Here is a 113,076-nt window from a genome sequence, read left to right on the forward strand (position 1 = left end):
ACTTGGCAAGGTCGTTGCCGATCTGGATGTAGGTGCCGGTCTTCGAAGCGGTGACGATCTTGTACTCCGCCCTCGGCGCAGCGGCTGCGGACGACAGGAAGATCATCCCCACCAGCACCGTCAGTAGGGTTGTGATTCGCATGCTGGCTCCAATGAAGAAAGTTTCGGACGTCACGGCTTCGGGCACATCGCCAGAGCGGCCAGTGCCTCGCTGCACCCCTCCTGCTTCGGCTCCGACACGCTCATCTCGGGTGCAGGGCCCGCCGCCATCTGCGGCGTCGCAGGCGAAACGGCCGGTGCTGCGGGCGCCGCCGGCTCACCCAGTCCGAGCGCGATGGCCACGTCCGAGGCGGTGTCTCGAAGCCGATCGCGGGTGTCGGCTTGTGGCGGCTGTGCGTCCGGCGCTCGCCGTTGCACTTGCCGATCGACCGCCCCCGCGGAACTCAGGACACCGGGCGAGAGGGCAGCGGAACGCAGGTCGCTGCCGACCAAAGCGCCTTGGACCTGCTGCTCCACGCTCGCCCTGAGCGTGTCGAGATCGAGGTTGCGGCCCAGCACGAGCGTCAGCAAGACCACCAGCGACACCACGCCGATCGCCAGGCGAAGCGCGATCACGGAGCTGCCTGCCCGGTGACCCGGTGCACTGCCTTCCAGCAATCGCCTGAGTCCGAAGGCGTCCGGGCGGTTGAGCGCCGAATCCGGCCTCGCTGCCTCATTGGCCGCGTTCGTCGGAGCGTAGAGCGCGAGCGCCGTGGCTTCGCCTGGCTGCACCGTGTCCGCGAAATCCACCTCGGCCGGCGCTGCACGCGCTGTGGATGGAGCGCGATTCGGGCCGCTGGCCGGCTGCGCCTCGCCCATGCCATTCATTTCCAACTGATCGCTTCCGCAAAAGCGACAGAACCGATCGTCCTCCTGCACCAGCTCCTGGCAATGCTTGCAGGGCAGAAAGCACGCCGTGTCCGAAAATTCGGCCAGGCTCACGGCAGCCTGGCGGTTACCTATGACGTTCCACATTGAACGGTGACCGCTTGCCCGCTGGCGACAGTCTTCGAACGAGCTCTCATGGCATTCCTCCCGAACTGCGGCCGCGAATCCCAGCCGAGTTCCAATGTAGTACCAAAGGAAACACGAAGCCAGCGCGCCGTGGCTCTTCGCTTGGCCTATGCCATATGGCGAGCGCGCGATCCAGGCCCACGCTCGCGACTAGAACGGATCACCCTGCAACAAGCTCGTCTTGCCGTTGAAGCTGAGTTCACAGCGGTCCTTGAAATCCAGGATCTTCGTTCTCCGGCCTTCCGCCAGATTCACCAGGTAGTACACCGCCTCCTCGTGCTTCAGCCAGGTGGTGGCGACGAGCTTCGGCGGACTCGATTCCAGGTCGATGGCGGCGTACCGCCCCGCCGAATGTCGGCTGAACCCGACCGGGATTTCGATGCCGGCTTCCCTGCAATAGGCCTCGATCTTCGCCTTGTATCGTTCGAACATCGCCGCTCCCAGTAGGTCGAGATGAGTCTGCGTTCAATGGCCACTGCGCCGTCGGGCCGCCTTACGAACGCTGCGGTTTCGGGCCGCCGAGCGGATCGGCCTCGTCGGATGCTTTCGCGGCGGAACCCTCCTCTTCCTCGAGCCCAGCGGCCCGGTTTTCGGCTTCGGTCGGAGCGACCACCGGCAGCGGAGCGATGTCAGGGTCGATGTCTGGCGGTCGTCGGGCAATGGGCATGGTGCTTCCCTCTTGAGAGCCCCGACCTTCGCTTGCGCCGCGCTCGACGTGTGTAGGCGCAAAACCGTCTCGCGAGAAAGCTTCGGCCGACCGTTCAGATTCCCAAGGAAAAACCGAAGCGGGCAGAGGCATCGCCCGAGGCCTCGTGCCCTCCGAGGCGGGAGGAACTCAGCGTCACGCGGAGGAACCGGCGACACTGCGGCCATGAATCAACCGGGCATGCTGGGCAACATACGCCGCCATCCGTCGGCGATGCTGTTGATCGTGCAGCTCCTCGGCATCGTTCTCTATCCCTTTGTCGAGTCGACGCGCGCCGGAGCCCCCGCGCTGGCCGTCTTCGGGATGGTCGTGCTGTACGCGACGATCCGCATGGTCCGGCGCACGCCATGGCTGACGTGGATCAGCGTCGGCCTGGCGATCCCGACCACCGCCCTGCTCGTGCTGCAGGCGATGGCCGATCGGCCCGAGCTGCTCGTGTGGTCCTCCGCCCTCGAGGCGGTGTTCTATTTCTATGCGACGGGCAGCTTGATCGCCTACATGCTGGCCGATCGGTATGCGACGCTCGACGAGCTGTTCGCCGTGGGCGCGACGTTCACGTTGCTGGCCTGGGCGTTCACTCACCTGTTCGTCGTGGTTCAGGCGCTCCAGCCCGGGAGTTTCCAGGCCGCAGTGAATCCGCAGCAGGCCAGGTCCTGGAGCGAGCTGATGTACCTGAGCTTCGCGCTGCTCTCGAGCACAGGGATCGGCGACGTCATCCCGGTCACGGTCCACGCCCGTGCCGTCGCGAGCCTCGCCATGTTCGCCGGCGTGATGTACCTGGCCATGGTCGTTTCCCGGCTGATCGGGCTCACGCTGCAGCCGCGTTCCTGAATGCTTGGCCGCCGAAGCCCGAGATCGGGACCTGGGCACCTGCCGGGTCCCCGTATGGCCCCTGCCGGTCATCGCTTGAATACACGCACTCGGCGCCACGAGACCCTCCTCGGCTCGCCACCCGCGGCGGTATCATTTCTGTGGGGAGCAACAGCCGCTTGGCAAACACAATGCGTGCGTGCCCCATGCGCCAACGGAGCATCAGCGCGCAGGCGCTGTAAAGGTGTCCGATCATGCAGACGGTGATTCCCGAGGTGACCCCGGAATTCCTTCAGTCGTTTGCCGACGCGTGGAATCGGCACGACATCGACGCACTCATGTCCTTCATGACCGAGGATTGCGTCTTCGAATCCTCCGCCGGGCCCGATGCCTGCGGACGCCGCGCCGTCGGCCGCGAGGCGGTGCGAGCGGCCTTCGCGCAAGTCTGGGCCGTCTTTCCCGATGCCCACTGGGCGAATGCGCGCCATTTCGTGCTCGGCGATCGCGCTGTCTCAGAATGGACGTTCACGGGGACGCCGGTGCATGGGACTCGCGTCGAAGTCCAGGGCTGCGACCTGTTCACGCTTCGGGACGGCAAGATCTTCCTGAAGAACTCCTATCGCAAGAATCGAACGCCCTAGCTGTGAATCGTCGAGAGGTTATTTCTTGACCTGTTGAGTCTGGTCAAGTAGGCGAGGCCTCAGTACCCTCTTGAGCTGACAGAGGTGCCGCGGCACCCTTGCGTCCACTGACATGGGTAGTGGACGCAGCATGGATACCCTGACCGAGAGAGAACACCCGAGGCAGCTGCCACGTGGCGTCCTGGGCGTGCGCAGCAATGGCAAGCGCATTTACGCCGATGAGTTCAAGGATGAACTGGTTCGACAATGTTTGATGCCCTGGGACTTCAGTGGCCGCCACCGGCATGACGCACAGGGTCAACGCGAACCTGTTGCGGCGTTGGATCGTTCTGCATGGTGCCCGCGGTCGCGCTGAGCAGGCGCCGGCGCTATTGCCGGTGATGCTGCAAGCACCGCCTCCTGAGAGGACGCCTGCGCCGCCGTGTGCGCCTTTGGAGCCGCCGATCCACGCGAGGGGCAATGGTCACCGAAGCGCGGAGGTCGGGAGGGTGCAAGTAGCGGCTCAGTCAACAACAGCGTCGGACCGCCGCAGCAAGGATTGCGGGATGGTGACCCCGAGATCGTTCGCCGTCTTGCGATTGATCACCAGCTCGAACAATGTCGGTTGCTCAATTGGCAGATCTCCGGCCTTTTCGCCATGGAGAATGCGCGCGATCTGCTTGGCCGACTGACGCCACATCCCGGGGATGTTCGGCCCGTATGACATGAGACCGCCGGCGTCTGGCACTTCTCGGAATGCGAACATCGACGGTAGCCGCCTCTCCGTGGCCAGCTTGGCGATGCGCGCGGCGAATGCGTAAGCAAGTTGATCGCTGAACATCATGAGCGCATCGGGGCGCTCAGCCGCGATGGAGTCGAAGACCGGCTCGAGATCGTCGACCTTGCGGAATTCGAACGGTACGAGTGTCACCCCAAGCACGCGGGCCGCGTCGCGCAACTCGCGCCAGTCGGCCTTGAACTCCGAGTACCCAGGATTCCAAAGGATCGCAATCCGCTTCGCCTGCGGGACCGCCTGAAGCAGGAGCTCACGACGTTTGCTTGCCAGCTGGGGCGTCAGCTTGGACATGCCCGTGATGTTGCCACCGGGGTGCTTGAAGCTCTTGACGATGCCCAACTCGACCAGGTCGTCATTGCAGGTCGGCACCACGATCGGGATCGTCTGCGTGGCGCGCCGCGCCGCGTCGAGCGGAGCGCCACAGACCCCCACCACGATTAAATCCACCGAGGACTTGACCAGCTCCTGCGTCAGCGGCTCGAACAGCTCTGGCCGCCCGGCGGTGAAGCGCAGATCGAGCGTGTAGTCTCGCCCTTCGACCATGCCTTGATCGCCCAAGCCGGCCAGCAGCGATTTCCAGACGGAGTACCTGCGCACCTGCGCCTCGTCGGAACCAATACCGACAGCTCCGATTCGGGGCAGTCGCGCGGGAGTCTGCGCTAGTGCATCGGCCGTGACGGCCACCGTGATCATCATCATCGGCACGAGGACGCCGGCGGCCCGTCGCAGCTTTGATCTGGTCCGGCGTTCGATGACGTCCGCATTGCCCATAAGGACTCCTCGCGATGCGAAGATGGCAAATGCTGCTCCTTCGGAAGTCGCCTGGCAAACTGTCACTTCAGCGAACACCAAGCCCCTGGCGGATCTCCGAAGCCGCGCCATGCACCCGGGCAGCCGCTTCGGAGAAGAGCCTACGCCCGGTCTGGGCCGGCCCGTTTGTTCGATCGCCCGCGTAGCCCTTCACCGCGTAGTCCTTCATCTGGTCGCATTTCCGCCACTGACCCCCGCCCCGGGCGCTGAGACGGCGCCTCCAGCGTCCTGCCCGGCATGTCAAAAGCCATGGCGAACTTTTGTTCTCAGCCTCAAAATCCACGACCCCATAAGCGGAGGGCGCGCGATGCGAAAGAGATTGCATGTGAGCTAGCCTGCGATGAGATCCAGGTTACAGCTGCTCCTCTGTGTTGCTGCTGCGACGGCGGGGCAAGACGTGGAAGCAGCGCGGCTGCAGCCGTCGGACCTCGAACTCACGACGGTTTACTGTGTCGGCGTCCTGAAGAATAGGCTCGCCATGCTTCGCGAGCATTCGCAACCGTCAAGAAGCGCAACTGATGCTCTCCGCAGGGACTTGAAGCGCCTTGGGAATTTCATAGACCCTCGTCTCGGCAATTTGGATTCCGCGCGTCTGGCGATCGCCCGGAGACGCGCCAATGATGACTTCATGAGTTGGCATGCCGACGTTGGGGCGTGCATGCATCGGTGCGCTGGTGAAGGGGAACGCCTGAGCCGCGAGAAGCGGGGTACCTGCTGGTCCGGGTGTTCCCATACTGGCGCTGCCTCGGAGCGCATGAAGATATGCAGCACCATCGATTGGCTGCCGCCATGAGTTCGGGTCCCGCAGCCCATCCGCCAGCGAAGCCATTTTCCGCGGGCGGACCCTCCGCGGACGGAACCGGCGGCCAGGCGTCTTTGTCGACCAATCTTTCACCTTCGGGAGTTGCGGCGTCCGACGATCGCGGCGGGTGGAGCCTCCCCAGCCTTCCACGCCTTTTGGCGATCCACTAGCGAAGGGCCCCCGATCATGCATCGATGGACAGACTGGGTGGGTATGTGCGCTGTCAAGCGACATCAGGAACTGACCCCCCCGCATTGACTCACCTGGACTGTTACCGGGTGACATTGCGCCGTGTGCGCACTCGACGAGTCCGACCAACAGCGGGCTGAAGATGAAGTTCCCGCAGTACAACGGGCGCGCCAGGATGAGGGCGCAGCACATGCTGATCACGGAGGGCCTCGGCGTTTCGCACTTGCTCGCGGTGGTCGGAATCTCGTCCGGCGGCTCGTACAGCATTCAGCTCGCGGTGAGCTATCCGGACTTCATGGACGGCATCGTGCCGATCTCCGGGGGCGGCTTCTGCGGCAAGACGGGGAGATTTCGCGGGTCACTCCGGAATTCGATCATCGAGTCCTGCGCGGGCTGGAACGAGGGCAACTACGACGAGAACCCGAAAGCCTGCGCAACGAGCTACATCTCCGTGCTGATCCCCTACTTTTACAGTCGCGATTGGTGGGAGCGGCACATTGACACGGCCGAGGCTCACCAGCGTTGGCGCGTGGCGATGGGCGCCTTCACCCTCGACGTCCAAGATACCCGCGACCTTTACTACTTGGAGCGATCGTACGAGAAGGGCTGGGTCACGGACACGCCGGGATTCAACGGGAGCATGCAGGCGGCGTTGGGTTCTATCAAGGCGAAGGCGCTCTTCATCCATTCGTTCCAGGACGAACTCGTCCCGCCGAAAAATATCGCCGACGAGGCGAAGCTGATTCCGAAGGCGTGCGACCTCGCTATCGATTCTGACGCCGACACACCATCTGGTACAACGCCGAACCACAGGCCACCGTGGCCGTAAGTCGCGCGATCAAGGCCTTCCTTTACGAGTTGACTGCGAACAAGACAGCCGCTCGCTGATTCGTTACCTCTCATAGCCATTCCGCGAGGCTTCATGCGCGAGGGCGCCGGATCGTGTGCGCCGACCGATGGAAGATTTGGCGCCAGACCACGAAGCGGCTCTCGGTTCGCCGCCGCCCTGGCATGTCGGATCACACTCGACATCGCCGGCCTGGAGGAGTAACTTCCCCCGATCGGTCTGCCACCAATCCCGTCCCGAACTTCAAAAAGGATGGAAGTGATGAAGGCGCTGTCGAAGCTGTGGCTGTGCTCAGCATTCGCCCTTGCCCTTGGTGTGGCGGGTCCAGCCTGTGCCCACTGGGAAGACCAACCTCCCCATCAGATGGCCCAGCTCGGGGATCTGAAGCTCGAGAGCGGCAGCGTGATTCCGAATCTGAAGATGAGCTACGTCACGCACGGCAAGCTCAATGCCGCGAAGGACAACGCGATCCTGTTCCTGCACGGATTCGGTGGAAACCATCACGGCATGGATCATCACATCGGGCCGGGGCGCGCCCTCGACACAGACAAATTCTTCATCATTTGCTCCGATGCCCTCGGGGCCACGCAAATCGGCTACGAGCATTCGACGAGTCCGACCAATAGCGGCTTGAAGATGGCGTTCCCACAATACAGCGGCCGCGACATGGTGAACGCACAGCACAAGCTTCTCACCGAGGGGTTGGGTATCTCGCACCTCCTTGCGGTGACAGGGATGTCGTCTGGCGCGCTATACAGCACTCAGCTCGCAGTGAGCTACCCCGAATTCGTGGACGGCATTGTCCCGATTGTCGGCAGCAGCTTCAGTACCAGCACGGGCCGCTTCCGTTGGCCGCTCATGGTCTCGATGCTTGAGTCCTGCGCCGGCTGGAACGGAGGCAACTATGACCAGAATCCTAAGGAGTGCGCAACACAAGCGCTGTCCGTCCAAACGCTCTACTTCTACAGCCCCGAGTGGTGGGACCAGCACCTCGACACTCCAGAGGCCTATCAGCGTTGGCGCGTGGCGTTCGGGGCTTACTACCTGGACGTTCAGGATGCCCGCGACCTCTACTACCTGTACAAATCCTTCTACGACTTCTGGCTCGGCGATACGCCGGGATTTGACGGCAACATAGAGGCAGCGTTGGCGTCGATCAAGGCAAAGGCGCTCTACATCTATGCGCCGAAAGATCAAATCTTCTCGCCGAAGAACATCCTCGCGGAAGTGGCGCTCATTCCGAAAGCACGCGCAGTCGAAATCGACTCGATCGCCGGTCATACCATTTGGTACGACGCCGACCCACAGGCCACCGTGGCCATAAGCCGCGCAATCAAAGGCTTCCTCGCGGAACTGACGGCGAGCAAGACCACCGGTCGCTGAATGGACCACACCGAACCGGGCCAAGCACCATGAGCACGATCACATCGCTGGGACTGAGTCGCCGAGAATTTCTTGAGGATGCGTCCGCCCTCGGGGCGGCCGGATTGCTGGGCTTCACCCACGGCCCAGCCGTCGCCGATGATGACTCGCCGCCCGAGACTCGCACGGTACGCTTCTGCCATTCGCCTTCGATCTGCATTGCGCCGCAGTACCTTGCCGGGGAACTGTTGCGAAACGAAGGGTTCAGCGATGTCCAATACCTCCCCCTTGGCACGCGCGCGGGCCCGGACGCGCTGGCCAGCGGCAAGGCGGACATCACGATGTGGTACACGACCGGCTTCCTGCCGGTGATGGATGCGGGAAAGGGTGTTGTGTTGCTGGCTGGAGTGCACCTGGGCTGCTGGGAGCTGTTCGGGCACGGCAACATGCGCAGTCTGAGCGACCTGAAGGGCAAGACCGTCGTCTGCGAGAAGTACTTGGGGGGCGACCAGATTCTTCTGACAAGCATGCTCTCGTATGCAGGCTTCCAGCCGAATGACGTGAAGTGGCTGGCGCGCCCAGGCGGCAGCGCAATGGATGCCTTCATCGACAAGCGTGCCGATGCATTCTTGGCTTTCCCTCCAGAGCCGCAGGAGTTGCGCGCTAGGAAGATTGGCCAAGTGCTGCTCGACACCAACGTTGATCGACCTTGGTCGCAGTACTACTGCTGCATGATCGGCGCGAACCGAGACTACGTTCAGCGCAACCCTGTGGCTACCAAGCACGTGCTGCGCGCAATCTTCAAGGCGGTCGAGTTGTGCAAGGCGCAGCCGCAACAGGCGGCCGGATACCTCCGCGACCATGGCTACGAAACGCGCTACGACATCGGGGTCCAGTCCCTAAAGAAGCTGAACTACGACTACCGCACGGTCAATCCCGAAGACACGTTGCGCTTTCACGCGCTGCGCCTGCGCGACGTCGGCCTCATCAAGTCAACTCCGCAAAAGCTCATTGCGGATGGTACGGATTGGCGGTTTCTGAACGAGCTGAAGCGGGAACTGAAGGCCTGAGCTTGAGGCATCGACTGGCGATGGCATGAGCCGCGCAGCAAGGAGCCGACGACATGAAGATTCAAACGATGCCAAGCCGTCGTCACCTCTTGAATGGTGCTATCGGCGTTTGGCTGGCGCCGGCGCCGCTACTTGCGAATGCGCTGACCATCAAGGCTGCGCCAGACGGCATCGAGCGCCTACCCGTGCTCGGGCCGGCACCGCACTTTGCGCTTGAGTCTGCGACGGGCACGCGCGTTACGCTCGCTGACCTACGCGGCAAGGTCCTGCTGGTCACCTTCGTGTTCACGACCTGCTCCACCAGTTGCCCCATTCTGGTGGCCAAGTTGGCCGAGCTCGGGCGAGCCATGGGCCGCGAGTTCGGCACTCGGTACGCGTTCGTGGCCATCACCGTGGACCCATTGACCGATACGCCGGCACGCCTGCGAACGTACGCGGCTTCGTTCGGCGCCGATACACCAGGCTGGTATTTCCTGACTGGAGCGCCAAAGGCCATCGACGACGCGGTTCGGGGCTTTGGGTCGTATGCGAAGGCAGCAGAAACTGGTGGCGTCGACCATTTGTTCCTGACTTCGCTGGTCGATCGCGCCGGCATGATGCGGGTGCAATACATGGGCACCAACTTCAACTCCAGAGAAATGCAGAGAGACCTGCAGATGCTGGCTAGCGAGTGAGATTCGCCAAGAGCGAACAAGCGCAGGCGAACAAGCAGAGGTTGACGCGCAAATGAATGCACCACTGCTTCGATGGCTGCCATTGGCCGTGGCTCGCGCGCCGGCCACCTTGCACACAAAGCTGCTGGTTGCGTTTCTCACCATGGTGGGGCTTCTGATCGCAGTCGGAGCGGTCAGCTTGGCCGAACTAGGTCGACTGAACCAGCGTGCCGAGGACTTCGTTCAGCTGCAGCGCAAGATTGCCGCATACCGGCAGATTGAGCAAAGCACCACTGCGCAGCTGTACAGCGTGGCCACTGCGATGTTGGCGCCGGACCCATCCACCCTTGACGCGACCCTGCGTCAACTCCACCAGTTCGGCTACGACCTGGACCGGCTGAGGTTCGTTGCGCAGGATGAAGTCGAGGTGCTGCAGCGCGTACGCCTCGCGTACGAGGGATTCACCGCCGCGGTGGGCGAAGTGATCGAACTGGTGAGGGCCGGCAAGGCGACTGAGGGGCGAATTGCGCAAGTCGAGCGCGTAGGGCCCCTCGCAGAACGACTCGAGCGCCTGACGAACGAACTCGTCAACAAGGCCGAGGCTGAAATGCTTGCGCGCATTGACGAAAGCCACGACGGTTACGCGGCCTCGCGGAGATGGGTCGTGGCGTTTGCCGTCGGAAGCATCGTTCTGGCACTGGGGCTCGGCTACGCGATCTCGCTATCCCTGATCGGCCCGCTGCGACAGATGGGCGGGCGCTTTGATCAAATCGCTGCTGGAGATTTCAAGAGCCAGGTAGTCGTCCCCAACCGCGACGAGCTGGGCGCTCTGGCCGGTAATCTCAATCACATGAGCGACGAGCTGGAACGCCTGTACCGGGAGATTCAGGAAAAGAGTAGGCAGATCGAGGCGGCGAACCGGCACAAGTCGGAATTCCTGGCCGCCATGTCCCATGAGCTTCGCACCCCGCTGAACGCGATCATCGGCTTCTCTGAGGTGCTCGCCGAGAAGATGGTGGGGGACGTCAACGACCGGCAACTCGACTATTTGCAAGACATCCACGGCTCGGGTCACCATCTTCTGACCTTGATCAACGACATCCTCGACCTGTCGAAGATCGAGGCGGGCCGAATGGAACTCGAACTATCAAGGTTCAACCTGCGCGAGGTGCTCGACGCGGCAGCCATGCTGATTCGCGAGCGCGCCGCTCGAAGCGGCTTGACGTTGGCGCTCGAAGCGGCAGGAGCACCGGAGGAATGGGTGGCCGATCAGCGCAAGATCAAGCAGGTGGTGATCAACCTGCTGTCGAATGCCGTCAAGTTCACGCCCATGGGCGGCAACGTGACCCTCCGCGCGCGGCACCTGAAAGGCTCAGACGGCAGTTCCGTCGAGATCGCGGTGATCGACAACGGCGTTGGCATCGCACTCGATGAGCAGGCCTTGGTATTTGAAGAGTTCCGCCAGGCATCGGGTGATCAGTTGGGCAAGTCCGAAGGTACAGGGCTGGGTCTGACGCTGGCGAAACGCTTCGTCGAACTGCATGGCGGAGCCATGCGCTTGACGAGTGCGCCAGGCAAGGGGTCGACATTTGCGTTCACCCTGCCCGAGCGCCCCGCGGAGGCTACTTGATCAATCGCGCGAACGCCCATGCGTTCTTTGCGATCGCACATGCGGGTTACCATCCCTGCCGGGTCTGATCCGGTTGGTGAGTTCGCACCCTCTTTGGCGCAGTTGCTGGCGGCGCTGAACAGGATTGGCGGCGTCGGATCAATTAATCAGGAGTTCTGTTCCAGTCACGGGCTGGCTTCGCCGAGGAGTCTGGATGAAAATCGTCGCAAGCGTCGAACTGATTGAATACGAAACCCAGGATGAAGGGCCGCCCGGGCAAAAAGGCCGACTGAACATCCAGCTTGCACCCGACCGCACGGCACGAGATCTCGACGACCTGACCCAATTGCTTGGCCAAGCACGCGCTGGTCAACAGCCCTCCACCTACGATGGGGATCTCATTGACGTGGTATGCATGGCGGGCTAGTTGGCGCATGACAATGACGCCAAAACATTGGGGACTTGCGTGTGTCGGTGCTCTCGCATCGGGTGCCCTGGTGCATGCCACCTTCCCTGCGAGGACTCAGCAGTTGGGTGCCCTCGCGCCTGCGATTGACGCGCTGAAGCAATACGCTCCGTGGTCTTACAAAGCGCACGGCGCGGCCCACCACCAGGCGCGATTGGCGCTTGCACAGCCAGGGGCCGATCGCGACAACCCGCTAGTTGGATTCACTCCTCTCGGGGGAATCGCCGGGCGCAACGCCCTGGATGAAATCTATTTCAAGGGAGTTCCGTCGACACCGCAGTCCGTCGATGCCGCTCGTTTGCTCTTAAGCAGAGGACGTCTGAGTGCCGATGAGATGCTTCCGATGATCCGGATACTTGGGCGTCTTCACGACCGTGACAACACGACGGGGGAAAACGGTGCCATCGCGCTCGAACTCAAGGCCCTGACCACCCACCCGGACAAGCAGGTCGCAGCCATGGCCGCCGTCAGCTATGCGCGGCTGGGGTACCAGCCCGGGACCGAGTCCGTTCTCAAGCGAGCGCTCGACAATGGCGTGTTGGCTCCGGAGTCCTACTACCACGAGTTGGCGCATCTCGTGGCGAGCGCACCGCTGGAAAAGCAGCAAGAGTACCTGGCGGAACTACGCGCCAATCCGCATCGCATCGCAACCGATGTGTTGACGGTCGCTCTCAACAGCAGGGAAGAATTCAATGCAGCATCGTTCCTCAAGGCGTCACCGGATATGGCGAGACTTCTGCGTGCCAATGAACCCGGCTTCGACTACGGCGCAGGCCAGTACGGCGCGGTGGATGTGATCCGGTATCGGGAATGGTTGCGCGCGAGCGCCGCCATTGAGAACGCGAAGACCGGACGCCCCCTGGACGAGATCATCATCGCCAAGTTGAGCGAGCGCGGCACCGACGCGCGCAAACTCGTGGCCTACCTGTCCTCGTCGGAGGCGATTCCACTCCTCGCGAACGCGGCACCGGATTCGCAGGTTCAACGCCTTGTCGAGGCCGCCCGGCGCTACTCCATGGAAAACCCGAACAACACCGACGTGGCCGACACGGTTGGACTCATCGAGTCGCGGATGAAATACCCGCCACGCGCAAGCGCATCAAGGCCCGGCTTCTCTCCACCCCCGGGACCATCCTCTGGGCCGTCTTCGGCGCCGCCGAAACTGAGGTAATTGCCCCCAGCTCCGGCAACTGCATGCCCGCGAAATCAACCCTGGCGCGAGCGCGGGGCCGCACCCGGCGGCCCGCCTCGCCTCCTCAGGCCATCGCTCCCGTCAGCTCTTCCATCAGCTCTTCCTTGCGCGCCGCGAGCTGTTCGCGCATGGCGACCAGGTCCAGACCCTTGGCCGCACGCGCCTTCACGAAGATCTCGTTGCGCTCTTCCTTCACGTGGTGATCGATGTACTCCCCAAGCACCTTGACCTTGGCGTCGAACATCTCGTCCGCGTCCGTCGAGCCTTCGAGCTGGGCGATCAGGTCCTTCGCGGTGCCGTGCTCGACCTCGGCCTCGTCGAGCAGGTCGGTCTCCTTGATCGCCTCGCGCAGCGCCGGATAGAAGATCTCCTCTTCAACTTGCGCATGGACCGAGAGCTCCATGCAGATCTCCTTGGCCAGCTCGCGCTTCTTCTGGGCTGCGCTGGCCGCGCGCGACTTGGCGAGGGTCTCGTAGTCGCCGAACATCTTCTTGACCTTGCGGTGATCGCCGTCGAGCAGGCTGCAGGCATCGGGGGTGGCGCGTTTGGTGGTGGGCATCGTGAACTCCTTGTCGTGGGATCGCGATGTTCAGGGGCGTCGCCAGCGATGCACGTAGGAGGTCAACGCATGAAGCACCGCCAGCTTTGACTACGCGTTGCGCTCCTCGAGCCGATCGAACGCGGGCCCGAACAGGCGCCGCCGCGCCCGCTGCGAGCCACGGGCCGCTCGACATCCAGGGTGGCGGCCCGTAAATTTCACGGATGGCCGCACGCGACACCCCGACAGACCCGCTGGAGAGGTACTGGTCCAAACGCGACTTCTCGGTCACGTCCGAGCCGCGCGGACAACGGCACGCCTCCCGGCCGAAGGCCCTTTCGTTCGTGATCCAGAAGCACGCCGCGAGCCGCCTGCACTACGACTTCCGCCTCGAGTTGGACGGGGTGCTGCTTTCGTGGGCAGTCCCCAAGGGACCGAGCTACGACCCGGCCGACAAGCGCATGGCCATCCACGTGGAAGACCATCCGCTGTCCTACGGATCGTTTGAAGGAACGATCCCGCCCAAACAGTACGGCGCGGGCACGGTCATCGTCTGGGACAACGGCACCTGGGAGCCTGTCGGCGATCCGCATGACGCGCTCCAGCAAGGCAAGCTCGTGTTCCGGCTGCATGGCCAGAAGATGGCCGGCCTCTGGGAGCTCGTGAAGATCGCCAGGGGCGGCGAAAAGCAGGAGCCCTGGATCCTGTTCAAGAAGCGCGACGAGTTCGCGCGGCCGAAGGCGGAGTACGACGTGGTCAGCGCCTTGCCCGACAGCGTGATCGCGAAGCCGCTGAAGAAGCCCCCGGAGAACGAAGACGGCCAGCGTCCCGCGGGGAAAGCCGCGGCGAAACAAACGGGTCGACGCAACGCGGCGGACGGGGACCAGGGCATACACGGCGCGGTGAAGGCGCCGCTGCCCGCCAAGATGAGCCCGCAACTCGCGACCCTCGCGACCGGCGTGCCCGCGGCCGGGCGGTGGCTCTTCGAGATCAAGTTCGACGGCTACAGGATCATGGCGCGGGTCCAGAACGGAAAGGCCAGCCTGATCACTCGCGGCGGCCACGACTGGTCCGCCAAGATGCCGGGCCTGGTGCGCGAGCTCGAACAGTTCGGGCTCGAATCGGCATGGCTGGACGGCGAGATCGTGGTGCTCGACGATCAAGGCCTGCCGAATTTCAATGCGCTGCAGAAGGCGTTCGACCGTCAGACGAACAGCGACCCGATCATCTACTTCTTGTTCGATGTTCCCTACTTCGAAGGCCACGACCTGCGGGAGGCGGCCCTCGAGTCCCGCCGGCAGCTGCTCAAGGCGCTCCTCGACGAAAAAGGGACCGAGCACGTGCGATACAGCGCGGCGTTCGAAGCCGATCCGGCCTCGGTGCTGAGCTCGGCCTGCCGCATGAACCTCGAGGGCGTGATCGCCAAGCGCGCGGATGCGCCCTACGCCTCCCGACGCACCGAGACATGGCTCAAGCTCAAATGCCAGCAGCGTCAAGAGTTCGTCATCGCCGGATACACGGACCGCACCGACGGCTCGCCCCAGATCGGCAGCCTTCTGCTGGGCGTGCACACCCCCCAGGGCGAGCTGGTGTCGGTGGGCAGCGTGGGCACCGGCTGGGATGCCGAGGAGGCGGCCGCGCTCAAGCGCAAGCTGTCGAAGATCGAGCTGGCGAAGTCGCCGTTTCCGGCGGGCGCGGCCCAGCCGGGGCGCTGGTCCAAGCGCGCGCCAGGCAGCGAGCGCTGGGTGGAGCCGCGCCTTGTGGCCGAGGTCGGCTTCGCGGAATGGACCCCCGACAACCAGATCCGCCATGCCTCCTTTGTGGCCCTGCGCACCGACAAGCCGCCTTCCGCCATCGTGCGCGAGACCGCCAGGCAGGTCGGCGCGGGGCCGGTCAAGACCGCGGGCCGCTCTGCCGTCGGCGGTATCCCGGTGAGCAACGCGAAGCGGATCATCGATCCCGGCTCGGGCCTCACCAAGCTCGAGCTGGTGCGCTACTACGAGTCCGTGGCCGACTGGATCCTCCCGCACCTCCAAGGCCGGCCTTGCTCGCTCGTGCGCGGCCCCGCGGGCATCCACGGCCAACTCTTCTTCCAGAAGCATGACGAGAAAATCAGCATTCCCGGCATTCAGGAACTGGACCCGGCGCTGTGGCCCGGCCACGGCGCGCTGCTCGAGGTGGGCACGGCGCAGGCCCTGGCCAGCGCAGCGCAGATGAACGTGATCGAGTTCCATACCTGGAACTCCACCGCCAAGAACATCGACAAGCCCGACCGCATGGTCTTCGACCTCGATCCCGGCGAGGGCACGTCGTGGCAGCACGTGCAGGAAGCGGCCGTCCTGGTCCGCGCCCTCCTGAACGAGCTCGGTCTCGAGGCCTGGCTCAAGACCAGCGGCGGAAAGGGCCTGCATGTCGTCGTCCCGCTGGCGCCGCGCTTCGACTACGAGACGGTCAAAGGCTTCTCGCAGGCCGTGGTGCAGCACCTGGCCAAGACCATCCCGGCGCGGTTCGTGGCGAAGAGCGGGCCCTCGAACCGCGTGGGCAAACTCTTCGTCGACTTCCTGCGCAACGGGCACGGCGCCACGACGGCTGCCGCGTTCTCGGCTCGCGCGCGGCCCGGGCTTGGCGTTTCGATGCCCATCGCATGGGACGATCTGGCGAAGCTCAAGAGCGGGGCCCAGTGGACGATTGCGACGGCGCGCGAACACCTGTCATTCCAGAGCTCGGACCCCTGGGCCGGCTACTGGAAGAAGAAGCAAACGCTCGGGGCGGCGATGAAGACCGTGGGCTACGCGCCCCCGAAGCGCGTGAAGTAGCCTGGCTCGCGATGCCAGGTCCGCCGACTCAGCGTCGGCCCCTTCCTTCACGGCAAGGAAGCCAATTCACCCAAGGGACATGAGATCGTCGTTTTGGAGCGCAGGCGCCTCGAAGGCATCAGGGGTGACGGGCTTCCATGCAGAACTCAAAGAACCGCTCGAGTTCACTCGCCTTGTCGAAGATGGCGTCGGCGCCAGCTGCCCTGCAAGCGGCCCGCATTGCGTCGGTGGCGTCGTTCGTCAGGACGGCGAGGCGCTGGCGCGGCTCCCGCCCCTCGCACCAGCGGATCACGCCCAGACCACTGCCGCGCTCCAGAAAGATGTCGACGACGGCAAGGTCCCACTGCCCCTTGTGCCGAGCCAGCCATTCGATTGCCTCGTCTTCCGATGCAGCCACAGCCATCACGTTCGCCGAGCTCAGGACTTCCAAAGCAGGAATCAGCTGCTCCCGGATATTGCAGTTGTCCTCCACGAGAAATACCGATAGCGCGAGCATGCGAGGCCTTCCTGGTCCAGAGTTTCGCCCACCGTAGAGCACTGCCTGCGCAGCGAGGTGAGCGCTCAGGAGTTGCCAAGGTAGGCGCCATTCGCCATCGGCCGCAGCGAGGCCGCGATGAAAAGTTGACGCCGCGACGTCCATCCGCCAAGGGTGCACTCTGAAGCCAGGGTCAGCTCTCGGCCCCAGTGGAAGTCCACGGCAAAAGCTGACAGTGGGCTCCGGGGCGCCGTTCGACGTGCAAGACGACCTCTCGGGCGGCGGACGGGAGGCTTCGGTCTGCGCGTGAACACCGAGGGCGCTGTGCCATGGCCTGGCGTGCGGACCGGCCAGTCACGAAGCAAGTGGGCGACTTCGAGGTGTGGATCGCCGCCGAGGCCGACTCGGCGGAAGGCTAGCGCCGGTCTTCGGCCCTTCGAAGCGGGATACGTACTTCAGCGGCGCGGGCCCTCAACTGGCCGCACCCACCATCGACATCCTGTCCGGCCGAGTAGCGCAGCTTCGTCAGAATGCCCCGCTCATGCAGCGTGCGCGCCATCTGTTTGCAGCGCTCCCACGACGGGCGACGGAATCCGACGCCCTCCACGGCGTTGAAAGGGATCAGGTTCAGCACACCGTACTTGCCGGAGAGCAGGCTGACGATGCCTTCGATCTCCTCCTGACCGTCGTTGACACCTTCCAGCAGCGTCCACTGGTACTGGATCGGGTAGCCGGTGGCCCGAGCGTAGCGTTCGCAGGCAGTGACCAGTGCCTCGGGCGTCAGGTTCGGCGCGCGCGGAAGAAGTCGTCTGCGCAAGTCGGCCCTGGTCGTGTGCAACGAGAGTGCCAACGCCGGTCTGACCCGTCCCTGCTGCAGTCTCTCGAACACGCGTGGATCGCCCACGGTGGAGAACACCAGGTTCTTGTGGCCGATGTTGCCCGCGGTGCCGAGCAGGTCGATCGCCTCCATGACGTTGTCCAGGTTGTGGGCCGGCTCACCCATGCCCATGAACACCACCTTGCGCACCGGACGGCGCATGCGCGCGAGGGCAACCTGGGCGATGATTTCGGCACTTCCCAATTGGCGCAGCAAGCCGTCGCGCCCCGTCATGCAGAACTGGCAACCGACGGCACACCCAATCTGCGACGAAACGCAAAGTCCGTCCCGAGGCAGCAAGACACTTTCGACGGTCTGACCGTCCGCCAATGCGACCAGCAGCCGCTCGGAACCATCGGCGCCGGGATGAACCGCGTGGATGCGCGCCAGTCCGGCCAGATCCGCTTCAATGCCCGGCAGGGCCTCCAGCAGGGACGATGGGAAAAAGCTCGCCGGCAGACGCTTGCCGCTGTCTCGGGGCAGCGCATGGGACCACAGCCGCAGGACCCGGTGCTCGTGCAAGGGACCCGCTCCGGCGTCCCGCAGTCGCCGCTTGAGTTCGAGGATTTGCATGCCACGGATTTTGCACCGCGGGCAGTGCGCATCCTGGGTGGGCGCGTGTGCGCGACGCGTGCGCCGAAGGTCGGCGACTGGCCGATGAAGGTCAAGCGCCGCTCAACAGAAGGTCGGCGCCCTTCTCCCCGATCAGGATCGCGGCCGCATTGGTGTTGGCCGAGGTCATGGTCGGCATCACCGATGCGTCGATAACGCGCAGTCCCTCCACGCCGCGCACGCGCAGCCTGGCATCGACGACCGAACGGGCGTCGCCGCCCATGCGGCAGGTGCCAACCGGATGGAACACCGTACCGCCCTTGGCGCGCGCGAACTGCGCGAGCTCCTCGTCGGTGCGCAGCGCGTTGCCCGGCAGGTGTTCGACGCCGGTCACCAGGTCGCGAAAGGCCGGTTGGGCGTAGATCTCGCGCAGGATCTTCAGGCCTTCCACCAACACGCGAATGTCCTGCGGCTCGGTGAGGTAGTTGGACACGATGCGCGGCGGCGCCAGCGGATCGGCCGAGCGCAACGACACCGTGCCTCGCGACTCTGGCCGGCACTGCGCCGCGGAGGCCGAAAAACCCGGGAAGCGGTGCAGCGCGTCGCCCGGCTTGTCGACCGACAGCGGCATCACGTTGAAGAGCACGTCGGCGCGCGGATCCTTGGCGACCGCCGTGCGAACCATGCCGCCGACCTGGCCCGCGCCGACCGTGAGTGGGCCGCGTTGGCCGAACAGCCATTGCGCGCCCATGCGGGCCAGCCCGAGCGGGCTGCGCACCTGGTCGTTGAGCGACATCCGCTCGCGCAGCTTGACGATCACACGCGCCTGGTAATGGTCCTGCAGGTTGGCGCCGACTTCCGGCGCGTCCGCCTGCACCGCGATGCCCTGCCGCCGCAGCGCCTCGGCCGGCCCGATGCCCGACAGCTGCAGCAGCTGCGGGCTCTGCAGCGCGCCGGCCGAGAGGATCACGTCGCCATCCGCCTCGGCACGGTGCAGCGCTCCGTCCTCGAGCCATTCCACGCCGGTCGCTCGGCCCCCTTCGAGAATCACGCGCGTCACATGCACGCCGGTGCGCACCTGCAGGTTCGGCCGCGCCATGGCGGGTGTCAGAAAGGCGCTGGCCGCATCGCACCGCCAGTGCCCGCGCAGCGTCAGCTGATACACGCCAAGGCCCTCGTCGCGGGCGCCGTTGAAATCATCACTGGCCGGAAGGCCCGCCTGTGCACCGGCCTCGAGCCAGGCCGCGCAATAGGGATGATCGTTGCGCAGGTCCGAGACGCCGAGCTCGCCGCCGCCGCCGTGGTATTCGCTTTCGCCACCCGCATAGCGCTCCGACTTCCTGAAAAACGGCAGCACCTCGCGGTAGCTCCAGCCCTCGGCGCCCGCACGTGCCCAGTCGTCGAAGTCCGCGTGCTGGCCGCGGATGTAGATCAGTCCGTTGATGGCGCTGGAGCCGCCCAGCACCCGCCCGCGCGGCCAGACGATGCCGCGGTTGCCGGTCTCGGGCTGGGGCTCGACGTCGAACTGCCACGAAAAGCGCGGATCGTAGATCGAGCGGAAGTAGCCCACCGGCAGGCGCAGCCAGAAATGACCGCCCGCACCGCCGGCCTCGAGCAGCAGCACGCGGCGTCCGGCGCCGCTGAGCCGGTTGGCCAGCACGCAACCGGCCGAGCCGGCGCCGACGATGATGTGGTCGAAGCCTGCGCGCGCAGCCGTCATGCCTTCACGAGGGCGGTGAACAGCGACGGATCGAAGTACTGCTGCGCTTTCAGCGCGTTCGGGATGTTGGCGGTCTGGACGAAGAAGTCCGTCACCTGCTGCAGCCATTGCGTGACCGTGCCGTCGGCGTACTTGGTGCGCCACTCGGCCGACGAGTAGTACTTGGAGGCCTTGAACTGCTCCTTGAACTCGGCCAGCGGCACTTCCTTGTACTGCGTCTTCTGCAGTTGCTCGGCGGCGACGTCGGGGCTGGACACGATCTGCTCGTTGGCCGGCAACCAGCCCGCGATGAGCTTGCCGAGCACCGCCTTGTTCTTCTCGTAGTAGTCGTTGCGCGCGGCCCACCCGCCGACGATGGCCGCCTGCGGGAAGAAGGCAGAGGCATCGACGATCTTGCTCGCCCCCGGCAGCTTCTGCCGTACCACCGAATCGAAGGGCGCCCACAGGGCCACCGCCGGCACGGCGCCGGAAATCAGCGAGGTCACGGCCTCGGACATGCGCTGATTGACCAGTTGCACGTCCTTGGCCGGGTCCAGCCCCGCGGAACGCAGCGCGCGATCGAGGAACACGTGGGCCGTGGTGCCGGTGGTGGTGGAGATCTGCTTGCCCTTGAGGTCGGCGAGGCTCTTGATGCCGGAATCGCCACGCACCCAGAGCTGGGCCGTCGCGTACTCGACGTCGTTGATCAGAAACACCTTGCCCTGCCCGCGGGCCGGGAAGTTGGACAGCACCGCGCCCGTGGCGAGCACGTCCAGGCTGCCGCCGATCATCGCCTGGAACAGCTCCAGCCCGGTCGTGAACAGAACGGGTTCCAGTTCCAGCCCCTGCTTCGCGAAGCTGCCCGACTGGATCCCCAGCCAGAGCTGACCGTCGACGGCCGGCGTATGCAGATAGCCGACCTTGACCTTGGTGCGCCACTGCGCAAGGGCCGGAAGACCGATGCCGAGGGCCGCGGTGGCGGCGACGGTGTGGCGAATGAAGCTTCTGCGCTGGATGGGCATGGGTGGGTCTCCTCTTGGGTTGAAAGCTGACGGTCGATCAATCGGCCACGCGCACCGTCTGGCGCGCCTGGGCCGCGTATTCCTGCATCACGAGCTCGCGGATCTGCGCGCGCAGGGCGCCGAAGCGCGGGTCCTCGTGCACGTCCTCCGCGCGCGGAAAGCCGAAGGGCACATCGATCACCGTGCGGATGCGCGCCGGTCGCGCCGTCACCACCACGATGCGCGAGGACAGGTAGATCGCCTCCTCGACCGAGTGCGTGATCAGCAGCACCGTCTTGCCTTCGGTCTGCAGGACTTCGAGCAGCAGGTCCTGCATCGCGCTTCGCGTCTGTGCGTCGAGCGCGCCGAAGGGCTCGTCCATCAACAGGAACTGGGGCCGCACCGCGTAGGCCCGCGCGATCGCCAACCGCTGGCGCATGCCGCCGGAGAGATGCTTGGGGAAATGGTCGGCAAAGTCCTTCAGGCCCATCAGCCCCATGTAGCGCTCGACGATGGCCTGGTGTTCCGGCTTCGGGACCTTGTTGCCTGCCAGCTTGAGGCCGAAGGCGATGTTCTGCCGCACCGTGAGCCAGGGGAAGACGCCGTACTCCTGGAAGATCACGCCGCGGTCCGGCCCGGGCCCAAGCACCGGCCGGCCGTCGAGCAGCACCTGCCCTGCGGTGGGCTGCACAAAGCCGCCGAGGATGTTCATCAGCGTCGTCTTGCCACATCCCGAGGGGCCGATGATCGAGACGAACTCGCCCTGGCGGATGTCGAACGACACGCCGTCGAGCACCCGCATCGGGCCCTGCGCGGTGGGGAAGTCCACCGACACATCGCGAAAGGAAACGCGCACCGGCGCGTCGGTCGTGCGGCCGCCGCTCATGCGATGCGGTCCTGCCAGGCCACCAGGCGGCGGCTCAGTGCGCGCAGCAGCAGGTCCATGACCAGCGCAACGAAGCCGATGCAGATGATGCCCACGTAGATGATGTCGAGCTGGAAGAAGGCCGAGGCGTTCTGGATCAACGCGCCCAACCCCTGCTGCGCGGCGATCAGTTCCGACGCCACCAGCGTGGCCCAGGCCACGCCCAGCGCCACGCGGATGGCGGTGAGGATATGCGGCACCGTCAGCGGCACGATCACCTTGGCGAAGATCTCGAAGTCGTTGGCCCCCAGGGTGCGTGCCACCCGCACGTAGATCGGGCTGATCTGCGCAATGCCTTCGTACATCACGATCACGCCGGCGAAGAACGAGGCGTAGAACAGGATCATGGTCTTGGCCGCCTCGCCGATTCCGAAGTACACGATCACCAGCGGGATCAGCGCGATGGGCGGCAAGGCGCGGAAGAAGTTGATCACCGGGTCCACGAAGGTGCGCAAGCTCTTGTACCAGCCCAGGCAGAAGCCCACCGGCACGGCCAGGAGCGTCCCCAGCGTGACGCCGATGAACACCCGCTGCGTGGACATCCACACGTCGAGCGGCAAGCGATCGCCCGCCAGCTCAATGAACTTGGCCGCCACCTGGTGCGGCGCCGGCACCAGCGCCGGATTCACCAGTCCGCTGGCACGCACCGCGTACCACACCAGCAAGAGCGCCAGCCAGGGCGCGAGGATCAGGGCAGCACGCCGGGGCGCCGAAAACGATGGCGACAAAACGGGTCTCCATGAAGCATGGCCAGCGGCCGTGTTGTTGTGCTCGATCAGTCAGGTCATACTATAGACCAGACCTTTAGCTGATCACAGCGACCGACCCGCCAGTCTTCGACTTTTTCCGCATAAGCTTCTGCCCCTGTTTCTCATGTCCGTCGCGCACTTTTCCGACAGCCCGATCCCCCGCTACCTGCAGGTCGCCGGCGTGCTGCGCCAACGCATCGCGCGCGGCCTGTGGCCCCAGGGACATCGACTGCCCTCGCTGGAAGCGCTCGGCGCGGAGTTCGGCGTGGCACGCGTCACCATGCGCCAGGCCATCGACCTGCTCGCGCGCGATCACCTGGTGTCGCCGCAGCAGGGCCGCGGCACCTTCGTGACCGGGCGCCCCGCCAACGAACGCTGGCTCAACGTGGTCACCACACTCGACGAGCTGGCTCGCGTGTACCGCGACACCGAGCCGCAGATCGTCAACATCGACGAATCGACCACCGCACCGGCGCTGCGTCCCGATGAAGGCACGCCGGCCGAGCGCTACGTGTTTATGCGCCGCGTGCACTCGCGCGATGGACAGCCGTACTGCGTGATCAACATCCACCTGGACGAGCGCATCTTCCGCCGCAGCCCCAGGCGCTTTCGCGACGAGACGGTGATCCCGCTGCTGACCTCGATGAAAAGCGTGACCATCGCGCACGCGCACCAGGTGCTGACCATCGGGACCGCCGACCTGGAGGTGGCCCACCTGCTCGGTGTTCCCGTCAACGCGCCCGTCGCCGAGGTGCGCCGCGTGTTCCGAGACGAGTCCGGCCGCGTGATCTACTTTGCCGAAGTGACCTACCGTGGCGATGCGATCCACGTCGAGATGAACCTCAAAGCATGACCCCATGACCGACGACGCCACACTGCCCTCCTCTTCGATCACCCTGGCCCGACTCGAAGCCCTGGTGTTCCGCTATCCCGTGAAGACGCCGGTGCGCACCTCCTTCGGCGTGATGCACGACCGACCGGCCGTGTTCGTGCGCGCCGAGGATGCGGATGGCGCCGTCGGCTGGGGCGAGATCTGGTGCAACTTCCCCGCCTGCGGCGCGGAGCACCGCGCGCGCCTGCTCGAGACGGTGATGGCACCGCTCCTGCTGGACCAGCCGTTCGCGGGCCCGGCAGACGCCTGGGCCACGCTCACCGAGCGCACGGCGGTGCTGGCCATCCAGTCGGGCGAGCAGGGGCCGATCGCGCAAACGATCGCGGGCATCGACCTGGCCCTGTGGGACCTGAGCGCGCGTCGCGCCGGCCAGCCGCTGTGGCGCCACCTGGGCGGCACACGCGGCAGCGTTCCGGTCTACGCGAGCGGCATCAATCCCGACCAGCCGGAGCGCATGGCGCTGCGCCGGCGCGACGAAGGCTACCGAGCCTTCAAGCTCAAGGTCGGCTTCGGGCAGGAGCGCGACCTCGCCAACCTCGACGCGATGAGGCGCGCGCTGGGGGACGACACCGAGCTGATGGTGGACGCCAACCAAAGCTGGTCATTGGCCGAGGCGCAACGCATGGCACCGCTGCTCGCACCCTACGCCCTGCGCTGGCTCGAAGAACCGCTGCGTGCCGATCGCCCGTGGACAGACTGGCAGGCGTTGCAGGCCTCCACGCAGATTCCCCTGGCCGCCGGAGAAAACATCGCGGGTGGCGAAGCCTTCGATGCCGCGCTGCACGCCGGCGTGCTGTCCGTGCTCCAGCCCGACGCGGCCAAGTGGGGCGGGATCTCGGGCTGCTGGCCCGTCATCCGCCGCGCCCAGGCGGCCGGTTTGCGCTACTGCCCCCACTACCTGGGCGCGGGTGTGGGCCTGCTGGCCTCGGCGCACCTGCTGGCAGCAGCGGGCGGCGACGGCCTGCTCGAAGTGGACGCCAACGACAACCCGTTGCGCACCGCCGTCGCGCCCGCCCTCCAACGCCTGGGCAACGACGGGTGCGTGAGCCTGGGCGATGCGTCGGGCATCGGCGTCGAGCCGGATCCGCATCGGATCGCCGAGGTCATCCGCGCCGCATCCGCGTGAGTCAGCAGCCCGCAAGCGCGGCGGCCGACCGGCCCGTTTTCAGTCCAGCCTGCGCTGCGCCCTACGCGAGTTCGCGGCGCTGCAGCCTTGGGGCGGCGACCTTGCAATTCTCGATCTCGAGAGCGAAGCGCAGGCGCGAGCCGTCGACAGTCAGCTGCAGTTTGAGCCGCGCCGTGATCGCGCTGCACCCGAGCTGGAAGCTTGCCCACGTCGCCATCGCGTCACGTGCCGACATCGACGGCATCTCCACGGTCAAACCCTCGCCCAGCGCCTCCGAACGAAGCACGAGCGCATTGCGCCCGTCGCGGCGTCCCTCCATGTGCGCTTGCAGCCCCGGCACGGCGAAAGGGGCGTCGCCGAGCTGCACCTCGCCCGAAAGCGCCGTACGGCCCAGCAACAGGCGCGCCTGCTCGGTCAATCCCTGGCTCGCGCCGCCGCTCTGGCGGAGCATCGCCTCGGCAAATTCCTGCAGGCGCAGCTTGCCGCGCTCGGAAACCCACGGGCCCAGCAACGCCCCGCGCCGCTCGAACTCGACGCCCCCGAGCGGCGCCGAGGGGAACTGATACACGTAGCTGCGCCCATTCGGCGCATCGACATAGATGCCCATCCGGCTCACGCCCATGCGCGAGTCCGGACCCACGTGCTCCACGGTGGCGTCGTTGAAATCGATCTGCCCCTGCCGTATCGGCACCGTGACCTCGGCGTCGAACAGCAGGTGCGCGTCCGTGATCTGCCCGCGGATCGTGCCATCGGCCTGCGCCAATGGGCCCAGCGACGGCACATCCGGCACCGCGTGCGGCGCAGCGCGGCCGGCGGAAAATGCCACGCCGCCCGCCACGGGCAACGCGTCGCGTACCTTCTGAACTTCTACCGGCATCACCAAGGGTCCGGACAGCTTCACTCCCGAGAGCTCGGCCTCGATCGCCTCGACCGAAGAAAGATGCAGCCCACCAGCCTCCGCCCGTACCTGCCCGGCCCCTCCACGCACGACCATGCGGCCGATCTCCAGGACCAGCGCCCCGCAGGAAATCCGGAGCGCCGTCGCCTCGAAGTTCCGGATCCCGACCTTGACGTCGCCGTCCTGTCCGGGTTCCCAGGTGACGCCTTCGAGCGAGCAGCGATTGCGCACGGCGGCTTCGGACGATGGCCCCAGGCTCATGCCGAGCACGAGTTCGATGATCGAGGACGCGAGCCGGACGGTCATGAGGCCACATTAGCAGACATCTCGCACCGCCCTGGAAGCGATCGTCCGACCTCGGTTCCCTGATCTAGCTCAAAGAATCGCCTCTCATCCGGGCCTAGACTGGTCATCTCCTTCATCGGCTCTCGGAGGTTTCGATATGGCGGAATGGGTCGCGCAATGGCATGCCGAGCATGTCCGTTTCTCTCAGCTGCTGGACTTCCTGGATGCGCAGGTCGCTGAACTTCACGAAGGCGAAGACCCGGATCTGGGCGCCATGTGCGACGTCGTGTCCTATCTCAGCGAGTTTGGCGACCGCTTTCACCATCCGCGCGAGGACGTCGCGTTTGCTCGCATGGTGGCGCGCGATCCGGCGCTGCGCCTGCCGGTCAACCGCTTGCTGCAGGAACACCGCGCGATCGCTTTCGCGGGCGAGCAACTCGTCGCGCTGCTGAGCGAGGCCATGGCCGAAGGCGTGGTCCTGCGTTCATCGATCGAAGCGTCGGCGGCCCTGTACCTGACCTACTACCGTCACCATCTCGCCACCGAGGAGCGGCAGATCGTCCCGATGGCCGCGCGCCTTCTCACCCCGCAGGACTGGGACGCCGTGGCGAGGTCGAATCCGTCGGGGTCGGACCCGGTGGCCGCGGCGGCGTGCAACGACGCGTACCGGGCGTTGCGCGAGCGGATGGCGACTCGGGCCACGACGACGCCGTGAGGAGCGGCCGCCCGATGGTAGCCATCGGCGGCCGAGCGAGGAAGCAGTCGAAGCGCCGCAACTCAGCGCTGCGAGACCTCGAACCAACCGATCCGCAGGCCCTGACCGCCCTCGCCCAGTCCCGCAGCCACCAGGATCACGGTCGCGAGCAGGGTCGCAGCGACGAACAGGATCGCTCTCATTTCAGCGCACCAGCAAGACCGGCACCGCGCATTTCGCGAGCACCTTGGTCGCGACCGAGCCCAACACCAGGTTCTTCAGGGCGCCGACGCCGTGCGACCCCATGACCAGGAGGTCGAACTTTCCCGATTCGGCGTACGACGCGATCTCCTCGGCCGGATGGCCCACCTTGTGAACCGCCTTGGCGTGAATCCCGTGCTCCGCGAGGAGCGCGCGGACCGGTTCGAGAACGACCCGCGCATCATCTTCGTAGTAGCCATGGACGAGGTCCGGCCCGGCGAACGCAGCCGCCCGGTGCGGGACCGGGAGGACCGCGTAGAAGACCGTGAATGAATGGCCCGTCACCCACAAGTCCTTGTGTGCGCCGAGGTAGGAGATCATTCGTTTCGTGTAGTCGCTGCCATCGACGGCAAGAAGAATCTTCATGGTGGTCTCCTGTCGAGAAGTCTGGATGACCCGATGTTCGTCGCTGCTTCGCCGGTCTGGTTTGAGCCAGATCAAGCTCTCGATGCGCCGGCCTGCCGATACTGAGCGGCGTCGCCACCGCCCATCTGCACCGCACCAGCGCCCTGGCCGCCACCATCGAAACGACCTGCTTACAGAAGGCCTCGCAACTTCACGAACGCCAAGCCCGCCATGACGGCATCGTCCAGTGCATCGTGCGCACCGCGAAGCGGCAGCCCCAGGTCATTCATCATCGTCGCGAAGCGCAGGTCGATGGTGCCGCCGCGCAGGGGCGCGGGCAGCTGCCGGTTCTTGTAGTCGTAGTACATGGCCGACACCTCGATCTTCGGCTGCGGCAATCGCAGGCCGAGCAAGGGCCAGATCTCGCGATTGAGCATGGCGACGTCGAACTCCAGGTAGTAGCCCACCAGCGGACGGCTGCCGATGAAGCCCATCAGCCGGCGCATCGCCTGCGCCGCATCGATGCCGAGCGCAACGTCCTGCTCGCGCAGGCGATGCACCCGCACATTGTCGGCCGTCATCGCCCGCTCGGGCCGCACCAGCAACTCCAGGCGCTCGCTGGTCAAAAGCCGGTTGTCGACGATGCGCACCGCGGCGATCGAGATGATGCGATCGTGGCGCACGTCCAGCCCGGTGGTCTCGCAGTCGACCGTCACCCACTCGCCTTCGGGCGGCGCGTCGTACATGAACGCAAAGTGCGGGTCGGCCAGGTGATAGAGCAGCCATTGGCGGCGCAACGCACCCGCCCAACGCAACCTCATACGCCCCCCAGGTGGAATTGATGCCGCACCAGCGCCTTGAAGCGCTTGACCACTGCGAGCGCATCCTTCAGCAGATCGCGCTCCAGGCTGCTCAAGCGTTCGACCCGCACGCTGCCGCTGACCGCTTGCCCGGCATCCCATTCGGCCAGGCCGGCCTTCAGCTTGAGTCCCATCAGGAAGTGAAGACTGTCGGCCAGGTCGTTGGCCAGTTCGGCCGGCAACCGGCCGTTGGCCACCAGTGCGTCGAGCCGCGCGGTCGTGCCCGTGGCCTGCACGTGATCGCGCAGTGCCAGGCTGCGCACGCCGTGCACGATCGGGAAGATGCCTGCCCTCTTCAGGTCGAGCGACTGCCGCTCGTGCTCGCCGAGAAGCAGCAGGCGGCTCCACCATCCGCTCGGCGCGTCGGGGAACAGATCGACGGCCGCCGCAAATTGTCCGAGCAGCGCGTCATTGGCCACCACGAGACGATCGATCTCGGCGCGCACTTCGCCGAGCAGCGAAGCGTCGCCGGCGACGGCGTGGGCATCGATGAAGGTGGCCAGCGCCATCAGTCCTTCGGCATCGGGCAGGAGCAGCCAGCGCCGGACCAGGGCGCGGAAATCGCTCGCGCCGTGCCGCCAGGCCGGGTTGCTGACCATGATCCCCCCGGGGCACTCGGGGTAGCCGAAGTCGCGCAGCGCTGCCGAGAAGCGCAGGCAGGTCGATTCGACGACGGCATCGCTGACCGGCGTGCCGTCCCGCAGGATCAGCCCATTGTCCTGGTCGGTCTTGAGCAATTGCTCGCCGCGTCCCTCGCTGCCCATGACGAACAGGCAACTGTCGGCCAGCAGCTCAGGGGGCGCGATCAGTTGCCAGGCTCGCTCGAACAGCTTGGCGTTCAGCGCCTGCACCAGCCTGCCGATCTGGCCGACGCGCGTCCCGCCGCGGTACAGCAATGCGATGAAGTCCGTGATCTTCCCGGCCTCGGAGCGCAACTCGTCGAGACTCTGCGCGCGCACGACCCGCACGGTGATCAGGTACGAATGGTTCGACAGGAAGCTCAACAGATCGAGTTGCTCCAGCAAGCCCACAACGCGCGAGCCATCGGCCACCACGAGCCGGTGGACCTGATGCCGGATCATCAACGCCAGCGCGTCGAACAGGGGCGCATCCGGCGCGATGCTCACCAGCGCGAAGGTGGCCAGCTCGCGGACCGGCCGCCGGTCCAGCGGCTGGCCCTCGACCACTGCGCGCTGCAGGCCCGTGTTGGTGAAGATGCCGAGCCGCTCGCCGTCGCGGACCAGCACGCTGCTCGAATGCTCGGCGTGCATCAGCCGGGCCACGGTCACGATGTCGGCGGCTCCGTCCACGACGTGCGCCGGTCGCAGGAATGCTTGCTCGACCCGCGACATCGTCAGCGCATGCATCTCGCGCTGCTCGTGGCGCTGCGCCAGGGTCTCGAGCTTGTTCGACAGGTCCGCGAACAGGAGCGAGCCGAAGGTCGCGTTGCGGGCGATCAGGGCCATGACGGCGGCCTTGGCCAGCAGGTAGGCGACCACCTCCTCGGCGGCCACGAACCGGCTGCCGGCGCGCCCGGCCATCAGCGAACGGCCGTCGAAGCAATCGTTGGGCCCGTAGCCTGCCACCGCCTCGCCCGCGTCCAACTGCGAGACGTGGCCCTTGATGATGACGAAGAGGTGCGCGGGTTCGACGCCCGGCTCCAGCAGCGCCTCACCCTCGCGAAAGTAGGCGATGTCGACGTGGTCCCGCACCAGCTTGCGCTCGTCCTCGTCCAGGCAGTCGAAGGGCGAGGCCGAGAAGTCGAAGGCGTTGGGCATGGCCGCTCGATGCGAAGGGCCTCAGTGTCCGGATGCACCCTCCGCGCCGATGCCGGTCTCCGAACGCACCTGCTGCGCAAGGAATCCCGCCCGGTCCTTGGCCGCGCGCGGGCTCTTGTCGAGGATCGAGAACAGCCAGATTCCGACGAAGCCGATGGTCATGGAGAACAGCGCCGGCGACTGGTAGGGGAACAGGGCCGAGCCCTTGGGGTTGCCCAGCGTCGCCTCCCACACGGCCGGCGACACCACCGTCAGCACCACCGAGGAGACGAGCCCGAGAAACCCGCCGATGACCGCGCCGCGCGTGGTGCAGTCCTTCCACAGCACCGACATCAGCAGCACGGGGAAATTGGCAGACGCGGCGATCGCAAAAGCCAGACTCACCATGAACGCGATGTTCTGCTTCTCGAACACGATCCCGAGCACGACCGCGACGACGCCCAGTGCGACCGTCGTGATGCGCGACACCTTCAGCTCGGCCACGCTGTCCGCCTTGCCCTTCTTGAACACGGTGGCATACAGGTCGTGCGACACCGCCGATGCACCGGACAGGGTGAGGCCCGCCACCACGGCCAGGATGGTCGCGAAGGCCACTGCCGAGATGAAGCCGAGGAACACGTTGCCGCCCACCGCCTTGGCCAGGTGGACCGCCGCCATGTTGCCGCCGCCGAGCAGGCCCCCCTTGGGGTCGAGGAACTGCGGATCGGTCAGCACGAAGGTGATCGCGCCGAAACCGATGATGAAGGTCAGCACGTAGAAGTAGCCGATCCAGGTGGTCGCCCACAGCACGGACTTGCGCGCCTCCTTGGCGTTGGGCACCGTGAAGAAGCGCATCAGGATGTGCGGCAGCCCGGCCGTGCCGAACATCAGCGCCATGCCGAAGCTGATCGCCGAGATCGGATCCTTGATGAAGCCGCCCGGCCCCATGATCGAGAAGCCTTCCGCGGCAGCGGCCTCGGGCGGCTTGCCCGCGGCGGTCGCTATGGCCGTCTTCACTTCAACCGCCTTCGCGAACATCGCTTCGGGGCTGAAGCCGAAGTTCCACAGCACCATGAAGGCCATGAAGGTCGCGCCCGCGAGCAGCAGGCAGGCCTTGATGATCTGCACCCAGGTGGTCGCGGTCATGCCACCGAACAGCACGTACACCATCATCAGCGCGCCGACTATGACGACCGCGATCCAGTACTCCAGCCCGAACAGCAGCTTGATGAGCTGCCCCGCGCCGACCATCTGCGCGATCAGGTAGAAGGCCACGACCACCAGCGTGCCCGACGCCGCGAACACGCGCACCGGCGTCTGCTCGAAGCGGAAGGCCGCGACATCGGCAAAGGTGAACTTGCCCAGGTTGCGCAGCCGCTCCGCCAGCAGGAAGGTCACCACCGGCCAGCCGACCAGGAAGCCGATCGAATAGATCAGGCCATCGAAGCCGCCGACCATCACCGCCGCCGAGATGCCGAGGAACGAGGCGGCCGACATGTAGTCGCCCGCGATTGCCATGCCGTTCTGGAAGCCGGTGATGCCGCCGCCGGCGGTGTAGAAGTCGGCCGCGCTCTTGGTCTTGGCCGCGGCCCACTTGGTGATGAAGAGCGTGCCGACGACAAAGGCGGCAAACATGCCGATCGCCGTCCAATTGGTGGCCTGCTTTTCCATCTGGCCGAGATCGGCGCCCGCGGCCTGCGCGGCTTGCGCTGCCGCCAGCAGGACCATCAGCCCCAGCGCCTTCGCAACGAGGGAGCGGCTCATTTCAGGACCGCCTTGGCGATCTCGTCCGTCAGCCTGTCGTACTCGCCATTGGCGCGGTGGACGTAGATGCCCGTGATGACGATGGTGAAAACAATGACCCCGAGCCCGAGCGGCATGCCGATCGTCGTGACGCCACTGCCCAGCCGGGTCGCGAGGAAGGGCTTGTCGAAGGCCACCAGCAGGATGAAGCCGTAGTACACGACCATCATCGCCGCGGTCAGCCACCAGCCGAAGCGCGAGCGCTTCGACTTCAGCGCCTGGTAGTTCGGGTCGCGCAGGATCCTCGATGTCAGATCGTTTTCCACTGTCAGTTCCTTTCCATGAGCTGCTCGAGGACGGCCGGGTTCTCCAGCGTCGAGATGTCCTGCGTGATCGCCTCGTCCTTCGCGATCGAGCGCAGCAGGCGTCGCATGATCTTGCCGCTGCGCGTCTTGGGCAGGTTGTCGCCGAAGCGGATGTCCTTCGGCTTGGCGATGGGGCCGATTTCCTTGGCCACCCAGTTGCGCAACTCCGTCGCGATCTTCCTGGCCTCGTCACCCGTGGGCCGCACGCCTTTCAGCACGACGAAGGCGCAGATCGTCTCGCCCGTCGTCTCGTCCGGACGACCCACCACGGCGGCCTCGGCCACCAGCGCCGTGCAGGACACCAGTGCCGATTCGATCTCCATCGTCCCCATGCGGTGGCCCGACACGTTGAGCACGTCGTCGATGCGGCCGGTGATCGTGAAGTAGCCGGTCTCGGCGTCGCGGATGGCGCCGTCGCCCGCCAGGTAGTAGCCCTTGAGCTCCGGCGGAAAGTAGCTGACCTTGAAGCGCTCGGGATCGCCCCAGATGTTGCGGATCATGCCGGGCCAGGGTTTCTTCACCACCAGCAGCCCGCCTTGACCGTTGGGCACATCGTTGCCGGTCTCATCGACGACCGCGGCCGCGATCCCGGGGAAGGGCAGCGTGCAGGAGCCGGGCACCAGCGGCGTCGCGCCGGGCAAGGGCGTGATCATGTGGCCGCCGGTCTCGGTCTGCCAGAAGGTGTCGACGATGGGGCAACGGCCGCCGCCCACGTGCTGGTGATACCACTCCCAGGCCGCAGGATTGATCGGCTCGCCCACCGACCCCAGGATGCGCAGGCTGCCCAGGTCGTAGCTCTTGGGATGCACCGCGTCATGGGCCTCGGCCGCCTTGATCAGCGAGCGGATCGCGGTGGGCGCGGTGTAGAACACGCTGACCTTGTGATCCTGGATCATCTTCCAGAAGCGGCCCGCATCCGGGTACGTGGGCACGCCTTCGAACACCACCTGCGTCGCGCCGACGGCGAGTGGACCGTAGGTGATGTAGGTGTGACCGGTGACCCAGCCAATGTCGGCGGTGCACCAGAACACATCCTCGTCCTTCAGGTCGAAGGTCCAGGTCGTGCTCACTGCCGCATGCACCAGGTAGCCGCCCGTCGAGTGCTGCACGCCCTTGGGCTTGCCAGTGGAGCCCGAGGTGTAGAGGAGGAACAGCGGGTGCTCGGCACCCACCCATTCGGGTTCGCAGGTGTCGCCCTGCCCTTGCGTCTCGTCATGCATCCAGCGGTCGCGGGAGGGTTCCCACGCGATCTTGCCGCCCGTACGCCGATAGACCATGACATCCTTCACCGACTCGCAACCGCCGAGCGCGATCGCCTCCTCGACGATGGCCTTGAGCGGCAGCTGCTTGCCGCCGCGCAGCTGCTCGTCGGCCGTGATCACCATCACCGCACCCGCTCCCGCGATGCGATCGCGAAGGCTTTGCGCCGAGAACCCGCCGAACACCACCGAATGCGTCGCGCCGATGCGTGCACAAGCCTGCATCGCGACCACGCCCTCGACGCTCATCGACATGTAGATGACGACGCGGTCACCCTTCTTGACGCCCCGCGCCTTCAGCGCATTGGCCAGGCGACAGGTGCGCGCCAGCAGGTCGCTGTACGTGACGCGGCTGACCTGGCCGTCGTCGGCCTCGAAGAGGATGGCCACCTTGTCGCCGCGGCCACTCTCGACATGGCGGTCCAGGCAGTTGTAGGAGGCATTCAACGTGCCGTCCTCGAACCACTTGAAGAAAGGCGCGCCGCTCTCGTCGAGCGACTTCGTGAAAGGCTTCTTCCAGCTCACGAACTCGCGAGCCAGACGCGCCCAGTAGGCGCTGTGGTCTGTGTGGGCCTCTGCCACCAGCTTCTGGTAGGCCGGCATGCCCGATATGTGCGCGCCCTTCATGACAGCGTCCGGCACCGGGTAAATGATCGATTCTTCGCTCACTGATATCTCCTTTGCATGCATGCCGACAGCCCTACCCTGCGCGCATCGTGTGTTCGAGTCTGTGCGGTAGCACACCAACAGCGGACAGCTGCGTCGGCACGTGTCGTCGGCTGCAGGGACATGCCTTGGGGATGGGGCGACACGATTCTCGATCCCCGCATCCGGCCGCAGGGGGGCATGCAAACATTCGTCACATTGCACGTCCTTCGTCGCGCAGAGCGAATCCCCGCCGGCGTTTCAGTCCCAGGTGACGGCGGCGGCGAACATGTAGCCCGCGCCATAGACGGTCTTGATGATGACCGGGTCGTGAGGGTCGACCTCGATCTTGCGACGCAGGCGCGAGATGCGCACGTCGATGCTGCGGTCGGTCGGCAGCAGGTCCCTCGCTCCGATCAATTGCTCGCGCGTGAGGATTTGATGCGGTCGCTCGATAAAGCAGCGCAGCACCTGCGTCTCGGCGGTGCCGAGCAGGTGTTCCTCGCCATCGGGCGCGCGCAGGATGTGGGCCTCGCAATCGATGCGCCAGCCCAGGAACGAGGCAAAGCGACGCTGCCGCCCGCTGGTCGCCCCTGACGGGGCCATGCGCCTGCGCAGGATGCTGCGAACTCGCGCCACCAGCTCCCGCGACTCGAAGGGCTTGGTCACGTAGTCGTCGCCGCCGAGTTCGAGGCCCTTCACGCGATCGGCCGTGTGGCCGCGACCGGTGAGGATCAACACCCCGGCGCTGCAGTGCGCCGTGATGCGGCGCACCAGGTCGATGCCGTCCATGTCCGGAAGCCCGAGATCGACGATGCACAAGTCGGGCTTCTCGGTCTGCATGCGACGCAACACGGCGGCGCCGGTCGGAAAGCCCTGGGCGGTGAATCCGAATTCGGTGAGTGCGTTCAAGACGATCTTCGTGACGGCCGGATCGTCTTCGACCAGGAAGACCAGAGAGGGCGGCGCGCTCTCGTCCAGCGACGCACGCGCTGGATGCGTGCTCATGAGCGCGCCTCCTCGATTGCCGACGCCAACCGGGCCGCCGTGAAGGGCTTGGTCAGCCATGGGACGCCCGGCACCATGCGGTCTGCGGCCACGTTGCCGCTCATCAGGACCACGGCGCGCGCCAGATGCAGCTCACGTGCCGTTCGCGCGACCTCGCAGCCATCGACGCCGCCCGGCATGGACACATCCGACACCAGCAGCGCGATGTCGGGTGTCTGCCGCAGCAAGGCCAGCGCCCCCGCGCCGTCGCTGGCCTCGAGCACGGCATAGCCCAGGTCGAGCAGGTCACGACGAACGACCCGGCGCACCTGAGCGTCGTCGTCCACCAGCAGCGCCAGTCCGCGCTGGCCTGGCAACGCCGGCCCAGCGGCGGGCAGGGGCCGACTCTCGCCGGCGTGGCCCGCGGCCGCCGGCAGCCACAGCGAGATGGTCGTGCCACGACCCGGCGCGCTCCGCACGTCGATGGCGCCGCCCGACTGCTTGATGAAGCCGTAGACCATCGCCATGCCGAGCCCCGTGCCGCTGCCCGGTTGCTTGGTGGTGAAGAAGGGCTCGAACATGTGTGCCAACGTGTGCTCGTCCATGCCAGCGCCGTCATCCTGGACGTCGATGCGCACGCAGTCGCCGGGCGAGGTCTGCAGCATCGTGGCCGCGTTTGCGTCGAGCACCGCGGGGCACGCGCGAAGGGTGATGCGCCCGTGCGACGCTATGGCATCACGCGCATTGAGGATCATGTTGATGAGCGCCTGCTCGAGTTGGCCGCCATCGATCCAGGCCCTGGGCCCCGGCGCACCGGCGCCGGCGGTGCCGACCGCAAGCTCGATGCGCTCCGGCAAGGAGTGCCTGAGCAGGCTCTCGGCCGCGCGCAACACGGTCCCCACGTCGACCGCGCCGGCTTTCAGCGGCTGGCGGCGCGCGAAGCGCATCAATCCTTCCACCAGGCCCGCGCCGCGGCGCGCTGCATCGAGCGCCGGCTGGATGTATTCGGGCACGATCGGATCATCGGGCTGCGCCGCCTTCAAGGCGGCGAGATTCCCGATCACGACCGTCAGGATGTTGTTGAAATCGTGCGCCAGGCCGCCGGTCAAGTGGCCCAACGCCTCGAGCTTCTGGGCGCGCGCGATCAGCTCCTGGGATCGCCTCTGCCCGGTGATGTCGAAGGTCAGTTCGAAGCAGCCGGCCACCGTCCCGTCGCCCGCACGCTCGGGGACGAGCGAGGTGCGCACCCAGCGCCGCTCGCCGGTGTGGATGACCAGTTCGTATTCGAAGTCCACCGATTCGCCGGCCACGGCCCGCCTCACATTCGGCTTGACCAGCGCATAGACCTCGTCGCCCAGAAAGGCGCGCGCACTGACGCCTTCCGGACGCGAAGTGTCGGTGCGAAACCAATCGTGGTAGCCACGGTTGAGATAGCGATAGACCCGCCGCCGGTCGAAGTAGGCCACCAACGCCGGAATCGAGTCCATCACCAGTCGCACTCGCTGCTCGCTGCTCACCAGTTCGGCGGTCCGTGCCGCGACACGACTCTCGAGATCGGCGTTCTGTTCGCGGATCGTGCGCTCGGCGCGACGCTGCGCGGTGACGTCGGAATAGAGCGTGACGAACCCGTGGCCCGGCAGCGGCTCCCCGTGGATGTGCAGCACGCGCCCGTCGGGACGGGTCCGCTCGATGTCGTGCGGCTCGAAAGTGCGCGCCGCAGCCACCCGCTCGGCCACCAGCGCCTCCGGCTCGCCCGCCCCGTATTCGCCGCGCCGTGCGTTGTAGCGTATGAACGTCTCGAACGGGGTGCCGACGTGCGCCATGCCCTCCGGAAAATCGAGCAGCCGCTCGTAGGCGCGATTCCATGCGACGAGCCGCAGGTCGGCATCGAAGATCGAAAGCCCCTGGTCGAGCAGGTCCAGCCCGGCCTGGAGGGTCTGATACCGCCCCAGCGGGGCTGCATTCGGGGCGGCAGCGGCGTCGTCTCTCAAAGCGTCTCCCACGGGCTCGCGTCACGGGATCGTTCCCACGCACTTTATAGCTTGGGGAGGGCTGAGCGAGCTTGATCGGGCGCAAGCATTCGATGGATGTCGCGTTGATCGCGAGCGATCGATGGTGGAGCGCCTGGGGCCGAGGCGGAGTTTTCAGTTTGCGGCCCGGCGCTTGCCGAGCGCGTGCAAGCGAGCGGGCAACTCGCCGGCCAACTCGCGCGCCAGGTACCCCAGAGGACCGTGCGAGCGCGACAGTGCCGCTCCGGCGCTGGCGTGGGCCACGACACCCCAGGCGCACGCCGCCAGGGGTGGCAGCCCGCGCGCGGCCAAACCACCCATCAACCCTGCCAGCGTGTCGCCGGAGCCAGACGTTGCCAGTCCGGCCGATCCACCATCGAACTGCCACAGGCCGCCGTCCGGCGAAGCAATGATGGTGCTTCCCCCCTTCAGCGCCACGCACGCGTTCCAGCGGGTCGCGGCCTCGCGCGCCGCGCCGACCGGATCCTCGCAGACCGCCTCCTTGGTGCTTCCGCTCAGGTAGGCCATTTCTCCGGCATGCGGCGTCAGCACCGCCGGCTGGTCCACCGCACCGGTGCGCACCAGCGACATGGCCAACGCGTCCAGCACCACCGTCGCGTGGCCGAACAGCGGCATCAGCGCACGGACGAAGCCGACGACAGCGCGTTCCTGTTGCATGCCGGGTCCGACGACCAGGGCGCTGACGAGGTGCGCGGTCGCCGCAAGCGACTCGGTCCCGCGCACGAGCAGCCCACCACTGCGGGCCTGCGGAAGGCCGATCACGCGCGACTCGGGAATCGCGAACGCCAGCCCCTGCGCGATGGCTGCCGGTGCCGCGATCGTGAGTTTTCCGGCGCCCGCCCGCAGTGCCGCCACCGCGGCCAGCAGTGCCGCACCCGGCATCTCGTCGCTGCCCGCGACCACCAGCACATGGCCGCGAACCTCCTTGTCCGCGTCTTCGGGCGGTTTCGGCAACGGCCAGCGGGCCAGCACGGCGGGTGTCAGGCGCCCTGGACGAGAAGCTGCTCTTCCCATTGCCGTCAAGGCTTGGCCGCCGACGGCACGTCCGGTGCGGTGGTCACCGGCGTGGCCGCTTCGCGCAGCGGCGCGAGGAAATTGACGAGGTCCAGTTGCAGCACGTCGTCGTCCTCCTTGCCGCGCACAGCCCGGTAGGAGGTGATCGCGCAGTTGGGGACGTCGCCCTGCCGGTCGATCTCGAGGATCTGCTTCTCGTCGAGGTGCTCCAGCAGATAGCGCATGCAGTTCACGATCACCTGGTGCGCCACCACGAGCACGCGTCGCTGCGAATACTCCCGCGTGACCATCTCGATGAGGCTGCGCAGGCGCAGGATCACGTCACACCAACTCTCGCCGCCCGGTGGCCTGAAGTAGAACTTGCCCACGTGCGTGCGTTGCTCGTGCAGATCCGGATGCTTCTGCTGGATGCCGAATTTGGTGAGACGGTCGAGGATGCCGAATTCCTTCTCGCGCAGCCGCTCGTCCAGGCGCAGCGTCGCGGACGAACTCGCCCAGCGCGCGCGTTCGGCGACCAGCTGCGCGGTCTGGCGCGCGCGTTCGTACGGCGAGCAAAGAATCACCTCGGGTTGATCATTCGGTGCGAGGCTGGCGAACCAGTCCCCCACGGCGATGGATTGCTCGACGCCGAGGTCCGACAACGGCACATCGATGTCGCGCCAGGCCAGCTCGATGACGGCCAGGCCTCCGGACTCCGCGGCGTCGCGCGCCACGTTGCCTGCGCTCTGGCCGTGCCGCACGATCCACAGTTGTGCCGGCCAAGCGGTGCCCACGGGGCTGTCACTTCGCGCATTGGCTGCCTTCGGGTTCCGCGCCGCCACGACCGCGCTGTCTCTGTCCATCATCGCGCGCCTTTCCTGAGAGTCGTGCCATGTTGGCCGGCCATGCATCGGCTCCAGTCGGCCGTGTCCTCTCGTTCAGGTAGTCCGCTTCCTCATCCGTGCAGCGCAGTCAGGCGCAGCGTGCGTAGACCAGTGCCAGATAGTCGGAATGCTTCCGAATCGCTTCCAGTTGCTGGAGCGTCGTGCCCGTCACGCGATCGGAGGGGTCGAATTTCAGGCTGCCGTCGGGCAGCAGGATGAAATGCGTCGTGCCGTGGGGCACGCCGCGGCCAGTGCCCGCGTTGACAAACCCGCACCCGGCCCCGGTCGCCCGGTTGTACTTCACATTGGAGAAGGTCGCGGAACTTGTCGGCAGTTTCCCCCGCACCTGCGCCTCCACTTTCCAGATCGGCCAGTAGAACCACCACGCGGCAAGACAGCCGACAAAAAGCGCGAGCCCGACCAGGATGGATGCCACTGCTCTCATGCGTTCGCTCCGTCTTCAGGAGCGACCCATCATAGTGCACATGAGTACTTTGGTTTGTCGTTTTTTTCAGCACGCGGTCCGGCGCGCGGAGGCGGTGGCGGCCCCGTCGCGATAGGGGCCTGAAGTGCGAAATTTCGCACGGAAACGCGGGCCTCCGTCGCGCCGCTAGGGATATGTACGGGTCCGTCTACTAAAGCGGACGATGACGATGCGCGGCGCCTTCCATGGCCCCCTCCAACAAAGACAGGTCCCGCCCGCAATGACAAAAACCAGAATCCTCCTCGCCGCCGCATGGGCGCTCGCAACCGGCAGCGCCCTGGCGCAAGCGGCGCCCTCCAACCCCTCCGTCCAGGGCCCCGTCACGCCCCCCGCCGCTGCGGCCGGCACGATCAAGATCGGGCTCATCGGCCCGCTGACCGGCCCGTCCTCCGACTTCGGGCTCCCGATGCTCAACGGGGTCAAGCTCGCCATCGACGAGATCAATTCGTTCGGCGGCTACCTGGGCCGTCCGCTGGAGCTCGTGATCAAGGATGACCAGGCCAATCCCGACCTGGGCCTCAAGCTGTCGCAGGAGCTCGTCAAGGAAAAGGTCATCGCGACGATCGGGTTCTGCAACACGGGCGTCGCGATGAGGTCGATCGAGGTCTTCCAAGCCAACCAACTGCCGCTGCTCGTGCCGTGCACGACCGGGACGCCGGTCACGACCAAGTTTGCGCCGGCGGACAGCTTCATCTTCCGCAATGCGCCGGCCGACGCGATCCAGGCACCGTTCATGGTGGACGAGATCGTGGCCCGCAAGCTGACGAAGGTGGCGGTCTTTGCAGACAACACGGGTTACGGCGAAGCCGGCCTGAACGATGTGCAGAAGGCACTCGAGCGGAGGAACCTCAAGCCCGTCTACGTGGGCCGCTTCGACCTCGGCGTCAAGGACGTGACGGAGCAGTTGAAGGAAGCTCGCAACGCCGGCGCGGACGTGCTGTTCATCTACACCATCGCACCCCAGAACGCCGTCGTGGCCAAGGGCCGTCATGCGCTCGGGTGGAAGGTGCCGCAGGTCGGCGCCTGGGCCCTCTCGTTTCCCCTGTTCATCGATGGCGCAAAGGAAGCCGCCGAAGGATCGTTGATGGCGTTGAGCTTCGTGGCCGAACCGACCAACGAGCGGCGCGCAACCTTCCTGGCCAGCTACGCGCGGAAGTTCAATGCCGCCAGGATTCCCGTCCCCATGGCGGCAGCGCAGGCCTACGACGCGACCTATCTGCTGGCGCACGCCGTGCTGAGCCTGCCGAGCGACAAGCTCAGCGGACCCCACATCAAGCAGGCGCTGGAGCAACCCAAGCGCGCGTACTACGGCGTCGTGACCACCTATGACAAGCCTTTCCGCAACGACAGGGAAGCACTCTCGCAGAACATGCTGGTGGTCGGCACGGTGAAGAACGGCCTGGTGACCTTCGCCCATCCCGAAGACGCAATGCGCAACCACGTGGTCCAGCGCAAGCGGATTGCGGATGCCGATCGGAGCGCAAGAGGCAACGGGTCGTGAGGCGGACAAGGACACCTGGTCTATGAAATGACGACATTCGCATAGCGCACCAGGGCTCGCGGGAAACGCACCCCGAGCGTCCTGGCTGTCTTGATGTTCAGGGCCAGAACGTACCGCGTGCTCTGTTCCACCGGCAGATCCGCGGGCCGCGCACCGTCGAGGATCCTGGCGACGAAGGAGGCGGCCCGGCGAATGCCTTCGCCGCCGTCCGCGCCATAGGCCATGAAACCTCCGAGCCAGGCGAAACCGGCATAGCCCGCGACAGAAGGCAGCCTGTGCGCCAGAGACATCTCGGCCACCCGTCCCAGATGAAAGCTGGTGCGCGGCTCCGTGAGGACCGTCAGTGCCGTCGCGCCGGCTCTCTTGCATTCGAGGAACGCGTCGTCAAGATCTGCCATCCCGTTCAAGTTCATCTCGACCAGATGCACGCCCAGTTTCTGGGCCGCGGCCTGCGTGTTCCTCGCTTCGACCCGCGCGCGTGAGTCCGCAAAGCTGAACACCGCGATGCGCATGGTGGCCGGAACCGCGTCGCGCAACAACGCCAATCGCTTACCGGCGTGCTCGGCCGTGGGCATGTAGATGCCGGTCAGATTGCCTCCCGGACGGGCCAGACTGTCGATCAGTCCGAATTCCACCGGGTCACCGAACACGACAAACACAACGGGGAGCGCGCCGGTCACGTGCCTGGCGGCCAGGGCGATCGGCGACCCCATGGCCACGAGGGCATCGACCCGCGTCGCGAGCAGGTCCTGCACGCTGCGCACCGGGTCGACGCCGTCGCCCACGTAGCGAGTCTCGACGGCCAGATTCCGGCCCTCGACCCAGCCGAGCTGGCGCAAGGTGTCGCGCAAGAGCACTTCCCTGGAGGTCGGCCCGAACGTGGTGGACGCCGCGCCCAGCCACAGGACGCCGATCCGCCGCGAAGCGGCCGCCTTCGTTCGCTGCGCCGATAGCCCTCCGGGCGCGAACAAGGCAGGCAGTGCCAATACGCTGCGTCGTGTCAAACACCGGCCGTTCATCGGGCTACCTTCGCATTGGGCGACGCGTTTCACGGGCCGCTAGGTTGGCACGCTTCAGGCGGGGCGAAGCGTTCGCGATTGTTACTTCCCCTTGGGTTTGCAACCGCGGCAGCGATGCGCATGTTCGATGCGCATGGGAACGACACGTCGCTCACGTCGGGGCCGCCCCCGAGTCCTGTCCTCCATACTGGGAGCCGAGCGTTCGCGTTCGCGTTCGCGTTCGCACTCGACCTCGACCTCGACCTCGACCTCGACCTCGACCACGAGCCGAGATCCCGGCCGCGACCACAAAGAGGAGACCTGCATGCCTCAGCCGTCCAAGACCTCACTCTTCGCTGCGGCGAAGCGCTGGGATGCGGCTTCGGTCGCGGAGTCCTTGTCCAGGATGCCCCGGCTGGTCGATGCGACCGACGCCCGAGGCCGTACGGCGCTGCATCTCGCGTGTTCCGTGAAGCCCGGCAGCGCCCCACTCGGGGAGGCTCACGGGCTCCAGACAGTGTCCGCGCTGCTCGACGCTGGCGCCCACCTCGAGGGCGAGGTGCCCATGGACGAGGACGAAGGTGACTTTCGCGCGACGCCCCTCTGGTATGCCGTTGCGCGCGGCGAGAACGTGCCTCTGGTCACCTTCCTCGTGAAGCGTGGGGCGAATGCAAGCTACGCCCTATGGGCAGCGGTTTGGCGTGACGACGACGCGATGGGCCGAATCCTGCTCGGGGCGAGACCCGAGCTCGACCTGCGAGCGCACGGCGAAACCCCTCTGTTCTATGCGGCCCGGCTGAAGCGCCTGAAGACGCTGGAACTCTTGATCGAGGCCGGGGCCAACGCCGCCATTGCCGACTCCAAAGGTCGTGACGCGGTCGACATCGCGCAGGCGCGACGCTTGCCGGAGCACCTCATCAGTCGCCTGGAGCGCCTGCGAAAGAAGCGCCTCGGCTAGGCAAGGCAAAGCGGTCAAGCCGCTCAAAGGGAAACGCCGACCCGGGGGCAACTTGCGACGTCATGCCGAGCGCCGGGCTGGCGAGCGATGTGTCTTAGGAGGTGGTCCGGCCGAGCCGATGGGTGCACCATGGCCTCACCGCGTTTCCAGATCTCTCCATGCGACCGGCCCTCTCGTTGCCCTCCCCGCCCCGCGCCATCGGATCGCTCCTGGCGGCTGCGGGTCTGTCCTTCGCGGGTGCTGCGCCCCCACTGACCGCGGAGCAGCCCAAGATCTGTGACGAACTCGCCAACGTCAGCGTCGAGATGAACAGGGCGCGCAAGCAAGGAATTCCTCAAGCCCGGGTCGCGGCCGCTGCTGCGGCCGGGGCTACCGGTGCCGGGACAAGCAAGGCGATGGAAGAGATCGCCCAGGCCGTCTATGACATGCGCAACGACAATGATGAAACGGTCCGGGCGCGCGTGGCAAGCGAATGCAGAAGGACCCATCGCTAGGAGCGGCGCTGCAACACCAACGCGCGCCCCCCGGCATCGCTCACCGCCAACGAAGTGCAAGAGGCCCGCGCCTCAATCCTTCGCGCGAGCGGCGTTGCGCAGGTCGCGGATCTGGTCGTGGTTGCGCTGGGCGCCCGCAGCCTGCCGCTCCACCACGCTGCGTACGTCCGCAGGCAGGTTCTGCTTGAGCGCCTTGCGATAGCGCGCCACGGCCGTGTCCTCTCCGCGCTCGCAGGATTCGAGGATCGAGAGCTCGCTGTTCGCGCCGAGCGACCCCTTCACATGGACCCAACCGCGATGGACCGCGCCGGCGGCGGTGCCGCCATCGGCCGGCTTGCCCCCGTAGGACGTGATCAGTTGCAGCAATTCGCTCTCCGCCTGGCGACATCCCTCTGCCCGGCTCGCGAACAACTGCTTGGCGGCCGGCGATTCGACCTCTTCGGCGCAGGCGAGGAAGCCGTAGCCGCCGTCGCGCGTGTTCTCGAGCAGGTCGTTGAGGATGTCGACCACCTCGTCCTTGGTCAGGGGTTCGGCGTTGCGATCGCCCGGGTCGAGCATGTCTTTGTCGAGTGCCATGGTGAAAATCCTTTCAAGGGCCTTCCAGGAAGGCCGGTTTGAGAACCCGGGTTGTTTCCCCGGGACATGAGCCACCTTCGTCGCGATGACGGCTGAGAGCCGTCAGCGGCGGGACTGGCCGCGTGTAGGGATTGACGTGCATGACGCTGTCAGGCAGCGCAGCGCAGCGCAGCGCAACGCCTCGGTCTTGGATGCGTGCGCCAGCCGCCGAGGTCTTTTGTCTGCTTGCGACTACAGCCCTCGACCGGTCACCCACCCTATGGTCCGACGGACTTCACTGCACTACCTGCCACCGCCATGATGAATTTTCCGCGCCGATCCTTCCTCCGCACCGCGGCCTGCTTCGTTGTCGGCGCTTCGGGCGCCTCGCCATGGCTCTCGCATGCCGCAACGCCAAGCGACCGGAAAGCGCCCGCCGGTGTGTCCGGGCCCGCCGCGCTCGACAGGCTCAATGCGGCCAGCGAAACGCCGGTGCTCGCGCAAGGCTCCCGCGGTGCCGCGGTCATGCGCGCGCAGATCCTGCTCGACCGCGCCTGGTTCTCTCCCGGCGAGATCGACGGGGGCTTCGGCGCCAACATGCGCCGCGTGGTGACGGCCTACCAGAAATCGAACGGCCTTGACGCGAGCGGCAAGGTCGATGCCGCGACGTGGGCCGCGCTCCAGGCCGACACGGCCCCGCTGTTCGCCGCCTACGCCATCACCGAGAAGGACGTGGCCGGGCCTTACGCGCCGACGCCGAAAGAAATGACCGATCGCGCCAAGCTCAAGTCGATGAGCTACGAGAACCTGCGCGAAGCGATCTCGGAGAGGCACCACATGTCGCCCAAGGCCCTGGCCGACCTGAATCGCGGCGCGAAATACCAGGCCGGCGACGAGATCGTGGTCGTCAACGTCACGGGCGCGGCGGATGCCGGCGTCGTCAAGGCCGCGAAGTCGATCGAGATCGACAAGAGCGAACACATGCTGTTCGTTCTCGATGGCTCAGGCAAGCCACTCGCGGGCTTCCCGATCAGCATCGGCGGGCCGCTCGACCCGCTGCCGCTCGGCACGATGAAGATCATCAACGAGGTCAAGGACCCGACCTTCACCTACAACCCGGCGATCCTCAAGAAAGTGCCCGCCGGCGCCACCAAGGTCGACGTCCCGGCGGGGCCGAACAACCCGATCGGCAATGTGTGGATGGGGCTGTCAAAGCCGCACTGGGGCATCCACGGCACGCCGGCGCCCGATCGCGTGGGGCATGACGAGACCAATGGCTGCATCCACCTGACCAACTGGGACGCGGCGCGCGTCTCCCAGCTGGCGAAGGCGGGCTTCGCCGTCGAGGTGAAGGCCTAAGGGAGGGCCGGTGCGCCTGTCGCGACGACACCTGGGAATGGCTGCCGCATGCCTGGTCGCGCCACGCTGGGCGACGGCGCAGGTCGACATCGAGCACGCCGGGGCGGCGCTGCTCGCCGCGCGTGCGTTGCGGTTCCCGGTCGACGGCATCCGGCCCGAGACCGTGCGCGACACCTTCGACGACGGCCGCCCCGATCACCGCCACGAGGCGCTCGACATCATGGCCCCGCGCGGCACGCCGGTGCGCGCCGTGGACGACGGCAAGCTCGTCAAGCTGTTCGACAGCAAGCCGGGCGGGCTCACCGTCTTTCAGTTCGACCCCGCGAGCCAGCTCGCCTACTACTACGCGCACCTCGACCGCTATGCCGAAGGCCTGCACGAGGGCATGCAGCTTCGGCGCGGCGACCTGATCGGCTACGTCGGCACGACCGGGAACGCTGCACCAAACGCGCCGCACCTGCACTTCGCGGTGTTCCTGCTCGGGCCGGAAAAACAGTGGTGGAAGGGCCAGGCGCTCAACCCGTACAACGCCTTGCGCGCGGCCCGATGACGCGATCCGCCGTGCTCGCCCTCGGTTGCGCCGAGCCGGCCCATGGTCCTACATCGCGTGTCTTGGCCAGCTCACACGCGCCGGCGTGGCCGCGCGCAAGCTGATCGCAAAAGCGTATGCGACGACACGACGACTGACGACATCGGCGGCGTCGCCCTATCGAAGGAGTTCATGCATGGAAACGCAAGAGTTGCATCGCGGGCGCTTGATCGATCACATCCAACTCGTGGTGCGCGATCTCGCCGCCAGCCAGGCGTTCTACGAGGCCGTGTTCGAGGTGCTGAAGGTCCCGGTGGGTGGCACCGGCGAGGGCTACTTCTGGGCGGATGAACTGTTTGTTTCGACGGCGGACAGCGAGGCCGCCCAGGGGCAACTCACCGGGCGCCACCATCTGGCGTTCCAGGCCCAGGACCCAGCGATGGTCGACGCGTTCCACAAGGCCGCGCTCGCGAATGGCGGTACCGACAATGGCCCCCCCGGCGAACGGCCCTACCACCCGGGTTACTACGCCGCCTTTGTGCTCGATCCCGACGGCAACAACATCGAGGCCGTGTTCCACGGCAAGGCCCAGCGCAGCGCCCCCTCGGTCAAGCTGACGTTCTGAAGCTGCGCGCGCGGGTGCACGCGATCGGCGAATCTTCTTTACGGCGATCACCTACAACCATCCGTCGCTTGGAAGCGTAGGCTGGCCCGGAGACAAGGAGGCCCTTGCGTTCGATCATGGCCCCGCTACCTTTCGTCCTCTACGGCGCGCCAGGCTCAGGTGCCACGCCCGTCCACGCGGCGCTGATATTGATCGGGGCGCCGGTCAAGGTCATGGATTTCGCGCCGTGGCAAGGCGACATCGAACGCACCAGGCTGGCTTCGGCCCGACCCATGCGGCAAGTGCCCATGCTGGTCCATCCTTCCGGCGAGATCATGGCGGAGAGCGCTGCGATGCTGATCTGGCTCGCGGATCGCTACCCTGACGCGGGGCTGGCACCCCGGTTCGACGACCCGGCGCGCGCGCCCTATCTGCGATGGATGAGCTTTGTTTCGTCGACCATCCACTCGCTGTACTGGATGCAAGACGACGCGTGCGGACGCGCCGGGACCGCGCAGGCGAAAGCCATCATGCTGGACCAGACCGCCGAGAAAATCGCGCAGCGTTGGCGCTTCATGGATGCGCAAGTGCCGCGTGGCGGTCGCTATTTGCTTGGAGAGAGCCTCACGGTGCTGGATCTCTACGTCACGGTGGTCTCCCGTTGGGAGCCGCGGCGCCTGCGCTTCTATCGCGAAGCCCCACGCATGGCGGAAGTGGTGAGGCGCGTGGACACCGAGCCTCGCCTGCTGGCGCACTGGTCAGCCCGCTACCCATTTGCCGCGGCTTGGGAAAGCGAAGGACCTTGAGGTATGCGAGATCTCGTCGTCATCGGTGGCTCGCTCGTCGGCCTGAAAACGCTCTGCAACCTCATCGACGAGTTGCCTTCGCCATTCCAAGCTCCCATCCTCGCTGTTGTGCATGCCTCACCCGGCGTTTCCGAATCGCCCGCCACGACGCTGGGGAACTGCACCGAGATGCCGGTGACTTACGGCGCCGAGGGGGACCTCCTCGTCGCGGGACACGTCTATCTGGCCCCGCCCGATCGACACATCATCGTCACCTCGCCCGGGGTGCTCGGCGTCGCTGAAGGCGCAAGGTTGCGCCGCCCGCACCCGGCCGCGGATTGCCTGTTCGAGTCTGCTGCCCGCGTCTACGGGCCACGCGTGATCGGCGTTGTTCTGGGCGGAGGAGGCGACGACGGAACGGACGGATTGCGCGCCATCAATGCTGCGGGGGGAATCGGGGTGCTGCAGGAAGCCAAGGAAGCCGTCTTCTCGGACGCGCCGCCCGGTGCGTTGCGCACCCCGCGCGCCGACGATGCGCACTATCGCCTTCCACTCGAAGACATTGCCGGACTTCTGCGAAACCTGATCGACCACGCCGAGTTGCAGCCTGAGTGAATGCGGGGGAGTTCCGAATCGGGTCTTCCCTTCCGGCGCATCGCACCTGTTGCGTGGCGCCAGGTCGGGACCTGAACGCTGTAAGCTGCGTTCCCGAACAGGAGGTCCTGAACGAGGGCCTCGACCCGAAGGGCCCGCAAGCACGCGAACATGATGGCAGATCCACTCGAAATCCTCATCCATGCGTTGAAGTCGCGGTTCGAGCAGAACATGCACCGACACGCAGAAGCCGGCTGGGCCGATGTCTTGGGTCGCTTGCAAGACAGACCCGACAAGCTGACGTCGCTTCGTGAGATGGAGAGAACGGGAGGCGAACCCGATGTCATCGGCGCAGCGGACGATGAAGGCGCCTACCTGTTCTGCGATTGCGCCGCTGAAAGTCCGCAGGGACGCAGGAGCCTGTGCTACGACGCACAAGCCTTGAATTCCCGAAAGGAGAACAAGCCGGAGAGCAATGCCATCGACATGGCCACGGCGATGGGCGTCTCGCTGCTGACAGAGGCGCAATACCGCAAGCTTCAGCAGTACGGGGAGTTCGACATGAAGACGTCCAGCTGGGTGGCAACGCCCCCCGAGGTCAGAAAGCTCGGCGGGGCGCTGTTTTGCGACAGGCGCTACGGCCAGGTCTTCGTGTACCACAACGGGGCCCAGTCCTACTATGCCGCGCGGGGGTTCAGAGGCTCGCTCAGAGTCTGACGGTCGTGATGGTGGCGCGGGACATGCGGGCGCCGGACGCGGCTATGCGCGCGATGCTTCGGTCGGTGTTTGCGTGTGGCGTTGCCCTCTCAGGCTGCCCAATGGCGTGCTGCCGAGAATGCGCGCCAGTTCATTTCGCAGCCACGCGCTCGCATCGTCCAGTGGCGCTTCGAACTGGATGCGGTAGTCATTGGCCGGACCGATGAAATCGGCAAGTCGCGGCAACTCGGAAAGCGAATTCCAGACAAAGACCGGAAGCTCCGGCGGCGTCTGCCGGCTCGGGTCTTCGGCGAACTGCTTCAACAGCGCCTCGGCGCGTTTCTCGTAGCCGCGCTGCTGATCCGACAGGCGCTTGTAATTGTCGCGGAACTCGCAAGTCAGGCCTTCGAGAAAGTCGTCCATGCGGCGCACCAGCCGCGTCACTTCCGAGCGTGTCTCTTCGTCCACACCGTCGGCTCTGCGCTCCAGTGCCCGTACCACGTTGCGAAGCTGCACGCGCGCGGTGATCAAGGCGCGCATCTCGTCGCCGTAGGTCGCGACCGACTGATGGGCTGGAATCAGGATTCTTGCCCGCGCGACCTGGTCGAACACCCCCTTGAGGTCCGCCAGAACGTTCGTGACGAACGAGGCGGCGTCCTCGCGCTTTCGCTTGAATGCTGCAACCTCATCGAGCTGCACCTTGAGCAAACCACCGAAAAGTCCGGCAAACACGAGCGTGATCGCCGCCGCGTACAGCGTCTTGCGAAGCTCGATGTCACTGACCGACCACCCGATTCCGATGGCCAGCGCGGCGGGAACGCACACCAGCAGGCACGCTGCGATCAGCGTGCGCCTCCTGCCCGAGGCCTCGAAGCTCCTTGCATCCATGCGCGAGTTTGTGCGCCGGTTCACGCCGCCCGTCAACCCTCGCCGGTAGGGCTTCCAGGCTTGCAACTTCCTCTGGGATCATGCGACTCATGGGTAGACAATGCGCCGGTGACACACCAGGAACCCCCTGCTTTTCGGCCCCTGACCGGGGTCTATGAGCCGTCGGCGATCCGGCAATTGCCGGACGGGCGCCTTCTTGTCATCGAGGACGAGAAGGACCACCCCTTCAGCCTGGTCACGATCGACGCAGGCCGTGTCGACAGCGTCGCACTCACCGCCACCCTGCTCCAGACCTTCAGCGACTTCTGGAAGCTGGACGATCTCGAAGGGCTTGCCCTGGACCGATCGGGCTTCGTCTACGCCATCACCTCCCATTCCCGAGACGACGAAGGTCGCGCAAAGAAGTCGCGCGAGCGACTCGTACGCTTCCGGGTCGACGGGAATCGGGTCGTCGACCCCAAGGTCGTCGAGGGATTGAAGAAGGCCATGACGACGCAGCATCCCCTGCTGGCTTCGGCGGCGAAAGTCCGGCAGGTCAAGGCCGCTGGCGGACTCAACATCGAAGCACTGGAAATCGACCCGTTCGAGCATCATCTGCTGATCGGCTTTCGCAGCCCGCTGCGCGAAGGCCGCGCGATCATTGCCAGCCTCGTCAATCCGACGGCCCTCTTCGAGGCGGACGAGGAGCCCCAGCTGTCGCCCGATCTCGATGAACTGGATCTGGACGGCCACGGAATTCGCGCATTGTCTTTCCTTCCCGCGCTCGGACAGTACCTGGTCGTCGGCGGGCCCGTTTCGAGCGGGCCCGCCGAGTTCTCGCTCTGGCTTTGGAATGGCCGGCGAAGCAACTCCGTGCGCCGCGTCGCGGTTCCGGGTCTGCCGGACCTGGCGCGTACAGAAGGAGTGAGCCCGGCGACCATCGACGGGGCGCCAGGCATCCTCATGGTCAGCGACGACGGCGACCGCAAGGCCGGACGGTCGGCCAGCTATCTATGGCTCGGTCTCGATCAGCTGCAGATGGCGTCTTGACTGAATTTGGCGTCGAGCGCCGGGCTGCGTTGGCGCTTCCTTGAGCGACGATGCACGGACCCTGCGCGAAGAAAAAAGCCACCGCATGCGTGGCTCGCGCAGGAACCCGGCAAAGGATCAAGGGGTGCCTTGACCCGGCTTGCTGTAGTCGCAGACACCTTCGGGGAAGATGGCCTGGAGCTTCTGGATGTCCGCCGGGGACGGCACCCAAGAGCCGTAGGTGCCATCGGCCAGTGCCGCGTCCAGCGGCTTCAGCGCGCACTTGAAGATGCCGCCTTCGATGGGCCCCCCGGCGACGATGCGCGAGGTGCTGTACATCGGGAAGGCCTGGGTGCAGGCGCCTTTGGGCTTGGCATCGAGCACGCCGTCCCAAACCTCCGCGCCCCTGGCCATCAGCGTCCCGGCGTTATCGAAGCAACTGTCTCTTGCGCGCTCGGGCCGGTTGTCGGCCACACTGCGGCTTGGATTGGCGCGGATCTTGGCGATCCACTCGTCGATCACTTCGAACGCCATCGGCGACTGGTCGAAGGGCGTTGCGGCTGCGCGCGTCTCGGTGAACCAGATGACCTGGTGGTCCGAGTTGCCCATCTTGTTGCGGATGCGCTTGCGGATAGCAAAGGACTGGTGCACGTTGTGCATGTCGAGCTTGTGCTCCAGGTACGGGCGCCAATCGATGGTCGGGATGTCCGACTGCCCGGTGAAGACCAGGCCCGAGCGCAAGGTCGCCTTGATGCCTTCCATGTCGCCGTGCGTGCGTGGAGCGGGAACATTGGGCGCGGCCGGGTTCCATTGATTCATGTTCCGCGCACCCCATGGATCGAAGTACCCCGCGATCGTGGCGGCCTTCTGCTGTTCGGCTGCGCCGGTTCCGTTGAAGGGGAAGCCTTCGGGCACCATTTCGCTCGCCCGCTTCCAGCCGCCGACCTTGAAGTTCAGGTCGAGGAACTCGGCGCTGGAGATCTTTCCTTCCTTCATCGACTGCAGGCCGTATTGCACGCCCACGTTGTCCCAGTTGGAGCGCGCGTAGCCATCGGCAGCGATCCCGTAGGTGTTGCGCACGTCGTCGTAGTGGCTGAACGCGATGGGGCCGAAGGCCGCCATGTTCATCCGTGCCGCACCCCTGGCCATGATGCCGTCGGCATCGAAGGTCGGGTTCATGGCGCCGGCCGTCAGCCCCATCCAGGCCTTGCGGCATTCGGTGGAACCGGTGGCCATCTTCACGTTCGGCAGGTAGGGTTGGAGCCCGAGGAACGGATTGGCGACCGTCTCCTCGCCGTTCATGCCCACCAGCCAGCTGCGGTTCTTGATGGAGCTGGTCCACTTGCCATTGGCGCGGTCGGTCACATCCATGTAGTACTCGAGCAGCTCGCAATCGCCCACGTGCGGAACCTGTCCCACCATGTCGGGATAGGCCTGCTGCGGGATCGCCGCGTCGAGCAGGCCGGGGTGGTTCTGCGGGTACAGGTACTGTTGAATGCCGCCGCCCGAGCCGCCGAGTCCTACGGTGTACGTGGGTACGCCGTAGCGCTTGATGAAGCCTTCCTTGGTCATCAGCGCGGTCTCACCGCCGAGGATCATGTCGTAGTGCTCGCCGGTGCGTGTGCCGGTGGAGTGGATCGCGGCATAGCCTTTGCCGATCTGCTCGATCGCGCCGACGCGCGTGTCCGGGCCGCCCTGGTAGTGGCCGAAGCCGACGCCTCCCTGGAAGACGTAGACCAGCCGCTTGTTCCACAGGCTCAGGTCTGGCTTGGTCGGGTCTTCGCCGAAGGGCGCAAGCATCACGTACTGGTAGATGAAGCGGTTGATCGTGCCACGTTCCCAGCGCACGATGAAGTCGACTTCACGTCCGTCCATGAGCGTGGTCTTGGCGATGTTGGAAGGACGCGAGCCGTCGGCCGGCATCGGCAAGTAGTTCTTGTGGCTGGTGCCGCCGACTGGCAGGTAGTAGTACTGCACATAGGAGTCGATCGAGCAATCGCGGCTGTAGCCGACGGTGCCGCCGGCGCCGTCCTTGACCGCGAAATACTTGGTGTCGGCGGTGTCGACGAGCGGCTCCTTGCCGAGCTCGCTGACCACCGAGCAGACGAAGGGCTCCTGCTTGGCGCCTGCAAACATCGGGCCCGTGATCGGATGGTTGGTCAGCGTCAGCGTGTCGAGCTTGCCGCGCACCTTATGACGCACTTCCAGCTTGTTGGGGCCGACCGCGAGGCCGGCTACCAGGCCTTCCAGCCGGTCGGCGCTCGAGGCAAGCGCGGGCTCGATCTTGGTGTCGTTGAGCCACAACTCGATCTGGGCATGGTCATCCTGAGGCGCCAGTACGGCAATGCGCGCGTCCCCGCCCGACACGTACTCCGGCTTGCTGGATAGCACCTTGAGTGAAATCTTCGACGACGCCGGTGGCGGGTCAGAAGGCGGTGGATTGGACGATGGCGGGTTGGATGGCGGAATGAACGGGGTGCCGTTGCCGCCGCCGCCGCACGCGGCGATCACGATCGCGCCGGCCGTGCAGGCCGCGATCTGCTTCCATGAACTCATTTGGGTCTCCTCGATTGTTTTTCTGATCCCGGGAAGGCCGTTTTGCCCTCACCAAGCCAGGCCGAGGTGATGCTAGGGGGCCGCCCGCAGCGCCACAAGTCAGCGACCCGGGCGTCGCCTGTCAGATATCGATGACGGGGGAAACGCTCAGTCCACCAGCCGATGGTGGATGGCGTACTGGACCCGCGGGGCGTTCGAGGCCAGCCCCATCTTCTCGAGGATGCGCCGCCGGCAGGCGCTCACGGTCTTGACGTTGATCGCCAGTCGCTCGGCGGTGGTGGTCAGCGATTCGCCGCCCACGATCATGCGCAGGATGTCCTGCCGCCGACCCCGGTCACGATGCGGATGGCCGCCATGAGATCGACGGCTGGCTGGTGGCGCAGGCCATCCGGATCTCACTCCGTGGCTCCGCTACGCGTCGGCGAGTCAAGCCGTTCACCGAAGTACTCCAGCGCTCGAGATCGCCCGCGCTCGCATCGTCAAAATCGGTACGAGGCGAAGATGCCGTAAGTATTCTGCGACTTGTCCTCCGTGATCGGACTGTTCTCGGCGTCGCCTTGCAACCAAGCGGCCGTGACGCTTGCGCCAAGACTCCACTGTGGACTCAGCTGGTACTGGGCGCCGACGGAGAAGCGGACGGTGTTGAGGCCGCTTCCAGCCGAGTACGGGGGAATTCCGGCAATGAGGCTCTGTCTCGCGCTGATTCCAAAGAAGGTCTGGGTGTACTTGCCGTTCGCCCAAGTGAGGCCGGGTCCAGCAGACAAGGTGAGCCTTTCACTGAGCTGGTATTTTCCTTCGAGGTCGAGTGCGAAACGCGTACCTTGATCGTTGCCCCCGATGTCGGAAACGAGAAAACCGCGAACGGTCAGCCAATCGAGGGAGTAGGCAGCGAACACGCTGCCCAGCGCCGTCTCAGAGATGTCGCCCCAGCCATTGAGGATCGGCGCATCGGTCGCCTTCCGCGGCTTGGTGAGTTCTCCACCCAAAGCCACGCCAAAGCGCCAGTTGTCGTCCTGAATGAGATTGAAGCCCACTCCAAACGGGAAACCGGCCCCCGGAGTGCCCCCTATGAAATAGCGGCCGAAGTTGGCGGTGACGAGGGGCACCGCCACGACCTGGGTATCGCCGCTGCCGGGATACTTGGGGCGACTGAAGACTCCGAGCCCCGCGGAAAAGCGCCAGCTGTCGTCTGTCACCTGTTCCAAGCGTGCCTGGGCCAGCGCATCCTGCGCGGTGAGCGTGGCAGCGAGCGTCGCGCCCGCGAGGATGAGATGTACGCCATGCTTGCGAGTGTGGATCATGAGAAGCGCTTCCGGATGAATGAGGACGGCGGGGCGCTCGAATCAACCTGGGACTTCGAGACCCGCTCTTCTGAATCGTCCGGCATTAGACAGCCAGCATGTCGTCGGTTGCAACACGGATAAACAGCTCGTGTTGCTGGATGCGACGGCTTTCAGAGGCCCTGGGGGCCCAACTGGTCGATCAGCAGCTTCAGCGCCTCCATCTCGTCCGGCTTCAGGTCGGTCAGTGGAGCGCGAACCGGGCCTGCATCGTGACCGACAATCTTTGCGCCGGCCTTGACGATGCTCACGGCGTAGCCCTGCATGCGGTTGCGGATCTCCAGGTACGGCATGAAGAAGTCCTTCAGCAGCCGGTGCTGCGTCTTCAGGTCGTCGGCGGCGACCGCGCGATAGAAATCCATCGCGGTCTTCGGGATGAAGTTGAAGACGGCCGACGAATACACCGGCGTGCCCATGGCCTTGTAGGCGGCGGCATAGACCTCGGCGGTCGGCAGGCCGCCGAGGTAGGCGAAGCGATCGCCCATCCTCTGGTAGACCGCGACCATGGCCTCGATGTCGCCCACCCCGTCCTTGAAGCCGACGAGGTTCGGGTTGCGATCGGCCAGGGCAGCCAGCGTGTCCGGCTTGAAGCGCGTGGCGCCACCGCGGTTGTAGACGACGACGCCGAAGTCGACGCTCTTGCACACCGCGTCGACGTGCGCGGCCAGACCTTCCTGGCCCGCCTCGGTCAGGTAGTGGGGCAACAGCAGGATGCCGTGCGCGCCGGCCTTCTCGGCGGCCTGTGCGCACTGGATCGCGAATCGCGTCGGGCCACCTGCTCCAGCGATGATCGGCACCACGCCGCGGCAGGTGTCGACGGCGGTCTTGATGATGCCGGGATACTCGTCACCCGTCAGCGAGAAGAACTCGCCCGTGCCGCCGGCGGCGAACAGCGCCGAGGCGCCGTACGGCGCCAGCCATTCCAGGCGCTTCTCGTAGCCCTTCTTGTGGAAGTCGCCGTTGCTGTCGAAGTCGGTCAGCGGAAACGAAAGCAGGCCGGAGCCCATGATGGTCTTGAGTTCTTGCGGATTCACAGGGGGTTCTCTCTGGTCGGGGACACGGGGTGGATGGAATGGCGTGCGAGCCCTCGGGGCTCAGGTCACCGGGGCGGGGTTGAACAGCACCAGCGCGTTGTGCAGCTTCCAGTGCTCGGCCCAGGTCTTCTTCCGCCCGCTCGCGACGTCGAGCATCAGATGGAACATCTCCCAGCCGACATCGGCAATGGTCTTCTCGCCCGTGGCGATCGTCCCGGCGTTGACGTCCATCAGGTCGTGCCAGCGGCGGGCCAGGTCGCTGCGCGTGGCGACCTTGATCACCGGCACCTCGGCCAGCCCGTAGGGCGTGCCCCGGCCGGTGGTGAAGACATGCAGGTTGATGCCCGCAGCCAGCTGCAGCGTGCCGCAGATGAAATCGCTGGCCGGCGTGGCCGCGTAGATCAGGCCCTTCTGCCGGACCTTCTCGCCGGGCGCGATCACGCCCGAGATCGGTGACTTGCCCGACTTCACGATCGAGCCCATCGCCTTCTCGACGATGTTGGACAGCCCGCCCTTCTTGTTGCCGGGCGTGGTGTTGGCGCTGCGGTCGACCCGCCCCTTGTCCAGGTAGGCGTCGTACCAGGCCATCTCGCGGATCATCGCCTCGGCCACCTCGGGCGTGGTGGCGCGCGAGGTCAACTGGTCGATGCCGTCGCGCACTTCGGTGACTTCCGAAAACATCACAGTCGCGCCGGCGCGCACCAGCAGGTCGGTGCAGAAGCCCACCGCCGGATTGGCCGTGACGCCCGAGAAGGCGTCGCTGCCGCCGCATTGCACGCCGACCACGAGTTCGCTCGCGGGCACGGTCTCGCGGCGGCGGGCGTTCAGGCGCTCCAGATGCTCTTCCGCCTGCCGCATGATCGAATCGACCATCGACATGAAGCCGACGTGCGCGTCGTCCTGCAGGCACACCACGTCGAGCTGGCTCTCCGCGCTGTCGCCGACGTCGGCCACGTTGCGCTCGTCGATCAGCGGGATGGTGCCGGGCGGCATCAGGCGCTCGGGCTGGAGCTTCTCGCAGCCCAGGCTCACCACCATCACCTCGCCGCCAAAGTTGGGGTTCAGGCTGATGTTGCGCAGCGTGCGGATCGGGATGATGGCGTCCGGCGCATCGATGGCGACGCCGCAGCCGTAGCCGTGTTCGAGCGCCACGACATCGTCGACGTGGGGGTACTTCGGCAGCAGCTCGGACTTGATGCGCTGGACGGCAAACTCCGTCACCCCGGCCACGCACTGCACGGTCTGCGTGATCGCCAGGATGTTGCGCGAGCCGACCGAGCCGTCCGGGTTGCGGTAGCCCTCGAAGGTGTAGCCCTCCAGCGGGGGCTGCGGCTCGGGCTTGACCGTGGCGATCGGCAGGCCGGTGAGTTCGCGCGCCGCGGGCATCTTGAGCAGCCGCTCGTGCACCCAGCTGCCGGCGGCGATGTCCTTCAGCGCATAGCCGATCACGACGTTGTAGCGACGGACCTCGCCGCCTTCGGGGATGTCCACCAAGGCCACCTTGTGCGCCTGGGGAACCTTGTCCACCAGCGTCAGGCCCGAGGGGAACACGGTGCCGGCCGACAGCCCACCGTCATTGGCGACGATCGCGACGTTGTCGCGGTCGTCCATGCTGATGCACAGCGGCGAGAGAGAGAGGGTTTCAGTCATCACGGGCACTTCAGGCATGCGGGCTCAGGCGCGCTGGCCCACTTCGACTTCTTCGCGCGTCCAGCCTCTGGCTTGCTCGCTGAGGCTGAGGCCGAGGCCGGGCCGCGTCGGCACCAGCATCCGGCCGTTCCTGATTTCGAGGCGCTCGTTGAACAGCGGCTCGAGCCAGTCGAAGTGCTCCACCCACGGTTCGGTCTGGTAGACGGCGCCGAGGTGCACGTGCAGTTCCATGGCGAAGTGCGGGCCGAGGCTCAGGCCCGCCTGCTCGGCCTGGGCGGCGATCTTCAGGAAGGGCGTGATGCCCCCGACGCGGGGCGCGTCGGGCATCAGGTAGTCGGCGGCGCGGTGGCGGATCAGCTCGCCGTGCTCGGCCGCGCTGGTCAGCATCTCGCCGGTGGCGATCGGCGTGTCGAACTGCGACGCGAGCGCCGCGTGGCCCTCGAAGTCGTAGGCATCCAGCGGCTCTTCGATCCAGATCAGGTTGAACTGCTCGAAGATGCGGCACATGCGCTGCGCGGTCGGACGATCCCACTGCTGATTGGCGTCGACCATGAGGGGCATGTCGTCGCCCAGGTGCTTGCGAACCGCTTCGACGCGCCGGATGTCGAGCGCGCGGTCGGGCTGGCCGACCTTGAGCTTGATGCCGCCGATGCCGCGCTCGCGCGATGCCGCGGCGTTGACCAGCAGCTGGTCGAGCGGCGTGTGCAGGAAGCCGCCCGAGGTGTTGTAGCACTGGACCGAATCCCGCTGGGAGCCCAGCAGCTTGGACAGCGAGAGGCCGGCGCGCCGGGCCTTCAGGTCATAGAGCGCGACGTCGAACGCGCCGATCGCCTGGACCGCCATGCCGCTGCGCCCGACGGACGCGCCGGCCCAGCACAGCTTGGTCCACAGCTTCGAGATGTCGCTCGGGTCTTCGCCGATCAGCGCCGGAGCGATCTCCTTGGCGTGGGCGAACTGGCCAGGACCGCCGGCTCGCTTGGAGTAGCTGAAACCCAGACCCCGGTGGCCGTCCCTGGTCTCGATTTCGGCGAACAGCATCGCGATCTCGGTCATCGGCTTCTGACGGCCGGTCAGCACCTTCGCGTCGCTGATCGGGTTGGCCAGCGGCAGGTAGCACGAAGAGACGCGGATCCAGGTGATGCTGTCGCCGGCCGGGGACGGAGGGGTGGTGGTCATGGTGAGTTGGCTTTCAGGAGATTCGTGTGGTGCCCGGTCAGTCGATCGTGATCTTTCCGGTCTCGATCACGTTCTTCCAGCGTGCGTACTCCTTCTGCTGGAACTCGGCGAACTGCGCCGGGGAATTGGCGACCATCTCGAAACCGATCGAGGTGAACTGGTCCTTGACCTTCGGATCGTTGAGGGCCTCGACGAAGGCGGCGTGCGCCTTGTCCCGCACGGCAGGAGACAGGCCCTTGGGCGCCACGATGGCCTGCCACGAAGCCACCTCGACGTTCTTGACGCCGGCTTCCGCCAGCGTCGGCACGTCCGGCAGGACGGGCGAGCGCTTCGGGCTGGTGACGGCCAACGCGCGCATCTTGCCGCCCTTGATGTACTGCACCACCGAGTTGATGTTCTGGAAGGACGCGTTCACCTGGCCGCCCATCAGGTCCGTATGCGCCGGCGATCCGCCCTTGTAGGGAACGTGGATGCCCATGGTCCCGGTCTGCTGCCAGAACAGTTCGGCCGTCAGGTGGTCGCTGGAGCCGTTGCCGGCCGAGGCGAAGGTCATCTTGCCGGGATTGGCCTTCTGGTACGCGATGACGTCCGCCACGCTCTTGTGCGGCGAGTTCGCGGGCACCACCAGCACATTGGGCGAAGCCACCGCCACGGTGATCAGGTCGAAGTCCTTCAGCGCGTCGTACTGGAGGCCCTTGACCAGATGCGGAACGATGACGAGCGGACCGAGCGAGGTGACGAGAAAGGTCGCGCCATCGGGCGCCGCGCGCTTGACGAAGGTCGCACCGATGGTGCCGGTGGCCCCGGCCTTGTTGTCGACGAGGAAGGATTGCTTGAACTTGTCGGTGAGCCGCGGCGCGATGGCGCGCGCCACCTGGTCGGTCGAGCCGCCCGGCGGGAACGGCACGACGAGGGTCACGGTCTTCTCGGGCCAGTTCTGTGCGTTGCAAGCAAAGGCGGCGAGGCCCAGTGCGATCAGGGTCAGGTATTTCTTCATGCGTTGTCTCTGTGTAGGGATGTGGATGTGACTCCGGACGTCAGTCGAGCTTCAGTCCGGCCTTGGCGACGACGGCCGCCCAGCCCTTGCGCTCTTTCTCGAAGAAGCTGGACATTTCGGCCGGCGGCATCGTGGAGATGTCGGCGCCCTGCGCGATCAACTGCTCGCGCACGGCCGGCAGATGGATGATGCGAAGCAGTTCGGCCGAGAGCCGTTCGAGCTGTGGCGCCGGCAAGCCCGCAGGCGCCATCACCCCTTGCCAGGTGCCCGACTCGAAGCCCTTGACGGTGTCGCCGATGGTCGGGACGCCCGGGAGTTGCGCCATCGGCTTGGGCGACGAGACCGCGATGATCTTGAGCCGCTTGGATTGCACGAAGGGCAGCGTCGCCAGCATGCCGTTCATGAGGACTTCGGCCTGCCCGGCGATGGTGTCGTTGATCGCCTGCGAGCCGCCCTTGTAGGGGATGTACTCCCACTTGGCGCCGGTCTTCTCCTGGAGCTGGATGCCGGCGAGATGCGGAGCGCTGGCCAAGGCCGTGACCGCAAAGGAAAGGGGCTTCTTCTTCGAAAGTTCGACCAGTTCAGGCAGCGTGTTCGCCGCAACGGAAGGATGGACGACCAGCAGGTGCGGCGAGTAGGCCAGCATCGCCACCGGCTGCAGGTTCTTCGAAGGATCGAACGGCAGCTGCGTGTACAGCGACGGGCTGATGGCCAGCGCGCGCACGTCGCACATCAGCAGCGTGAGACCGTTGGGGGCCGACTTCGCGACGAAGTCCGCGCCGATGTTGCCGTTTGCGCCCACCTTGTTGTCGACGACGACCGTGGCCTTGAGCGCCTCGGCGAGCGGCGTCGAGATGGCGCGGGCAATGATGTCCGAGGAGCCGCCCGCGGTGAACGGAACGATGATCTTGATCGTCTTGCCGGCAAATGCATCGGCGGGCGCATCGGCCGCACGGCTTGGCGTCGACACGCCGGCCGCCGCCATGGCCACGGCACTGAGTCCGGCCCATTGAAGGATTCGACGACGCGGGAAATGTGCGATCTGCATGGTGACTCCAGTCGTGGTTGGTAACGTTGTCATTCGCGGCTTTGTTTTCGGATGCCCGGCGCCATGGTGAGCCGCCTTCAAGTCCCTGTCGAGCTGCCGCTGCAAGAAGTGTCGAAGCGGAAGAAATGATATCGTTGTCATTTTGGACAGTCAACCGACTTCTTGTCAGGGTTTTCCCGCGCCGCTGCGCTCGAGTCAACGGCCCGTTTCCCGCAATCTGGCACCGGCAGTCGGCTTCTGCTAACGTTGTCATCCTTGCCACCTCCCGCCCAGGCGACCCGCCGGACAGCCCGAATGAATGCCGTATCTCCCTTCAAGGCCGCCACGCTCCATGACGTGGCCAAGGCCGCGGGTGTGTCGCTGATCACCGCATCGCGAGCGTTGAGCAATCCGGGCGTGGTCTCGAAAAAGACCATCGAGAAGGTGCAGGCGGCGGTCGAGTCGACTGGCTACATCCCGAACCTGCTCGCCGGCGGCCTCAAGTCCAAGCGCAGCCTGATGGTGGGCGGCATCGTGCCGGCGCTGTCGGTGGCCCAGTTCCTGCCGACCGTGCAGGCACTGACGACCGAGCTGGCTTCGGCGGGCTATCAGCTGATCCTCGGACAAACCTCCTACGACGCCGGCCAGGAAGAATCGGTGCTCAACACGATGATCGGCCGGCAGCCCGATGGCATCGTCATGACCGGCCTGGTGCAGTCGCAGAAGGCCAGGGACCGGCTGCGTCGCTCGGGCATTCCGGTCGTCGAGACATGGGACCTCAGCGATCGGCCCGTCGACATGCTGGTGGGCTTCTCTCACGTGAAGGTCGGCGGCGCGGTGGGCGGCTACTTTCTGAGCAAGGGCTGGAAGCACATCGGCATCGCGACCGGTGACGACCATCGTGCCCGCATGCGGCGCGATGGATTCCAGACCACGCTCGGCCGTGAGGTACCGACGGCCGTCGTTCCGGCACCGAGCAGCCTGGCACTGGGCCGCCGTGCGCTCGCGGAACTGCTGGAAAAGGAACCGCGGCTCGAAGCGGTCTGCTGCAGCTCGGACCAGTTGGCGCAGGGCGTGATGGTGGAAGCGCTCGCACGCGGCCTGCGCGTTCCGCAGGATCTGGCGATCTGCGGCTTCGGCAATGCGGATTTCGGCGCGCACACGGTCCCCTCGATCTCCACCGTGCACGTGGATGGCGCCGAGATCGGCCGGCTTGCCGCGCGATTGATCGTCGCCCGCTGCCGGGGTGAATCGGTCGCGCAACCCGTCGTCGATGTCGGGTTCCGCATGATCGAGCGGCAATCGTCGGCCACCTAGGGCGGCAAGACCCCCCGCGGCCGTTCGCAGGCGCGCCGTCTCTCTCGTCCGTTCACCAGATGGGTTCGCATGGCGGCGCGCGCCGCCTCCACGTCGTGCTGCGCGGTGGCGTCGAAGATGCTTCGATGCTCATGCCGGACCTGGCTCGCCCACGCAGCGCTCAGTTCCTCACCCGCGGCAGCTTCCAGGAAAGCAGTCGGTACGCAGGTGGGCCCCAGCGCCTCCAGCACCGCGGCGAAATGCGGGCTGTGCGACGCGCGCGCGATCTCGAGGTGGAACTGGAAGTCGGGGACGGCGGTGTCCATGCCCTGATCCATCGCGGCATTGAACGCGTGGAGAGCGCCCTTCAGGGCGGCCAGGTCGCCGGGGGTGCGGCGTTGCGCTGCCAGCGCGGCCGCCTCGGACTCCAGGCCGATGCGCAATTCGATCAGCGCGAGCGCCTGCGCGAGGCTGTCGTCCGGACTGCTGTCGACCTGGAACGGCTTGGCCCGCGAGGCGCCCACCACGAAAGTGCCGACGCCCTGCCGCGTCCGGACCATGCCCGCCGCCTGCAACTTCGAAAGCGCCTCCCTGACCACCGTGCGGCTGACCCCGAACTCTTCCCTGATCGCGGCCTCGGTCGGCAACCGGTCGCCCGCGCGCAGAGGGCCGATGCGCATCCGCCTGCTCAGCTCGTCGACGACCCCGGCGCTCAGGCGCCGCGATCGGGGTCGTCCAACGGGCTGCAATGAGGACGTTGTCAACTCGTACTCCTGGAAGTTGTCGCGCATCAGGGCTTGCTTCTCGGGCGAGTGGGTCACGTGCGAATGAAACTGCGGAGACTATTTAATGCAGGAGAAAGTTCTCGTTTCTTCGATGCGATTGCCGCTTCTGTCCTTTGCACCGCACAATTTGCGAGTCGGCGCCCATACGATGACGCATGAACTGCACCACCAGCGTTGAGGCCGAGTTGGACCTCTTCTTCGCTTGGCTTGCCCAGTTTGAAGCGGACATTCCTCGAACGCGGCATGTCATCACGCGCTGGTACGCCAGCCCGGCACTTCAAGCCTACACAGGCTACTCGTGGTTCAAGCCCTCGACGCCTGGCGAACCTGCGTTGTGCCTCGCAACCCTCTTGGTATCTGAAGACCTTCGAGGCCAAGGCTACCTCACTCGGTTCGTCGAGCGCTTCCTTGCCGGCACGCATGGCTTGGAAGCGCGCGTTCTCTATATCGAAAACATTGCGAGCCCGCGGTTCGAGGGTTGGCTTCTACGAGCGGGCTTCCAGCGGTGCACACACGGCACGGGAGAGTTCTCCGCGTACTACCTGGTCAGATAGCCTGCATCGCCAGATGCTCGCACCGCATCGGACTTACAAAGGCCTAGCCGTCAGCCTCTTGAAGCCGTGGTTACGCCGCGGTGGGGCTGCCCGGTCTGGAAAAAGCGGCCTTGAAAAAGGTCGGATAGCGCAACGCCAGGCCCGCCCACATCACGAGCCCGACGTAGACCCCGAAGAGCACGTGCGTGGCCAAGGGCGACCCGACGCGGTAATGGGTCGCCACCGCGCCGCCCAGGAACCCGGTCAGATAGATTGCGCCGAGCACACTCGTGCGCGGCACGGCGTACAGCACGGCGCCCAATAGCAGCAGCACACCAAGTGGCACGACCGCGCTTACCGGCCAGCCGAGCTCTTGGGTGCTTCGCAACACCGGCTCCATCTTGAGCAGCTTGCCCGTGGCGTCCAAGATAAAGAACAGCGTGGCAAGGCCCGAGAGGCCGACGCCGATGCGTCGCGTCCAGTTCATGGCCTGCCCCGCTTGGCAGACGCCGCGGGTGCTTCGGACAAGGGAACCCATCCATTGCGCTTGAACGCCTCCCAAACCGCCATGGCATGCCCGTGGCCAAGCCCCGAGCTGTTCTTGAGCCAGGCGACGAACTCCATCGTCTTGGTGTCCGGGCGCAGGATCCCCGCTTGAACGGCTTGGTCGAAGAAGTCCTTCGGCTCCTTGCCGGTCCTGGTCCGGATGTTGTTCATGTAGGCTTCGAACGTCATGCGCGAGTCCCATCCGTCGATATTGGATGTAGCACACTATAGTCAATATGAAAGCTCAGGACAAGCGGCCCTACCGCTCAGAAACTCGCTCGGAAGCGGCGGAGCGCACCCGAGCCAGGATCCTGGACGCGGGGAAGTTTCTGTTCTCTCGCAAGGGGATCGACGCGACCACCATTACCCAGATCGCCGAGCGAGCGCGCGTGTCGGAGCCGACCGTGTATGCGGTGGTGAAATCCAAAGCCGGGCTGTTGCACGCTCTGATGCATGATGCGATCTTTGGCCCGCGGTTCAAGGAAGCCCACCAGAAGCTCGAAGGGCTGAGCGACCCAGTCCAGCGCATCGCGATGAGCGCCCATGTGGCGCGAGCGATCTACGAGGGCGAAAGCGCGGAGCTCGGCCTGCTGATGAAATCGGCGGCGTTCTCGCCAGAGCTTCGCAAGACGAACCAGTCCTTCGAAGCCTTGCGGCGGGAGATGCAGCGCGAGCGGATCGACGCACTGTTCGCGGCGAAGCGCGCGCGGAAAGGCCTGACGAAAGAGGCGGCAGCGACTGTGCTGTGGATGCTGACCAGTCGCGAGGTTTATCACAAGCTCGTGCACGAGTCGGGTTGGGCACCCGACGTGTTTCAAGCTTGGCTCGAGCAAGCGCTGCTGGAGGCTTTGACGGACGGGCTCGGTTCTGATTGCGACGCCTAACCCTGCATCGCCCCGTCCCTTGCCCTCGGCGGGACTGCGCCATCGCAGTATCGGATGGCCGCTCGGCGGCCGGAGCCCAACGTGGACCTTGTCAGGCGGTCGGATGGCTTGCAGTGAAAACCGCCAGTTGATCTTCAAAAGCACGTTTGTAGGCTGGCCGCGCCTCGCCACGGGCGACATAGGCACAGAGATTCGGATGCTCCTCCAGGACATCCGATCCGCTCAACCTACGCAGCACGGTCACCATCAGGAGGTCGCCGGCGCTGAACGCCGCGTCGAGCCAGTCTGAGTCGCCGAGCCGACGGGAAAGTTCGCCCAGCCGCACACGGACGCGATCCTCGAGGATCAATAGACGCTCCGCGTACCAGATCTTGTCGCGCTCGACCAGCGTTGCGGTTTCGCGATCAAGGATGGGCGGCTCGACAGTATTCAGGGCAGCAAACATCCACGTGATCGCGCGCGCCCTTGCGTTCGCATCGTCCGGCAGCAAGCCAGGGTGGCTCTCGGCGACATGGAACACAATCGCCCCTGACTCGAACAGGGCAAGATCGCCTTCTTCATAGGTCGGGATCTGCCCGAACGGATGAAGCGTGCGATGTGCGGGTTCCTTCATCTCAACGAACGAAACGAGCTGAACCTCGTAAGGCTGGCCCACCTCTTCGAGCGCCCAGCGAACGCGCATGTCCCGTGCCAACCCCCTGCCGCGATCGGGCGACCGTGCAAAGGCGGTGATGGTGGGCTTCATTTGAAGTCTCCGGCTGATCGCAGGAGGCCATTGTCCGCCTCTGGCCGGGACCGCCTGTTCTCAAGGCCGCATCGAAGACCCGTCGGGCAGAATGCGGCCCAGGAGCAGACACTTGATCGCCGCCCCCAAGGCGCACGCTACCTCCACGAGTTGCAATGAAACTGATGTCCTCAAAGTCCGCACGTCCTCGGACCATGCCAGCAGCTGCGACGGGCGCGCACGCCATCGGTACCGCTGCACTGGGCTCTCTCGCGATTGGCGCCGTCGCCGTCGGTGCTTTGGCGATTGGTGCCTTGTCTATCGGCCGGCTCTTTGTTGGCCGAGTTCGAATCCGACGGTTGGAGATTGACGAGCTTGTTGTTCGCCGCGTCCGTGTTACAGAGCAGCTCATGACGCCGTCAGACCCTGGTGGCGTCATCGATGAGACGAAGTCGGCTGCCGTGACGCCGTTCATCGAGGGGGCCGCGGCGTCGAAGCAGTAGGCAGATACGCGAGCGCAGCGCGGTGGCTGCGGTGACCCGCGCCACTTCGGCGTGGCTTCCACCGTCGCTATCTCCCCAGGGCCGCGAGCTTCCTCCTGGCGCTCTGGAGGAGACCTCCGCGCTCGATGGGCGCCTTGGCCTTGGTATCGCCCTCGGCGACGACTTCAATTGCAAAGGGAGCCGCCAGCTTCAAGGTGAGGTCGTCACGCGCCGTGAGGGCCGCGTACCGAGTGCTGGAAATCACGTGCACATCGAGGTGCCGGCCGATAGATGTCGACAGCTTCCGGCACGCCGCGGCCATCTCCGATTCTTCCGGCACCAGCTGCCCGTGAACCACAAGAAGTTCCACTGTGGCGTCCTTGTCTTCCCCAAGCACGAATGCACGCAGCACTGAATCCTTGAACTTTGAACGCAGCATCGCGCGGATGGGCTCCGCGGCGGCGAACGACTTGAGCGCGATCGTCCTGAGCTCGTTGTAGAAGACGAACGAGGTGTTCGCGCCGACTGCTTCTTGCTCGTCGGCCTTCGACTTGTGACGGCACAAGATACCGCTTTGAAGGAGATGCTCCTGGGTCTGTTCGATCAGTTCAGGATTGAGTTTGGTCCGCTTCTCGAGTTCAGCCACCGAGAACCTGTTCATCGGCTCGGCAAACACGACCTTCAACAGCTTTTGGACTTCTGGCGCTAGGAGGAAATCTGCGGCACTCATTCAGGCTTATGGCAACGGGTATTGGGCATTATGGCGACTCTCCGCCTCCCGCAGGCCTCGGCCTGAAACGGCGGTGACGGGACGTTGCCTATTGAGAAATCTTCCATGAGCAAAAGACACGCACTCTCGACTGCCCGTCTATGAAGCGGGCCGCAACAGCGCCACAAACTCCGCTGCCGCGGGGGACAGGCTGTGCGCGCGTCGAGTGATCAGGTAGATGGGGGGCACGCGTATCGGCAACTTCATCGGCAGGACGCTCAGCACGCCCAGCCTGGCATAGTGGGCCGCCTGCGACGCCGGCATCACGGCGGCCATGTCTGAATGTTCCAGGAGTGCGGTCATCGCGATCGGCGAGGCCGTCTCCGTGACCCGCAAACGTTGCTGGATGCCGGCCTCGTGCAGCGCCGCCTCGAAGCGTCCACGCTGCGGCGAACCCGGCGGCTGCAGCAGCCACGGCCATTCGACCAGCTCTCGCAGCGTCACCGACTTGCGTTTGAGCAGCGGATGCGCTTGGCGCACCACCACCACCTGGGGCTCGCCAAGCAGCAACACGCAGTCGAAGGCCTCGGCACTGTGGTCCTCGGTGAGTCGCCCGAGCATCAGGTCGACCTCACCGCGCGCCAGTTGACGCAGCATCACGTCGCTGGTATCGACCACCACGCTCACAGCCACGCGCTCGTGCTTCTGCTGGTAGGCCACGAGCGCCGGCGCCAGCAACTCCGGCACCGCACCGGGCACGCTTCCAACGCGCAGCGCACCACTGAGTCCGGAGCGCAGCGCCTCGATCTCTTCGCACACTGCGCCGAAGTCGGTCAGCACCCAGCGCGCATGGCGAACCAGCGCCTCACCGTATGGCGTTGGCGTCATCCCGCGCGCCACGCGGGTAAAGAGAGGCACGGCGAAAGTCTCCTCGAGCTGTTGCAGCAGCTTGGTCGCCGCGGGCTGGCTGATGCTCATCGCCGCTGATGCCCGACCCAGGTGCCGGTGCTGGTCGAGCAGCGCAAGCAGCACCCATTGACGCGTGCGCAGGCGCAGCAACAGGCGCCAGGGCGGAAGATCGATGGATGGTTGGCTCATATACAGATGTATATGAATTCTTCAGGAATATCGATTGGATTGGAATGGCAAACATCCCTAAGCTGTACCCGTCAGCCTCGAAGAAAAAACGGAGACACGCCCCATGCCATTCCAATCCTTGCGGTGCCGCGCAGTCAGCGCCCTCGCCGCCTTGCTGTTGATCGCGGCGCCGCCCACGGCCTCCGCGCAGACTGCGTATCCGGACAAGCCCCTTCGCATCATGGTCGGCGCCTCCCCCGGCGGCGGCACCGACATCCTCGCGCGCCTGCTCGCGGACAAGTTCGGCGCCGCGCTCAAGCAACCCGTCGTTGTCGAGAACCGGCCCGGTGCGTCGAACACCATCGCGGCCGAACTCACCGCACGCGCCGCAAGCGATGGCAGCACGCTGCTCCTGGCCACCAACACGGGTCAAGCGGTCGCGCCTCACCTGCTCAAGCTCAAGTACGACCCACTCAAGGACCTGCAACCCGTAGGCCTGGTGGCCGTGATGCCGAACGTTCTTGTCGTGCCTGCGACCTCGCCCTACCAGAACGTCAGCGAACTCATCGCCGCGATGCGTGCCAGACCGGGCTCCTTCAAGTACGCGTCCTCGGGCATCGGCAGCACGCAGCACGTGGGCGGCGAAGCCTTCGCACTGGCCACCGGCACCAAGGCCATCCATGTGCCGTACCGCGGCAGTTCGCAGGCGCACATCGACATCATCGGTGGGCAGGTGGAGATGATGTTCGACAGCACCTCCTCGGCCATGCAGCAGATCAAGGCCGGCAAGTTGCGCCCGCTCGCCGTCGCGGCGGCCAAGCGCACACCGGAACTGCCCGAGGTCCCGACGCTCGCTGAGGCCGGCGTCACCGGCGCCGACGTCAACACCTGGTACGGCCTTTTCGTCACCGCCGGCACGCCGCGCGCAGCCGTGGAGCGACTCAACGCCGAACTTGCGCAAAGCCTGCGGTCGGCCGACGTACAGGACCGCATCAAGGCGCTCGGCGGAGAGATCTCGGCCACGAGCATCGAGGCCTTTGCAGAGATGAACCGCCATGAGTTCGATCGCTACGGCAAGCTGGTCAAGGACACCGGCATGCGTGCCGAGTGACTCGGAAAGACAAGGAAAGGAATTCGATGAAACCCAGAATCGCAGTGCTGCCCGGCGACCCGAGCGGCATCGGTCCGGAGATGATGGTGAAGCTGCTCGCGCGCGCGCCCAATCTCGAGGCGGCCGATCTGTTGCTCGTCGCCGACCCGCTGGTGCTCGAAAGCGGCCAGCGCATCGCTGGCGGCGCCACGCTCGCCCCCCTCCGCCTCCAGAGTCTGGACGGGCTGCGATTCGAGCCCGGCCGGCCGAGCCTGCTGGTTCAGGACACGATGGGCGGTGTTCCCCCGGTGCTCGGCGAATCGAACGTGCATTCCGGCATCGCCTCCTTCGAGGCGATGCAGCTGGCCACCGAGGCCGTTCGCCGAGGCCTGGTTGACGGCATCGTCTTCGCGCCGCTCAACAAGCATTCACTGCGCCTCGGCGGACTGCAGCATGAAGACGAGCTGCGCTACATGCAGGAGCGGTTCCGCGTGCCAGGCTTCGTCTGCGAGTTCAACATCACCGGCAAGCTCTGGACCTCGCGCGTCACCTCGCATGTGCCGCTGAAGGACGTCGCAGCCCTCATCACTGGCGACGCCGTGAAGGACGCGGTGCACATCATTCGCGACGCCCTCATCAGTGCCGGCGTCCAGGCGCCACGCATCGCGGTCTCGGGCCTCAATCCGCACGCGGGCGACGGCGGCTCCATCGGCAGCGAAGAGATTGAGATCATCGCGCCGGCCGTGCGCGCGCTGCAGGCGCAAGGGATCGACGCCCGTGGTCCCTATTCGCCCGATACCGTCTTCATCGGCGCGCGCCGCGGGGACTTCGACGCCGTCGTCTCGATGTACCACGATCAGGGCCAGATCGCGATGAAGCTCATGGGCTTCGAGCAGGGCGTGACGCTGCACGGCGGCCTGCCGGTGCCGGTGGCGACCTCGGCGAGCGGCAGCGCCTTCGACATCGCTGGCCGGGGCGTGGCGACCATCGAGGGCTTGCAACACGCCTTCGACCTGTGCGTGCGGATGGCCCGCGAGCGGAAGGCGCGATCAGCTCGGGCGAACTGACGCAGCGCGGACTGCGATGTCGGGTGCACAGGCTCTTGCCGACACCGGAACGGCCAACGGGGTTCGCGCACTCACGAGGCGACGGTCCTCATTCGCCGTCGCGGGCTTGTTCCGAACGGTGCTTGACCGGAGGTGTCGCATCGTCGATCAGCGCGCCCGAGGCCACAACGAGGCGATGCAGGGAGGCGGCCATCGCGCGCAGTCGCTCGGCTGGGGCGAAGGAAGCGGACTGCGGTGAAAAGTCGCGCCGCTCGAGGCACCACGACACGCCAAAGCCCATCGCCAATCCCCAGAACGCGGCTCCGATGTTGAAGATGGCGAGATCCGCTGCGGTGACCAAAAAGGCCACCAGCGCGCCAAGCGTGAACCGCTCCTTGAACGCCGTCATGAAGGCGGACTGCAAGACACGCAGCATCGCCAAGCCGGCCAGCACCATGACGAAGGCCTTGGGCAGATGGAGCATCAGCCGCGTGAATGCGGGCGACATCAGGCCGAAGACCATCGCCAGAATGCCGGTAAAGATGCCAGCACTGTATTGGCGGGAACGCTCTCCCGAACCACTGATGATTGCGTTCGTGGGACCGGTGAGGCAGGTGCTGACGGCACCGACCGCCGCGCTCATCATGGCTCCAATGCCGCAGGCCAGCGTCACGGCGTTCACCGGTGGCTCATGCCCAGCTGCCTTCGACACGGCGATGCCCTGGCCGTTCTGGACGACCAGCACCGTGATGGTGAGCGGCACCACGAGTTCCACCATTGCAGACCACGACCACACGGGCATTCGCACCACCGGACGAACCAGTTCAATGGATCCCAGCGCGGCAACGTCCATGCGCGTGAGAAACGCTGTCATGGCCGCGCCCACCAGCAGGGCCCCGATCAACGGCGGCAGTCGGCGCCCGAGCGCGGGGACCGCCGTCAGCGCCAGCCATGCGATGACCATCGGACCCGCGATCGCCACGTCATCGTGCAACGATCGCACGAGGTCCAATCCAAACCTCAGGAACACCGCAGCCACCATGCCCATCACGATCGGCATCGGAATCGCCGCCATCGCACGGCGGACCCAACCCGTGCAGCCCAGCACCAAGATGAGCGCGCCAGTGGCGTAGTACGCCCCGATCACCTCGGCGAAGCTGAGATGCATCAGCGCAGGCCCGACCAGCACGGTACCGGGAATGGTCCAGAAGAAGGCCAGCGGCTGGCGGTACAGCCAGCACATCCCTACGCTGATGAGGCCATTGACGAAGAAGACGCCGAAGAGCCACGAAGCCAGTTCGGCCTCACTCAAGCCACCGCCGGTACCGACCGACAGAACGATCGCGACCGGGGCGGTGGCCGCGAAGACAAAACCGATGAACCCGTTGGCTGCGTAGGTGGGGCCGAAATCGGCCACCACCCGGCGCCAGCCCAGCAGCGGCCGCGGCGGCGGCTCGAGGTGGTGCAACATGGCCGGCTGCTACTTCGCGGGCACCGCGGCCTTCGAGCCAACCATCGAACTCTCGCGAATCGCACCCGAAGCATCTGCACGTTGGGCACCTGTCGAACGACCATGGTTGATCAAGGCCACCGCGATGGCCGCAATCACCGCGGGGATCGCAATCGCCATGAAGTTCTGCTGCAGCGGGAGTGCCAGGCCGACAAGGCTGCCGATCACGATCGGCGCGAGGATCGCGCCGCTTCGCCCCACGCCCGAGGCCCAGCCGATGCCCGTGGCACGCACTGCCATCGGATAGAACTGCCCCACGTAGGCGTAGGTCACGATCTGCGTCCCGATGGTCGACGCGCCCGCCAGGCCGACCAGCAGGAACAGCACTTCCGTTGGCGCGCGATAGCCCAGCAAGGTGATCGACACCGCCGCCAACGCATACATGCCCACCAGCACGTACTTGATGTGGAAGCGGTCGGCGAGCCAGCCTCCGCCTACCGCGCCGATCATGGCGCCGAAGTTCAGCACGAGCACGAAGGTCAAGGCGGAACCCAGGCTGTAACCAGCGCTGGCCATCAGCCGGGTCAGCCACGAGCTGAGGGCGTACACCATGAACAGGCACATGAAGAACGCGATCCAGAACATCACGGTGCTGAAGCCGCGACCTTCCTGGAACAGGCGACCGATCGGCGCGCTCGCGGCCTTGTCTTCGCGCGGCAGCGCGAAGTTGTCGCCAGACTCGGGCCGGTAGCTGGGATCGAGGCGCGACGCGAGGCGTTGCAACTCGTCGAGTCGGTTCGCCTTGATGAGAAAGGGCATCGACTCGGGCATCGATTTCAGGATCGCGGGGATCAGCAATACCGGCAAGCCCGCTGCAAGAAACACCGACGACCAGCCATAGGCTTCGATCAGTCCCTTGCCGAGCAGCGCGGCCAGCATTCCGCCAACGGCGTAGCCGCTGAACATCAGCGTCACCATCGTGCTGCGGATCTTGCGCGGTGAGTACTCGGTCATCTGCGCGACCACGTTCGGCATCACGCCGCCAATGCCAAGCCCCGCCAGGAAGCGCATCACGCTGAAGCTGATCGGCTCGTGGGTGAGGCCCGCGGCCGCGGTGAAGATGCTGAACAGCGCGATGCAGATGACAATCGCGCGTCGCCGACCGATCTTGTCCGCGATGGTGCCCAGGAAGATGGCGCCGAACATCATGCCGAACAGCGCGGAGCTGACCATGAAGCCCGCATTCGTCGGGCTCACGCCCATCTCCTTCATGATCGAAGGCAGCGCGATGCCGGCCACCGCGAGGTCGTAGCCGTCGAAGATGATGATCAGGGCGCACCAGAAGAGAACCAACCCGTGGAAGCGATTGAAGCGGGCCTCGTCGGCCAGCTTGTGGAGATCGATGTTGCGCATGGTGTTGTCTCGATGTGTCGTGGGTGTTTGGAATGAAGTCCGTGGCAGCGTCAACCGAGATCGCCGCCACCGACCGGTACGACCGTTCCCGTGATGTAGGAAGCGTCGTCGGATGCCAGGAACAGGATGGGCGCGACCTGCTCGTCGATCGTCCCGTAGCGGTGCATGAGGCTCGAATCGACCGTCTGGTCGACCACGCCCTGGTACCAGGCGGTGTCGCGAGCAGTCGGCCTGGCCCGGGACTGGTTGCGCGGCACGCGACGCGGTGGTGCGTCGGTGCCGCCGGGCGCCGTGGCGTTGATGCGGATGCCGTTGCGCGTGTGCTCCATCGCCAGCGATGCGGTCAGCGCGTTCACGCCGCCCTTCGCTGCCGAGTAGGGAACACGATGCACGCCGCGCGTCGCGACCGACGAAACGTTGACGATGACACCGCGCTTCTTCTTGACCATGAACGGCAGCGCAGCGCGGCAGGACCACAAGGTCGGGAACAGCGAGCGCCTGATCTCGGCCTCGATCTGCGCCTCTTCGTAGTGCTCGTAGGGCTTGGCCCAGATCGTGCCGCCGACGTTGTTGATGAGCACATCGACGCGCTTGAACCGAGCCAGGCAATCCGCCACCATGGCCTGCGCACCCGCGAAGGTTTCGAGATCGGCCTGGAAGGCTGCAGCGGTGCCGCCGCCCTCCTCGATCTCCGCAACCACCTCTTTGACGATGTCGGCGCGGTCGACCGCCAGCACCGTGCCGCCTTCCGCCGCCACCCGCAGCGCGACGCCCCGGCCGATACCTTGCGCGGCGCCGGTGACGATGACGACCTTGTTGTCGAAGCGATCTGCGCTCATGCCGCCACCGCTTCGTTGGCCGAAGAGAACTTCTCGAAATGAAAGTTCCTGGGTGTCACGCCGACACCGGACATCCACTTGCGCACCCCTTCCACCATCGGCGGCGGCCCGCACACGTACACGTCGACATTGCCGTCATGCAGGTCATCGCCCGAGAGGTGATTCGTCACGTAGCCTTGCTTGGGATGCCCGCTTTCCTGGTCCACCACGCAAGTGAAGAACTCGAAGTTCGGCAAGTTCGACTTCAGTTCGTCCAGCGTCTCGAGTTCGACCAGGTCGTCGTTGGTGTTCACGCCGTAGGCCAGGCGGATCGGCTGGTCGGTCGGGTTCTCCTTGAGCCACAGCAACATCGACAGGAATGGCGCAAGACCGGTACCACCCGCAAGCATCAGGATCGGGCGCACGGCAGGACGCAGGTAGAAGCTGCCGTACGGTCCCGTGAACATCATGAAGTCCTCGGGCTGCGCCTTCTGGCGCATGTAGGTGCTCATCAGTCCGTCGGGCACGTCGCGAATCAGGAAGGCCAGTTCGGACTTGTTCGGTGCGGAGCTGAAGGAATACGAACGGGTCTCCTTGCTGCCGGGCACCATGAGGTTCACGTACTGGCCGGGCAGGAAGGCAAGAGGCCGTTCCGCCTCCAGCAGGAAGGACACGGTCGTGGACGAATCCCGCTGGATCTTCGTCAGCTTGCCGCCATGCGCGCCGACTTCCGTCTTGCAAGCCGCGGACGAAGCGGGCACGCGCACCACGCAGTCGGAGGTGGGCTTCATCTGGCAGGTCAGCACGTAGCCGCTCGCGGCCTCGTCATCGGCGAGCGCATCGTCGATGTAGTCCCCCATCGTGTAGCTGCCACTCTCGCAATGGCACTTGCAGGTGCCGCAGGCGCCGTCGCGGCAGTCGAGCGGAATGTTGATCTTGGCGCGGTACGCGGCGTCGGCGATCAGTTCGTTGGGCTCGCACGGGATGATGCGCGAGACCCCGTCCTCGAACTGCAGGGCGATGTTGTATGACATGGCTTGTCTCCTTGTCCCTTGGATCAGATGTGATAGATGTCGAGCAGGTGGTGGATGTAGTCGTTCTTCAGGACGACGTACTTGCGCTTGATCAGCGGCTTGCCGCCACTCGTGTCCAGCGTGTACTGGGAGCTCCCGAAGTACACGTCGACGATGTCGTAGCGGAAACTGTGCGTGGTCCAGTTGAAGGACACCACGCATTGCTTCTCGTCCTGCGACAGCACCTCGAGGTTGTTGATCGCATGGCCCGTGCGCGTGTCGGGCATCGTGGCGCTCGATCGATCGGTCTGGATGCGAAAGACGCGGTCCTCGAGACCTTGCTTGTCGGGGTAGTAGATCAGCGAGACTTCGTTGTGCGGGTCCGTCGTCAGCTTGTCGTCGTCATCCCACGAAGGCATGAAGAATTCGGCGTCGTCGGCGTAGCAGGCGAGCCAGTCGGCCCAGCGGTGTTCGTCGAGGGCGCGGGCTTCCGCGTAGACGAAGGCCTGGAGTTCCTGGTAGGACAACATCACTGGCCTCCCGTCGAGTGTTCTGCGTGCTCGGCGACGACAGCCTTCTTCATGGTGTCGAGCCAGTATTCGTGCTGGCCGATGTAGAGGCCTTCGTCCTCGGTCTTGACGCAACTCATGTCCGGCTTCAGGTCGATCAGGTCGGCCGTCGCGTCAGGCCCCTTGATCCAGTGGGTGGCGCCGCGGCTCATGTCGTTCCACTTCACGGCCCGCGCGCCATAGCCGTGCTGACAGGAGCGGAACTCCTCCAGGTCGTCGGGCGTGGCCATGCCGGTCGCGTTGAAGAAGTCCTCGTACTGACGCAAGCGACGCGTGCGTGCCTCCGGCGCCTCGCCCTTCGGCGCGATGCAGTAGATCGTCACTTCCGTCTTGTTGACCGAGATCGGCCGCACGATGCGGATCTGCGAACTGAACTGGTCCATCAGGTAGACGTTGGGGTAGAGGCACAGGTTGCGGGACTTGCCCAGCATCCAGTCGGTGCGCGCTTCGCCGAACTTGCCGACCCACTCGTCGCGCTTCGAATACAGCGGGCGGTCTTCCGGGTTCGACCAGTTGGTCCACAGCAGCAGATGGCCGTGCTTGAAGGTGTAAGAGCCACCGCCCTGCTGCGCCCACTTGCCGGCGTTCATGGCCTTGACGGTGTCGACCTTGCCGTCGACGCTGCGCCGGCTGGTGGTGGCCGCATAGTTCCAGTGCACCGACGACACGTGGTAGCCGTCGGCGCCGTTCTCCGCGCCGAGCTTCCAGTTGCCGTCGAAGGTGTAGGTCGATGCACCGCGCAGCACTTCGAGACCGTCAGGCGACTGGTCAACGATCATGTCGATGATCTTGGCGGCCTCGCCCAGGTGCTCCTTGAGCGGAACGACGTCGGGGTTGACGCTGCCGAACAGGAAGCCGCGGTAGTTCTCGAACGCGCCGAGCCTGGCCAGGTCGTGGCTGCCTTCGCAGTTGAAACTCGACGGGTAGCCGGCCTCGGTGCTGTTGTCCTTGACCTTCAGCAGCTTGCCCGCGTTGTTGAAAGTCCAGCCGTGGAACGGACAGGTGAAGCTCGACTTGTTGCCCTTCTTGTGGCGGCACAGGATGGCGCCGCGGTGCGTGCAGGTGTTGGCCAGCGCATTCAGCTTGCCGTCCTTGCTGCGCGTGATGACCACCGGCTGGCGGCCGACATACACGGTCAGGTAGTCGTTGACGTTGGCGATCTGGCTCTCGTGCGCGAGGTAGACCCAGTTGCCTTCGAAGATGTGCTTCATCTCCAGGTCGAACAGCTGTTCGTCGGTGAAGACGGAGCGGTCCAGGCGGTACTTGTGCTCGACCGGATCGTCCTCGAGCAAGGCATCCAGCTTGGCGAGGTTCGGCGTCGACGGGACGGGATAGATGGGGATCATGCGTGTCTCCTCGGAGGTAGGCGAATGGCGATTCACTGAAAGGGGGTCGTCGCAAAGCCGAAGCACGCTGCTTCACCCATCGACGATCGGTATGGAAATGGACTCCTGGCCGGGCTCGTGCCGACTCAGGAGCGGCAGCGTCGGATCAGCCGACGGCGCGGGCCACGCGGGCCTGGGGCGAGGCCTCGCTCTCGTCAACCGCCGGCTGCATGACGAAGTCGAATGGCACGCGGGTGAACGGCTCTTTCACGCCGAGCGACTCGTAACCCTTGGCGGACGTGTTCTTCTCGAGCTGCAGGATCAACCCGTCGCGCGTGGCGAACGCGAAGTCATCGTCGATGAAGCTGTCGCCCGGCACATTGACTTGCGTCGTCAGTGTGCGCAGGCCCGGTGCGACCACGAGGAAGTGGATGTGCGCCGGACGGTTGCCGTGGCGGCCAAGCGCGCCGAACAACTCCGAGGTCGGGCTGTTGGGGGGAATCGCATAGCCCGGCGGCAGGAAGCTGCGGAAGCGATAGCGGCCTTCGGCATCGGTCTCGATGCGGCGGCGCAGGGCGTACTCGGCCTGGTCCGGGTCGAAGTGCGAATAGCGACCCAGCTCGTTGGCGTGCCACACATCGACGATGGCGCCGGCCACGGGCTTGCCGTGGATGTCGAGCACGCGCCCTTCCATCACCATCGTCTCGCCGCGCTTCGCGTCGCCTTCCTCATCGACGCGCACTTCGTACTTCGCAAGCGGCGCGCCGGCGATGTAGAGCGGGCCTTCGATGGCTCGCGGCGTGCCGGCATTGCGGCCTGCGCGTTCATCGGCTTCGTCGAGGCGGATGTCCAGCAGGCGATCGAAGCCCAGGCCGGCGGTGATCAGACCGGCCTGGCCACTGGATGCCAGGCGCGAAATCCAGTCGACGCCAGCCCAGAACTCGTCGGGCTGGACGTCCAGGTCATCGATCGCGCGAAAGAGATCGCCGATGATGCGCGCCGCAATCTTTTGCACGCGTGGGTTGCCGTTGGGCCGGTTCGAGTGGGTCACTTTTTCCAGCAGCTGGGTCTTGCTCATTTCGTTCATGGCTTTGTCTCCGTGGGTTCGTGGGGGTTGGGTTGAGGAAAATGAAAATCAGCGGTCGTCGTCATGGATGGACGAGGCGTGACGGCAGAGCGGTCGCACCTCGATGTCCATGTAGGGGAACAAGGGCAGCGTCATCAGGGTGTCGTGCAACGCGGCGTTGTCGGCGACGTCGAAGATGCTGACGTTGGCGTAGCGTCCGGCAATGCGCCACAGGTGGCGCCAGACACCGTCGCGCTGCAGGCCCTGTGCAATCTCCTTCTCGCGCGCCTTGAGCTGGTCGGCCTGCGCGGGCGGCATGTCGTGCGGAAGGCAAACGGTCATTTCGACGTGGAACAGCATGGTGGTCCTCAGGCGGTGACGGCAACCGCCTGCGACGCGCGGTCACGGCGATAGAAAGCGAGCTTGTCGAGGTCGAGCTGCACGCCGAGGCCAGGCACGTGCGGCAATTGCAGTTCGAAGTCGCGGTAGTCGGGACGCTGGACGACGATGTCGTCCTTGAGCAGCAGCGGGCCGAACAGCTCGGTGCCCCAGGCAAGCGTTGGGCAGGCGGCAAAGACATGGGCCGCGGCGATGCTCCCGATGCTGCCTTCCAGCAGCGTGCCGCCGTAGACGCCGACGCCGCTTGCGTCGGCGACAGAAGCAGCCCGCAACGTGGGCCACAGGCCGCCGGCCTGGGAGATCTTGAGCGCGTAGACGTCGGCAGCGGCATCGGCGGCCAGGTCGAAGGCATCGGTGGCGTCGTGCACCGCCTCGTCGGCCATGATGGCCACATCGAAGCGGGCGGCGAGCCGCTTCAGTGCGCGACGATTGCGGCGTGCCACCGGTTGTTCGATGAGGCTGACCCCGATCGCTTCGAGCGCGGCGATGCCTTGGACGGCGGTGGTCTCGTCCCAGGCCTGGTTCACGTCGACGGTGAGCATCACGTCGTCACCCAGGCCGCGGCGGATCGCCTGCACGTGAGCGATGTCATCGGCCAGCGCATGACTGCCGATCTTCAGCTTGAAGACCTTGTGGCGGCGCGCCTCGATCAGGGCAAGCGCCTCATCGACGTCGCGCGTAGCGTCACCGCTCGCGAGGGTCCAGAGCACCGGCAGCGCGTCGCGCATGGCGCCGCCCAGCAGCGCGTGGACCGGAAGGCCGAGGCGTTGGCCCTGCGCATCGAGCAGTGCGATCTCAACCGCCGACTTCGCGAACGAGTTGCCTTGCACGGAAGCGGATACACGCTGCATCGCAACGTTGACGCTTGTCGCGTCCGTGCCGATGAGCAGCGGCGCGAGGTAGTTGTCGATCGCGCTCTTGATGCTCTCGGGGCTTTGGTCGCCGTAGGCCAGGCCGCCGATGGTGGTGGCCTCGCCGATGCCGGTCAGCCCGTCGCTGCAGATCAACTGCACGATCACGAGCGTCTGACGCATCATGGTCGTCATCGCCAGCTTGTGAGCGCGGATGGTCGGCAGGTCGACCAGGACGGCTTCGATGGATTGAATGGAGGGGCTCGTGTTCATGGGTTGAATGTTCGTCTTCACGAGCCCTGCGGTCCAATATCGATTGGGTCCGGCAAAATACCTTGAAGGTATAGAGACATCGGGTTTTCACTGACCCGCGCGATCCGCCACCAGGAGACGCCATGCACCTCGAATTGCGCCATCTGCGCTACTTCTGCGCGGTCGCCCGCGAACTGAGCTTCAGCCGCGCGGCCGAGCAGCTGCACATTGCCCAACCGCCGCTGAGCCGGCAGATCCGCACCCTCGAAGACGAGCTTGGCGCCGAACTGCTGGACCGTGGGTCGCGTCCGCTGCGGCTCACGCCGGCCGGGCGCTTCTTTCAGATCCAGGCGCAGCAGATGCTCGACCGAATGTCGGAAGTGCAGGCCGCAACCGCACGCATCGCCGGCGGGAGGCGAACCTGGTACGCGATCGGGTTTGCGCCCTCCACGCTGTACGGCAAGTTGCCCGACGTGATCCGGCAATTCCGCCAGGAACAACCGACGGTCGATCTGAGTCTTTACGAGATGACGACGGTGCAGCAGGTGGAGGGCCTCAAGGCGGGCCGGATCGACATGGGCTTCGGTCGCCTCAACTTCGACGACGACGAGGTCGTCGGGGAACTGGTGCGCGAGGAGTCGGTGATGGTGGCATTGCCCGTGAACCATCGCCTGGTCAAGCACAAGACGATCAGCCTGGCCAAGTTGGCGACAGAGCCGCTCCTGCTGTATCCCGCGAAGCCACGGCCGAGCTATGCCGACCAGGTGCTGGAGATGTTCCAGTCGCGCGGCCTGAAGCCCGTGATCGCACTGGAGTCGAACGAGGTGCAAACTGCTATCGGGCTCGTGGTCGCCGGCCTCGGCTACGCGCTGGTGCCGCAGTCGGTGCAGAACCTGCATCGAGAGGGGGTGCTTTACCTGCCCCTGAGCGACGCCGGCGTGACCACGCCGGTGATCATGAACCGCCGTCGAAACGACGAATCCGAATTGACGAGCTACTTGGCCGAGATGGTCCGGTCATTGCCAACGTCCGTACGCAGCATGGCCAGGCGGGGCGAATAAGGCGTTCGACTCAATCGCGGAGGGCGACACCCCGCGTTCCTGCTGCGACGCCCAACGGCCGCGCTCGCCCGCGCTGTTCCCGGATCGGAGCCGCTGGGGGAGCAGTTGTAGGGCGCCATGCCTTGGTGGTGCCTTGCCGGGTGCGCTTCCGCGCAGCAGTGCCCGCTGTCCCAATCATGTCAAAGAGCCACGCCAGTCCCTCGTCTTGCAAGGCCACCTTCGGTGCAACGGCTCGAATCCGGAAGCGATCCAGCCGCATTGGCGCTTCCACCGCAGCGACGCCAAATCGCGCTCCATGCATCGCGACGAAGGCCCTCGGCAGCGCGGCGACCAGATCCGTCTCGGCGATGACGGCGAGGGCAAACATGAAATTCGGAACGGTCAGCGCGATGCGTCGCGAAAGCCCCTGCTCCGCCAGGAGCCGATCGATGAAACCGAAGGCATCTCCGGTATGCGACACGAGAAGATGCTGCAAGGCGAGGAACCGGTCGACGGTCAGCTTGCCAGCGAACGAGTGGCCGACGCGCATCGCGATGACGAAGTCCTCTTCGTAAAGAACCCGCTCGGCAAAGCGCGTCGGGGCATCGTCCGTGGGGATGATGGCGATGTCCATCGCGCGCGCCTCGAGGTCGGCGAATGCGGCGCGCCATGCACGCTCGGGCGACGTTTCCCCTTGCGTGGGAAGCAACTGGCGCACGCTGATGTCAATGCCGGGGGCGCGCTCGCGCAGCACGGTCAGAAGCGGCGGCAGGAACACCGCCGAAGCCCCGTCAGGGGCGCCGATCGTGAAACGACGCCTGGACGTCGCGGGATCGAACTTCTCCGCGGTCGAGATCACGCTTCTGACGCGTGCCAGGACGTCCCGGATGGGAGCGGCCAATTGCTCCGCACGGGCCGTGGGCACCACGCCTTTCGGCGTCTTGAGAAAGAGCGGATCGTTGAGTAGCCGGCGCAGCCTGCCGAGCCCATGACTGATCGCCGACGGCGACAGGTTCAGTCGTTCCGCCGCCCGGCCCACGTGCCGAGTCTCCAGGACCACCTCGAAGAGAAACAGCAGGTTCAGGTCGGCGCGCGCGAGATCAATCTCGTTCAGCATATTGCTGAAATCGTATCACTTGATTCAGGAGCTGGGCAGTGCGATCTTGTGGCTCCAGGAGGCCACGCCCGGTGGCTTTGCGACGAACGAACCTGATCAGGAGCGACCCACATGCCAGCCACGCCACATCCAGAACTCGCAGCCGAAGTCGCCGAACTCCTCCGGCAATCGCAGCAGGCCAACGCAGCCCTCATGCGCGGGGACATTCACCACTACCTCGGACTGATCACCCACTCGGACGACTACACGCTGATGTCCCCGTTCGGAGGAACGCCGACACACGGCCCACAAATCACGAGCGAACGCTGGGAGGACATCGGACGATTCTTCAGCAACGGCTCCTTGACGCAGGAACTCGTCCAGTCATACGCCTCGACCGACATGGTCGTTCTTGCGACGATCGAACGAGCACACGTCGAAGTCGGCGGTTTGCCGGCGCAGGCGTGGTCGCTGCGCGTCACCTTGGTCTATTGCCGCGAAGGGAGCGGATGGCGTCTGGCGCATCGGCATGCCGACCCGCTCGTCAACGGCATCAGCCTCGAGCACGCGGCCGCGCTCGCCCGGGATCCCGAAACTGGCACTGCGCCGGAACACGCAAGCCCTGGCGTGGCCCTGGAGGTCTGAAGCGGCCGACGCCGGCCTGGTGCCAGTGATGTGGCCGGCCGCCGGTCCCCGGCCTTCCCGGCCGCTAGAACCTCTATCGGTGCGACTTGTTCTATCGTTGCTTCGGCCCGGATTAGGTTTAGGCTGCCTCGCTGCATGTGCGGGCTGCGCTCTCTCCATGGAGCGGGCTCCGCTGCGCCGTCAGGGTGACGGCTGACAATCGTGAAGTAAAGGGCCAATGTCTTGCACTATCCGCTCTGTCGGTGACCTCGCGCAGTTGCCTGACGACGAACTGCTCGCGTGTCTCGGACGGTTGCGCGCTGCGATTCACGAGGCAAAGCGCAAGCATGCGGCCGCACGACGCGAGGCACGAATTCCTGCAGACAAGGCGTTTGAGTTTCACACGTTCGAATGGCGCCCTAAAGGTCCCCAGCGTCTTGCGGCCCCGAGCAAACTCAGCCCACAAACTCCAATCGAAGAAATTCCCGTTCGCGCTAGTGCCCGTGAGGCTCTGTCCGAACTCAACATCTTCTGCGTCGATGACCTGTCAGCCATCAGCGAGCAAGAGCTCATGATGAAGCAAGCAATCGGTGCGAAGACTCTGAATCGCCTTCGCGAAGTGCTGGCGTGTGTCGGCCTGGATTTTCTGCCGAATCCCACCGACCAGTTGACTGCATGCGCAGGACGCCGAAGGTCCGTCGATGCGCCAGGCAACGTGGGTGCGACGAGCAATGAGTGAATGCGTCGATTGGGTGGCGCTGTATGCCTATCCGTCACACCTCCTGAAGCTACAGCCCGGGGACGCTGGCATCTTCGTTTGTCCGCCGGCCTGGAGAGGACGGCTGAGCACTGTGTGCGGAGTCTGGCTCAAAGGCCATACCGACTGGGCCTCTTACTTTCCAGATGGCACTCCCTGGAAGCATGTGTTCTGGACCGAGGCCGATGCGGAGGGTCTGAGGGTGGTGCGTGCACCCTTGTCAGAACAGGCTCGCGGCGTGTGCTCAAGGAGATTCAGATCCTTGCCCCGCGGTGACGTCCAGCCTCGTCGTACGGAAGCGCTGGAGGGAATCTTCGCCACCTGGTCGACCAGGAGTGCGAAGCATGCCCCAGCAGGCGACACCGAACACCGGAGGAAACCGGTTGCCCCGTCTCCTCGGAAGTGCAAGAACTGTTCTACAGCCGATGATCTGCACCTTCGTGCAACAGCCACAGCCAAGCAGCCGTTTCCGACGCCTCCAAGCGTTCGGCTCGACCCGCAAGCGGACAACGTCCCCAAGGAAGCGTAGCAGTCAGCGAATCCAGCAACAAATCTCATGAACGTTCGCTGGTTGCCGGCGGATCGCAAGCTCTCGAGGTTCAATGCAGAGGTCACGGACAATTTTCCGTGCGGCAATCTAATCCACGTAGTCCACCAACAGCAGCGAAACCGCGCGCAGGAACGCGAGCTCGCACGGCTTTACTTCGCAGCGATCCATGTCGAAGTGACACAGCATTCCACACGCGGGTCCGCCCCCCACCGGCATCAGCACCAGCCCGCAAAAGGAGATGATCGGGCTGCCGGATGTGTCGATGCGACTATCCTGGCTGCAGTCCGATGAGACGAAATCGCCGCGTGCCAGCGTGAGCCTGGCCAAGTCGTTCAAAAGCAGGGCACTTTGCAGATGGGCGCGGTTTTCGCCGAAGCGATCAAAAACACAAACAGGTTGCAATGCTCCGAGGTGGACGCGGTGCAGAGCCGTGTAGCGGAAGTTCGTTCGATCGTTCAGAAGTTGCAGCGCCGAAGTGAGGCCGTGGTCAAGTCGAGCCTTGAAGGTCAGCAGCTGATCCTCGAAGGGAATTTCGATCATCAGGTCGCCGCGGCTAGTCGACGAAAACTTCCCTGATCGAGTCGCCCGCATCGCGCTCGCTCCCATCCCTGAATCCCCTGACGACCTCGGCGCACTCGTCAGCGACGAGCAAGCCGAAGTCCCGCAACTTCATGGGCAGCGAATCACCGGGCTTGATCAGCATTGCCGCCGTTGCGCAGCGCCGGAATATCTCGTCTGGCGCTTCGATGTTGATTGCCATGGCTTGCCTCCGATCCGTTGCTTCACCCTTCGACCAACGCCGCAAGAATGCCGCGCTACGAAGAGGGGGCCCGAAAGGTCGCCGGCAAAGCTTTCAGGATCGTCGACAGCGCTGCCAGGTCTCCTTCGGCCGCGCCGATCACGATCACATCGCGGCGCGGGATCACGGGCTGTCGACACCTCGGCGAGGTGCGTCGTCTCGCCGATCTGACCGAGGCAGCGCGGCACCAAAGTCGTAGGTCCGCGTTTTGAAATCCCGGCTTCGGTCGCCGCTCCGGTGGGATAGAAAATATAGCACTGCATAGCTAGTCTATCCACCGCCACGGTCGCGTCACGGGTACTTATCGGAACCGCTTGCTGAACTCGCGCACGACGCCCACGACCTTCGCTCCATCCAGCGGCTTGATCGGGTAGCGCGAGTTGAGCGGCTTCAGATACAGGTCGCCGCCGTCCCTGATGAGTTGCTTGAAGGTGGTGGCTCCGTCGTCGCTGAGCGCAATGACGTAATCGCCCGGCACGGCGGCCAATTCGGGTTCCACGACGATGATCGAGCCCGGCGGAAACGAATCGCCCGCTTCACTCACCATGCTGTCGCCCTGGACAGCGAGCGCGTAGGTATGGCGCTTGACCGGTACCGACACGGGCACCGTGTCGAACTTGCCCTTCGGCTTGAAGTTGTCGATGACGGTGTAGTCGCCTGCCTCGACTTCGGACACCAGGGGCACTTCAGCGCGCATGGCGACGCCCTGGCCGGCGTTCGAGCCGCCCGACACCAACTCGGCCACGGAGATTCCCAGCAAGGTCGCAACGCGATGCTGGTTGCTTCGCTTGGGCGCCGTGCCGCCTGGTCTTTCCCATTGTTGGACCGCTCCTCGACTGACTCCGACAGCGTCAGCGAATTGCTGTTCGCTCATTCCAAGGTTCCGGCGCCCTTCCCGGATCAGTCGATGGCTGCTCATGGCCGAAGACTACTGGTGGCGTTGGATAGAAGTTTAATCCTAGATAGGCTTTCTTGCGGGAGCCGGAGCCGTGACAAGCCATCACTGCTGCCAGGTAGGACGATCTCGCCAGTGGCAGATGGGCGAGTGGACACCCATCACAATCCGTCTATGGCCTCCCTCTCGGACCATGGGCAAGTCTGCCCCCTCTGCTGTTCGGCCCTCCGCGCGCGAACCTTGGAGCTGAAAGACGTTCGTGAGTTGATCACCGAAGGTCGCCGGAAGCTTGCCATGAGTGTTGACACCTTTGCCCGGGGGGCCGGCGTCACGCGCGCCGCCGTGCAGCAATGGGAACGGCTCGGCGGAACGTCACCCAACCGCAGCCACCGCCCGGCGGTCGCGCGGCTCCTCGGCATGTCGGTCGAGGAGTTTCTCTCGGGAGGGCCTCGCCCCTTGGACAAATGGCGTCGTCGTGGCGTTCGGGTGCTGTCGGCGGTCGAAGCCGGCGGCTTTGCCAACATCGACAACTTCGGTCCTCTCAGCGAATTGGAGACCGTGTTCGTCACTGTTGACGTCCAGCGGCATACCTTTGCACTGCGGGTTCACGGCGAAAGCATGCGAAGCAAAGGCGTGAATTCGTTTCCGCCAGGCACCATCGTCGTGATCGAGCCAGACATGAAAGCCCGGCCTGGCGATTTCGTGATCGTCCAGAACCGTGCGAAGCAGGCGACGTTCAAGCAACTGGTATTGATCGACGAAGTGTCCTGCTTGAAGCCGCTGAACAAGCGATTCAAGACTCGGCCGCTTGGCGACGGCGTCATCATTGGCGTCGTGCGAGAAGCCATCTGGCACCTTCGCTAGATGGCCACTCGGCGCGATCAACAACGCGACGGAAGGTGAGTCTCGAGGTTGGAACTGTCACGCGCTGCGGCTCCCTTGCGCGCGATGATCGAGTGCGTCACCTCCGCGAACAGGAGTGCCACCAGGTTCCGAGCGCAGAGGCCACACTCGGCAGGATGCCGGCAACGACGAAGCTGTCGGTTCCCATCGCGAACATGCCGAAGGCCAGAACCATTGGTCGAGTATCGATACCTGAAGGGTTGTGCGATCCATGTGGACGCCATGACGAAATCGCGGCGCCGCAATGGAACTGACGTTGTTTCAGCGCCGAGATGAACCGTGTTCAACTGGGTACGGGCAGGCGCGACGCGAGCGACTCCTCGACGGCTGCTCGGGCCGCTTTTCACAATCGTCCCGCGCAGCCCGGTGTGACCCACGTCGTGCTCGTCGCACCCATGCCAGAGCGCCCGCATGATCGAAGTTCCGGCTTGCCGCATCGCGGAGCCCTCCGAGCACACGCTCGAACGGGGAATCGCCAGGGTCATGCTGACCATCGATTCCCCGGCCCATACCACGGCGGCACCGCCAGGGATGATCTTGCCAACTCGCTGGTCGCGGCTGTCCGTGCCGAGCACGCACCAGCGCCCGGCCACTTCCCGGACCCGTTGCCGAACGTCTTTCGCACGAGACGGATGGACTTCGCTCGCGCTACTACGCCTCGCTCGGTATCGATCGCAACGACACCCCGGCTCGGGCGCGCCAGACCGAGCGGAACTTCTCGTTCTTCGGGGCGCCCGTGGGCCTGATCTTCTGCATCGACCGCAGGTTGAAGTCGCACGGCGGGATCGACCTCGGCCTTTTCGCTCAGAACGTGATGATCGCCGCGAAGGCGCGTGGCGTCGACTCATGCCCGCAGATCGCCTTCGCGCCCTTTCATGACCTGATCGCGTCGCACCTGCCGATGCCGCCGGAAGAGGTGACCGCCTTCGGCATGTCCATGGGATACGGCGACCCGGATGCGCAAGTGAACCAAACAAGGATGCCGCGGGAGCGCGTGCATGACTTCGCGCGAGCCTTTCGCATGGCGATCGGTTGGCGCAACACCCCTCAGGCGCTCGCCGCTTGACCTGGTCAATCACTTCTACGAGTCCATCAGCAAGCGCTGGCAGCGCGAGACCTGCCCCGGCATCGCTGGCTGCGAGGCAAAGCGGGGGCGGAGTCTATCTACGGGACGAATCGGGCTTTCGCTCCGACATCGTGCACTGCAAGCCTTGGGCGCCCAGGGCCTGGCAAGCGCGTCTCAGTTCAACATGCATGCGTTGCCGTTCGGCATACGCCATCGCACGTTTCAATAGCGCCTGGCCCTCGTCGATGCGGCCCTGTGCCTGGGCTCGGGCGCCTTGAAGCCGCCACTGCAGGATCGCTGCCGGCGGAAAGCGCCGCACATGCATCGCCAGCGCAGGCTCGAACGCCCGCCACGCTTCTTCCAGCGGCCCTTGCACGGCGCTGCTGGACGGTTCATGCGCGCACAGCGCCAGCAAGGTGTCGCCCAGTCCCGCGTACCCCTCATGCGCCCACCACGCGCTTTGCATGCGACGGGCAGCTGCCACGCCGGCGTGCACCGCCGCCCGTGCTGCCGGGACGTCGCCGCTGCGCCAAGCGAGTCGCGCGGCCAGGCCGAGGCGACGCAACGTGTAGGCGGCGTCGATGTTTTCCATTTCCGTCATGGCAAGCACGGCGCGCTCGTAGTGGAGGCGCAGCATGTCGTCATCGATCGGGTCCAGGCAGAGCCCCACTTCGACCAGCCCGATCGGGCCCCACGCGCGCCACGATTCGCCGGGGCGGCGCAGGGCCAGTTCATCGAGTTCGTGGAAGCGCCGCAGGGACTCGTCGAGCCGCCCCTGGAAGAACGCCAGCTTCGCGGAGAGCGCGCGCATGTTCATTTCCTGCCGGCCACATCGCAGACGGGCAAATTGCTCAGCCGACGCCTCCAGTTCCTGCGCCAGGCTGTCCCAGTCGCCCAGGCCGGCGAGCACGACACAGCGGCTTTCGCTGAACAGGGCGCTCACGCGCGGGTCACTGGCGGGCAGGCTCGTCTGCAGCTTCTGGGCCCGCGCGACCAGCCGTCGCGCGATGGCGGGATGCCCCGCGGTCGAGAAAGCAAGCGCGCTCGATCCCACGCGAAGACCGCCATGCAGGCGCAAGCGTCGAAACAGCACGTCGGCCTCCAGCGAGATGCGCATCAACGGGCGCTGGTCAGGCGAGAACACCAACAAGCCCATGGTGCAGTAGAGGCTGCGCAAGACCAGGGCCGAGAAGGCGCAACGGGATGGATCGTGCGTCGGCCATTCCTCCAGGGCAAGCAAGCGGCGGGTCGCCGGCATCAGCTCGGCCCAGGGCGTCTGTTCGAGGTCGGCATTGCACAGCCCGAGTTCGGCCAGCGCTTGGATGTAGCCGCGCAGTGCGGCCCTGGATGCGCCACAACCGTTGAGCAGTTCGGCGCGCCGCAGCCCCCAGCCGACCCTCTGCCATCGCGGCAGCTCGTCATATGCCAGCGCCTGCGCCAGCAAGGTCGCGGACTCGGCTTGCCGATCGGCGTGCAGCAGCATGGCTACGGCGCGGTCGGTCCAATCCGCCGCACGCGAGGGCTGCATGCGCCCGGCAACGAGGCGCGCTGCAGCCATCAGCGTCGGCGCCGAGCCGCAAGCGCTGTCGGCCAGCGTCATCGCCCTGGCGGCCGCCCCTTCATCGTCCGCTGGCAGGTCGGAAAAGGGCGAGACCGATGGCATGCGCTCGTCCAGCCATTGCACGACCCGCTCCATCACCATCGGCTGGGCCGTGGACGCGCCGGCCTGCCGCCGCAGCCAGGCCAGCAGCAAGGGATGAAAACCGAGGCGCCCGTCGCCCTTCGCATCGCCACTGCGCATCAGCCATGAATGCGCGCGCAAGGTCGCCAGCGCGGTGTCGCTGGCGCCAATGACGCGCGCCAGTTCGGCATCGAAGTCGCCCGGCAGCTGCGACAGGCGCAGCGCCGTGTCGCGCGCGTCTGCATCGAGCAGCGCCCATGAGTCGTCGAGCACGGTGTCGAGGCTGCGGTGCTGATCGGTCTCGTCGCGGTCGTCGTCGACCAGCGGATCGCCCTTGTCGAGGTGCTCGAGCACGGGTGCCACACCAGCGGTGTGGACGCTTCGGGCCGCCATTTGCAGTGCAAGAGGCAGGCCTCCGACGAGACGACAGATGCGTTGCACGGAGTCGACCTGCGCGTCGGCATCGAAGCCCGGTACGAGCCGCCGCGCGGCCGCGCTGAACAGCCGCACCGCCGGCGCCATGCCCAGCCCACCCAGTTCCAGCAACCATTCCTGGCCTCCGCCCACCCGCACGCGCGAGGTGGCCAGCACCTTCACACCCGGCGCGCGCTCGCGCAACATCGGCTCGAAGGCGCGCGCCGCAGGGACTTTCTCAAGGTTGTCCAGCACCAGCAACAGCGCCCCGGCGGCGTGACGGTCGGCACCGGTGCGCGCCACGATCTGCTGGATCAGGCTTTCGGCGTCCTGCAGCGCGCCACCGCCGTCGCCACGTCCGCTGAGCCAGAGCACGCCGTGACGGCAATGCGGCCCCCACGCTTCGGCGGTGGACTGGGCCAGCCGTGTCTTGCCAACGCCGCCCGGGCCCGTGATCGTGAGCCAGCGGCAGGCTGGGTCGCCCAATCGCTCGCACGCGAGGTCGAACTCGGCTTCGCGGCCGATCAGATCGGGCGTGGTGGGAGCTATCGATGGCGGCGTGTTCGCGACATTCTCGGCGGACGGGTCATGCAATGGCGCCACCAGCGCCTCTGGCGATACGCGCGCAGCCTTCGGCGCACCGGCGTCCGAATGAATGCGCGTGTAGAGCGCGTAACACTCGGCCGACGGCCTCGCGCCCAGCCGTTGGAGGAGCGCGGCGCGGCAGGCTTCGTATTGCGCAATGGCGGCCGTGCGACGGCCGGTTGCCGCCAGCAGGCGCATCAGCGCCATGTGCGCCGCCTCGTCGGCGTCGTCAACGTCGAGCAGGCTGCGGGCCTGCGAGGCCGCGTCGTCGAGTGCGCCTGCGGCTTCGCTGCGTCGAAGCAGGTCGTGGCGCAGCAACTGAAGCTCGCGCTGGGCGCGCGGACGCGCTTGTGCGAGCCATTCCTCGAAGCCCTCCGCGCTCCCGACTTCGAAGCCATCGAGCAGCGGGCCACGCCAGGCGTCCGCCGCGGCGCAGCGGGCGGCAGGTGCCATTTCGGGCGATGACATGGCCCGGGTCAAGGCGTGCAGGTCCACTTCCCATGCCGCGCCGGGCGCAAGGCCGATTTGTTGCGCATCGACCAGCAACAGCTCAGGCAGCCAGCGGCGCAAGCGCGAGAGCGCGCCACGAAGGTTCGACCGGGCCGATGCTTCGTCCAGTTCGCTCCAGAGCATCGAGGCGAGCTTCGTGCGGGCGACCGAGCCACCCACCGCCGCCAGGTAGAAGAGCAGCGCCTGTTGCTTGGGCGCGAGCAGGCGCGTCAGCGCCTGGCCGTCCAGTTCGAGCCGCCCCTGTCCCAACAGCAGTACGCGCAATCCCTGCACTTTCAGCCTCTCGATCTGCGCCTTGCCACGCAGAAGACACGCTGCAAACACGCGGCAAACACGCCGGGGTTCGATGCTAAGCCCGCAAGTCTGCGTCGCGTCCGTCCACCTGAAGGAGTGAAAGCATGTCGAACACCGCCTCCCACATTGTCGAGGGCCCCGCATTGGCCCGCGCCTTGCCCTCCACGACCGTGCCCCAGTTCATTCGCGAGGCCATCCGGCATCGGCCGGACGCCCTGGCCATGATCGACGCCCCCACCGGGCGCACCATCACCTGCGCGGCGCTGGACCAGCAGATCGGTCGCGCGGCCGCGGGACTGGCTGCGCAAGGATTCAGGCCCGGCGACACGCTGCTGATCTGCAGCCCCAACAGCCCGGAATGGGTCGTCGTCGCGCTCGGCGCCATGGCGGCGGGCGGGCGCGTGAGCGGTGCCAATCCAGGCTACACCGTGGCCGAACTGGCGCAACAGTTGCGCGATTCCAAGGCGCGCTTTGCCTTCACCGTGCCACCACTGCTCGACACGGTGCGCCGAGCCGCGGAGCAAACAGGCTGCGAACGCTTCATCGTCGCGGGCGTTGCCGAGGGGGGTGACGCGCTCTCGCTGGCGGGCCTGCTGGCAGGCACCGGGCCCGAGCCGCTCGCGCCAGCCGATCCCGACACGCTGGCACTCCTGCCTTTTTCCTCGGGCACGACCGGCCTGCCCAAGGGCGTGATGCTCTCGCACCGAGCCATCGTGGCCAACGTCTGCCAGATCGTGCAGGGCAGCGACTGGCCGCAGGGCATGGTGTCGCTGGCCTTCCTGCCGATGTTCCATGCCATGGGTTTCGTGCTGACCACGCTGTCCGGCCTGGCGGCGGGCGGCACGCTCGTGACGCTGCCGCGCTTCGAGCCCGAGGCCTTCCTTTCCGCCATCGCCCGCCAGCGCGTCACGCACCTCATCGCCGTACCGCCCGTCATGCAGTTTCTGGCCGGACACCCGATGGTCGGCACCTTCGATTTGTCCTCGCTGCAACTCGTCGGCTCGGGCGGCGCCCCCATGGGCGCTGCGCTGGAAGACCGCGTCTGCGCGCGCCTGAAGTGCCCGACCGTGCAGGGCTACGGCATGACCGAGGTGGGGGCGGTGCTGACGCTGGTGGACACTCGCGGCGCATTTCGTCCCGGCTCGGTCGGGCAGGTGGTGCCGGGCACGCAGGCGCGCGTGGTCGACCCGGCCACGGGTCGCGACCTGCCGCGCGGAGAAGCCGGCGAACTGTGGTTCCGAGGCCCGCAGCTTTTTGCCGGCTACCTCGGCAACCCGCAAGCCACAGCGGCAACGCTCACAGCCGACGGCTGGATCCGCACCGGCGACCTGGGCCGGATCGACGCGGACGGCTTCGTCTTCATCACCGACCGGCTCAAGGAACTGATCAAGGTGAACGGCGAGTCGGTGGCGCCCGCCGAGCTGGAGGCGTTGCTGATGACGCACCCCGCGATCGCCGATGCGGCCGTCATCGGCCGACCCGATGAACACACGGGCGAGTTGCCCGTGGCCTGGGTCGTGCCGCGCAGCGAGCTCGACGCGGAAGCGCTCAAAGCCTGGTTTGCCGAGCGCGTGGCGTCGCACAAGCGGCTGGCCGACGTGGTGCCGGTGGACGCGATCCCCAGGAACCCGGCGGGCAAGCCGCTGCGCCGCGTGCTGCGGGCGCGCGATGCCGAACGCGTGGAAAGCCTGGGGACGTCATGAGTCGCGCGATGAGCGCCGCCTTGCGCAGCATCGATGCCGTGTCGCTCGACGGGTGGGACGTCGAGTCGATCCGACAGCATTTCCTGTTTCCCCAGGCGGGTCGCATCGCAACCAACAACGCCGCCAGCACCCAGCCGCCGCGCGAGCTGCTCGCGCTCTACACCGCGCTGGCCCCGCAGTACGAGAACGTGCATCGTGGACAGTCCAGCGCATCGCAACACACGACCCGGCTTTTCGAAGCGGCGTACGACGACATTGCGCGCTTCGTCGGGGCGCGCAGCCGCAACAGCATCGTGCTGGTGCGCAACGTGACCGAGGCGCACAACACCGTCATGTACTCGCTGCTCACCGAGTTTCGCGATGGTGACAACGTCGTCGCGACGCAGATGGAGCACAACTCGAACTTCGTGCCCTGGTACGCGATGTGCCACGACATCCTGCCGAAATTCGGGCGCCACGTGGCGTTGCGGTTGGCGCGCTTCGATCCGGCCAGCGGGGCACTCGACCTGGACCACCTCGCGTCGCTGGTCGACGCGCGTACCAAACTCGTGTGCTGCACCGGCGCGTCGAACTTCCTGGGAACCCTCAATCCGCTTGCAGCGGTGCGCGCCATCGCGGATGCGAGCGGCTACCTGCAGCCGGACGGCGAGCGCCGTTCATACCTGTTGATCGACGGAGCGCAACTGGTGCCGGGCAGCTTCGTCGACGTGCAGGCGCTCGATGTCGACTACCTGTCGTTCTCTTTTCACAAGATGCTGGCGCCCTTCGGCGTGGGTGTGCTGGTCGCCAAGGAGCATCTGCTGGAGGCGTCCCTGCCCTTCCTCTACGGGGGCGACATGGTTGCCGAGGGGAAGGTGTTCGAAGGCAGCGTGAGCTACAACGCGCTGCCCTGGAAGTACGCGGCCGGCACGCCGAACATCCTGGGCTCCATCGTTTCGGCGCAAGCGCTGCGCCTGCTGCTCGATCTGGCTTTGCCGTCGGGGCAAGCCGGTTACTTCGACAGCGACAGGTCCATCGAGCGCCGGGACGTCGAGCTTGCCATGCGGCGGGTGTCGACATGGTGCCGACGACTGACTGCGAGAGCGCTCGAGCGGCTCGGCGCCATCGAGGGCATCACGATTCATGGCCCCCGCGAGGCGGCACGCCGCAGCGCGCTCGTCGCCTTCGACGTGGCCGGGCAGGATCCGTTCGATCTGGCGCGCGCATTCAACGACGCCGGGATCGAGGCCCGCGCGGGTTGCCACTGCGCGACGCTCGCGCATCAGGCGCTCGGCGTTCGCGCCACTTGCCGCCTGAGCTTCTACTTCTACAACACCTTAGACGAAGTCGACCATGTGGTCGACGCGCTGGCCGACATCGTCTCTTCGGGGCACCGGCAGTGACTGCCTGCCACGGCTGGTACGCAGCAGCCAACTGACGCTCGGCCCACACACGCACTACGCGGCCCATCCGAGGACCGGCCCAAGCAACCACAGGACGATGCTGATCGTCGCGAACGACATGACGGTCGCCAGCAAAAGGGCTGCCGCGCACGTTTCCTCGAAGCCATACCTCTGGGCCAGTATCGGATAGATGCTGAGCATCGGTGTGGCAGCGAATACCACGGCCGCGGCCCGCAGCGTCGGATCGGTCGGCGGCACGAGCCACATCATCAATCCCACGGCCAATGGGTGCAGCGTGAGCTTGCCGAGGGCGATGGTGGTCACGTCACGCCGCATACCCTTGGTCTTCAACCCGACCAACGTTCCTCCGATCACGAAGAGGGACACGGCCGCCGAGGACATGGCCAGCATGTTGATGCTGCGCGCCAGCACTCCGGTGATCGGGATCCCGATCAACGAGACGGCCAGACCGCCCACGATCGCCAGGATGACCGGGTTTCTGGAGAGTTGGATGAGCGACTCCATGAGAATGCGATGCCACCTGCCTGCGCCTGCGTGGCCGCTGTCCGCCATCACCAGCGTGAGCGGAATCATCAGCAGGTTCTCGACCAGCATGCACATGGCCAGGCCGACCGCAGCTGAGGACGGACCAGCGACCAGGATCGCGATGGGATAGCCGATGAATCCGCTATTCGAACTCGAGCAACCGAGCCCGCACAGTGCACTCAACGTGAAGCTCTTCCCCCGCCAGCGCCACGCCCAACCAAAGGCAGCCATCATCACGACGAGCGAACCCACGGCATAGCCCAGCACGTAGCGGCCATTCATGACCTCGCCGACCGGGCGTTGCGAGAGCGCCGTGAAAACAAGTGCAGGGAGCGCAAACTTGACCACGTAGGTTCCGAGCACCCGCATGTCCAGCTTGCTGAAAACGCCGGCCCGCCCGGCCAGGAAGCCGAGCGCAATGACGAGGTAAATGGGGCCTGTGATGGCCAGTGTTTCCAGCATCGTGTCAGCGCGCCAGCCCGCACGAACGGGTTCCGGCGCAATGGTCCTTTTAAAGCATCGAACGTGCCACGGTGCTTCGTTTTCGAATCTTGGCTACGAGGTCCTTGCCGCAATCTCGTAGTGCGTCGTCACGGCGGAGTCATCCTGCGCGCCCAGTCCCCGAGATGCGGTGCCGAGGAAGGCCAGGTAAGCAGCATGCGCAAGCGCCGCGGGAAAGCGCGACTCACGCGTCGCGTCGAGCACCAGCGACATGTCTTTCACGAAGATGTCCACCGCAGACGTGACGTCGTCGAACTGGCCCGCAATCATCCTCGGTCCCCGATCCGCCAGCATCCACGAGCCTGCTGCACCGCTGCACAAGATCTCCAGGGTCAGATCGAGCGGCAGGCCCTGGCGCTTTGCGAGCGCCAGGGCTTCTCCGGCCGCGGCCAGATGCACGCCGCACAGCAGTTGATTCAACACCTTCATCTGCGCGCCACAGCCTGCCACCCCTAGGTAATGGACACGTGCACCGAACGTCTCGAGCACCGGGCGTGCGAGTTCGAAGGCCTCCGGATTGCCCGAGCCCATTATGGTCAACGTCCCCCGCTCAGCACCGACAGCGCCGCCCGTGACAGGCGCATCGATCAGCGAGATCGAGTGCTGGGCGAGCCGGCCGTCGAGTGTTCGAACGTAGCCCGGGTCCATCGTGCTGCAGGCGATGAACACCGCGCCGGCTGGCAGCCTGCCGACCAGTCCGGCGTCGCCGAAGAGCACCGCCTCGGTCTGCTGGGAATTGACCACGAAACACACGACGACATCGACCTGGCCGGCCATTTCGGCCAGCGAGCTGGCGGGCTCGCCGCCTTGCGCCCGCAGCCAGTCGAGCGCGTCCGGGCGCACATCGCAGCCCACCACGCCATAGCCATTTGCCAGCAGGTTGCCGACAGCGCCGCGGCCCATCGCCCCCAGCCCGATGAAACCCACTTTTGTTTTCGTGTTCATGTCCGATCCTTCAGGTCGCCGAGGTCTCGCCGAGCGATCCGACTCAGATCCAGCCCTTGATCTGCCGGCTCATCGCCTGCGTGGAGATGCCATAGCGGTCGTGCAGTGTCGGCAGCGCACCCGCGTCGAGGAAGGCATCCGGCAAGCCGATCTGGCGGAACGTCGTCGTGACGCCCGATCGCATCAGGAGGCCAGCAACCGCTTCACCCAGGCCGCCGATCACCGAGTGGTTCTCCGCCACGACCACGAGTCGCCCGAGCCGCCGGACTTCGGAAAGGATCGTCGCCTCGTCGAGTGGCTTGATCGTCGGGACGTGCAGCACCGCGACGTCGACACCGTCCGCCTGCAGTTGCTGGGCGACCTCGAGGGAGCGCATGGTCATGAAGCCGCTGGCGATCACGAGCACGCTCTTGCCATCGCGAATCAGCTTGGCCTTGCCGAGTTCGAACTTGTAGTCGTACTCGTCGAGCACGAGCGGCACGTTGCCGCGCGGCAGTCGCATGTAGACAGGCCCCTGGTGGTCGGCCATCTGAGGCACTGCCTGTTCGACATCGAGCGCGTCGCAAGGATCGATGATGGTCATGCCAGGGATGCTGCGCATCAACGCCAGGTCCTCGGTCGCCTGGTGGCTCGGCCCATAGCCGGTGGTCAGCCCCGGCAGCGCACAGCAGATCTTGACGTTGAGGTTCTCTTCGGCAATCACTTGGTGCACGAAGTCGTAGGCCCGCCGAGTACCGAACACGGCATAGGTGGTCGCGAAGGGAATGAATCCCTCCTTCGCCATGCCGCCTGCGGCCGCCATCAGCAACTGCTCGGCCATGCCCATCTGGAAGAATCGCTCGGGATATTCCTTCGCGAACAGGTGCAGGTCGGTGTACTTGGCGAGGTCGGCTGTCATGCCGACGATCTCGGGGCGATCTCGGCCCAGTTCGACCATGGCTTTGCCGAATGGCGCCGCCGTGACGCGCTGGCCCTCGCTGGCGATAGAGGCAATCATCGCCGAGGTGGTGAGCCTCGGCTTCTTTTCGGTCGTGGCGTTCATTACAGGGCTCCTTCGGTTTGCGTGCTGTCGACATGGGCGATGGCCTGCTGCCATTCCGGGGGATCGACACGGATGAAGTGGTTCTTGTCGCGGGTTTCGAGGAAGGGGACGCCCTTGCCCATCAACGTGTCGAAGAGGATGACGCGCGGCTTGTCCTCATGCAGCGCCCGCGCCGCATCGAAGGCCGCGATGACGGCCGGCAGGTTGTTGCCATCGACGCGCTGCACGTGCCAACCGAAGGCCGCCCACTTGTCGGCGAGAGGCTCGAAGCCCATGATCTTTCCGGACGGGCCGTCAGCCTGCTGGTTGTTGATGTCGACCAGGCAGATCAGGTTGGACAGGTGGTGGTGGGCGGCCCCCATCGCAGCCTCCCAGGTCGATCCCTCGTCCAGTTCGCCGTCGGACATCGAGTTGTAGACAAACGCGTGGCTCTTCTTCAGACGCAGACCCAGCGCCATGCCGACCGCGATCGGGAGCCCTTGCCCGAGCGATCCTCCCGACATCTCCATGCCCGGTGTATAGGTGGCCATTCCGGACATCGGCAGGCGGCTGTCGTCGCTTCCGTACGTCTCGAGCTCTTCTTCAGGAACGATTCCGGCCTCGATCAGCGCCGCGTAGAAGGCAATCGCGTAGTGACCGTGAGACAGCAGGAAGCGGTCGCGGCCCTCCCACGTGGGATCCTTGGGCTCGTAGGCCATCGCGTGCTTGTAGGCCACTGCGAGGACGTCGGCCCAACCAAGTGCCTGGCCGATGTAGCCCTGCCCTTGAACTTCGCCCATGCGCAGTGCGTAGCGGCGAATGCGATAGGCGCTTTGTTGAAGCGTCGATAAATCAGACATAGAAATCTCCTGCAAGAGTGAGTCAAAGTGGGGTGCGCGCGATGGTGAGAGACGGGAGGACAATTCCGCGCGGCGCGTCGGGGACGGAACTGCCAGTGAAAAGTGGTGGTCGCTCGGGGCTCCTGGGTGCTGTCAGAGGAACCCGATCGAGATCCAGGGAATCGCGGCGACCAGAACTGTTCCGAGGAACAAGGCCACCATGTAGCCGACGATCGGCTTCATGCCCTCGTTCGGATGGATCCGGCTGATCGCGCAGGCCGCGTAGTACCCGACCCCGAAAGGCGGCGCGAAGAGGCCGATGCCCATCGCGAGGGTCACGACCATCGCGTAGTGCACTTCATGGATGCCGACCTGGCGCGCGATGGGAAACAGCAGCGGGCCCAGCAGGACAATGGCAGGAATGCCCTCGAGCACCGAGCCGAGGATGATGAAAGCCACCACCGATACCGCCATGAAGGTGATCGCGCCGCCCGGCAACGCCTTCATCGCGTCGGCCAGTGCGGTCGAGAAGCCGGACTGGGTCAGTGCCCAGGCCATGCCGGTGGCGGCACCGATGATGAACAGGATCGAACCGGACAGCGACGCGGTACTCACCAGCATCGGATAGATCCGCTTCCAGTCGAATTGCCGGTAGATGAGAAGCCCGGCGAGGACCGCGTAGACGATGCCGATGGTGGACACCTCGGTCGCGGTGGCGACGCCCTCGACCACCGCTGCACGGATGACGACGGGAAGCGCAAGCGCGGGGATCGAGATCAGGAAGGACTTGGCGATCTCGCGGCCGCTCGCCTTGCGAACGCCCGACAGGTCCTCACCCCGATAGCGCCACCACACGAGTGCGCCCAACGTCAATCCCACCACCAATCCAGGCAGCAGGCCACCGGTGAACAATGCCGCGATCGAGACACCCGTCGCGGAGCCGATCGTGATGAGAACCAGTGACGGTGGAATCGTTTCCGTCTGTGCGCCCGTCGCGGAAAGCAAGGCAACCAGATCGCCAGGCTTTGCACCTCGCTTGCGCATTTCGGGAAACAGTGCCGGTGCCACAGCGGCCATGTCGGCGGCTTTGGACCCCGAGATACCGGAGACCAAATACATGGCTCCGATCAGGACGTACGAGAGTCCGCCGCGGACGTGTCCCAGCAGGCTGGCCAGGAAGTTGACCATGGCGCGCGCAATGCCGGTCATTTCGATGAGCAGGCCCAGCAGGACGAACAGCGGCACGGCGAGCAGGATGAGATGGCTCATGCCTTCGTCCATCCGGCCGATGACCACCACCGTAGGCGTGGTGGTCGTCAGCGCGATGTAGCCGAAGGTTGCCAAACCGAACGAGAACGCAATCGGCAAGCCAAGCAACACCATGGCGCCAACGCCGAGCACGAAGAAGAGGAAAAGATTCCAGTTTCCGAGGGACGTGAACAGCGGCCCCACCAGAGCCATCGCTCCGCCAACGAGCGCGACCAAGCCCAGTGCCAGCAAGGCGTCCTTCATTCGGCCAAGGCGAAAGATCTGCATCAATCCGACCAGCAGCATCAATCCCAGCCCGACGGGCAGCGCCGAAGCCCGCCACGAGTTCGGGATGCCCATCGCCGGCGTTGTGACGAAGACCTCGTCCTGCGCGAACTCATAGGCGGGGTGGAGGACAAGCCCGAGGAAGGCGATGGCCGCAGCGATCGCGATCAGATCCAGGAAGGCACGCTTTCGTGAATCAAGCTTTCCGACGATCGCCGTCATGCGCATGTGCTCGCCTCGCTGCAAGGCCACGATCGATCCGAGCATTGCCAGCCAGAGGAACAGGATCGACGCCAACTCGTCAGACCACACGAGAGGCTCGTGCAAGACGTATCGGCTCGTCACCCCCATCAGCAGAACGACAACCTCGGCCAGCACCAGCAGTGCGGCGGGGACTTCAACCAGCGTGGCCAGGGCCTTGTTCAAGGTCTCGAGCCATGCGATCGGCTCACGCCGGCCTATTTGATCCATGGTCCCGGCAGCGCCGGGCTCGTCACTAGAGATGTTCATGGGTTTCTTTCACGCGACAGGTGGCCGCCGGCCTCCGCAATGGCGCGGCTCACCAGTCACACAATTCATTGAACGGAGCGCTCGCCCCGGAGACCACCGGGCGAGCGAGTGGCTGTCTGTCAGCCGAGCTTGCCGGAGACCTTCTCCAGCAGATCCCATGGCGCTGCGCCGTACTTCGTCTTCCACTCGCCGTAGAAGCCCGTGCTGGCCAGCTTCTTGCGGAAGTCTTCTTGCTGCACGTCGATGAACGTGATGCCCTTGGTCTTGAGATCGGTCATCAAGCTGGTGTTGAGCTTGGCAACATCGGCTCGCTGATCAGTCGCGGACTTGTCGAGCTCTCGCGTGATGATCTGCTGGACGTCCGGCGGCAGCTTTTGAAAGGCGCGTTTGTTGCCGAGAACCCAGTAGCCGTCCCAGACATGGCCGGTCAGGCTGCAGGTCTTCTGGACTTCGTAGAGCCGCGCGGTGGCAATGATGGCGAGCGGGTTCTCCTGGCCTTCCACCACCTTCGTCTGCAGGGCGGTGTAGACCTCGTTGAAGTTGATGGGCGACGGTGCAGCATCGAGCGACTTGAACAGGGAGGTCAGCGGAGGTGCCGCAGGCACTCGTACCTTGAAGCCCTTCAGATCGGCTGCGGACTTGATCTCGCGCCCGGAGGAGGTGACGTGGCGGAAGCCGTTGTCCCAGATCTTCGAGACGGTAAAGATGGGTGTCTTTGCGATCTCGGCGCGAATATGGTTGCCCAGATCGCCGTCCATCGCCTTCCACACGTCGTCGTAGTTCTTGAAGGCAAACCCGACGCTTGTGATGCCCGAGACTGGAACGAAGGTCGACAGGATCAGCGAGGACAGATTGAAGAATTCGACCGAGCCGTTGCGCACTTGCGTGAGCAGGTCCGTGTCGCTGCCAAGTTGATTGGCCGGGAAGAGCTTGATGTTGACGCGACCCGACGTTGCTTCGCGGATGCGGTCGTGAGCTTCCTTGGCGCGCAGATTGACCGGGTGGGTCGGGTCCTGGCCGGTGGCGTACTTGAGTTCGAACTCGGCTGCATCCGCTCGGCGCGTGACGATCGAGAACAGCGGCAGTGCCGCACCCGCGGCCAGCAGCTGCCGACGGTTGAACTTGGGGGTGAGCTTGGGCTCGGTCATGTCTGTCTCCTGGTTGTCGAAATGAAAGAGAAGCGCTGGCTCAATGGATCAACATGCCGCCATTGACGTCGAGCGTGATGCCGGTGCAGTACAACGACAGATCACTGGCGAGGAACACGCAGGCGCCGGCTATGTCTTCGGCGCGACCCAGGCGGGCCAGCGGGATCGTCTCGGCGATCTCGGCCTTCTTCTCGTCGGTGAGCTTGCCCTTGATGATGTCGGTGCCGATCAGGCCGGGCGTGATGCTGTTGATGCGGATGCCCTCAGGCCCGAATTCCCGCGCCATGGCGCGCGCCAGCCCAAGGACACCGGCCTTCGCCGCCGAGTAGTGCGGACCGCCCAGAATGCCGCCGCCGCGCTGCGCCGAGACCGACGAAATGCAAACGATCGATCCGCCGCCCTGCTTCTGCATGGCGGGCAAGATTGCCTGCGACATGTACAGCGTGCCGCGCAGGCTGACGTCGAGGATGCGGTCGTAGTCCGCACCGCTGATCTCGAGCGTCTTGACCGGTTGCGTGATGCCTGCGTTATTGACGAGTGCATCGATGCGACCGAATGCTTTCAGCACCGCCGCTGCCGCCGCATCGCACGACGCCTTGTCGGTCACGTCGGCAACGATTCCGAGATGGTCGGGGCCCAGTTGGGCGGCCGCCGCCGCAGGGTCGGCGCGCTCCAGGTCGAGCACGGCAACCCGGGCTCCGTGGGCGGCCATCAGGCGCGCCGTGGCAAACCCGAGACCATTGAGACCGGCACCGCCGGTGATAACGACAACTTTGTCCTTGAGTAGCATGGATCTGTCTCCAGAGTGGTGTGAATCCGATGCGGCCCCGACAGCGCTTTTGTTGCCGGATGACCGTTGCAGCAAGAGGTGGATTTGCTGCATGGGACGAATGGTCGTCCGCTGCGAGGATGACGACAAGCGATGTCTTTTCAGCCTAAGATGACGCTTCATCATCCAACGACCGGGTTGACCCTATGTCCACATTGCCCGCCGTGACGAACTTGCAGGCCTTCGAAGCGGTAGCGCGTCGACGAAGCTTTGCCCTTGCAGCATCCGAGCTCCATCTCACCGCCTCAGCGATCAGTCATCAGGTGTCGCGTCTTGAAGCGCATCTCGGCGTGAGGTTGTTCGAGCGCAGCGCGCACGGCGTACGGCTCAGCGTTGCGGGCGAGATGTACCTGTCGAAAGTCGGGGGCGCGTTGCTGGCGATCGCATCGGCGACCGACGATCTGCGCCAAGGCGTGAGCAACAGCTTGTATGTGCATTCGGCGCCAAGCATCGCGAGCCTCTGGTTGATGTCGCGGCTGCGTGGCTTCGCGCAGGCCTACCCGGACATCGCGCTGAATCTGTCAGCGGCGCACACACCCAGCGATTTCGCCCTCGGTCAGTCCGACATCGACATCCGCTACGGGATTCCGAACTGGCCTGACCTGGTGGTAGAGCCCCTGTTCGAGGAACGCATCGTGCCGCTCGCCAGCCCCGCGTTCATCCGGCAGCATGGCTTGAAGCGCATCGAGCAGCTCTCGTCCGTCAAGTTGATCCAGAGCAACGTCAGCGTGGTGCAGTGGTCGGATTGGTTCGGACAGTTCAGCGACAAGCGCGCGCCGGACTGGTTCGCCGTACGTTTCGATCGGGCGCAGATGTCGCTCGATGCGGCGACCCAAGGCCTCGGCGTCGCGCTTGAAAGCACAACGATCGCTGCAGGGCACATCGCCGAGCGCAAGCTCAAGCCCCTGTTCGGGCTCGATCAAGCCGTCAAAGTCAAGGCGCACTTCGCTGTGTATCCACCGCGGCACGCCAAGCGACCATCAGTAAAGGCCTTTTTGGAGTGGATCCACGGCGAAGCGTCACGAGGTTGAACGCGCTCAGGTCTTGCGAAGCGGACTTCGCGGATCGTTGCTCGGAAGACTGCAGAGGGCCCAGACTCCTACTTGGTATCCCAGATTGCGGCCATTCGATATTGCGATTGCACGCTCGCCCGCGTGCAGGCCCACGGGCTATGTCTGCAGTACCTTGGGATGAGGATGCTCGCCGATGCCCGCGTCAACGCGGTTAGGGATTTGCAGCAGAACCTTCACAAGCGCAGACCGCATTCGACGGCCCGACCTCGGCAGTCCATCGCCCTTACTCATCGAGCATGGCCACAGAGCCAGCAGCATCTTCGGCCTTGTGCGGTTCTTCTGGAAGCAACCCACACTTCACAAGAGGTCCAATGAAATGGTCGGACTGCTGCTTCAGATACATCGGATGCCTGCTCAGCCGTGCCCAACGCATGAATTCGGCGCTTTCGGGGCCGGCTTGTTGCAAGAGCAGGCGCGCTTCTTCGACATTGCGAAGCCCGGCGTGCGCCGCGGCGCGCATGAGCGTCGTGGCCCAATAGGGCGACAGCATCTGGGAATGCTCGAGCCATGGCAGCGCGCGTGCGTACTCGCCCAGCATGATCGCAGCGTGTCCGAGGTGAAGGTACATCGTCCATTGGTGGGGGTCTCTCGGGGACAACGTCAATGCGTGCTGGGCGTCGTCGATCGCCAGGTCGGCGCGCCCACTGTAGATCCGCAGCACCGCGCGCCACACCAGCGTGTGAACGCAACTGGGCCACAGCTCTCTTGCACGGCGATTGAATTCCAGGGCTTCGTCGAGACGGTACTGTTGCTGGCGCAACACCGAGAACGCATGGTGCACATGGCCGTTCCAGGCGTCCAGCGACAGCGCGTGCGCGAGATCTCGTTCGCATTCGGCGAGCACGTCCTCGATGCCGGGACCAGGCCAGGCGTTGAGGATCAAGCGTGACTCCGCCCGCCAGCACAGCGCGATGACGCTGTCGGGCGCCATGCGCAATGCCCGCTCGAACAACGCTGCCGATTGCTCGTAGTGCCGGCGCGTCCAATTCTTGTACGACACGCAGCGGGCCCGCATCACGAGATCCATGAACTCGGGCCGCTCGGCGTCGACCGGCATGCTGCGCTCGGCCTCTTCCTGGCGCAAGGTCAGATCCAATGCGCCCGCCAGCCGCTCGACCACCTCGTGGCACAGCTGTCGCAGGTCGGTGATCGAAACGGTGATGCGGTCAGACCAGAGCACCGTGCCGGTTTCGGCATCTGACAGGCGGGCATTGAGTTCCAGGTCGTCTACCCCGCGATCCAGGCGGCCTTGAAGGACGTAGCGAACGCCAAGGTCGCGCGCGACGGTCGCGACGTCAAAGGTCTCGTTCTTGTAGGCCAGCGCAGTCCAGTTGCTGATGATCGTGCTCTCGGGGATCTTGGACAGCGTCGTCGTGATGTCATCCGTGATCCAGTCGGCAAAGTATTCCTGGCCCGGCGCTGCTCGCGGCTCGCGGCTCGGCAAAGGGCAGCACGATGATCGAAAGCCGGCGACTGTGGCTGCCGGGCGCACGGCTGGGAACAAGGTCGGAACCGACCGGGCCCACGAAGCGGTAGCCGAGCCGGGGAACGGTGGCGATGGCGTCGTTGCCCAGCACCTTGCGCAGTTGCGATACCTGCACATGCAGGTTCGCCTCTTCCACGACCAGTCCGCCCCACACCGTGGCGTGCAGTTCCTCTTTGGTGACCACGTCGCCGGCCTTGCGCACGAGCAAGCACAAGACGTCGAGCGCCCGCCCGGTCACAGCGACCTCGGCGCCATCGCGAAGCAAACGACGCTCAGCGGGTTGAAGCTGAAACGCACCGAAGTTGAATTGCGCTTGCGCCATGACGCCCTCCAGGGGTTTGGCGCGAATTTAGCGCGGATTTAGAACGCCAGCCAGCGGGCTTCCTAGACTGAAGACACCTTCGGAAAGGAGCTCGCCATGACTTCCACAACAGTGACAGCGGCCACCCTGTTTGCCCCGGTCTTGCTGGCCATGGCGGCTGAGAGCAAGGCCTTCGAGAATCCTGTCATCGAGCGATATGTTGCGCCGCCGTGGATGGAGTCGCGGCGCAACAGCGGGGTCTTTGGCAACACGCCGGAGAACGTGAGCTTCAAGGTGAGCGAGCGCGAGTGGAAGGGATCGTCAGTCATCGCCTTCGAGTCGGAGCGCGAAACGATACTGGCCGATGCGAACGGCGGCTGGGTGGCTCACCTTGGCGCCCATGGCAACGCGCTTGCCCAATGGGCCCCGCCGCTGAACTTTGCCTATCCACTCGAAGTCGACAAGTCCTGGACGCATTCCCATCTCCTGACGGACGCAGCAGGCAAGGCGATGGCGTTCGATGTAACGTGCGGCGTCCGTGGATACGGCGAGGCAAAGGTGCCGGCCGGCGTTTTCAAGGCATTCGAGATTCAATGCAAAGATCCCGTGGCCTTGAGATGTCGATCTGGCACGATCCCTCTCTTGGAATCTGGGTGAAAGGCAACTTGAGCCTTACCGGACCCGACGGGCCACAAGGCACTCGCAAGCTGGAATTGGTATCGTTCTCGGATTCTCGGTAAGCGGTAAATGATCCGTAACACCGATGGGCGACGCCTCCGGTCCCGCGGCGCCTGAAGTTGAGCCACCCGCTTGAGACTTCATTCACGCACAAGCGAAAATGGCAAGAATGGGCCACCGTCGCGACTCAGATTTCTTCAATGATTCGGCGAAGGTCAAGTTCCGGTGCGGATTCAACTGTCGATGCAACGATCTGGCTGAACATCTCAGCCGGTGTTTGGAAGTCGAGAGTCTTCCTGGGGCGCTCGTTCAACCTGCGTGCCACTGCATTGAGCTTGGCCTGTGAGTAGGTCGAGACGTCAATGCCCTTGGGAAGGTACTGCCTCAGCAACCCGTTCGTATTCTCGTTGGTGCCGCGCTGCCAAGGGTCCAAGGCTCGGTTCTGAGCCAGCTTGCAGCGCTTGGGGCGATGGGCACGATCCCTGGCTGCCTGATCGGCCTGGCTCGCCCGATAGCGTTCCTGTCCACCATTGCGCTTGATCTCTCGGCTGACGGTCGAGGGCGCACGTCCGAGAATCGTGGCAATCGCGCGGATCGAAAAGCCAGCCACCACAGCCCGCGAGATCTCCTCTCGCTCGGCCAAGGGCAGCGCAAGGCTGGAACGGCGGCGCTCCGGCGGCCGTATGCCGCCTGTTTCGGCCAGGGATCTGGCGTATCGACCCATGGTGTCGATCGAACATCCTGGCGATCTGGGGGAGGGTCTGACCTTGCTTCCAGCGCTCCCACATGAGCGCCTTCTGGCTGTCCGTGTAGTAGGTCCGCGTTCGATACTTCATCTGCAACATCCTTCTGCCTACGGCAGTTTTCAGTGTGTTGCATCGACCGGTTGAATCCGCAGCCCACTGCAGACATTCCCCTCACTCCGAAGAGGTCGTTCGATGATGCCGAATGAATCAATGCTTCCTTGGAGAGAGGGGCGGACGGGCTTCTCTCCAGACCCTCAGGGAGGGTCATGGATTGAAGGGGCTTAGTTCCACAGTTCCCTTGGAAGCGTCTTCCGAAATCTTGATGGCGTTTGACCTCAACCATGCCATGAATTGCAGATACTTGGGCGCTTCGTCGAATGGCTCAGGGGGTACAGGTGCAAAGAACCAGAAGTTCAAAACATTTCCCAGGTCGTACTTGTAAACGGCCCCCTGAAAAGCCGCGTTGGCAGTTCAACTTCACTGCGCGAAAGCCAGTCCTTCGCCTCCCGGTACTCGGGTGAAGCGTTACCCCAGGTGCTTGTTTCGACGGTCCGGGCCATCCCGACACAAGCGGGCATGAACATACGCGTGCTCAGGTCCTCCCTGAAGAGGGCGTCTTTCAGCGACCCTGACTTGCAAGGGTCGTCAATCAGCCACTGCTGCCTGCCCGGATTGCGTTCAGCGAGCGAACTGATGTGAATCAGGCCAGTGACTCGCTTGTCATCTATTCGGACAAGGACAACTCTCTGGGTCTTAAAAGACAGTGGTTTGGAGCCTCCAGTTTCATTGGAGGTGGACGTCGCCAATCCGCCAGCCATCCAAGAGCCTGCCGGCAATCTGACTGAGTAGGTCCCAAAGTTGAGCGTGCCATCGACCAATGGGTGACCGACCACAAGAGCGGAGAACTCCGTCGAGTTTGCGGCCTGAGCGGCACAGAGCACGACTCCCCCAACTGCAACCGTAAAGAGCTTTCGGAAATCCAACAACCGATGAATCATCTGCGACTCCTTCGTCTCTGTGAATTTTGGCTAGGACCTCAGCGATGCCACTGCCGATCGCGGCCCTTCCGGCGCCGCGCGCAACGCTGCGCCCTCCAGCTTTTAGTCGAAGAATGCGCCAACTCAAATCTGAGCAAATGACGCCATTTCCCCAGGGGAAAAATCCCACACCCTCCCTCGAAAGGCGAACTTCGTTGCTGGGATTCACTGCGGAGAGCTCGCTATACCTCATGGCGACGAACATCAAGACGCGCATTGACGATGTGCAGCCGGTTCGCGTCGCAAGTGCCTGCGCCACCGGTGCAATCTGCTGGTCCGCGCGCGCCAGGATGCCGGGCGGCACGTTCAGGTTTTCGCGGACATCGATGTCGACAAGCACGCGGCCGCCCTCGGGACTCATTTTCACTTCTTCGGTCGCGAATGCGTCGAGATTCTCGCAAACGTGAACACGATGCCCCTCCCGGCGAAGCGATCGCGAGAGCCGACTCGAAAGTGCGGTCGGGCCCGTCAATTGCCCGTCAGCCATCACCCGCCCCAAGCAAAAAAACCATCCGCTGCAGGCGCCGGCACCCCGCGGCCATGGCCGTCGCAAGTCGGGATCATCCGTCATCGGGCCGAAGTTGGCATCGCAGATGAGCGTGGCACTGGTCCGGTTCAGTCAGGCCATGTTCCTTTTCGGGGCGATCGGGCTTCCAGGCCGCGCCATCGTGGCATCTCGCGTTCGGCACTTATTCGCCGGACCTGCGTTAGCCCGACGGTGCCTGTTGCGCGGCAACACGTGGCATGCGGATGCCGCAGTAGGCCATTACGATAGCGATGACCGGGCTCGCGATGCAGAAAATCGCAAAGGGCGCGTAGCTGAGGGTGGCGACCCCAAGGGTGGCTGCCATGTAGGCGCCGCAGCTGTTCCAAGGAATCAGTGCGGAAGTGGGCGTCGCCACATCGCCGATGGTGCGTGACAGTACCACCGGCGCGAGGCCGCGTCTTTCGAAGGCATTCTTGAAGGACCGTCCCGGCAACATCACGGCCATGTACTGATCGGCAGTGGCGATGGCGGTACCAATGATGGCGGCCGCGAGCGCAGCGACCAATGCCCCGGTGCTTTTCGCCCGCGCGAGGATGGGCGTCGTCAGCCGCTCCAGTACTCCGCACCTTTCGACGACGCCGCCGAACGCGAGCGCGGTGATGATGAGCCAGATCGTGCTCATCATGCTTTCCATGCCGCCGCGTGTCACCAGCAGGTCGATGGTAGGAACCCCGGTCGAGGATCTGTAGCCGCTCGCCAGGGCCAGCCACATGCCCTTGAGCATTGCGAGTGCGCCAGGAACGCCTTCTCGCGGTTGTGCGAAGGCAATGACGCGTTCAGGTGCGACAAAAACTGCCAGACCGGCGGCGACGAGCGCGCCGATAAAGATCGATGTGAAGGCCGGAACCTTGCATAGCGCAAGGACGATCACGGTTGCGAGCGGGATGAACAGGACCAACGAGATGTTGAAAGTGCTCTTGAGCAGAGCCATCTTCTGGCTCGCGTCGAACTCACCCGGACGTCCCAGCTGATAGAAGACCAGCAATGAAATGACGAGCGCCACCAGCGAAGTCAATAGGGTCTCTCGGATATGTTTGTACAGATCGACGCCAGCCGCGGCAGCGGCAAGGTTGGCCGAGTCCGAAAGCGGTGAAGACTTGTCACCGAAGTAGGCGCCCGAGATAACGGCCCCTGCCGTGATGGCAGGATTCATTTCCATGTTTTGCGAGATGCCCATGAGGCCGATGCCGATCGTGCCTACCGTCGTCCACGAACTGCCGATGCTGAAGGAAATGAAGCTGCAGATCAGCAGCGCAGTGGCGTAGAAGTAGTTGGGACTGAGCAGTTGCAGACCGTAGTACACCATAGCGGCGATCGTGCCGCTCATGGCCCAAGTGCCAACCAGCGCGCCGACCGCGAGCAGGATGAAGATGGCTCCAAGGCCCGAGCTCACGCTCGCGATGGCCGCTTCGCGCATTTCCTCGAGTGTGAGGCCATGACGCAGGCCGATCACGGCGGCCACCATCGTCGCCACCATGAGTGCCACCTGGTTCGGCCCGCCCGCACCTGCATCGCCGAAAAGGAAGTAGGAAAGCCCCACTAGAAAAATCAAGCTGGCGACCGGAATGATGGCTTCGGTCAGAGAAAGCGTTGGTCTGGTTGGTGCGTCGGTTTCCACAATGGATCCTGCTGAATTGGCCGAAAGAGGTGACGCTTCGAACCAGGGCACCTCGGAAGGAAGTTCTTTCTGGTGCAATTAACAGGGTTGATCAAGTACGCACTGCGCCAGCCTTCAAGCCAGCGCCTTCGCCTTCAAGCTTGCAAACTCGTCCGGGTTGATGGTGCCAGCGTCAAGAAGCGACTTTGCTTCCGCAATCTGCTCGGCTGGAGATTTGGCCGAAATCTGCCGGATGTAAGAGTCAGTGTCTGCCTTTGCCCGCTGCAAGCTGGCGCGCTGCCGTTCCGCCATCCCACGGCCGCGAGTGACGATATAGACGATCGCTGTGAGGCCCGGAATGAAGATGAGGCTGACCATCCACAACACCTTGAATCCGCCTCCCAACTCAGAATCTCGAAAGAGATCCCCGATGATCTGGAACAGAATCAGAAGATAAACGATGAGGACAAAGGTCGAGAAGAGTAGTTGTATGAGATCCCAGAAATTGCTCATTGGTTTTCCTTGAAAAGCTGATCAACGCACTACTTAGGGAATCCACCGGGTCCCGGACGATCGGGCAAGGTCATGCAATGGCCACCTTCGGCCGCGGCCGAGTTCGGAGCAAAAGATGGTCGCCACCTCGATGCCCCGCTTGCGCAGCAGCGTGTTGGTGTAGGTGTTGCGGTCGTACGCATAAACCACGCCCGGCGAGGCGCACACAAGGTTCGCGCCGCTGTCCCACTGGGTTCGCTCGCGCTGGGCCGACCATGCCGCCCACCACCATCGCGGTGAACTGCATTCGCGACGCTTTTTGTTCTTTCGAAGCCATTGCACTCCTTGTGTTTCCCGGTGAACGATGGGTGGGTGGCACAGTCACGAAAACTCTCTCGGCTGTCACGTGCTGTCATGCTGAAGTGAAGTGGGCGCGGCCGAATCCATGTGCAGTGTTGGCGGCGTGGCCAGCTTCGCTGTCGTGCCTGTAGCCCGAACGAGCATTGGGGGCACACCACTCTTTGTCAATAGCACCAAGGGGCACATCGGGCGCCACCCGGGCGACGCTCAGAAGGCCTTGCGCACGTTGACCCACACCTCGGTCGAGCTGTAGTTGAAGCCCACCGAATTGCTCTGGTCCCGAATCCAGAGAATCTCCGGGCGCAGCGTGCAGGTCGGCACGAATTCCCAGACCAGGTAGGCGCCGACTTCGTAGAGGTTGTCCCTGCGCCGCAGGATGACAGTGTTGTCGAGCGTATCGGGATGAAAGTGAACGTTGTCGGAGTTGAAGGAGTCCCGCTCCCACCACGCGAAGGTGCCCCAGCTCAGCTTGTTTTTCACCGTGAAATCGAGGGAGACAGTCGCGCCGTACACATCGGAGTCGCCGTCGGGCCGGCTCGTCGCGTAGTTCTGCCCGGCGTGCCCCGTGACGGCAAAGCTGCCCTTGCCATCCATGAACGACCTCACCCAGCCGGCAGAGACCTGGGCCGTGGTGCGGCTTCTGTCGCGCAGATTGCCTTCGGGGTATCTGCGCCGCCGCACATCCGCGCCCAGCGTGAACTGGTTGTCGGGGTCGTAGCGCATCCGGTAGTCGGTGAAGATGGAGACGTCGTTGCGGTAGTCGCTGTTGCCGCGGTAGCTCGTCCTGCCCCTGAAGCCGGCCGCTATGTTGTTCTCGCCCAGTGCCCTGCTGCCTGCGAGGCTCCAGCGCAGGTCGGAGTCGTCCCGGCTCTCGGAGTTGTCGTAGTACCTGAACCGGTAGTCGAGGTTCGCATCGATCGAGTAGCCGTTCTGTAGCGCGTAGTTCGCGCCGCCGCCCACGCGGGCGTTGTAGAAGGTGTCGCGCCGATCCCCGCCGCCGAATGCGTCCGTGCCGCGCGTCGAGTTCACTCTGTAGCGGCCGATGCCAGTTTCCGCATAGCCGAAGTACGTCAGCGCCCTGCCTTCCTCGAGCGACTGTCGCGCTGCCTGGTCGTAGATCTCGACCTGTGACAGGACGTCGGGCGGCAGGTTGTCGAAGCGCAGCACCGTCTCGAACTCGATCTTCGCCTCGGCGTACTGCCCGAGCGCGAAGTAGGCACGGCCGAGCGCGAGATGCGCGGCGACGTTGTCCGGTCGTGTCGCGAGACTGCGCTCGAACAGAGCCTTGGCCTTTTCAGCGCGCAGCGTACCCAGTGCGGCGCGGCCCAGCAGATAGGTGAAGGAACCGTCGCTCCCGGTCGCACTCGCGTTCTCGAACGGCGAGAGCAAGTCGTACGCTTCCTGATACTTGCCCTTCACGCACCAGTTGTTCGGCGCGCGCGAGATCAAGATCGGCGGCGACAGCGATGTTTGAAGCTAGCACGGCCATCGTCAGAAAGAATGTCTGTGCTGCTGCTCGCCAACTCGAAAGAGGTTGCGCGCGAGATCTGCAACGCGCAAGGCGATGAACCATCCTCCGTCTCCTCTTATTAGTACTTAGGACGTGGCCGATGAGCCATTTGCAGCGAAATCTGCATGGACTTCGAGTTCAGTGTTCTTTTCGTCGGCATTAAGCATCTGATTGGCAACAGACGCAACGCGGACAAATGACTTGCCGCTAGGACTGTTTGGCCTGAGACTATGTCTCATTTCGGTCTTCCAATGAGTCGCACTTTATAAGCCGGCCTTCTTCTTGGGTACTGATAGTAGTTCTATCAATGAGTTGCGCTCTTTGGTTAAGCCAAATCATTCGCGGCGATAGTAGTTCTATCAACAAGGAGTGATCAATGGACAAGCGTTTTCGTTCGGCGGTGAGAACTCTGCTGGCAGCAGTTTCACTAGCGGGCTTAGTCAGTGCCTCGGTTGCTGCGACCGATAGTGCTCTTGAGAAATGCAGCGATCCGCGGGTGGATCGCACCGCTTGCCTGCGTGAAGCAGCGGCGGCGCAGGAGGCAAAGCGTCAGGGCCAGTTGACCAGTACAGGTGGCTATGATGAAAATGCCCTTGCTCGGTGCCAACGCCAACCCGTTGAAGCGCGTGAAGCCTGCGTGAAACGGGTGCAAGGCACGGGCAATACCACCATCCGGGGCAGTGTCCTAGGCGGCGGAAAGATCCGACGCACGGAAACGCCGGTGCCCGCGCCGGCAAACTGAAGCTCGCGCGAAACTTCAATGGAGAACGTGATGGAACTGAAACTCCAGACGATCCGCATGGCGATGTTGACGGCTTCCATTGCGCTAGCCGTCGCGGCGGGAAACACGAAGGCTGCCGAAGTACCCATAGTCACCGGCGAGCAATGGAGGACCTCGAGCGAGGCGGTCAAGAAGGCGTACCTCATCGGCTTGGCCAACATGGTGCAGGTGCAGACCGCCTATCACGCATCGAATCCGCCGACGGATGCGCAGAGCTTCGTACCGCGTCTGGCCAAGGGCATGCAGGGCCAGACCCTTGACGGCGTGCGCGAGGGGGTCGACCGCTGGTATGCGGCGAATCCCACCAAGCTGAAGAGGCCGGTGCTGGACATCATCTGGTTGGAAATGGCCATGCCTGGCTTGCAAAAGAACAAGTGAAGGAGCGTCATCATGAAGCTACTCGGTTGGACGACGATCATCGCGGCCGCGACCATCATGGCTGGTTGCACCGACATGACGCCGCAACAGCAGGGCACGATGAGCGGTGCGGCCATCGGCGCGGGGGCTGGCGCGGGTATCGCGGCGATCTCAGGGGGTGACGCCTGGACCGGTGCGGCGATCGGGGGCGTCGCCGGCGGTATCGCAGGGAACATTCGCGGTGGCAGGCAGCAGCAACAGTGGCAAGGATGGTGAGACGCGCGGCACCGAGCCAGGCGAGTGAGTCTTCGAACGATGCGTGAAAGCATTGATTGGGTAGCGCTCTATGACTACCCCTCGCATCTGGCGCAGCTGAAACCCGGGGACGTCGGTATCTTTGTCTGTCCAGCGACTTGGAGAGGACGCCTAGGCACCGTGTGTGGAATCTGGATCAAGAGCAACACGGATTGGGTGTCCCATTTTCCGCCGGGGACTCCTTGGACCCAGGTGTTTTGCACTGAAGCCGATGCGGAAGGTCTCAGGGTGGTGCGTGCGCCTCTGCCAGATCGAGCTGACTATGAATGCCCCAAGAGATTCAGGTGCCTGCCTCGCAGGGAAATCCAATCCCCTGGAGGGGAAAATCTTCAACAAATCCTCGCTGGGTGGTCGATGAAACTTGGCGAGGTCCGCACGGACAGATCGCGGCAAAGTCTGTCCACCTGAGCAAAAAGCGATAGCGATCTCGACGGGTTTGCGCTCAGTGCGTTCTTTGCATCTTGAGAACTTGTACCTACTGGACACCGGCCAACCTCACTATAAACCATCATGAATCTCAACAGGTTTCAGGAGCATTCGACGTTGGGGTTTGTGGACTGGTCCTTGCGCGGCATCGGTCAGGTGGTCTTTCAGAACAATCCGCTTTCCGGTCTCATCATCCTGGCGGCCATCGTCTACAACTCGTGGATCTATGGCCTCATCCTCGTCGTCGGAGTCATCACCGGAACCGCGACCGCTTGCATCCTCCTGGCGGACAGAAGCCTGATCAGGAACGGCTTGTTCGGATTCAACGGGGCGCTGGTCGGCGTTGCGTTGGTCGCGTTCACCAGCGAGGACTTCAGGCGTGGCAGCCTGCCTTCCGCGCACATGTTCATCTACCTCGTCTTCGCGGCCGCCATGACGTCGATCGTGTTTTCCAGCATCTCGACCCTTCTGGCGCCGTACAAGGTCGCAGCCCTCACGATGCCATTCGTTCTTGTGGGCTGGCTCTTCCTGTTCGCGGTGCTGAGGTTCAGCAGCATCGAGGCCGGGCCTCTGAGCAAGCCGGTTTCGCCTGACCAGTACGAACTCGTCACTGCCTACGTGCTGCCGACCTGGTACATGGGCGTCGGCAATGCCATCGGCCAGATCTTCTTCCAGGACAACTGGATCGCCGGCTACCTGATCCTCGTGGGCATTGCGATCAACTCGCGCATCAGTGCTTTCATGGCCCTGACGGGTGCCGTTGTCGCCGAGATCGTCGCGATGGCCTTCGGCGCACCTGAGGGAGCCATCCGGGACGGCCTCTACGGCTACAACGCGGCGCTGACCGGCATCGCGCTCGGTGGATTCTTTCTAGTGCTGACGACGCGCAGTTTCATCTACGCAGTTTTCGGCATGATCGTCAGCACCTGGCTGTGGGCTTCGGTGGCGATCTTCCTGGCGCCGATCGGAATGCCGGTTCTCACTTCCACCTTCGTCG

The 113,076-nt window shown here is 65.0% G+C and carries 108 protein-coding genes and 4 pseudogenes (1 of these 112 only partly in view); 42 read left to right on the plus strand and 70 right to left on the minus strand.

Going from position 1 to position 113,076, the window contains the following annotated elements:
- Nucleotides 1-171 precede the first annotated feature (171 nt).
- From QTI24_RS26730 to QTI24_RS26740, 3 genes are all read right to left on the minus strand, one after another.
- Nucleotides 172-867 (minus strand): hypothetical protein, encoded by a 696-nt coding sequence (locus QTI24_RS26730; RefSeq protein ID WP_286604494.1) that lies wholly within the window; start codon nt 865-867, stop codon nt 172-174.
- A 336-nt stretch (nt 868-1,203) separates the two neighbouring features.
- Entirely contained in the window at nt 1,204-1,485 is a 282-nt protein-coding gene (locus tag QTI24_RS26735; protein WP_286604495.1) for a hypothetical protein, read from the minus strand.
- Nucleotides 1,486-1,546: 61 nt separating this feature from the next.
- Nucleotides 1,547-1,720 carry a hypothetical protein gene (locus QTI24_RS26740; protein WP_286604496.1) on the minus strand — a complete coding sequence of 58 codons (174 nt, stop codon included), beginning with the start codon at nt 1,718-1,720 and terminating at the stop codon, nt 1,547-1,549.
- 204 nt (nt 1,721-1,924) lie between these two features.
- On the opposite strand from QTI24_RS26740, the gene QTI24_RS26745 reads away from it, so the two are divergent.
- Together QTI24_RS26745 and QTI24_RS26750 are read left to right on the plus strand one after the other, a co-directional pair.
- Nucleotides 1,925-2,590: an ion channel gene (locus QTI24_RS26745; RefSeq protein WP_286604497.1), complete on the plus strand. Its 666-nt coding sequence runs from the start codon at nt 1,925-1,927 to the stop codon at nt 2,588-2,590.
- A 233-nt stretch (nt 2,591-2,823) separates the two neighbouring features.
- Nucleotides 2,824-3,210, plus strand: coding sequence for a nuclear transport factor 2 family protein (locus QTI24_RS26750; RefSeq protein WP_286604498.1), 387 nt, complete (start codon nt 2,824-2,826; stop codon nt 3,208-3,210).
- Nucleotides 3,211-3,712: 502 nt separating this feature from the next.
- Here the strand turns inward: QTI24_RS26750 and QTI24_RS26755 are convergent.
- Nucleotides 3,713-4,756 (minus strand): ABC transporter substrate-binding protein, encoded by a 1,044-nt coding sequence (locus tag QTI24_RS26755; RefSeq protein WP_286604500.1) that lies wholly within the window; start codon nt 4,754-4,756, stop codon nt 3,713-3,715.
- 1,172 nt (nt 4,757-5,928) lie between these two features.
- Between QTI24_RS26755 and QTI24_RS26760 the strand changes: the two genes are divergently transcribed.
- From QTI24_RS26760 to QTI24_RS26790, 7 genes are all read left to right on the plus strand, one after another.
- Entirely contained in the window at nt 5,929-6,615 is a 687-nt protein-coding gene (locus QTI24_RS26760; RefSeq protein ID WP_286604502.1) for an alpha/beta hydrolase family protein, read from the plus strand.
- Between the two features lie 279 nt (nt 6,616-6,894).
- The gene (locus QTI24_RS26765) at nt 6,895-8,016 is read left to right on the plus strand and encodes an alpha/beta fold hydrolase (RefSeq protein ID WP_286604503.1); all 1,122 of its coding nucleotides are present in this window, start codon (nt 6,895-6,897) and stop codon (nt 8,014-8,016) included.
- A gap of 29 nt (nt 8,017-8,045) precedes the next feature.
- On the plus strand, nt 8,046-9,065 hold the full coding sequence (locus QTI24_RS26770; RefSeq protein ID WP_286604505.1) for an ABC transporter substrate-binding protein: 1,020 nt from the start codon (nt 8,046-8,048) through the stop codon (nt 9,063-9,065).
- A 53-nt stretch (nt 9,066-9,118) separates the two neighbouring features.
- Nucleotides 9,119-9,739: an SCO family protein gene (locus QTI24_RS26775; protein WP_286604507.1), complete on the plus strand. Its 621-nt coding sequence runs from the start codon at nt 9,119-9,121 to the stop codon at nt 9,737-9,739.
- Between the two features lie 88 nt (nt 9,740-9,827).
- Nucleotides 9,828-11,348, plus strand: coding sequence for a HAMP domain-containing sensor histidine kinase (locus QTI24_RS26780; RefSeq protein ID WP_286604681.1), 1,521 nt, complete (start codon nt 9,828-9,830; stop codon nt 11,346-11,348).
- A gap of 193 nt (nt 11,349-11,541) precedes the next feature.
- On the plus strand, nt 11,542-11,754 hold the full coding sequence (locus tag QTI24_RS26785; protein ID WP_286604509.1) for a hypothetical protein: 213 nt from the start codon (nt 11,542-11,544) through the stop codon (nt 11,752-11,754).
- A gap of 103 nt (nt 11,755-11,857) precedes the next feature.
- Entirely contained in the window at nt 11,858-12,964 is a 1,107-nt protein-coding gene (locus tag QTI24_RS26790; RefSeq protein WP_286604511.1) for a hypothetical protein, read from the plus strand.
- An 85-nt stretch (nt 12,965-13,049) separates the two neighbouring features.
- Here the strand turns inward: QTI24_RS26790 and QTI24_RS26795 are convergent, their stop codons facing one another.
- Complete coding sequence (locus QTI24_RS26795; RefSeq protein WP_286604512.1) at nt 13,050-13,544, minus strand: hemerythrin domain-containing protein; 495 nt, start codon at nt 13,542-13,544, stop codon at nt 13,050-13,052.
- 203 nt (nt 13,545-13,747) lie between these two features.
- Between QTI24_RS26795 and ligD the strand changes: the two genes are divergently transcribed.
- Nucleotides 13,748-16,339, plus strand: coding sequence for a DNA ligase D (ligD, locus tag QTI24_RS26800; protein ID WP_286604514.1), 2,592 nt, complete (start codon nt 13,748-13,750; stop codon nt 16,337-16,339).
- A 118-nt stretch (nt 16,340-16,457) separates the two neighbouring features.
- Here the strand turns inward: ligD and QTI24_RS26805 are convergent, their stop codons facing one another.
- From QTI24_RS26805 to QTI24_RS26830, 6 genes are all read right to left on the minus strand, one after another.
- A complete protein-coding gene (locus QTI24_RS26805; RefSeq protein ID WP_286604515.1) occupies nt 16,458-16,835 on the minus strand; it encodes a response regulator in 378 nt (125 codons plus the stop codon).
- Nucleotides 16,836-17,229: 394 nt separating this feature from the next.
- A complete protein-coding gene (locus QTI24_RS26810; RefSeq protein ID WP_286604517.1) occupies nt 17,230-18,264 on the minus strand; it encodes an RNA methyltransferase in 1,035 nt (344 codons plus the stop codon).
- Nucleotides 18,265-18,355: 91 nt separating this feature from the next.
- The gene (locus QTI24_RS26815; protein ID WP_286604518.1) at nt 18,356-19,963 is read right to left on the minus strand and encodes a GMC family oxidoreductase; all 1,608 of its coding nucleotides are present in this window, start codon (nt 19,961-19,963) and stop codon (nt 18,356-18,358) included.
- Nucleotides 19,960-20,964, minus strand: a complete 1,005-nt coding sequence (locus QTI24_RS26820) for an ABC transporter substrate-binding protein (RefSeq protein ID WP_286604519.1) — start codon at nt 20,962-20,964, stop codon at nt 19,960-19,962. The genes QTI24_RS26815 and QTI24_RS26820 overlap by 4 nt, the downstream gene beginning before the upstream one ends.
- Before the next feature lie 37 nt (nt 20,965-21,001).
- On the minus strand, nt 21,002-21,829 hold the full coding sequence (locus QTI24_RS26825) for an ABC transporter ATP-binding protein (protein WP_286604521.1): 828 nt from the start codon (nt 21,827-21,829) through the stop codon (nt 21,002-21,004).
- The gene (locus tag QTI24_RS26830; RefSeq protein ID WP_286604523.1) at nt 21,826-22,596 is read right to left on the minus strand and encodes an ABC transporter permease; all 771 of its coding nucleotides are present in this window, start codon (nt 22,594-22,596) and stop codon (nt 21,826-21,828) included. The genes QTI24_RS26825 and QTI24_RS26830 overlap by 4 nt, the downstream gene beginning before the upstream one ends.
- A 145-nt stretch (nt 22,597-22,741) precedes the next feature.
- On the opposite strand from QTI24_RS26830, the gene QTI24_RS26835 reads away from it, so the two are divergent.
- Nucleotides 22,742-23,470 (plus strand): GntR family transcriptional regulator, encoded by a 729-nt coding sequence (locus QTI24_RS26835; RefSeq protein ID WP_286604525.1) that lies wholly within the window; start codon nt 22,742-22,744, stop codon nt 23,468-23,470.
- A 4-nt stretch (nt 23,471-23,474) separates the two neighbouring features.
- The gene (locus QTI24_RS26840; protein ID WP_286604528.1) at nt 23,475-24,635 is read left to right on the plus strand and encodes a mandelate racemase/muconate lactonizing enzyme family protein; all 1,161 of its coding nucleotides are present in this window, start codon (nt 23,475-23,477) and stop codon (nt 24,633-24,635) included.
- Between the two features lie 61 nt (nt 24,636-24,696).
- Here QTI24_RS26840 and QTI24_RS26845 read toward each other — a convergent pair whose 3' ends face one another.
- Complete coding sequence (locus tag QTI24_RS26845; RefSeq protein WP_286604531.1) at nt 24,697-25,839, minus strand: hypothetical protein; 1,143 nt, start codon at nt 25,837-25,839, stop codon at nt 24,697-24,699.
- A gap of 136 nt (nt 25,840-25,975) precedes the next feature.
- Here QTI24_RS26845 and QTI24_RS26850 point away from each other — a divergent pair, with 136 nt between their 5' ends.
- Nucleotides 25,976-26,533 carry a hemerythrin domain-containing protein gene (locus QTI24_RS26850; protein WP_286604532.1) on the plus strand — a complete coding sequence of 186 codons (558 nt, stop codon included), beginning with the start codon at nt 25,976-25,978 and terminating at the stop codon, nt 26,531-26,533.
- A gap of 183 nt (nt 26,534-26,716) precedes the next feature.
- Here the strand turns inward: QTI24_RS26850 and QTI24_RS26855 are convergent, their stop codons facing one another.
- The 11 genes from QTI24_RS26855 to QTI24_RS26905 form a co-directional block, all read right to left on the minus strand.
- On the minus strand, nt 26,717-27,139 hold the full coding sequence (locus tag QTI24_RS26855) for a universal stress protein (protein WP_286604534.1): 423 nt from the start codon (nt 27,137-27,139) through the stop codon (nt 26,717-26,719).
- A 170-nt stretch (nt 27,140-27,309) separates the two neighbouring features.
- Nucleotides 27,310-27,939, minus strand: coding sequence for a 3'-5' exonuclease (locus tag QTI24_RS26860; RefSeq protein WP_286604536.1), 630 nt, complete (start codon nt 27,937-27,939; stop codon nt 27,310-27,312).
- On the minus strand, nt 27,936-29,756 hold the full coding sequence (locus QTI24_RS26865; RefSeq protein ID WP_286604537.1) for a putative nucleotidyltransferase substrate binding domain-containing protein: 1,821 nt from the start codon (nt 29,754-29,756) through the stop codon (nt 27,936-27,938). Before QTI24_RS26865 ends, QTI24_RS26860 begins: the two co-directional genes overlap by 4 nt.
- Before the next feature lie 21 nt (nt 29,757-29,777).
- Entirely contained in the window at nt 29,778-31,463 is a 1,686-nt protein-coding gene (locus QTI24_RS26870; protein WP_286604683.1) for a cation acetate symporter, read from the minus strand.
- A gap of 32 nt (nt 31,464-31,495) precedes the next feature.
- A complete protein-coding gene (locus QTI24_RS26875) occupies nt 31,496-31,804 on the minus strand; it encodes a DUF485 domain-containing protein (RefSeq protein WP_286604538.1) in 309 nt (102 codons plus the stop codon).
- A 2-nt stretch (nt 31,805-31,806) separates the two neighbouring features.
- The gene (gene acs / locus QTI24_RS26880) at nt 31,807-33,792 is read right to left on the minus strand and encodes an acetate--CoA ligase (RefSeq protein ID WP_286604539.1); all 1,986 of its coding nucleotides are present in this window, start codon (nt 33,790-33,792) and stop codon (nt 31,807-31,809) included.
- Between the two features lie 216 nt (nt 33,793-34,008).
- Complete coding sequence (locus QTI24_RS26885; protein WP_286604540.1) at nt 34,009-34,755, minus strand: response regulator transcription factor; 747 nt, start codon at nt 34,753-34,755, stop codon at nt 34,009-34,011.
- The gene (locus QTI24_RS26890) at nt 34,752-36,725 is read right to left on the minus strand and encodes a hybrid sensor histidine kinase/response regulator (protein ID WP_286604542.1); all 1,974 of its coding nucleotides are present in this window, start codon (nt 36,723-36,725) and stop codon (nt 34,752-34,754) included. The genes QTI24_RS26885 and QTI24_RS26890 overlap by 4 nt, the downstream gene beginning before the upstream one ends.
- A gap of 153 nt (nt 36,726-36,878) precedes the next feature.
- Nucleotides 36,879-37,736 carry an NAD(P)H-hydrate dehydratase gene (locus tag QTI24_RS26895; protein WP_286604543.1) on the minus strand — a complete coding sequence of 286 codons (858 nt, stop codon included), beginning with the start codon at nt 37,734-37,736 and terminating at the stop codon, nt 36,879-36,881.
- A 47-nt stretch (nt 37,737-37,783) separates the two neighbouring features.
- Nucleotides 37,784-38,623: a histidine phosphatase family protein gene (locus QTI24_RS26900; RefSeq protein ID WP_353506116.1), complete on the minus strand. Its 840-nt coding sequence runs from the start codon at nt 38,621-38,623 to the stop codon at nt 37,784-37,786.
- A gap of 106 nt (nt 38,624-38,729) precedes the next feature.
- Complete coding sequence (locus QTI24_RS26905; RefSeq protein WP_286604545.1) at nt 38,730-39,077, minus strand: hypothetical protein; 348 nt, start codon at nt 39,075-39,077, stop codon at nt 38,730-38,732.
- Between the two features lie 268 nt (nt 39,078-39,345).
- Here QTI24_RS26905 and QTI24_RS26910 point away from each other — a divergent pair, with 268 nt between their 5' ends.
- Nucleotides 39,346-40,626 (plus strand): ABC transporter substrate-binding protein, encoded by a 1,281-nt coding sequence (locus QTI24_RS26910; RefSeq protein ID WP_286604547.1) that lies wholly within the window; start codon nt 39,346-39,348, stop codon nt 40,624-40,626.
- Between the two features lie 20 nt (nt 40,627-40,646).
- Here QTI24_RS26910 and QTI24_RS26915 read toward each other — a convergent pair whose 3' ends face one another.
- Complete coding sequence (locus QTI24_RS26915; protein ID WP_286604549.1) at nt 40,647-41,597, minus strand: ABC transporter substrate-binding protein; 951 nt, start codon at nt 41,595-41,597, stop codon at nt 40,647-40,649.
- A 352-nt stretch (nt 41,598-41,949) separates the two neighbouring features.
- Here QTI24_RS26915 and QTI24_RS26920 point away from each other — a divergent pair, with 352 nt between their 5' ends.
- The gene (locus QTI24_RS26920; RefSeq protein WP_286604552.1) at nt 41,950-42,582 is read left to right on the plus strand and encodes an ankyrin repeat domain-containing protein; all 633 of its coding nucleotides are present in this window, start codon (nt 41,950-41,952) and stop codon (nt 42,580-42,582) included.
- 158 nt (nt 42,583-42,740) lie between these two features.
- Nucleotides 42,741-43,076 (plus strand): hypothetical protein, encoded by a 336-nt coding sequence (locus QTI24_RS26925; protein WP_286604554.1) that lies wholly within the window; start codon nt 42,741-42,743, stop codon nt 43,074-43,076.
- A gap of 72 nt (nt 43,077-43,148) precedes the next feature.
- Here QTI24_RS26925 and QTI24_RS26930 read toward each other — a convergent pair whose 3' ends face one another.
- Nucleotides 43,149-43,652, minus strand: coding sequence for a PA2169 family four-helix-bundle protein (locus tag QTI24_RS26930; protein WP_286604556.1), 504 nt, complete (start codon nt 43,650-43,652; stop codon nt 43,149-43,151).
- Between the two features lie 420 nt (nt 43,653-44,072).
- Here QTI24_RS26930 and QTI24_RS26935 point away from each other — a divergent pair, with 420 nt between their 5' ends.
- The 6 genes from QTI24_RS26935 (at nt 44,073) to QTI24_RS26960 (ending at nt 48,219) form a co-directional block, all read left to right on the plus strand.
- The gene (locus QTI24_RS26935) at nt 44,073-44,990 is read left to right on the plus strand and encodes a L,D-transpeptidase family protein (RefSeq protein ID WP_286604558.1); all 918 of its coding nucleotides are present in this window, start codon (nt 44,073-44,075) and stop codon (nt 44,988-44,990) included.
- Nucleotides 44,991-45,027: 37 nt separating this feature from the next.
- The gene (locus QTI24_RS26940; protein WP_286604561.1) at nt 45,028-45,540 is read left to right on the plus strand and encodes a M23 family metallopeptidase; all 513 of its coding nucleotides are present in this window, start codon (nt 45,028-45,030) and stop codon (nt 45,538-45,540) included.
- Between the two features lie 175 nt (nt 45,541-45,715).
- Nucleotides 45,716-46,144: a VOC family protein gene (locus tag QTI24_RS26945; RefSeq protein ID WP_286604562.1), complete on the plus strand. Its 429-nt coding sequence runs from the start codon at nt 45,716-45,718 to the stop codon at nt 46,142-46,144.
- Between the two features lie 116 nt (nt 46,145-46,260).
- On the plus strand, nt 46,261-46,929 hold the full coding sequence (locus tag QTI24_RS26950; protein ID WP_286604564.1) for a glutathione S-transferase family protein: 669 nt from the start codon (nt 46,261-46,263) through the stop codon (nt 46,927-46,929).
- A 3-nt stretch (nt 46,930-46,932) separates the two neighbouring features.
- Entirely contained in the window at nt 46,933-47,523 is a 591-nt protein-coding gene (locus tag QTI24_RS26955; protein ID WP_286604565.1) for a chemotaxis protein CheB, read from the plus strand.
- A 153-nt stretch (nt 47,524-47,676) separates the two neighbouring features.
- A complete protein-coding gene (locus QTI24_RS26960) occupies nt 47,677-48,219 on the plus strand; it encodes a DUF4256 domain-containing protein (RefSeq protein WP_286604566.1) in 543 nt (180 codons plus the stop codon).
- Nucleotides 48,220-48,261: 42 nt separating this feature from the next.
- On the opposite strand, the gene QTI24_RS26965 is transcribed toward QTI24_RS26960, so the two are convergent.
- Nucleotides 48,262-49,110, minus strand: coding sequence for a hypothetical protein (locus tag QTI24_RS26965; protein WP_286604568.1), 849 nt, complete (start codon nt 49,108-49,110; stop codon nt 48,262-48,264).
- Between the two features lie 84 nt (nt 49,111-49,194).
- On the opposite strand from QTI24_RS26965, the gene QTI24_RS26970 reads away from it, so the two are divergent.
- The gene (locus tag QTI24_RS26970; protein WP_286604570.1) at nt 49,195-50,115 is read left to right on the plus strand and encodes a DUF3616 domain-containing protein; all 921 of its coding nucleotides are present in this window, start codon (nt 49,195-49,197) and stop codon (nt 50,113-50,115) included.
- A gap of 117 nt (nt 50,116-50,232) precedes the next feature.
- On the opposite strand, the gene QTI24_RS26975 is transcribed toward QTI24_RS26970, so the two are convergent.
- From QTI24_RS26975 to QTI24_RS27010, 8 genes are all read right to left on the minus strand, one after another.
- Complete coding sequence (locus QTI24_RS26975; RefSeq protein WP_286604571.1) at nt 50,233-52,650, minus strand: DUF6351 family protein; 2,418 nt, start codon at nt 52,648-52,650, stop codon at nt 50,233-50,235.
- Between the two features lie 147 nt (nt 52,651-52,797).
- Nucleotides 52,798-53,049, minus strand: coding sequence for a LuxR C-terminal-related transcriptional regulator (locus QTI24_RS26980; protein WP_286604572.1), 252 nt, complete (start codon nt 53,047-53,049; stop codon nt 52,798-52,800).
- Between the two features lie 80 nt (nt 53,050-53,129).
- Complete coding sequence (locus tag QTI24_RS26985) at nt 53,130-53,951, minus strand: MipA/OmpV family protein (protein WP_286604574.1); 822 nt, start codon at nt 53,949-53,951, stop codon at nt 53,130-53,132.
- Between the two features lie 152 nt (nt 53,952-54,103).
- Entirely contained in the window at nt 54,104-55,024 is a 921-nt protein-coding gene (kdgD, locus tag QTI24_RS26990) for a 5-dehydro-4-deoxyglucarate dehydratase (protein WP_286604575.1), read from the minus strand.
- A 60-nt stretch (nt 55,025-55,084) separates the two neighbouring features.
- On the minus strand, nt 55,085-56,674 hold the full coding sequence (gene garD / locus QTI24_RS26995) for a galactarate dehydratase (RefSeq protein WP_286604576.1): 1,590 nt from the start codon (nt 56,672-56,674) through the stop codon (nt 55,085-55,087).
- A 24-nt stretch (nt 56,675-56,698) separates the two neighbouring features.
- Nucleotides 56,699-57,850 carry an L-talarate/galactarate dehydratase gene (locus tag QTI24_RS27000; RefSeq protein ID WP_286604578.1) on the minus strand — a complete coding sequence of 384 codons (1,152 nt, stop codon included), beginning with the start codon at nt 57,848-57,850 and terminating at the stop codon, nt 56,699-56,701.
- Between the two features lie 37 nt (nt 57,851-57,887).
- Entirely contained in the window at nt 57,888-58,847 is a 960-nt protein-coding gene (locus QTI24_RS27005; RefSeq protein WP_286604580.1) for a Bug family tripartite tricarboxylate transporter substrate binding protein, read from the minus strand.
- Between the two features lie 40 nt (nt 58,848-58,887).
- Nucleotides 58,888-59,895 carry a Bug family tripartite tricarboxylate transporter substrate binding protein gene (locus QTI24_RS27010; RefSeq protein WP_286604582.1) on the minus strand — a complete coding sequence of 336 codons (1,008 nt, stop codon included), beginning with the start codon at nt 59,893-59,895 and terminating at the stop codon, nt 58,888-58,890.
- A 294-nt stretch (nt 59,896-60,189) separates the two neighbouring features.
- Here QTI24_RS27010 and QTI24_RS27015 point away from each other — a divergent pair, with 294 nt between their 5' ends.
- Entirely contained in the window at nt 60,190-61,191 is a 1,002-nt protein-coding gene (locus QTI24_RS27015; RefSeq protein ID WP_286604584.1) for a LacI family DNA-binding transcriptional regulator, read from the plus strand.
- On the opposite strand, the gene QTI24_RS27020 is transcribed toward QTI24_RS27015, so the two are convergent.
- Nucleotides 61,188-61,961, minus strand: coding sequence for a FadR/GntR family transcriptional regulator (locus QTI24_RS27020; RefSeq protein ID WP_286604587.1), 774 nt, complete (start codon nt 61,959-61,961; stop codon nt 61,188-61,190). The genes QTI24_RS27015 and QTI24_RS27020 overlap by 4 nt on opposite strands.
- A gap of 149 nt (nt 61,962-62,110) precedes the next feature.
- Here QTI24_RS27020 and QTI24_RS27025 point away from each other — a divergent pair, with 149 nt between their 5' ends.
- Nucleotides 62,111-62,509 (plus strand): hypothetical protein, encoded by a 399-nt coding sequence (locus QTI24_RS27025; protein ID WP_286604588.1) that lies wholly within the window; start codon nt 62,111-62,113, stop codon nt 62,507-62,509.
- 70 nt (nt 62,510-62,579) lie between these two features.
- Here the strand turns inward: QTI24_RS27025 and QTI24_RS27030 are convergent, their stop codons facing one another.
- Nucleotides 62,580-62,975, minus strand: a complete 396-nt coding sequence (locus tag QTI24_RS27030; protein ID WP_286604591.1) for a DoxX family protein — start codon at nt 62,973-62,975, stop codon at nt 62,580-62,582.
- The gene (locus QTI24_RS27035) at nt 62,972-63,223 is read right to left on the minus strand and encodes a DUF4287 domain-containing protein (RefSeq protein WP_286604593.1); all 252 of its coding nucleotides are present in this window, start codon (nt 63,221-63,223) and stop codon (nt 62,972-62,974) included. Before QTI24_RS27035 ends, QTI24_RS27030 begins: the two co-directional genes overlap by 4 nt.
- A gap of 47 nt (nt 63,224-63,270) precedes the next feature.
- On the opposite strand from QTI24_RS27035, the gene QTI24_RS27040 reads away from it, so the two are divergent.
- Nucleotides 63,271-63,918, plus strand: coding sequence for a TetR/AcrR family transcriptional regulator (locus QTI24_RS27040; RefSeq protein WP_286604595.1), 648 nt, complete (start codon nt 63,271-63,273; stop codon nt 63,916-63,918).
- Nucleotides 63,919-64,009: 91 nt separating this feature from the next.
- Here QTI24_RS27040 and QTI24_RS27045 read toward each other — a convergent pair whose 3' ends face one another.
- Nucleotides 64,010-64,663 (minus strand): glutathione S-transferase family protein, encoded by a 654-nt coding sequence (locus QTI24_RS27045; RefSeq protein WP_286604597.1) that lies wholly within the window; start codon nt 64,661-64,663, stop codon nt 64,010-64,012.
- Nucleotides 64,664-64,818: 155 nt separating this feature from the next.
- Here QTI24_RS27045 and QTI24_RS27050 point away from each other — a divergent pair, with 155 nt between their 5' ends.
- The gene (locus QTI24_RS27050) at nt 64,819-65,145 is read left to right on the plus strand and encodes a hypothetical protein (protein WP_286604599.1); all 327 of its coding nucleotides are present in this window, start codon (nt 64,819-64,821) and stop codon (nt 65,143-65,145) included.
- A gap of 67 nt (nt 65,146-65,212) precedes the next feature.
- On the opposite strand, the gene QTI24_RS27055 is transcribed toward QTI24_RS27050, so the two are convergent.
- Nucleotides 65,213-65,854 (minus strand): hypothetical protein, encoded by a 642-nt coding sequence (locus tag QTI24_RS27055; protein WP_286604602.1) that lies wholly within the window; start codon nt 65,852-65,854, stop codon nt 65,213-65,215.
- 138 nt (nt 65,855-65,992) lie between these two features.
- Nucleotides 65,993-66,931, minus strand: coding sequence for a LysR family transcriptional regulator (locus QTI24_RS27060; RefSeq protein WP_286604604.1), 939 nt, complete (start codon nt 66,929-66,931; stop codon nt 65,993-65,995).
- A 103-nt stretch (nt 66,932-67,034) separates the two neighbouring features.
- Here QTI24_RS27060 and QTI24_RS27065 point away from each other — a divergent pair, with 103 nt between their 5' ends.
- Nucleotides 67,035-68,021, plus strand: a complete 987-nt coding sequence (locus tag QTI24_RS27065; protein WP_286604606.1) for a Bug family tripartite tricarboxylate transporter substrate binding protein — start codon at nt 67,035-67,037, stop codon at nt 68,019-68,021.
- Between the two features lie 26 nt (nt 68,022-68,047).
- Nucleotides 68,048-69,067, plus strand: a complete 1,020-nt coding sequence (locus QTI24_RS27070; protein ID WP_286604609.1) for a 4-hydroxythreonine-4-phosphate dehydrogenase PdxA — start codon at nt 68,048-68,050, stop codon at nt 69,065-69,067.
- 88 nt (nt 69,068-69,155) lie between these two features.
- Here the strand turns inward: QTI24_RS27070 and QTI24_RS27075 are convergent, their stop codons facing one another.
- The 9 genes from QTI24_RS27075 to QTI24_RS27115 form a co-directional block, all read right to left on the minus strand.
- A complete protein-coding gene (locus tag QTI24_RS27075; protein WP_286604611.1) occupies nt 69,156-70,517 on the minus strand; it encodes a benzoate/H(+) symporter BenE family transporter in 1,362 nt (453 codons plus the stop codon).
- Between the two features lie 9 nt (nt 70,518-70,526).
- Entirely contained in the window at nt 70,527-71,909 is a 1,383-nt protein-coding gene (locus QTI24_RS27080; RefSeq protein ID WP_286604612.1) for an MFS transporter, read from the minus strand.
- A gap of 50 nt (nt 71,910-71,959) precedes the next feature.
- Complete coding sequence (gene benD / locus QTI24_RS27085) at nt 71,960-72,748, minus strand: benzoate diol dehydrogenase BenD (RefSeq protein ID WP_286604614.1); 789 nt, start codon at nt 72,746-72,748, stop codon at nt 71,960-71,962.
- Complete coding sequence (gene benC, locus QTI24_RS27090; RefSeq protein WP_286604616.1) at nt 72,745-73,761, minus strand: benzoate 1,2-dioxygenase electron transfer component BenC; 1,017 nt, start codon at nt 73,759-73,761, stop codon at nt 72,745-72,747. Before benC ends, benD begins: the two co-directional genes overlap by 4 nt.
- 23 nt (nt 73,762-73,784) lie before the next feature.
- Nucleotides 73,785-74,270: a benzoate 1,2-dioxygenase small subunit gene (gene benB / locus QTI24_RS27095; RefSeq protein WP_286604617.1), complete on the minus strand. Its 486-nt coding sequence runs from the start codon at nt 74,268-74,270 to the stop codon at nt 73,785-73,787.
- Nucleotides 74,270-75,655, minus strand: coding sequence for a benzoate 1,2-dioxygenase large subunit (gene benA / locus QTI24_RS27100; protein ID WP_286604619.1), 1,386 nt, complete (start codon nt 75,653-75,655; stop codon nt 74,270-74,272). The genes benB and benA overlap by 1 nt, the downstream gene beginning before the upstream one ends.
- Nucleotides 75,656-75,800: 145 nt before the next feature.
- Nucleotides 75,801-76,721 carry a dioxygenase family protein gene (locus QTI24_RS27105; RefSeq protein WP_286604620.1) on the minus strand — a complete coding sequence of 307 codons (921 nt, stop codon included), beginning with the start codon at nt 76,719-76,721 and terminating at the stop codon, nt 75,801-75,803.
- Nucleotides 76,722-76,769: 48 nt separating this feature from the next.
- Nucleotides 76,770-77,060 (minus strand): muconolactone Delta-isomerase, encoded by a 291-nt coding sequence (gene catC / locus QTI24_RS27110; protein ID WP_286604623.1) that lies wholly within the window; start codon nt 77,058-77,060, stop codon nt 76,770-76,772.
- Between the two features lie 8 nt (nt 77,061-77,068).
- A complete protein-coding gene (locus QTI24_RS27115) occupies nt 77,069-78,223 on the minus strand; it encodes a muconate/chloromuconate family cycloisomerase (RefSeq protein WP_286604624.1) in 1,155 nt (384 codons plus the stop codon).
- A gap of 122 nt (nt 78,224-78,345) precedes the next feature.
- Between QTI24_RS27115 and QTI24_RS27120 the strand changes: the two genes are divergently transcribed.
- Nucleotides 78,346-79,263 carry a LysR family transcriptional regulator gene (locus QTI24_RS27120; RefSeq protein WP_286604626.1) on the plus strand — a complete coding sequence of 306 codons (918 nt, stop codon included), beginning with the start codon at nt 78,346-78,348 and terminating at the stop codon, nt 79,261-79,263.
- A gap of 10 nt (nt 79,264-79,273) precedes the next feature.
- On the opposite strand, the gene QTI24_RS27125 is transcribed toward QTI24_RS27120, so the two are convergent.
- The gene (locus QTI24_RS27125; RefSeq protein ID WP_286604629.1) at nt 79,274-80,359 is read right to left on the minus strand and encodes a LysR family transcriptional regulator; all 1,086 of its coding nucleotides are present in this window, start codon (nt 80,357-80,359) and stop codon (nt 79,274-79,276) included.
- A 111-nt stretch (nt 80,360-80,470) separates the two neighbouring features.
- Here QTI24_RS27125 and QTI24_RS27130 point away from each other — a divergent pair, with 111 nt between their 5' ends.
- Nucleotides 80,471-80,983, plus strand: a complete 513-nt coding sequence (locus tag QTI24_RS27130) for a YybH family protein (RefSeq protein ID WP_286604631.1) — start codon at nt 80,471-80,473, stop codon at nt 80,981-80,983.
- A gap of 217 nt (nt 80,984-81,200) precedes the next feature.
- Nucleotides 81,201-81,701, plus strand: a complete 501-nt coding sequence (locus QTI24_RS27135; RefSeq protein ID WP_286604632.1) for a helix-hairpin-helix domain-containing protein — start codon at nt 81,201-81,203, stop codon at nt 81,699-81,701.
- 655 nt (nt 81,702-82,356) lie between these two features.
- Here the strand turns inward: QTI24_RS27135 and QTI24_RS27140 are convergent.
- From QTI24_RS27140 to QTI24_RS27150, 3 genes are all read right to left on the minus strand, one after another.
- The gene (locus QTI24_RS27140) at nt 82,357-82,809 is read right to left on the minus strand and encodes a hypothetical protein (protein ID WP_286604635.1); all 453 of its coding nucleotides are present in this window, start codon (nt 82,807-82,809) and stop codon (nt 82,357-82,359) included.
- 13 nt (nt 82,810-82,822) lie between these two features.
- Nucleotides 82,823-83,029 (minus strand): hypothetical protein, encoded by a 207-nt coding sequence (locus QTI24_RS27145; protein WP_286604636.1) that lies wholly within the window; start codon nt 83,027-83,029, stop codon nt 82,823-82,825.
- Between the two features lie 340 nt (nt 83,030-83,369).
- On the minus strand, nt 83,370-83,987 hold the full coding sequence (locus tag QTI24_RS27150; RefSeq protein WP_286604637.1) for a LexA family protein: 618 nt from the start codon (nt 83,985-83,987) through the stop codon (nt 83,370-83,372).
- Nucleotides 83,988-84,203: 216 nt separating this feature from the next.
- On the opposite strand from QTI24_RS27150, the gene QTI24_RS27155 reads away from it, so the two are divergent.
- Both QTI24_RS27155 and QTI24_RS27160 read left to right on the plus strand, forming a co-directional pair.
- Complete coding sequence (locus QTI24_RS27155) at nt 84,204-84,827, plus strand: LexA family protein (RefSeq protein ID WP_286604638.1); 624 nt, start codon at nt 84,204-84,206, stop codon at nt 84,825-84,827.
- 775 nt (nt 84,828-85,602) lie between these two features.
- Nucleotides 85,603-85,932: a nitroreductase family protein gene (locus QTI24_RS27160; protein ID WP_353506117.1), complete on the plus strand. Its 330-nt coding sequence runs from the start codon at nt 85,603-85,605 to the stop codon at nt 85,930-85,932.
- A gap of 94 nt (nt 85,933-86,026) precedes the next feature.
- On the opposite strand, the gene QTI24_RS27165 is transcribed toward QTI24_RS27160, so the two are convergent.
- Complete coding sequence (locus QTI24_RS27165) at nt 86,027-89,446, minus strand: AfsR/SARP family transcriptional regulator (RefSeq protein WP_286604640.1); 3,420 nt, start codon at nt 89,444-89,446, stop codon at nt 86,027-86,029.
- A 74-nt stretch (nt 89,447-89,520) separates the two neighbouring features.
- On the opposite strand from QTI24_RS27165, the gene QTI24_RS27170 reads away from it, so the two are divergent.
- Nucleotides 89,521-91,119 carry an AMP-binding protein gene (locus QTI24_RS27170; protein WP_286604642.1) on the plus strand — a complete coding sequence of 533 codons (1,599 nt, stop codon included), beginning with the start codon at nt 89,521-89,523 and terminating at the stop codon, nt 91,117-91,119.
- Nucleotides 91,120-91,127: 8 nt separating this feature from the next.
- The gene (locus QTI24_RS27175; protein ID WP_286604644.1) at nt 91,128-92,501 is read left to right on the plus strand and encodes an aminotransferase class V-fold PLP-dependent enzyme; all 1,374 of its coding nucleotides are present in this window, start codon (nt 91,128-91,130) and stop codon (nt 92,499-92,501) included.
- A 54-nt stretch (nt 92,502-92,555) separates the two neighbouring features.
- On the opposite strand, the gene QTI24_RS27180 is transcribed toward QTI24_RS27175, so the two are convergent.
- From QTI24_RS27180 to QTI24_RS27215, 8 genes and pseudogenes are all read right to left on the minus strand, one after another.
- Nucleotides 92,556-93,509 (minus strand): AEC family transporter, encoded by a 954-nt coding sequence (locus tag QTI24_RS27180; RefSeq protein ID WP_286604647.1) that lies wholly within the window; start codon nt 93,507-93,509, stop codon nt 92,556-92,558.
- 93 nt (nt 93,510-93,602) lie between these two features.
- Nucleotides 93,603-94,037: an NAD-binding protein gene (locus tag QTI24_RS27185; RefSeq protein WP_286604688.1), complete on the minus strand. Its 435-nt coding sequence runs from the start codon at nt 94,035-94,037 to the stop codon at nt 93,603-93,605.
- Nucleotides 94,011-94,505, minus strand: a pseudogene (locus tag QTI24_RS27190) (NAD(P)-dependent oxidoreductase); the annotation flags it as partial. The pseudogene QTI24_RS27190 and the gene QTI24_RS27185, both read right to left, overlap by 27 nt.
- A 31-nt stretch (nt 94,506-94,536) precedes the next feature.
- Complete coding sequence (locus QTI24_RS27195; RefSeq protein WP_286604649.1) at nt 94,537-95,535, minus strand: transketolase family protein; 999 nt, start codon at nt 95,533-95,535, stop codon at nt 94,537-94,539.
- Complete coding sequence (locus tag QTI24_RS27200) at nt 95,535-96,374, minus strand: transketolase (RefSeq protein ID WP_286604650.1); 840 nt, start codon at nt 96,372-96,374, stop codon at nt 95,535-95,537. The genes QTI24_RS27195 and QTI24_RS27200 overlap by 1 nt, the downstream gene beginning before the upstream one ends.
- Nucleotides 96,375-96,506: 132 nt before the next feature.
- Complete coding sequence (locus tag QTI24_RS27205; protein WP_286604652.1) at nt 96,507-98,396, minus strand: TRAP transporter large permease; 1,890 nt, start codon at nt 98,394-98,396, stop codon at nt 96,507-96,509.
- Between the two features lie 119 nt (nt 98,397-98,515).
- Nucleotides 98,516-99,544 (minus strand): TRAP transporter substrate-binding protein, encoded by a 1,029-nt coding sequence (locus QTI24_RS27210; protein WP_286604653.1) that lies wholly within the window; start codon nt 99,542-99,544, stop codon nt 98,516-98,518.
- 40 nt (nt 99,545-99,584) lie between these two features.
- Nucleotides 99,585-100,334 carry an SDR family NAD(P)-dependent oxidoreductase gene (locus tag QTI24_RS27215; RefSeq protein ID WP_286604690.1) on the minus strand — a complete coding sequence of 250 codons (750 nt, stop codon included), beginning with the start codon at nt 100,332-100,334 and terminating at the stop codon, nt 99,585-99,587.
- 185 nt (nt 100,335-100,519) lie between these two features.
- Between QTI24_RS27215 and QTI24_RS27220 the strand changes: the two genes are divergently transcribed.
- Nucleotides 100,520-101,404, plus strand: a complete 885-nt coding sequence (locus tag QTI24_RS27220) for a LysR substrate-binding domain-containing protein (protein WP_286604655.1) — start codon at nt 100,520-100,522, stop codon at nt 101,402-101,404.
- 265 nt (nt 101,405-101,669) lie between these two features.
- On the opposite strand, the gene QTI24_RS27225 is transcribed toward QTI24_RS27220, so the two are convergent.
- Together QTI24_RS27225 and QTI24_RS27230 are read right to left on the minus strand one after the other, a co-directional pair.
- Nucleotides 101,670-102,890 (minus strand): tetratricopeptide repeat protein, encoded by a 1,221-nt coding sequence (locus QTI24_RS27225; protein ID WP_286604657.1) that lies wholly within the window; start codon nt 102,888-102,890, stop codon nt 101,670-101,672.
- On the minus strand, nt 102,826-103,254 hold the full coding sequence (locus QTI24_RS27230; RefSeq protein ID WP_286604660.1) for a winged helix-turn-helix domain-containing protein: 429 nt from the start codon (nt 103,252-103,254) through the stop codon (nt 102,826-102,828). Before QTI24_RS27230 ends, QTI24_RS27225 begins: the two co-directional genes overlap by 65 nt.
- Before the next feature lie 96 nt (nt 103,255-103,350).
- Between QTI24_RS27230 and QTI24_RS27235 the strand changes: the two genes are divergently transcribed.
- A complete protein-coding gene (locus tag QTI24_RS27235; RefSeq protein ID WP_286604661.1) occupies nt 103,351-103,890 on the plus strand; it encodes a hypothetical protein in 540 nt (179 codons plus the stop codon).
- Nucleotides 103,891-104,098: 208 nt separating this feature from the next.
- Here QTI24_RS27235 and QTI24_RS31650 read toward each other — a convergent pair.
- The 6 genes and pseudogenes from QTI24_RS31650 to QTI24_RS27260 form a co-directional block, all read right to left on the minus strand.
- Nucleotides 104,099-104,338, minus strand: a pseudogene (locus QTI24_RS31650) (transposase); the annotation flags it as partial.
- Nucleotides 104,339-104,341: 3 nt separating this feature from the next.
- Nucleotides 104,342-104,747: pseudogene (locus QTI24_RS31655) on the minus strand (transposase); the annotation flags it as partial.
- Between the two features lie 1,654 nt (nt 104,748-106,401).
- Nucleotides 106,402-107,859 (minus strand): Na+/H+ antiporter NhaC, encoded by a 1,458-nt coding sequence (gene nhaC, locus QTI24_RS27245; RefSeq protein WP_286604663.1) that lies wholly within the window; start codon nt 107,857-107,859, stop codon nt 106,402-106,404.
- A gap of 114 nt (nt 107,860-107,973) precedes the next feature.
- A complete protein-coding gene (locus QTI24_RS27250) occupies nt 107,974-108,351 on the minus strand; it encodes an SHOCT domain-containing protein (protein ID WP_286604691.1) in 378 nt (125 codons plus the stop codon).
- A 40-nt stretch (nt 108,352-108,391) separates the two neighbouring features.
- A pseudogene (locus QTI24_RS27255) lies at nt 108,392-108,591 on the minus strand (arginine deiminase family protein); the annotation flags it as partial.
- Nucleotides 108,592-108,897: 306 nt separating this feature from the next.
- Nucleotides 108,898-110,109, minus strand: a complete 1,212-nt coding sequence (locus QTI24_RS27260; protein ID WP_286604664.1) for a tetratricopeptide repeat protein — start codon at nt 110,107-110,109, stop codon at nt 108,898-108,900.
- Between the two features lie 467 nt (nt 110,110-110,576).
- On the opposite strand from QTI24_RS27260, the gene QTI24_RS27265 reads away from it, so the two are divergent.
- From QTI24_RS27265 to QTI24_RS27280, 4 genes are all read left to right on the plus strand, one after another.
- Complete coding sequence (locus QTI24_RS27265) at nt 110,577-110,942, plus strand: hypothetical protein (protein WP_286604666.1); 366 nt, start codon at nt 110,577-110,579, stop codon at nt 110,940-110,942.
- A 30-nt stretch (nt 110,943-110,972) separates the two neighbouring features.
- Nucleotides 110,973-111,359 carry a hypothetical protein gene (locus QTI24_RS27270; RefSeq protein ID WP_286604667.1) on the plus strand — a complete coding sequence of 129 codons (387 nt, stop codon included), beginning with the start codon at nt 110,973-110,975 and terminating at the stop codon, nt 111,357-111,359.
- 12 nt (nt 111,360-111,371) lie between these two features.
- On the plus strand, nt 111,372-111,614 hold the full coding sequence (locus QTI24_RS27275) for a YMGG-like glycine zipper-containing protein (RefSeq protein ID WP_286604668.1): 243 nt from the start codon (nt 111,372-111,374) through the stop codon (nt 111,612-111,614).
- 549 nt (nt 111,615-112,163) lie between these two features.
- On the plus strand, nt 112,164-113,076 hold the 5' portion of the coding sequence (locus tag QTI24_RS27280; RefSeq protein ID WP_286604669.1) for an urea transporter. Its footprint extends 116 nt past the window's final position; the window shows 913 of its 1,029 coding nt (coding positions 1-913); the start codon lies at nt 112,164-112,166; the stop codon falls past the right edge of the window.

The sequence above is a fragment of the Variovorax sp. J22P240 genome (assembly GCF_030316855.1).
Classification (GTDB): Bacteria; Pseudomonadota; Gammaproteobacteria; order Burkholderiales; family Burkholderiaceae_C; genus Variovorax.

Bases quoted from the DNA above. Each gene is read 5' to 3' on its own strand.
- QTI24_RS27205 (WP_286604652.1), bottom strand. From the start codon at position 98,396: ATGAACATCTCTAGTGACGAGCCCGGCGCTGCCGGGACCATGGATCAA.
- QTI24_RS26765 (WP_286604503.1), top strand. From the start codon at position 6,895: ATGAAGGCGCTGTCGAAGCTGTGGCTGTGCTCAGCATTCGCCCTTGCC.
- QTI24_RS26860 (WP_286604536.1), bottom strand. From the start codon at position 27,939: ATGAGGTTGCGTTGGGCGGGTGCGTTGCGCCGCCAATGGCTGCTCTAT.
- QTI24_RS26840 (WP_286604528.1), top strand. From the start codon at position 23,475: ATGACCGACGACGCCACACTGCCCTCCTCTTCGATCACCCTGGCCCGA.
- benD (WP_286604614.1), bottom strand. From the start codon at position 72,748: ATGAGCGCAGATCGCTTCGACAACAAGGTCGTCATCGTCACCGGCGCC.
- QTI24_RS27125 (WP_286604629.1), bottom strand. From the start codon at position 80,359: ATGCTGAACGAGATTGATCTCGCGCGCGCCGACCTGAACCTGCTGTTT.
- QTI24_RS26760 (WP_286604502.1), top strand. From the start codon at position 5,929: ATGAAGTTCCCGCAGTACAACGGGCGCGCCAGGATGAGGGCGCAGCAC.
- QTI24_RS26865 (WP_286604537.1), bottom strand. From the start codon at position 29,756: ATGCCCAACGCCTTCGACTTCTCGGCCTCGCCCTTCGACTGCCTGGAC.
- QTI24_RS26925 (WP_286604554.1), top strand. From the start codon at position 42,741: ATGCGACCGGCCCTCTCGTTGCCCTCCCCGCCCCGCGCCATCGGATCG.
- QTI24_RS27130 (WP_286604631.1), top strand. From the start codon at position 80,471: ATGCCAGCCACGCCACATCCAGAACTCGCAGCCGAAGTCGCCGAACTC.
- QTI24_RS26855 (WP_286604534.1), bottom strand. From the start codon at position 27,139: ATGAAGATTCTTCTTGCCGTCGATGGCAGCGACTACACGAAACGAATG.
- QTI24_RS26740 (WP_286604496.1), bottom strand. From the start codon at position 1,720: ATGCCCATTGCCCGACGACCGCCAGACATCGACCCTGACATCGCTCCG.
- QTI24_RS27250 (WP_286604691.1), bottom strand. From the start codon at position 108,351: ATGAGCAATTTCTGGGATCTCATACAACTACTCTTCTCGACCTTTGTC.
- QTI24_RS26730 (WP_286604494.1), bottom strand. From the start codon at position 867: ATGAATGGCATGGGCGAGGCGCAGCCGGCCAGCGGCCCGAATCGCGCT.
- QTI24_RS27145 (WP_286604636.1), bottom strand. From the start codon at position 83,029: ATGGCAATCAACATCGAAGCGCCAGACGAGATATTCCGGCGCTGCGCA.
- QTI24_RS27040 (WP_286604595.1), top strand. From the start codon at position 63,271: ATGAAAGCTCAGGACAAGCGGCCCTACCGCTCAGAAACTCGCTCGGAA.
- QTI24_RS27045 (WP_286604597.1), bottom strand. From the start codon at position 64,663: ATGAAGCCCACCATCACCGCCTTTGCACGGTCGCCCGATCGCGGCAGG.
- QTI24_RS26750 (WP_286604498.1), top strand. From the start codon at position 2,824: ATGCAGACGGTGATTCCCGAGGTGACCCCGGAATTCCTTCAGTCGTTT.
- QTI24_RS27170 (WP_286604642.1), top strand. From the start codon at position 89,521: ATGTCGAACACCGCCTCCCACATTGTCGAGGGCCCCGCATTGGCCCGC.
- QTI24_RS27180 (WP_286604647.1), bottom strand. From the start codon at position 93,509: ATGCTGGAAACACTGGCCATCACAGGCCCCATTTACCTCGTCATTGCG.
- QTI24_RS26825 (WP_286604521.1), bottom strand. From the start codon at position 21,829: ATGAGCGGCGGCCGCACGACCGACGCGCCGGTGCGCGTTTCCTTTCGC.
- acs (WP_286604539.1), bottom strand. From the start codon at position 33,792: ATGCATGCAAAGGAGATATCAGTGAGCGAAGAATCGATCATTTACCCG.
- QTI24_RS26775 (WP_286604507.1), top strand. From the start codon at position 9,119: ATGAAGATTCAAACGATGCCAAGCCGTCGTCACCTCTTGAATGGTGCT.
- QTI24_RS27060 (WP_286604604.1), bottom strand. From the start codon at position 66,931: ATGAGCCAACCATCCATCGATCTTCCGCCCTGGCGCCTGTTGCTGCGC.
- QTI24_RS26770 (WP_286604505.1), top strand. From the start codon at position 8,046: ATGAGCACGATCACATCGCTGGGACTGAGTCGCCGAGAATTTCTTGAG.
- QTI24_RS27275 (WP_286604668.1), top strand. From the start codon at position 111,372: ATGAAGCTACTCGGTTGGACGACGATCATCGCGGCCGCGACCATCATG.
- QTI24_RS27175 (WP_286604644.1), top strand. From the start codon at position 91,128: ATGAGCGCCGCCTTGCGCAGCATCGATGCCGTGTCGCTCGACGGGTGG.
- QTI24_RS26845 (WP_286604531.1), bottom strand. From the start codon at position 25,839: ATGACCGTCCGGCTCGCGTCCTCGATCATCGAACTCGTGCTCGGCATG.
- benB (WP_286604617.1), bottom strand. From the start codon at position 74,270: ATGTTGTCCTACCAGGAACTCCAGGCCTTCGTCTACGCGGAAGCCCGC.
- QTI24_RS27150 (WP_286604637.1), bottom strand. From the start codon at position 83,987: ATGAGCAGCCATCGACTGATCCGGGAAGGGCGCCGGAACCTTGGAATG.
- QTI24_RS26850 (WP_286604532.1), top strand. From the start codon at position 25,976: ATGGCGGAATGGGTCGCGCAATGGCATGCCGAGCATGTCCGTTTCTCT.
- QTI24_RS26785 (WP_286604509.1), top strand. From the start codon at position 11,542: ATGAAAATCGTCGCAAGCGTCGAACTGATTGAATACGAAACCCAGGAT.
- QTI24_RS26945 (WP_286604562.1), top strand. From the start codon at position 45,716: ATGGAAACGCAAGAGTTGCATCGCGGGCGCTTGATCGATCACATCCAA.
- QTI24_RS26885 (WP_286604540.1), bottom strand. From the start codon at position 34,755: ATGAGCACGCATCCAGCGCGTGCGTCGCTGGACGAGAGCGCGCCGCCC.
- QTI24_RS27140 (WP_286604635.1), bottom strand. From the start codon at position 82,809: ATGATCGAAATTCCCTTCGAGGATCAGCTGCTGACCTTCAAGGCTCGA.
- QTI24_RS26735 (WP_286604495.1), bottom strand. From the start codon at position 1,485: ATGTTCGAACGATACAAGGCGAAGATCGAGGCCTATTGCAGGGAAGCC.
- QTI24_RS27005 (WP_286604580.1), bottom strand. From the start codon at position 58,847: ATGAAGAAATACCTGACCCTGATCGCACTGGGCCTCGCCGCCTTTGCT.
- QTI24_RS26930 (WP_286604556.1), bottom strand. From the start codon at position 43,652: ATGGCACTCGACAAAGACATGCTCGACCCGGGCGATCGCAACGCCGAA.
- QTI24_RS27230 (WP_286604660.1), bottom strand. From the start codon at position 103,254: ATGGCGCAAGCGCAATTCAACTTCGGTGCGTTTCAGCTTCAACCCGCT.
- QTI24_RS27270 (WP_286604667.1), top strand. From the start codon at position 110,973: ATGGAACTGAAACTCCAGACGATCCGCATGGCGATGTTGACGGCTTCC.
- QTI24_RS27080 (WP_286604612.1), bottom strand. From the start codon at position 71,909: ATGCGCAACATCGATCTCCACAAGCTGGCCGACGAGGCCCGCTTCAAT.
- QTI24_RS27115 (WP_286604624.1), bottom strand. From the start codon at position 78,223: ATGAACACGAGCCCCTCCATTCAATCCATCGAAGCCGTCCTGGTCGAC.
- QTI24_RS27015 (WP_286604584.1), top strand. From the start codon at position 60,190: ATGAATGCCGTATCTCCCTTCAAGGCCGCCACGCTCCATGACGTGGCC.
- QTI24_RS26975 (WP_286604571.1), bottom strand. From the start codon at position 52,650: ATGAGTTCATGGAAGCAGATCGCGGCCTGCACGGCCGGCGCGATCGTG.
- QTI24_RS27210 (WP_286604653.1), bottom strand. From the start codon at position 99,544: ATGACCGAGCCCAAGCTCACCCCCAAGTTCAACCGTCGGCAGCTGCTG.
- benA (WP_286604619.1), bottom strand. From the start codon at position 75,655: ATGATCCCCATCTATCCCGTCCCGTCGACGCCGAACCTCGCCAAGCTG.
- QTI24_RS27065 (WP_286604606.1), top strand. From the start codon at position 67,035: ATGCCATTCCAATCCTTGCGGTGCCGCGCAGTCAGCGCCCTCGCCGCC.
- QTI24_RS27195 (WP_286604649.1), bottom strand. From the start codon at position 95,535: ATGAACGCCACGACCGAAAAGAAGCCGAGGCTCACCACCTCGGCGATG.
- QTI24_RS26950 (WP_286604564.1), top strand. From the start codon at position 46,261: ATGGCCCCGCTACCTTTCGTCCTCTACGGCGCGCCAGGCTCAGGTGCC.
- QTI24_RS27220 (WP_286604655.1), top strand. From the start codon at position 100,520: ATGTCCACATTGCCCGCCGTGACGAACTTGCAGGCCTTCGAAGCGGTA.
- QTI24_RS27135 (WP_286604632.1), top strand. From the start codon at position 81,201: ATGTCTTGCACTATCCGCTCTGTCGGTGACCTCGCGCAGTTGCCTGAC.
- QTI24_RS27055 (WP_286604602.1), bottom strand. From the start codon at position 65,854: ATGAGTGCCGCAGATTTCCTCCTAGCGCCAGAAGTCCAAAAGCTGTTG.
- QTI24_RS26900 (WP_353506116.1), bottom strand. From the start codon at position 38,623: ATGATGGACAGAGACAGCGCGGTCGTGGCGGCGCGGAACCCGAAGGCA.
- QTI24_RS26815 (WP_286604518.1), bottom strand. From the start codon at position 19,963: ATGACGGCTGCGCGCGCAGGCTTCGACCACATCATCGTCGGCGCCGGC.
- garD (WP_286604576.1), bottom strand. From the start codon at position 56,674: ATGACTGAAACCCTCTCTCTCTCGCCGCTGTGCATCAGCATGGACGAC.
- QTI24_RS27050 (WP_286604599.1), top strand. From the start codon at position 64,819: ATGAAACTGATGTCCTCAAAGTCCGCACGTCCTCGGACCATGCCAGCA.
- QTI24_RS27120 (WP_286604626.1), top strand. From the start codon at position 78,346: ATGCACCTCGAATTGCGCCATCTGCGCTACTTCTGCGCGGTCGCCCGC.
- QTI24_RS26745 (WP_286604497.1), top strand. From the start codon at position 1,925: ATGAATCAACCGGGCATGCTGGGCAACATACGCCGCCATCCGTCGGCG.
- QTI24_RS26820 (WP_286604519.1), bottom strand. From the start codon at position 20,964: ATGCCCATCCAGCGCAGAAGCTTCATTCGCCACACCGTCGCCGCCACC.
- ligD (WP_286604514.1), top strand. From the start codon at position 13,748: ATGGCCGCACGCGACACCCCGACAGACCCGCTGGAGAGGTACTGGTCC.
- QTI24_RS26810 (WP_286604517.1), bottom strand. From the start codon at position 18,264: ATGCAAATCCTCGAACTCAAGCGGCGACTGCGGGACGCCGGAGCGGGT.
- QTI24_RS27265 (WP_286604666.1), top strand. From the start codon at position 110,577: ATGGACAAGCGTTTTCGTTCGGCGGTGAGAACTCTGCTGGCAGCAGTT.
- QTI24_RS26940 (WP_286604561.1), top strand. From the start codon at position 45,028: ATGGCTGCCGCATGCCTGGTCGCGCCACGCTGGGCGACGGCGCAGGTC.
- benC (WP_286604616.1), bottom strand. From the start codon at position 73,761: ATGTCATACAACATCGCCCTGCAGTTCGAGGACGGGGTCTCGCGCATC.
- QTI24_RS27000 (WP_286604578.1), bottom strand. From the start codon at position 57,850: ATGACCACCACCCCTCCGTCCCCGGCCGGCGACAGCATCACCTGGATC.
- QTI24_RS26910 (WP_286604547.1), top strand. From the start codon at position 39,346: ATGACAAAAACCAGAATCCTCCTCGCCGCCGCATGGGCGCTCGCAACC.
- QTI24_RS27105 (WP_286604620.1), bottom strand. From the start codon at position 76,721: ATGAACGAAATGAGCAAGACCCAGCTGCTGGAAAAAGTGACCCACTCG.
- QTI24_RS27070 (WP_286604609.1), top strand. From the start codon at position 68,048: ATGAAACCCAGAATCGCAGTGCTGCCCGGCGACCCGAGCGGCATCGGT.
- QTI24_RS26960 (WP_286604566.1), top strand. From the start codon at position 47,677: ATGGCAGATCCACTCGAAATCCTCATCCATGCGTTGAAGTCGCGGTTC.
- QTI24_RS27030 (WP_286604591.1), bottom strand. From the start codon at position 62,975: ATGAACTGGACGCGACGCATCGGCGTCGGCCTCTCGGGCCTTGCCACG.
- QTI24_RS26805 (WP_286604515.1), bottom strand. From the start codon at position 16,835: ATGCTCGCGCTATCGGTATTTCTCGTGGAGGACAACTGCAATATCCGG.
- QTI24_RS26835 (WP_286604525.1), top strand. From the start codon at position 22,742: ATGTCCGTCGCGCACTTTTCCGACAGCCCGATCCCCCGCTACCTGCAG.
- QTI24_RS27035 (WP_286604593.1), bottom strand. From the start codon at position 63,223: ATGACGTTCGAAGCCTACATGAACAACATCCGGACCAGGACCGGCAAG.
- QTI24_RS26795 (WP_286604512.1), bottom strand. From the start codon at position 13,544: ATGCCCACCACCAAACGCGCCACCCCCGATGCCTGCAGCCTGCTCGAC.
- QTI24_RS27215 (WP_286604690.1), bottom strand. From the start codon at position 100,334: ATGCTACTCAAGGACAAAGTTGTCGTTATCACCGGCGGTGCCGGTCTC.
- QTI24_RS26920 (WP_286604552.1), top strand. From the start codon at position 41,950: ATGCCTCAGCCGTCCAAGACCTCACTCTTCGCTGCGGCGAAGCGCTGG.
- QTI24_RS26955 (WP_286604565.1), top strand. From the start codon at position 46,933: ATGCGAGATCTCGTCGTCATCGGTGGCTCGCTCGTCGGCCTGAAAACG.
- catC (WP_286604623.1), bottom strand. From the start codon at position 77,060: ATGCTGTTCCACGTCGAAATGACCGTTTGCCTTCCGCACGACATGCCG.
- QTI24_RS26870 (WP_286604683.1), bottom strand. From the start codon at position 31,463: ATGGTCCTGCTGGCGGCAGCGCAAGCCGCGCAGGCCGCGGGCGCCGAT.
- QTI24_RS27025 (WP_286604588.1), top strand. From the start codon at position 62,111: ATGAACTGCACCACCAGCGTTGAGGCCGAGTTGGACCTCTTCTTCGCT.
- QTI24_RS27010 (WP_286604582.1), bottom strand. From the start codon at position 59,895: ATGCAGATCGCACATTTCCCGCGTCGTCGAATCCTTCAATGGGCCGGA.
- QTI24_RS26985 (WP_286604574.1), bottom strand. From the start codon at position 53,951: ATGATCCACACTCGCAAGCATGGCGTACATCTCATCCTCGCGGGCGCG.
- QTI24_RS27075 (WP_286604611.1), bottom strand. From the start codon at position 70,517: ATGTTGCACCACCTCGAGCCGCCGCCGCGGCCGCTGCTGGGCTGGCGC.
- QTI24_RS27200 (WP_286604650.1), bottom strand. From the start codon at position 96,374: ATGTCTGATTTATCGACGCTTCAACAAAGCGCCTATCGCATTCGCCGC.
- QTI24_RS27235 (WP_286604661.1), top strand. From the start codon at position 103,351: ATGACTTCCACAACAGTGACAGCGGCCACCCTGTTTGCCCCGGTCTTG.
- QTI24_RS26755 (WP_286604500.1), bottom strand. From the start codon at position 4,756: ATGGGCAATGCGGACGTCATCGAACGCCGGACCAGATCAAAGCTGCGA.
- QTI24_RS27020 (WP_286604587.1), bottom strand. From the start codon at position 61,961: ATGCGCGACAACTTCCAGGAGTACGAGTTGACAACGTCCTCATTGCAG.